Genomic DNA, 115343 nt, shown 5'->3' with positions numbered 1-115343 from the left:
CCCATGGCAGTGCCACGTTCGGAGGCGTGCGAGTGGACGAACTCTCCGACCCGATGCACACCGTCGGCGCGCTATTGGATGCGCGCGCCGTGCACCCTCAGCGCTCCGCACACGACCACCTGTTGGCCGTCGCCCATGCCGGTCGCGTTCCCCGCAGCAGAGTCAACGACGTGCTGGAGCAGGTGGGCCTCGGCGCCGTCGCAAGCCGACCGGTAGGGGGATTCTCTCTCGGCATGCAGCAGCGCCTGGGGATCGCGACTGCCCTGCTGGGGGATCCGGCCGTGACGATCTTCGACGAACCGTTGAACGGCCTCGACCCGGACGGCATCCTTTGGGCACGCACACTCATGCGTGACCTTGCGGCGCAAGGGCGGACGGTGCTGTTCTCCAGTCACCTCATGAGTGAGATGGAACTCACCGCAGATCACCTGCTGGTCATCAACAAGGGTCGCCTGCTGGCCGATGCCCCTCTGGGCGAGGTGATGGACGCGTATTCGACGCGTCGTGTCCTGGTGCGGTCCGAGAAGCGGGACGCGCTGCGAGCGGCCCTGGCGGACGCCGGTTGCGTGTTCGTGGAGCGTGACGGCGGAGGCTTCGAGGTGGTGGGCTCGTCGCCCGAGGCAGTCGGTCGCATCGCCGCTCACGAGCGCATCGAGCTCTCGCACCTGTCTGTCGAACGCGACACGCTGGAGCAGATCTTCCTGGCGATGACCCGTGACGTCCAGGGAGAGCAAGCGCGTGAGATGTCTGCCGAGAGGGTGGCCGTGCCATGAGGCTCATCCGCTCCGAATGGACCAAGCTCCGCAGTGTGAGAGGCACCTGGTTGCTGGCCGGGTCGACGGTGCCCGTGACGGCGGCCATCGGCTTGGTGGGCATTCTCGGCACGGCCGGAGAGTGGCAGACGGCGCTTAACGATCAGTGGGATCCGACCGCCATCAGCCTGAAGGGCATCTTGGTGGGCCAGTTGCTCGTCGCGATGGTGGGCGCATCGGCCATCACCTCCGAGTACTCGACCGGGATGATCGTCGCCAGCCTGAGCGTCGTGCCTCAGCGCGGCCGACTGCTGGCTGCCAAGGTGGGGGCGGCCGCACTGCTCGTCGTTCCCACTGCGATCATCTCCGTCGCGGTGGCGTTTGGCCTCGGTCAGCTGGCCATTGCGCAGGCGGGAGTGCCAGCAGCGTCGGTGACGGATCCTGGAGTGCTGGCCGCTTTGCTGGGAGCGGCGGGGTATCTCGCGCTGGTGGGAGTCCTGGGGCTCGCGCTCGGGACGATCACGCGGTCGTCGACAGGGACTCTCGGAGTCATCGTGGTGGTGGCGCTGCTCGCCCCTGCGTTCATTCCTGCCCTGCCAGGCGCGGTGGGTGAGTGGCTCGCCACGTACTGGCCTACGAGTGCGGGCCAGATGGCGTACACGGTGATTCAGACCGGGTCGCTTGCGCCACCGGAAGGAGCGGCGGTGCTCGGGGTCTTCGCCGTGTGCGCGACGGCCGTCTCGTACGTGCTGCTGCGGCTCAGGGATGCGTGAGCGGCGTGGGTGAGGATCTGCCCAGGTGTCGAACGACACTGAGCGCGCTCCAGGATTCGCCAGCGCCCGGAAACCGACACTGAGCGCGCCCTACGACGCTAAGGCGGAGGAGGGGCGCGGGCGGGCGACGGGATGGTCTCAGGCCGCGCCCGCGTTAGGTTGAGCAGTAGATCCCCACGTCGAAAGGACTCAGCCATGCCCACCATCGCGATTGTCGGAGCAGGACCCAACCTCGGAGGCGCCGTCGCACGGCGGTTCGGACGCGAGGGATTCAAGGTGGCGCTGATCTCGCGCGACCAGGCCAAGCTCGACAGCCTCGCCGAGGCGCTCGCGGAGCACGGCATCACCGCCAAGGGCTACTCGGCGGACGTCAAGGACGGCGCCCAGCTCGAAGCGGCGCTCGCCAGCGCAGCGGCCGATCTCGGCCCCATCACGGCCCTGCAGTACAGCCCGCTGCCGTCGCGCGACTACCTCAAGCCGGTGCTCGACCTCACGCCGGAGCTCGCGCTCGAGGCGCTGCAGTTCTCCGCGCTCGGTCTCATCCACGCCGCGCGCGCCGTCCTGCCCGCCATGCGCGAGGCCGGCGAGGGCAGCATCATCCTCATCAACGGCGGCACGTCGGTGAAGGCCCGTCACGGCTTCGCGGGTACTTCCGTCGCGTTCCCCGCCGAGAGCGCCTACGGCGAGATGCTGCACGATGCGCTCGCCGACGAGGGCATCCGCGTCACCCAGCTGGTGATCCCCGGTTCGATCCCCAAGCTGCAGCTCGACAACGGCATCGACGACGTCGCGGAGAAGATCTGGGAGCTCCACACGTCCGGCGAGGACTTCCGCACCATGCTGATCCCGCTCGAGGACGGTCGCGAGTGACCCCACCGTCCGACGCACGCAGGCGGCTGGCAGGCGGCTCGGTAGAGTCGGACGTCAGCGCCGACTGACGAGGAGACCCCATCGTGAACGAGTGGCTCAACTTCGCGGTCTCCACCGCGATCTCCGTGGGCATCGCGGTGGTCGCCGGTCTGATCATCAAGGTGATCATGCAGCTGACCGCGCGGCGACAGGCATGGGCGAAGGCGCTGGTGACGCACTCCCGCCGTCCGTTCTGGGCGCTCGTGCTCATCTGCGGCGTGTGGGCGGGCGTGTACGCGTCATTCCCGGTCGACGCGTGGTTCGGCGGGCTCAACCGGGCGTTCACGATCCTGGTGATCGGCGCATCGGCCTGGATGCTGGCGGCATTGGTCGAGTTCGTCACCGACCTCGCGCTCGCCAACAACCGCATCGACGTGCCGGACAACCGGCTGGCGCGCAAGCTGCGGTCGCAGACGCTGATCGTGAGGCGGCTGGCGATCGCGATCATCGTGATCATCGGGATCGGCGCGGTGATGCTGACCTTCGACTCGGTGCGCGCGTTGGGAGCGAGCGTGCTCGCATCGGCCGGTCTGGTGTCCATCGTCGCCGGCCTCGCCGCGCAGTCGCTGCTCGCGAACATGTTCGCCGGCATCCAGCTGGTGTTCAGCGACGCGTTGCGCGTGGACGACGTAATCGTGGCCGAGGGCGAGTGGGGCCGCGTGGGCGAGATCACGCTCAGCTACGTGGTGCTCGAACTGTGGGACGACCGCCGGCTGGTGCTGCCGTGTACGTACTTCACGACCACGCCGTACGAGAACTGGACGCGGCGCGGGTCCGAGCTGCTGGGGTCGGTGGAGTTCGATCTGGACTGGCGGGTGTCGCCGCAGCGCATGCGCGAGCAGCTCGAGGTGGTACTCGAGCAGACCTCGCTGTGGGACGGGCGCGCGCAGGTGCTGCAGGTCACGGAGGCCGTGGGCGGGTACGTGCGCGTGCGCATCCTCGTCACCGCCGCCGACGCCCCGACCTTGTTCGACCTGCGCTGCTACGTCCGCGAGGCGATGGTCATGTGGCTGCAGACCGAGATGCCCGATGCGGCGCCGGCGCAGCGCGTGCTCGTCGGGGAATCCACGCCGCCACAGAAGCCGCGGCGCCCACGCAAGAGCGACCCCACGGAGACGGCGGAGATCGCGGGCCTCTTCACCGGCAGTGTCGAGGCCGAGGAGCGCGCAACACAGTTCACGCACGGCATGGCGCGCGAGGTGCGCGAGCGGGAGGCGGAGGAGCATGCGGCCGATGCGGGCTCAGGGGACGAGACGGAGCGCTCCTGAGCGCTCGGGAGGGGTGCGGGCGCATCGGCCGGGCAGATAGGCTCGAGTCTCCGCCTGCGTCACCCGCCTTGGAGGTTCTCGATGCCCGCCTATGACCTCTCCGGTCGGCTCGTGGTGGGTGTCGCGTCCAGCGCGCTGTTCGACCTGACGGAATCCGACGCGTACTTCCAGGCGCACGGCGAGGCCGCCTACGCCGAGTACCAGGACCGCAACGTGGACGTGCCGCTCGAGCCCGGGCCAGCATTCCCGTTCATCCAGCGTCTGCTGCAGCTGAACGACCTGCGGCCGGGGGACTCCCTGGTCGAGGTGATCGTGCTGTCGCGCAACGCGGCGTCGACGGGGCTGCGCGTGATGCGGTCCGTCGAGCACCACGGTCTGCAGGTGACGCGCGCGTTCTTCACGCAGGGCCGCTCGCCGCTGTCATACATCCCGGCGCTCGGCATGAGCCTGTTCCTCACGCAGAACAGGGACGACGTCTGGACCGCCGTCCGCGCCGGCCACCCCGCGGGGCACGTGCTGCCGAACACGGCCGCCTACGAGGACTCGGACACGTCGCTGCGCATCGCCTTCGACTTCGACGCGGTGCTTGCGACCGACGAGTCCGAGCGCATCTTCCAGACCGAGGGCATGGCCGGGTTCGTGAAGAACGAGGTCGCCAAGCGCGACGTCGCGCACTCGCCGGGACTGCTCAAGCCGCTGCTGGAGGACCTCAACCGCATCCAGCAGCTCGAGCAGGAACTGCAGGCGGCCGATGCGACCTACGAGCCGCGTGTGCGCGTCGCCTTGGTGACGGCACGAGCGGCGCCGGCGCACGAGCGCGCGGTGCAGTCGCTGCGGTCATGGGGCGTCACCGTGAACGATGCGTTCTTCCTGGGCGGCATCGAGAAGGCCAAGGTGCTCGAGGTCATGCGCCCGCACCTGTTCTTCGACGACCAGGACGGGCATCTGTCAGGAGCGTTGAAGCACGTGGCCGGAGTGCACGTGCCGTATGGCGTGGCGAACGAGGCGGTCGAGGATGCCGCTCCCGTGGAGAGCGCGTGACCGACCTCGTGGGCTACCAGGCCCGGGAGTCCTGGATGGGCGACGAGTACGTCACCCTCGGCGACGTCTGGCCTGCGGTGGCGCGCGTGGCCATCGTCGGCCTCAACCCCTCGCCGGTGAGCGTGAAGGCTGGCCACTACTACCAGGGCAGGGTGGGTCAGCGGCAGCTGCGGCGCATCGGGGATGCGGCCGGCTGGAACCTGCCCGCGGGTGTCACTCAGTTCGAAGAGGCCGCGCTTGATGCCGGGTTCGGACTGACCGACATCGTGAAGCGGCCCACGGTGGGTGAGCGCGACGTGACGCCGGGCGAACTCGACCATGGACGCGACGTGCTGCGCGCCAAGCTCGAGGAGCGCGGCGTGGGCCTCGTCATCTGCGTCTTCCGCCATCCGGTCGAGGCACTGCTGGGCGAAGCCGGGAGGCCGGGGCTCCAGGTCGCCCGCACCGCATCGGGGGCACGGGTGTTCCGGATGCCGGGCCCCTTCGACGCCGCTGACAAGGCGGTCGCCGTGATGCAGGAGCTGCGGGAGCTTCTGGACCAGTCAGCGGGCGTGTAGGCCTCGGTCCGGGCTCAGTCGCACGTGCCGCACATGCCCGTCGCGGGGAGCTCGGTGTAGCAGGTGGGGCACGGCTCGCGCTGCTCGTCGGCACGGTTGCGACGGGTGCCGCCCCCGCTGCCCCCTCCGATGCTGTTCGTCGGGAGCGGGACATGGGAGTAGGTGCCGGGCGCCGTGCGGAGCTCGACATAGCCCGAGTGCAGCCACGCGAGTGCGGGCGGGCCCTCCCGCCCTTCGAAGGCCACGTACTGACGGCTCTTCACGGGCATGTAGATGCGCCCGTGCTCGAACGTCGCGAGGGTCTCGCGGGCGAGCCTGTGGTTCTCGACGGGGATCCGGAACTCCTTGAGCGCCTGCTCGACGTTCTCGAAGTACTGACGAGGGCTGTCATCGTCGATCGGTGCCGGAGGCGCTTCAGTCATGTCACTGACACTACGGCGCGGGACGGGCGCCGCTTCGCGGGGTGGAGTTCCGTCGGCCAGCGCTCGAGCGCGGAGGGGTCGCGATCGGGGCATTCCAGGAAATCCTAGAATGGCGCGCATGGGACACCCTTCGGCTGGCCTGGCACGCGCATCGGTCGTGGTGGGAGCCGGCGTCGCGCTGATGCTCACGGCGTGTGCCGGGGAAGCGGACTCGGAGCAGGTGGAGCTGCCGCCCACCGAGGGCGTGTTGGACTATCAGCTGGGCGGCGCGTACGACGCTGTCTCGTCGGGCGCAGGCGAGGTCGCCATTGACGTGGTGGTCCGCGACGCGACCGCTGAGCCCCTGGAGGGCGCCTACAGCGTCTGCTACGTCAACGGCTTTCAGACTCAGCCCGGCGAGGCGGAGCAGTGGCTCGCGACTCCGGAGCTGCTGCTGCGCGACCAGGCCGGCGAGCCGGTGGTGGACCCGGACTGGCCCGACGAGTTCATCCTGGATCCATCGACGGCGGCCCAGCGTGAGGGCATTCTCGACCTGCTCTCCCCGGTGATCGCCGGGTGTGCCGAGGCGGGCTTCGACGCCGTGGAGATCGACAACCTCGACACGTGGACGCGGTTCGGCGAGGTGTCCGAGGACGGCGCCCACGCCTTGGCCCGCGCCTACGTGGAGGTGGCCCACGAGCACGGCCTCGCGATCGCGCAGAAGAACGCCGCCGAGGTCACGCAGGTCGCCCAAGAACACTTGGGCTTCGACTTCGCGGTGGCGGAGGAGTGCGGCGTGTGGGGCGAGTGCGCGGCGTACTCGGACGTCTACGGCGAGTACGTGCTCCAGGTCGAGTACCCCGATGCGCTCGATGAGGCGGGCCTGACGTTCGCCGAGGTCTGCGCGATGCCAGGGACCGCGCCGCTCACGGTACTGCGCGACCGTGACCTGGTCGCTGCTGGCGAGCCCGGGTACGTCTACGAGTCGTGTTGAGCGCAGTCGTGCCTGGAGTGGGGGCGCGCTAGATTCGCGACATGAGCACGCTCGGGGTCACGCGTCGCGCGTGGTCCGCCACGGTGGTGATGGCCGCCGTCGCCCTGGCCGGGTGCGGCGACACGGGCGACGCTGTCGCCACCTCCTCGGCCACTCCTGAGGCGACGCACGCACAGAGCACGGTTTTCCAGTTCGACTCCGAGGAGCTGGCCGGCAACCTGCTGGGCGCCTCGACCGAGATCACCGTCGGCGTCCTCCTGCCCGATGCGTACTTCACCTCGGACGACCCGCTGCCCGTCCTGTACTTCCTGCCCGGCTACTCCGCGTCCAGCACGGCCGCGGACATGCCCGACGTCCTCGGCGAGGCGCTCAATGAGACGGAGCCCATGATCGTCGTGACCGTCACGGGCGCCAACGAGCTGGGCGGCAGTTGGTACACGGACTCGGAGGCCATCGGCAACTGGGAGCAGGCCGTGGTCACCGAAATCGTCCCGTACGTGGATACGCACTACCGCACCCGCGCATCGGCCGAATCCCGGGGCCTTGCCGGGCACTCGATGGGCGGGTATGGCGCGCTCACCATCGGAATGAGGCATGCGGATGTGTTCGGCTCGGTGCTCGTGATGGCGCCGGCGGTGGCGGGGGAGGACGGGCTAGGAGACCTCGCGCTGCTCGGGTCCGCGTCCGATGCGCCACCGGTGCTGTTGGCGATGGAGGCTCTCGAGGGACTGGAGGGGGAGGCGTTGCTGAGCGCATTGTCGGCCTCAGCGGCGAGGTTCGCGCTCTCGTACGGCACGGCTTTCGCCCCCTCGCCGGAGCCGCCGTACTTCCAGTACCCGTACTCGCTGGTCGACGGTGAGGTGGTGCGTGATGACACCGTGTGGGAGCAGTGGGAGGCGGGCATCGGCGACATCGACGTCGACATCGCCCAGCACCGCGAGGCGCTCTTGTCGCTCGAGACGCTCGGCCTCGACTGCGGCTCGAACGACGAGTTCACGTGGATCGTGGAGGGCTGCGACTTCATCGATGCGGAGCTCACCGCGCAGGGCGTGCCGCACACGTATACGGTGCACGACGGCACTCACACCAGCCTGTTCCGCGAGCGGATGACGGACGCGGTGCTGCCGTTCTTCGCGGAGGCGTTTGCGGGGCGGTCCTAGGCCCTAACTGTGGCGCAGGGAGGGCCGTCCGGAAGGGTGCCGCGGCTCCAGAGCACCACGTCGATCACTCGGAGCGGGCTCACCAGAGAGTCGACACCGGCGGCGCGTCGCCATTGCTTTGCCGTGACCCACAGGTCCCGTCGACCATCGGTGAACAGACGCTGCATGGCGGCCCAGTGCTCGCCAGGATTGCCGACGTCCATCTGTTCGGCGACCACGGAGCCGTACGCGGGGACGAGCTTGCCGCGCTTGCGGGCGAGCAGCTTGCTGACCGAGACCGGTCCGAACCCGGGGGCCTGGCTCCAGTGGTCCCACAGCTTGGCTGCAGGCCCGCCGTCCTTGAGCAGCTTGGTGCCGCTCTTGGTTCCGATCTTCGCCTTGACCGGGATCTTGCGGAGCAGCTTCTCGGTCTTCTTCAGGTTGTGCTTGTCGAGCATCCACACGGCGGCCGGGCCCGGGACGGGTGACGTGAGGGTGGCCAGCGCCACCAGGTCGCCGGGGCTGACGGTGGTGACCTTGGACTTCTTGTCCCAGGGGTGCCCGATGGTCTCGAACTCGGCGCCGCTGTCAGGGCTCGCGCATTCACACGTCCCGAAGTAGTGGCGCAGGCGCGAGACGGCCTCGTCACGGTCGCCGACGGTCAGGGTCGTGGGCTCCTGCGATGTCGTGTGCATCTTTCGACCGTACGCGCATCGGGTAAATAGCGCCGATGCGCGCTTGGCGGAACGACTGATGTCGCCCAGGCAGTCTGCGCCGATCCCCTCCACGGTGTCTCAGAACGGCACACTGGGTCGTCCACTGAAGGTCGGGAGGTATCTCGGTGCTCGTGGGCGTCGTGCATCAGCGGCGAACCGGCCTCGTAGGAGGCGCACGGGAGCGCACGGCCTGGTTGGCGGTTCAGTGCCACGATGGTCGTGACGCGCGCTTCCGCAGGCGACGAGAACCGTTGTCGGTGCGAGCGAAGTCTGCGAGCCGTTCGAAGTAGTGCTGACGCCGCCTCGCCCATATCGAGACGACTGTCGGAATCACTAGGGTGATGACCACGAGGATCAGAAGCACTGCCGTTCTTACGGCGAGGCCCCATCCGCCCGACATCCACGGCGTCCCTGCTGAAGGATTGTCTGAGAAGTAGAGTTCAGTTAGCGGCACCAGTATCGCGCCCACTACGGCGCCGTACGTGAGCGCCGCTACCGGAGTGAGTACTCCGATGAGTCTGCGGCTGCCCCTGGCGTCTTGTAGGTAGGCGCGCAGCACTGACCGTTGGCGGATGCTGCGGAGCTGTTTCAGCGTGGGGTAGCCCAGTGGAGGCCTCATGTCGCCAGCGTCTAGTCGGGGCCGCAACGGTATTGAACTGAGGAGTGTATATCTCGGTTCGGATAGCCGCTTGGGCGCGGTCGTACCGTAATTCTCCGCGACGCTTCGTACAGAGCGCTTGAACCGCAAGATGCGGACAATCGAAAAGGCCGACACCATTGCACTCGCAAATGCAAAGGTGAACAGTGTGAGGTGCACGGCGCTCATCGGTGACCTCTGGGTGCGAGTGGTGGCTCACCTATCTCGCCGATGAGGACTTTGATAAACGCGTGCGCGATTCCGACGACGATCCAAGCCATGAACGCGGTCGTCTCCAGGGCTCCGAAAGCTGCTGGTTCGCCGTCTGTCGTGAAGAAGGCGCCTCGTGCCATCACAATCCCGAACGCGAGCGAGAAGAGTAGGCAGGCCACGAGTGACCAGAAGTACACGCGAGTGAGTGCGAGATAGCCAGTCGTCGTAAACGCTGTCAACCTATGTGAACGCAAGGGCTTAGGGACCTCAACCGCGTCTAGTGACAAAGCCGTGGCGTGTCTGATGCGTCGATTCAACAGTTTGACCTCTCTTCGGTAGTGTCATAGTAGCCGATTCGACATCTCGATGAGACGTCTATTTCTCAACTGTTGTCGCTATTATTTCTCAGCTTAGCGTTGGAGGTCGCAGGCCACGCCGGTTCAAGGACACAGCGCTCCTCAGCGAGGGCCAGTGAAATATTGCGTGCCGAACCGTCCATCTCGACGCTGGGTGCCACTTCAATGGTCGCGTGGCCCACCCCCTGTCACACTCGTGCGTGCCCGCGTGTTCACACGCCACTCTGATGATCGGAACCGCGCGATTTTCGATAGGGCCTTACGTCCCACGGGGCGCGGGAACGCGATGAAAGCCTGACGGCAACCAGTATTCGCCTGAAGGTCCCCCCATGCCATATCTCCTCGATAAGTTCCAGCTCAAGGACCTCACGCTTCCCAACCGCCTCGTGATGGGCCCCATGACCCGCGCCAAGGCCACGCCGGAGGGCGTCCCGACGCCCATCATGGCGACCCAGTACGCACAGCGCGCCAGCGCCGGCCTGATCATCTCCGAGGGCACGTGGCCCGAGCGCTGCGGCCAGGGCTACTGCGACATCCCCGGCATCGCGACGCAGGAGCAGGAGGACGCGTGGCGCACCGTCACCGACGCCGTGCATGACAAGGGCGGTCGCATCTTCCTGCAGATGGAGCACACCGGCCGCGTGGGCCACGAGGTCAACAACGGAGGCCTGCAGATGGTCTCGTCCTCGTCCCAGCCGGCGGACTTCCAGATCTACACCCACGAGCAGGGCATGATTCAGATGACCACCGACGTCCACGCGCTCACCACCGACGAGGTCCACGAGGTCATCGACAGCTACTACAAGGCTGCGATCCGCACCAAGGCGGCCGGCTTCGACGGCATCGAGCTTCATGGTGCATCGGGCTACCTCCCGCACCAGTTCCTCTCCGACGTGGCCAACACCCGGGACGACGAGTTCGGCGGCACGCTCTACAAGCGCACCGAGTTCTTGGTCCAGGTCCTTTCGAAGCTGATCGAGGCCTGGGGCACCAGCCACCGAATCGGCATCAAGATCTCTCCCAACATCCGCTTCAACGGCATCTCGGAGGAGGACCCGGACTCGACCTATGCGATCCTGCTCGAGAGGCTGAACGAGTTGGACCTCGCCTACGTCGCCTTCAAGACACCCGAGAGCCTGCGGTCACTGTCGGGCCCCGGGAACGAGGACCTGGCCGACGGCGAGATCTGGCATCGGTACCCCAATGAGTTCATTCGCGAGCGCTACCAGGGGACCGTGATCGCCTCGGGCGACCTCAACCAGGAGTACGCGCAAAAGGCGCTTGAGAACGACAAGACAGACCTGTTCGTCTTTGGCCGCGACTACATGTCGAACCCGGACCTCGTCGAGCGCATGCGCTACGGATGGCCCGTCACGCCGGTCGACATGCGCCGCGCGTATGGCGGCGGGGGTGCCGAGGTGGGCAACAACGACTACCCGACGTACCCGGAGGAGCGGGCGCAGGCCAAGGCGGCCGAGCCCGAGCACAAGGTCTCGTAGTCGCGACCGTCGTCAGCGATCCCGCGCGTCCCTCGTGCGACTCAGGTGGCGTGGGGGACGGGCGGGATCTCTGCCGTGCGGGAGATTTCATGCGGCCGATGCGCGGGCGGGGCCGGGCGGATGCGCTCAGAGGTGGCTGGCTCTCGCCGCTACTGGTCCGGTGCGGCGGTCAGGTCCTGCGGCGGTGCGACGAGTCGTAGGCCGGTGACACCGGTGAGCTCTTCCGGGGCCTCGGTGCCCGCAACAGTCACGCCACAACGCTCGGCCGCTGCTGCTTGTGCGGCTCGTGCTCCCTCACCGGTGAAGGCTGCCTGCTCGAGGCTCGTCTGCAGGGCGTACAGCTCCGTCCACTCGTCGAAGAGGTCGTTGGACAAGCGCTCTATCGCAGTCGTGAACTCCGCAGGAGGCCAATCGCCCGCTGCATCGTGGTTCAGGATATGGAACAGCCTGGCGCCTTGCGCCTCGCGGAAGTCCTGGCTCGCGGCTGCGAGGACCGCTCCGTCGACGGCTTCACGCGCCATGAAGCCGGTGTTGAGGCTTGATCCGAGCGCGCTCGGCGTCACCTCCGCGAGGTCGCAGACCACGGCGAGCCCCGAGGCGACCAGGTCGTCAATATCGGGGTTCGGCGCATCGCTGTCGCCCATGTCCATCAGTTCGTCGAGCCAGGGGTTGTACGCCACATCGGTGTCCGATTGTCCGACCTTGATCGCAAAACGGGTCACCGCAACATTCCAGTCGATCTCACCGGGCTCGGGCTCGAGGGTGGGAGACGAGGAGCATCCCGCCATCACCGCCACGACGGCGACACCGATGCCCGGGTGTCCCCATTGGCCTGCCCGCATGATTCCCCCGAGTCGCTCTGCGATGGCTGTCATCGTAGGGCACGGTCCGGCGCAGTCGCGTGGGACAGTGGGGTCATGGCAGAACCCACGAACGACGCCCGGCTGGCCGTATTGATCGACGCCGACAACGCCAGCGCCCAGCATCTCGAGCGACTCCTCGTCGAGATCGCCAAGTACGGCACGGCGACCGTGCGCCGCGCCTACGGCGACTGGACGTCGACACAGCTGTCCAAGTGGAAGCCGCAGCTGCTCGAGCACTCGGTGCAGCCCATTCAGCAGTACGCGTACACGACGGGCAAGAATTCCACCGACAGCGCGCTGATCATCGACGCGATGGACCTGCTCCACGGGGGCATGGTGGACGGCTTCTGCCTGGTGTCGAGCGACAGCGACTTCACGCGACTCGCGGCTCGGATCCGGGAGCAGGGCCTGGCGGCGTACGGCTTCGGTCAGCGCAAGACGCCCAAGCCCTTCGTGGCTGCGTGCACGCAGTTCGTCTACGTGGAGAACCTGGGCGACACGGAGGCTGCGCCGGAGCCGGCCGCAAGCCCGGCCTTCACGAAGGACGCAGGGCTCGACAAGCTGCTGTCCGAGGCAGTCGAGTCCGCAGCGGGCGACGACGGCTGGGCGCAGTTGGGCACCGTCGGCTCCAACTTGTCTCGGCTCGCGTCCGACTTCGACACCCGCACGTGGGGCTACGCCAAACTCAAGGATCTGATGGAGGCCCACCCCTCCTACGAGATGACGTCACGCAAGGCTGGCGAAGGGCGGCAGTCGAACGCGTACGTGCGGAAGGCGCCGCGCCGCAAGTCTCGCTGAGGCTCTGGACGCGGGTCCCCGCGGGGGGCGCCGCTCGGCCGGTCTACAGTGACAGGTGGAACAAGGGAGTTCACTCATGGGTACGTCACTGTCGCAGTTCGATCTCGCCGGCCGCACGGCGGTGGTCACCGGAGCGACCAGGGGACTCGGTCGCACGTTCGCGCTGGCGCTTGCCGAGGCCGGAGCCGCCATCGTGATCGTCGGCCGGGATGCCGATGCCGCGGCGTCCGTCGCGGCGGAGGTCGCCGACCGCGGTCGCGAGAGCGTGGTGGTGCTCGGGGATGTGACGGTCCGTACCGACGTGGAGCGCATGCTTGCTGAGGCGGTCACTGCATTCGGAAGCGTTGACATCCTCGTCAACAACGCGGGCACGTGCATCCACAAGCCCGCGCTCGACGTGACCGACGACGAGTGGCATCAGGTCATGAGCGTCAACGTCGACGGCGTGTGGCTGGGCTGTCAGGTCTTTGGCCGGCACATGGTCGAGCGGGGCAGCGGCTCCATCATCAACATCGGCTCGATGTCGGCGCAGATCGTCAACAGGCCGCAGTGGCAGCCCGCGTACAACGCGTCGAAGGCGGCGGTGCATCACCTCACGCGCTCGCTCGCAGCCGAGTGGGCACCCCTCGGCGTGCGCGTCAACGCGCTCGCCCCCGGCTACATGCGGACCGACATGTCGCCCGTCGACGAGCCGCAGTTCCAGCGCTACTGGAAGGCCGATGCGCCGCTCGGGCGGGTCGGCGAGCCCGACGAGCTCGCAGGTGCGATCGTGTACCTGGCGTCGGACGCATCGTCGTTCGCCACGGGTACGGTGCTGACCGTCGACGGCGGGTACACCGTCTTCTAAAGCACGGGCGGGACACTCGTTCCTGGCCGCACGATGCTGGCCGCACGCTTCTGCTTTAGCGCATGCGACGATGGTGGCGTCCTCCGCTGCGGTAGCGGGGCGGAGGGAGTGCACCACGTGGGTACTGCAGGCGACGAAGGCCACGACATCCTGGCCGAGACCGACAGCGATGGTGACGGGCCCGCCTACGGGTCGCTGCGCAGCCGTCCGAACTCCCGTGCCGAGCGCTACGCGCTGGGCAAGTCGCTGCGCAAGAAGGTTCCTCGCAGAGCGTTGGGCGAGTGGCGCATCGGCCGCGAGGACCGGGACCCCGTGGCGCTCATCGAGGAGAACCACAAGGGCCGCGTTCCGGACCTGGTGGCGGTGCGGGTCGCACGGATGGCGGCCTCGCCCTACGGGTTCCTCCGGGGATCCGCAGTGGTCATGGCCGATGATGTCGCGCGCCTGCCCTCGACCGGCGTCACGCCCGTCGTGTGCGGGGACGCGCACCTGGGCAACGTGGGCTTCTACGCGTCGCCCGAGCGCGACCTGGTGATGGACCTCAACGACTTCGACGAGTCACACCCCGGCGCGTGGGAGTGGGATCTGCGGCGGCTGGTCGCGAGCACCTGGGTCGCGGGCCGCGAGAACGGCGCGTCCGAGAAGAAGTGCAAGGAGGCGGTGCTCACCTGCGCGAGGTCGTATCGCGAGGAGATGCGCTACCTCGCGAACCAGCCACTGTTCGCTCGCTCGTTCGAACGGCTCGACATGACCCGCCTGGCCCACCACTCCACGGGCAGCTCGCTCAACTCGGAGCTCGAGCGGGCGGCCAAGCGGGCACGCAAGCGCACCTCGGACCGCGCGCTGCCGCGTTTCACCACCGAGAAGGAGGGTGCGCGTCAGATCGTCGAGGAGCCGCCGCTCATCACGCGGCTCCCCGAGGCCGAGGCCACCATGCTCGCCGAGGGCCTCGACGACTATCTCGAGACCCTCGACCCGCACTGGCGACGGATCCTCGGCGGCTACACGCTCGTGGACGTGGCGCACAAGGTGGTGGGCGTGGGGTCCGTCGGGCTGCGGGCCTATGTGGCGCTGCTGGAGGGCTCAAGCAAGGACGACGTGATCTTCCTGCAGCTCAAGCAGGCGCGGCGGTCCGTGCTCGCGGAGCACGTCCACGGCAAGAACGCGCGTCACGGACACCAGGGTGAGCGCGTGGTCGAGTACCAGCAGGCGCTGCAGACCGTGAGCGACCCGCTGCTGGGCTGGACCACCGTGGACGGTCGGGACTTCTACGTGCGCCAGTTCCGCAACATGAAAGGTGCGGTGTCCCTCAAGAGCATCTCCGCACGTGCGCTGGCCAACTACGCGGGCCTTGCCGGTCGCCTGCTCGCCAAGGGCCACGCGCGCACCAGCGGCGCGTCGATGATCGCCGGCTACCTCGGTGCCGGCAGCAACGTCGACAAGGCGATGGCCGCCTTCGCGCGAGCGTACGCCGACCAGACCGAGGCCGATCACGAGGCGCTGCTGGCCGCGGTCAAGAGTGGTCGGATGCCGATTGCTGAGGGGGTGTAGTGAGCCGCGAAGACTCGCGAGCGGCGACGGGTTCGTCGGCACTTACCAGGAGGCGCGGGCCCGGTGGCGCAGGGGACGACCGCAGGTCAGTCCACTTACGAGCGCCCCAAGCAGGCGTGACCGGCTTTTCAACACCGGTCGGCGCATCCTATTGACGGAATGCACCCATCGGCCTGACTATGAGTCGCCGAATGGCGGCATCCACTCCAGAGCGCACGACTGCGCTCCGGAGGACAGGGGGGCAATATGCGCGCGAGTGCGGCTTCGCGGCGCATGAATGCCAGGGTCTGGGCTCGGTTCTCTGTTGCGGCGCTTGCTGTGTTGGCAGCGGCGTTCGCCTGGTTCGTGGGGCCGGCACCCTCCTGCCCCCAGGTGCCGCTGACACTCCGGGGGATACAGTGACCGATTCATCCGATCCGCGTGAGCGACTGATCGACGACAGGGCGCAGCAGTTGCGCAACCTCGGCCTATCCGAGGGGGAGATCGCGGAGTACGACTTCGAGGCCGAACTCGAGCAGGAGCCGGTCGAGGACACTGAGCCACCCGAAACGCCACCGAGCGTGCTGCTTGGAGAGCGCGGGGACTGGGATCAGGGGTAGGGGCGCAGGCTCGGTGGGGGTCCGCTGTGGCAGCGACTGACCACCTTCGTGCCGGTTCGACGCCTGCTACCGCGGCATCGGGAGTCAGCGCCAGGTCGTCGAACGCCTCGCGACACTGAAGATCGCCTCGACCTGCTCGGGAGATAGGACGGCGGGACGCTTCTTGAACCAGCGCGGCACGTCCCACTTGTCGAGCACGCGCACATCGTCAGGCATCTGCTTGTACGTCACTTCGGGCACGAGCGAGCCGGTGAGCACCACCACGCAGCCCACGACAGGAACGTCGAAGTCGAGCTGAGCCTCCAGCAACTTCTTTGCCCGCCCTGCTTCGTGCCGAGAGTTCCGGAGGTAGGGGACAGGCTGGCCGTTCACGCGCATCTGGTACTTGGCGACCCAGATCTTCTTCCCCGCGTGCATCTTGCTGTTCACCGTGAAGACGCCCCCAGGCCCGATCACGATGTGGTCGATGTCCGAGTCGCCCTTGCCTACCGGCACGCTATGCAGCACGCGCCACCCGCGGTCGCGGAGCCTATTGAGCTTCATCCCCACGAACTCTTCACCCTCGGCCCCCTTGCGCCAGGCGCGCTCCTGGGTGTGGTTGTCGAACACGTAGCGGTTGGCGATTGAGAAGACCTTGGATCGCTCCTTGGCAGCTGCCCACTCCTCGTTGGCGAGCTGGCGTACGCCTTCACCCGGCCGATGTTCGGCCAAGTCCACCCACTGCTGTACAGGTGGTTCCGGGGTGGGTTCGGCACCGGCCGACGCAGTCTCAAGCGCCTCAGTGGGTAGCGCCTCGGCGGCAGCCGGCTCTGCTACGTCAGGTGTGGCCGGAGTGGAGACGCCCTCCGCTGCAGACCACACTGCGACTGCTCTCCTTACCGCGTCTGCATTGGCCGCTTGTTCGATTATGACTTCGCTCGTGCTGAGGTCGACGTAGCCGAGCTTGGTCCCAGACGCGTCCGAGACGTAGGCCCGGTCGTGGCCGTAGCGCTTCCAGCGCGTGACAGTGAAGTCGTTCACGTGAGTACTAGTTCTCGCTGCGCGTCGGCAATCGACGGCGCTTCGAGAGCATCGAAGAAGCCTTTGTCGACGATAGCGATTGCGACACAGCCGCTCTTGCAAGAATCCAGCCTCAGCACTGTCATGCAACGAGCCTGGCAGACGGTGGTCAGGCGGGGCAAGCGAGTGTCTGCCGCAACGTTGAGTCCAGTTGGCGTCTACCTATCTTGGAGTGCGCTTCGCTCAGAAGTTGGCTTGCCGTGGTCACCGTTGAGGCGCCATCTCGGTTTGGTCTTGTGGGATGTGATGTGCCAGGCACGACAAGCCGCGCACGGATGCACACCGCGGGGCAGCTTCGTCACGCCACACACTTGGAGCTTACGGGCGACAATGGCGCCTGCGTACAAAGCCGCACCGGCTGATGGAAAGGGAACCTTGGTACGCGAGGGCATGGGAGCGCTCCAGGCGAATGGCAGGAATGAGTCCTTGCCACCCCTGCCGCCCATTTCGACCGGGTGAACCTGACGCTCCTCTTTGGGGGTACGCCGCATCCCTGTTGGGGGAGCCCTTTGAAGGGAGGGTATACCCGGGGAGGTTGCCCGACCTAGCCCTCGCCGCCCGACCCAGCCGCAGTCGGCACTGGCGGGTCGAGAATCCAAGGCCCTATGCGCCCCGAGACTTCAGCAATGGCAGCATCGTCGCCAAGGTCCTCATCGCAACGAGGTTCGCCGTCAAGCGAACCAGGCTCTCTTCACCCGCTCGTTCGAGCGACTCGACATGGACCGGACGGCCCTCCACGAGACGGGCAGTTCGCTGGACTCCGAACTCAAGCGAGCGGCGAAGCGGGCGCGCAAGCGCACCTCGGACCGCGCCCTGCCGCGCTTCACGACCGAGAACGGCGGCGCCCGCCAGATCGTCGAGGAGCCGCCGCTCATCACCCGCTTGTCCGACGCCGAGGCCGAGATGGTGGCCGAGGGACTCGACGAGTACTTGATGACTCTCGACCCGCACTGGCGACGGATCCTCGGTGGCTACACGCTCGTGGACGTCGCTCACAAGGTCGTGGGCGTGGGGTCCGTGGGCCTGCGCGCCTATGTGGCGCTCCTGGAGGGATCGAGCAAGGAGGACGTGATCTTCCTGCTACTCAAGCAGGCTCGCAGGTCGGTGCTCGCGCAGCACGTGCACGGCGACAAGGCGCGACACGAGCACCAGGGTCAGCGAGTGGTGGAGTATCAGAAGGCACTGCAGACCGTGAGCGATCCGCTGCTCGGCTGGACCACCGTCGACGACCGGCAGTTCTACGTGCGGCAGTTCCGCAACATGAAGGGCGCCGTCTCGCTCAAGAACATCTCCGGGAAGGCGCTGGCGAACTACGCGGGCATCGCTGGTCGCCTGCTCGCCAAGGGCCACGCCCGCACGAGCGGCGCGTCGATGATCGCCGGCTACGTGGGGAAGGGCACCAACGTGGACAAGGCGATGGCGAAGTTTGCGAAGGCCTATGCCGACCAGACGGAGGCCGATCACGAGGCGCTGCTGGCCGCGGTCAAGAGTGGCCGGATGTCGATTGCCGAGGGGGCGTAGCGCTCGCACGCATCGGCCGATGCGCGGAGGGAGCAGTACAGATTCGTCGCGCGCTGTGGGGAGCACGGCGGTACGTTCGCAGCATGGATTACTCCGCACCTGCACTTGCTGCGCTTCTCAACGTCGACGCCAAGAAATTGCGAGACTATCTCCGCCAGGAATACCCCGGTGATGCTCCGGGTCAGGGCGGAGACTGGGTGATCTCACTCGACATGGCCGTCTCCGCTACGCGCCACTTTGGTTAGGCGGTAGACGCTCGGGCACTTCCCCAGCGACGGCCGAGGCGGGAGAGACGCGCACCCTTGAGCTAAGAAGCTCGAGGGTGCGCGTCTCGTTATTGTCAGTCGCCCTTCACGTTGACGATCTGCCGCAGCGTGTGCTGGATCTCGACCAGGTCGGCCGCATCGGCCATGACCTGATCGATGTCCTTGTACGCCGCCGGGATCTCGTCGATGAACGCGTCGGTGTCCCGGTACTCGATGCCCACCATCGACGCCCGGAGGTCGTCCTGGGTGAAGGACTTCCGAGCCCTTGACCGCGAGTAGACCCGCCCCGCGCCGTGCGGGGACGAGTTGAGCGAGAGCGCATTGCCCAACCCGGTCACCACGTGCGATGCGGTTCCCATCGATCCGGGAATGAGGCCCCACTCGCCGTCGGCCGCCGAGATGGCGCCCTTCCGGGACACCCAGACCTCCTTGCCCCAGTGCCTCTCCTTGGCGGAGAAGTTGTGGTGGCAGTTGATCCGATGCTGCTCGTCGATGGTGACCTCCGTGCCGGCGGCGGCGGACATCCACCGCTCGAACTGGTCGATCACCCGGTCCATCATCTCCTCCCTGTTGGCGAGCGCGTATGCCTGCGCCCACAGCAGGTCGGCGATGTAGTCATCGAACTCAGGCGTGCCCTCCACGAGGTACGCGAGGTCCTTGTCCGGCAGCGTGATCCAGTACTTGGACATCTCGGTGTGTGCCACCGCGATGTGGTGCTGCGCGATCCGGTTCCCGATGCCCCGGGAGCCGGAGTGCAGGAACAGCCACACCCGGTTCGACTCGTCGACGCTCACCTCGATGAAGTGGTTGCCGGAGCCGAGCGAGCCCAACTGCAGCCTCCACGCCTTGGCGAGCGAATCGAACCGTGCTATCTGCTCGGGCGTCGCCGCAGCCTCGAGTGCCTCGATCCGGGCAGCCGCGGTGTCCCGCAGCTTCTGGTTCTTGCCGCCCGCGCTCAGCGGGATGGCCCGCTCGATCTGCGACCGCAGCTCGGCCAGGTCCTTGCCCTCGACGTCGCCGAGAGTGAACTGGGTCCGCACCGCGATCATCCCGCAGCCGATGTCCACGCCCACGGCCGCCGGCATGATGGCCCCCAGCGTGGGGATCACCGAACCGACTGTCGCCCCGAGGCCCAAGTGGGCATCGGGCATGAGTGCCAGGTGCGGGTAGATGAACGGCATGGTCGAGGTGGTGATCGCCTGCTCCTTGGTCTGGGGGTCCAGGATGGACGCCCAGTTCAGAAGCCGAGAGTTCAGCTTCTCCATGGTCTTTCCTTTCTGTGATGAGTGAGTGGTGAGTGGTGTCGGCTGGGCCGACGTCGTGGCGAGCAGGCGTGCGCGCGCACGAGCATGACGTGTGGTGTGAGAGTCCTCGGGGCGGGGGAGCCTGGCGGGTGGGCCGCAAGGCGGACCGCCCCCTATGGGATCTCGGCCAGCACCGCCATGTGGGCCCACGTTCGGGTGGGCACAGTGATGGTCAGCGTGCGGGCTGATTACCCTCTCGACGCTCTACCGGTCGCTCAAGTGAGCGATCTTGGAGGCGGAGAGGTTCATGGGTACGCAAAAAGAAGCCGGCGGTGGCCGAGCTCGTGGCGTCGATGCTCATCGCGGTTCCCTTCTGTGCGTCCCTGGTGCGCATTCCGGCCGATGCCGGCGCACGAGCATGGGACCTTACTTCGCTACAAGGGGTTTCGGCAAGGTTTTGCCCAGGGAAGGCTCTAGACGGTCGTCACGACCTGCCAGACAGCACGCACGCCGTGGTGCAGCGACTGGCCCCACGGCGTGCCGTGCGCGCGTTCGTATCCGATGGCCGCCACCGGTACCGCGATGATCGCGACGACGGCGAGCCACGCGACTGGGTCGGGCAGGGACAGGAGCCCTGCGGCAAGGGGGCCAGGACCAGCGACCAGAGCGAGAGCGCGTGATGCGATGGCATTGACGCCCCTCAGCGCCGCGCGGCGCTCGGTGGCATTTGCCTCGCCGGTCGAGCGACCGTCTGTCCTGGGGGTTATCCGCTCTCGTTAGTGCTGGACCTTCTTGCGTCGATGACTTCGAACGCCCGCGACGATGGCCAGGACGGCGATTGAGGATGCCATCGCACCCAGCAATCCGCCAGCAATGCGCCAGAACACCCCGAGTTCGTCCCCAAGTCCCCAGAAGAGATAGCCCGTCGCAGCCGTCCCGAAGACAGTCCAGACACCGCGCATGGCTTCACCGGTATGCGCGTTCTCCACATGGTCGGCTGAAGTCTTCTCGACGAGTTCCACGAGATCCTTCCGCGCTTCGCTGTCCTCGGGGAGGCGTTCGGCGAGGTCGAGGCGTTGGCGGTTCAAGCGAAGAACGCGCGGGGTCGAACTCCACCAGGCGATAGTCGAACTGATCGCCACGCCGGCGAACGCGAAGGCCGCCACCACAAAGTTCTCCACCCAAGCATTGTGCCGGACGTCGGGGCGGCAGTGGCCGAGGCATCCCGTGGTGTCAAAACCCGCGTCCGGAGCTTCACTCATCTGCCGCGAACGTGACTGTCAGACGCTTGCTCTGCCCACCGAGACACTGTCTTGGGTCGCGCAGAGCGCGCTATGTTCGTGGAATGCAGACCGCGCCCAACACGCCGCTAGAGATCTTCAACATGCCGCAGTACCTGGAGATCCCGCTCTTCCAGCGGCCTTATGTATGGAATCTTGATGAACAGTGGGAACCGCTTTGGCAGGACATCCGACGTATGGCCGAGTTGCGGCTGAACGCACCGGGCACGCAGGTGCGGCACTTTCTAGGGGCGGTGGTCTTCCAAGCTCTTCCGCAGCCCGTTGGTGGGATCGCCACAAGTCAGGTCATTGACGGCCAGCAGCGCCTCACGACGTTGCAGATCGTCTTTGATGCAGCGAGTCTTGCCTTCGAGCAGGCTGGAGACCTGACGCACTCTCAGCAACTGCGAAACCTCACGCACAACGGCGCAAGTTATGTGCCCACCGGCGACCAATTGCTCAAGCTCAAGCACACCAATCGAGACGCTGAAGCGTTCCACGAGGTGATGGAGGCTCAGCCTCCTCTCGACTATGAGACTCTCAAGCACGGAGGAAGCAAGATCGCGGCGGCACATGCGTACTTCGCAGACCGAGTTGAACGTTGGCTTGGCGACCCGATCTCGACGGACTTCGCACAAAGGGCGGAGTCGTTGACCCGTGTGCTGGACTCGGGTCTCCAGGTTGTCACGATCACGCTCAATGCGGACGAGAACTCTCAGGAGATCTTCGAAACGCTGAACGCACGCGGCACACCATTGACGGCGGCCGATCTGATCAAGAACTTCGTGTTTCAACGTCTCGCACAGGAGGGTGCCGACACCGCCCACGCCTACGAGAAGATCTGGCCCTTCGACACCAAGTTCTGGGAGAGAGAGGTGAGTGTCGGCCGGTCGAAGGTCTCGCGGTCCTCGCTATACCTCAACCAATGGTTGACGTCGCGCCTGGGTGAGGAGGTGAGCCCTCACGCGACCTTCACCCGTTTCAAGACATTCATGGGGCATGACACGGATGCCTCGATGAAAGACGTGCTGACGGAGATTCGCGACCAAGCCGCGTTATACCAGCACTGGTGGGGGGAGGCGGAGAGCAGCGACCACACCCTCGATGCTACGGCGATGTGCTTCTACCGATCGCTCGCGCTCGACAGCCAGTTGCTGCGACCGCTTCTGATCTGGCTCCACGCGCCTGGTCGAGGGCTAGGCGCGTCGGAAGTCTCGCGCGCCATCCAAATTGCGGAGTCTTGGATGATGCGCAGGTCGCTCCTGCGGCTGCCGTCGAGTGACCTGGGGCGCGTGCTCGCAGATGTGATTCGTGGTCTGAGTGGAGTCGAGCCCGATGGCGTCGCGGCCCATGTCGAGAACCACCTAGCCATGCTCAACGTCGCGAGCACCTACTGGCCGGGTGACGACGAGGTGCGAAGGTCTTTGTTGTCAGAGCCCGTATACAGGAAGTACCCGCGGCAGCGTCTGCGGGCAGTGCTTGAGGCGCTAGAGAATTCGATGCGGGCTGAGAAGGGTTCACCTCAGGTCACTCGGTGGAAGTTCCCAATCGAGCACGTGCTGCCGCAGTCGTGGCAAGAGCACTGGCCCGTTGCCGAGCTGGAGGAGCAGCTCGACCGCGACGCCCATGTTCACCGGTTGGGCAACTTGACGCTCCTGACCGAGAGTTTGAACGCAGGAGTGTCGAACCGGGAATGGAATCACAAGCGCGGCGAACTCGCGAAGCACAACACCCTCCTTCTCAACGCACGGATGACAGCCGATGTAGGCAATGGGGGTTGGTCGGAGGACGCCATCGACACGCGATCTGAGGCCCTCACCCAGCGTCTGTTGAAGATCTGGCCGGTTCCAGAGGGGCACGTCGGTGATGTCGTGGATGCACGCTCTCGAGCAAGTTTCACCGTCACAGTGCGTGACCTCGTCGTGTCAGGCCATTTGGCGCCCGGAGCGACCTTAACGTTCAGGCGGGGCGAGTGGACGGGGCACACGGCTCACGTACGAGACGACGGACTAATCGATCTCGACGGGTCGCTCCATGAGAGTCCGTCGGGCGCGGGTCGTGCCCTGTGCGGTCGTGCGACCAACGGCTGGACGAACTGGTCCTTGGATGATGGTCGTCGGCTAGCGGACGTGCGCGCGGCATACATGGGCAAGAGCAGGGCGTCCGAGCGGATGGGGTTCGACTGGATGCGGGTGCATGCTCTCCTCGCGGCGCTACCGGCAGGTTCGTGGACGACCTACGGTGCGCTCGCGGACGCCGTCGGTACGACGGCGCAACCAATCGCCAATCATGTGAGTTCCTGCCTACGGTGTGAGAACGCGCAGCGTGTGCTGCGCTTTGACGGGCGCGTCGCCGATGGCTTCGCGTGGAGCGACCCGAATGATACTCGCGACCCGCGAGTACTTCTTGAGAGTGAGGGCTTGCGGTTCGATGGCGATGTCGCAGACCCCGAGCAGCGGCTTGATGCAGACGACCTGAGTGTGCTGGCGTCTGAACGGGCGGGAGCGCACGAGGGCCGAAGCGTGTACCGGGTATCGCTCGGGCGTGGAGCCGCCTACCTCGACGACGCTCTGGTCCACGGCTATATCGGCACTGGCTGGCTGCTGGACGTCGACCTCGGTCCGCATGCGGGTAATGGTCACGAGGACTTCCATGCGAAGTTCAACGACCTCGTCAAGGCCAAAGACGGCATTGAGAGCCAGATCGGAGCAGGCCTCGCGGTCGGTCAGATCTGGGTCGTCGTCTCGCAAATGGCTGACGGCGACCTTGTCCTCGTTCCTACTGGCGACAGTTCCTACAGAGTAGCGACGATCGTGGGGCCCTACGAGTTCGCGGGTGGATCCCCAGTTCCTCATCGCAGGCCCGTCGACTGGCACGGTGTCGAGCTCTCGCGAGGCGACATGTCGGAGGAGCTCAGGCGTTCGCTCCAGTTCAATGGCACGGTGCAGAACCTTCGTGACCATCGCGAGGAACTGGACGTGCTCATGAGGGGTCGCGTTGGCGACGCCTGAACGGGTGGAACGGTGAGAATCTGGAACTAACCTCGTGCCCCCAGATTGTTCGAGGTGTGAGAGCGAACCAGGATCGGCAAGGGGTAGTGCGGTTGACCGATCAGCCCGGTTTGAACAATCGGTGGAGAGGAGGGCCCGACGGGCTCTGGGGCCTCCTGTGGAGTGTCTTTCAGATAGCGTCCTCCACGGTTTGGCGTGCTACTACCGTGTCGTAGAGGCCCACGTGGCTGAGGTCGTCATGGGAGTCGATCCCCGTATAGGACAGTGACGCGTCCTCGTATCTGCGGAATGCAAAGACTGCTTGGTTCATGTGGCCCGAGTTGAACACATTCAGTGAGACGAGCAAGTGGAAGTCATCGACCGTGAGGCCAGTCACCGTGCGGAACAGGTCGGGCTCGAGCTTCGTGATGACGTCCTGAAGAGTGTTCTCGCGGAAATCGGTGAGGTACATGAAGGCGGGGATCCGCGTAGCGAACTTGATCAACTTCTCTTGGATCTGTTTCCGCTTCGACTTGTACTCCTTCTCCTCCTCGGAGAGTTCCTTCTTCTCCTTTGGGCTGAGTTCCTCGCCCTTCTCCTTCTTGGTCTCCTTGACCTTCTCGCTCTTGTTGATGACGGTCTCGATGACGTCGGCGCCAAGCGCGCGGAAGCCTTCGATGTTCATCACAGCCTTCAACGCGTCTTCGTTGTTCAGGATTCGTCGGAGGGTGTCGTTGTCCACGTTGACCAAGAGCGCGGACTCCCACTTGCGTGCGAGAAGCGTGGCGCTCGTGCCCGCCATGGCGATGTCCAAGATTCCGCCCGCATCAACCTGAGTCATGTGCGAGCCGTCGTAGGCGAGCACAGGGAGGAAGGAGACCAGTTCCTCGACAGCCTTTTCGGGATTGGACTCAGCAGGATTGAGGCCGATGCCATAGTCCGATAGTTGCCGGAGCGCCCGGGTGGGCGCAAAGTCGAAGACGAAACAGACGGGCTTGTAGACCTCTTCTTCGTGCGGGTTGTCGCCGTTGGGATTCTTCTGGCTCCAGGGCGACTGCACACGGAACGCCGCTTGGAAGTAGGTCTCTGGAGACTTGAGGTTGCGAAGCATGAGGATCGACGACCACTGTGGCACCGTGACACCCGTGGTGAGCTTGCCGCAGGACAACGTGATGGTGCCCTGCTCGTGCCCGCTCCCGATCGCCTTGCGTACAGGGGGAAGTGCGTCCAGGCCGATACCCGCCTTGCTGCCCGCAACGGTAAGCACCCTGTACTTATGGAAGTAGGAGTTCTGGGGCTCGGCAAGCAGGTTCGCCATCGCGTAGCAGGCGGCCACATTCGGCAGGAACCAGAACGAGTGTTGCAGGTGAGGGAGCAAGCGCACATCCGAGTACGGAAAGGGCGGACGCTCCTTCAGGTTGTCGACTTGTGACGGGGCGTACGCGCCACGGATGATGTCGAGCCACTTCTGCACATCACTCTTGTGCTTGAATTCCGCCGAGCCGCCCGTGCCCGTCGAAGCGAAGAAAGTGTTGAGATCAAACTCATCGAACTCACCGCTACTTGCGACGGCCAGCAGTTCGTCGGGCATTTGGTAGGTGAGCAGACGCATCTGCGGCAGTGCGCCGTACGGGTTCAGTTTGTCAGCGTGAGCCTCGGCGAAGTCCGCCTTGGCTCGTTGCTCATCGGTGTATGTCCAGTTGAAGATTTGCTCTTCAATGAACTCGCCGGTGGCAAGTGCCTTGAACGGCGTGCCCGATAGGTAGAGGTATGCGCGGGTGGTGATCGGCAGGAACTCGGGCTCGTCCTCAGCGAGTTCTTCGAACTCTTCCTCGAAGTCGTTGAGACCAACGGTATTGCGCCCACTCGCGCCGTACTCCGCTGAGATCTCTGCGGACGCGTCTTCCTCACCCTCGAAGAGTTCTTTGGCACTGTCGCGCCATGCCCCGAAGTGGTACTCATCGAAGATGACCAGGTCCCAGTTGATCTCGTGGAGCCACTGGTTCTTCGCCTTGATGTTGCCGACTTTGTCCTTGCCGAGCAAATCCTGGAAAGAGCCGAAGTAGACGAGTGGCCTGTTCTTCTCTACCGAGCGCGGGTCCGCACCTGACTGGTTGCTCATATACTGCCAACCGTCAAAGTCGGCGTGGTTCTCAAGATCCGTCTGCCAGGCATCCTCCACCGCGGGCTTGAAGGTCACCACCAGCACACGGGTAGCGCCAAGCTTCTTTGCGAGTTGGTAGGTGGCGAATGTCTTCCCGAAGCGCATCTTGGCGTTCCACAGGAAGCGCGGCACCGCGTGCATATCCTCTTGCCACACAGAGTTGAAGTAGGCCTGAGTCTTCTTCACTGCCGCCTTCTGCTCATTGCGCATGCCGAAGGTCTCGTGGTGTGTGCCGGTGAGTTTCTGCCCTGTACGGAGCTCTGTGAAGGCGGTCTGCACGTCGGGCAGCGCGCAACGCACCCACTCACCCGCGCCCTTTGCGGGCTCCACGCTCTCAAAGCCCTTGTTGTTCAAGCGCGCACGCAGTTCGTAGTCTGTAAACGTAGTGCCGTCGTCCCGCTCGGCCGGCTCGTCGAACAGGATAGTGGGCTTTATCCCCACAGTCTTGGTCTGCTCCTCGATGCGTTTCTTGACCTCGCGCGTGGTCTGCCCTACCTTAATGAGTCCCGCGTGTGCTGGGCCTTCCACGCTATACGCGTATACCCGCAGCCGAGTCTCAGGCTTCGGCGCGAAGATCTCTTCTTCGGACTTTGCCATCACACTGTCGTCTTCCAAGTGGCTTCATCGTCGTGAGGAGCGACAAGCGACTCGATGAACTTCACTTCCTCCTCGGTCAACCCGTAACGCTCGTACAGTTGTGCGTCCGTCCACTCGCGATCAAGTGGGATGACTGGCACGAAGCTGTAGACACCTTTCAATGCGTCCTGTGTTGGCTTCCGCAGAGATACGAGGAAGCGTACAAAGCGAGTGCGGAGATAAGTAGCGAGGCGAATAGCTGCATCCTCGGTGGCAAAGTGACCTGCGACGAGGTAAGTCTCGGTGCAGGCCGTTCCAGGGGGCGTCACAAGGGGCTTACTCAGAAACTTGGTCTCGACGGATGCGCTCGTGCCCTGGATTCTCGTCATGAGCACCTTCCACTCGTCCACCCATTCGACGTTGGTCGGGATGTCAGTCCGCTCTACGAACACGGTGCTTTGGTTCGCGTAGAGTTTCACCGGCGAACGAAGGCCCACTTCTGAAGTCTTGCCCTTGAAGTTGGTCGCCAAGCCGAACGGCTTCTGACTGGAGACGCGGCCGTCGATGGTGGGTTCCGCCTTTGCTCGCACCTTCTCCAGAATCGGAATGGCTTCGTTCCGTCGAACCAAGATGTCGTATGCGTCGAGGTAACGAACTGACGGCGGACCGAGGGGCTCGTCGTCCCACATCGTCTGGATCGTGCACGGTCCTGAATGGCTGCTATCTCTAACGAAGTAGGCAACTCCACCGCGGATCTTAACGCCAGGAAACGCGTCGTAGAGCTTCGGAAAGTCGACGATAGTGCGAATATTGCGGTCGGCCAGCATAGCTTTCCTGAAGGCACCCAAGCCCATGCCACCGGAGAACCAGCGAGCGGGTGTGATCATCACAAGAAGTTTTGGTTCCAACTTCTTGGCCTGCTCCACAAACAATTGATAGATCGGTCGTGCCTGATTGCCGTGGCCATCCGTGTCGAGCTGATACGGCGGATTGCCTATTATGACGTCGAACTTCATGTCTTCTCCGAACAGCTCTGCTAGCAGAGCTTTGGGGTCTTCGGTGTGGATGAGAGCGTAGGCGTGGCTTTCAAACTCTTCGCCTCGATTCAACGCCTTCTGGCTTGCACCGCAGTACTTGCACTTGCCGTTGGTGAATTTTCCGACGCGGTCGCCCTCGGCATCGGCAGTGGTGACCCACTCGGTGCCGCCGATCCATGTGTGCTCGGTACGGTCGAACCAGATGTTGCCATGCTCGTCGTCAATTGACTTGGCGATTGAGTGGGGACCGTTGGCCCACTTCGAGCAGTAGAGGCTTCGCCGAGCGAGCATCGCCGTAAGTTCGGTGATAGCCATGCCAAAGACCTGCTTGGTGAGGATGTGATCCACTCGCTCTTCGAGGTCGGGAATATGCTCCTCAAGTCCCTTAGTCAGGCGACTCGTGATCTCTCTCAGGAAAACCCCTGATTTCGTGAACGGGTCGAGGAATGTTATGTCAGGGTTGGACCAAATGTCCTCGTCGTCATTGGAATCGGCCCAGGCCGCAGCCATTTTGTCGAGCATGCGGTTAGCGAGCTCGGGTGACGTAAACACCTCATCGTTGGACAAATTTGCGATACAGGTCAGGACGTCGGGGTTGCGCCCACGAATGGAAAAAGTCGCTTGCTGCGTGGTCACGCTGCTAACTCCGCCACGCTCATGGGCGTGTAGTTCTTCGTCGGCTTGAACACCTCATGCTTGCCGCTATCGGCAAACAACGTGTCTTCGGCTCTGAAGGCACTCATGTGCGAGAGAGTGTCGAAACGGAAATCCCGCCGCTGGAAACGACCCTTGCCCAAGTAGCCCCACTCCGCGAACGTGATGGGCGTGCCGTCATGATTCAGCATCGTAAGGGCGTCCCCGTGGACGACGTTCTGACTGAGCACGTACTCGGCTGCCTTGTGTAGATCGTTGTTCGCTGTCAGACCCAAGAACACGTCGAACACCTCAAGCATGTTCTGACGACACTCCTCCACGTTGTCAGGGAGCAACTCGATGCCGTAGATGCACATGACGCCGAGCAGCGAGTAGTTGCGGCGTTCAAACTCGCTTCCGGCGTAGCGTCGCTCCGCTGCGTCGAGTTTGCGGGCGAGTACCCTCACGAGGAAATTGCCGGAACCGCACGCCGGCTCAAGGAAGCGGGAATCGATGCGCTCCGACTCGCCCTTGACTTGATCGAGCATGGATTCCACAAGCCAGTCCGGGGTGAACACCTCTCCGTGTTCAGCGACGCGTTGTTTCGACCTCACCAAAGACACGTGACCGTCCTTCCCGTAGGCGCCGGCACGCGCCTCAGTATCTAGCCTGGTGGCAACCCCAACGCTACTCGCGTTAGCGCGTTCACATGCCGAACGCCGCGCGCTAGTCAGTGTCCGAGGCGCGGCTGGCGCCGTGGGTGGCTTGCCCCATTCCGACGGCGTGAGGTCGAGTGTCCCACTCGCCGGACACCCGATCGGTCCTACGCCGGTACCGCTAGGGCGAGCGCCGAAGTGACACGTCGCTGCGCCATCGAGAAGCTCGCTCTTCGCTGACTACGACCAGGTGTGCGCCAGTTCGCGGCGGCTCAAAGAGCGACAGCCGGCCCGGGTGGTCGTAGTGGTTGTTGCTGCCCGCTGCGGCGACAACGACATTTGGCCTGAGGTCGCCAGTTCTCAGAAGCTCTTCGGGGTAGTCAGGGTCGGCGCCGTGATGTGGAAGATTGAGTACGCCTACGCGTCCTAAGCGTTTAGGGCCCAGAACTCGCCGCGTGTCCGCCACCGCGCTCGGATGATTGAGGCTGATATCGCCGGTGCCTAGCCACGCGACCTTTCTAGGCCATGGGTCTATCTGACACCTTTCAAGGAGGGATGCAGGTCTTGGACTACGCCTGTGTGCTCGCCATGTCGAGAGCCATGGAGATTTGAGAACCGGCCCGCTGTAGAGCAGCATCGATGTGCGGTTCGTCCGCGAGCTGAGCCCGGGTGCCAGTGAGCCAGCGGCCTCGTAGGCGCGCTTCAATCGCTGCCTGGCGGCCGCGTCGCGAACCACCCCGAGAACCCACGTGCTATCGGAGAGTAGCCGAAGAGCTTCGTCGGTGCCCGTGAGGCCATATTCGCTGACAACCGACGCAAGGAGCGCTTCGCGGCTCGGCCATTTCGCGAGCGGTGTCCAGGCCACGAGCTCCCACAGCGGCTCCCAACGTCCATCCACTCGAAGGGCGAGCAGCAAAGCCAAGCCGGGCCCCTCCTCAACTGAAATGCCGAACTCTAGCGGTTGCTCGTAGTCTTCCTGCGGGATCGTGTCTATCGGCTCGACTGTGTCGATCGGCGTTGGAGCGAACGTCTGAAAGTCAGTCCGTGGTGTGACAGAAATTACCTGGGTCGTCTGGCCGAAGATGTCTGCAAGTGCTTGACCGGGGTCCACCACGAAACGGACGTAGTCCTCTAGGTCTTGCGGCGATTCGGGCGTTTGCGAACTCAGGAGATGAACAAGCCGCTGTTCGAGAGATACGAGTGGCAGGATCACACGTGCAACTCGGTGCACGGTACCCGCTAGGTCGGACAGCGCATTGAAGTGATCGGCGTCGAAGTGGGAGATAAACACGGCGTCGATCTGCTTGCTTGCGTTGCTCGTCAGTTCGTGGCTACGCGCGTAGTCGCGAATCTCTCGGGCGGGATGCGACTTCGCGGTACTCGAACCACAGTCGTAGACCCAATCGAGGACGCTCCTCCCATCCACAGTGACTCGGCCGGAGTAAAAGCCTCCTTGCCCCACTGCCCATTGGTTTCCTGCCACCGCCATTTTCATCCGTGACCTCCTCGGTCCAGGACGAGCATAGTAGGAGCGCTTTGTGCGCCCGGATAGCGTTCGCAAGCGTTCGGCTGCAACTCGCGTGCCGGTCCGGCCGGTTGTGCTCCGGCAGCCGAGCAGCACATCATTCCCAGTCCGTGCACCCCTTCGTGACCGAGAATTGCCTTGACGAGGTCCATCAGCGCGACCTGAGGGCAAGTGTCTTTTCGCGTATGCCGTGACGGCGACAGCAAGGAGATTAACCGCCAGGAGTGGAAGCCCTGTGGCCCGTGGGGCTGAGAATATCGAGTGGCTGGATGCCCGCTCCGCGAGTGCTGAAGTTGACGCACAGGCCGCTTCCCCTCGTGCCTTGCGACATATCGCGTGGTGGCGCTCGGGCCAGTTCTCAACAACGAAGCCGCACCGCTCGCTACCGAGCATTTCGAACGCCGCGTTGGGACGATCATGCGGATGACTTGCGGGGGCGGTGACACCGGGCGCATTGGCCGATACAAAGACACTGTCGATGGCACACGGTCAAGTAGGGCGCAGCCGATCCCAACCGTACCGATTCGCCATAGGTACATTGTTTCTGTGACAACGCCACATTGGCTCCCCACCGACTTCACCCACCTCCCTCCGGGTCGCCATCACCGCCAGCGTCCACATCCGCCCCATAATCCCCGACGGCCTTGACATCGACACGCCCACCGTCATGGGCAATCAGGCGATGCTGTGGGCCAAGTACGGCGATGCCCGGGGCTGGCCGCCCGCCGCTTTGACGGCCGAGGAGGACCGCGAGGACCCGGTGCTCCACGCCCAGGACATGGCCAAGAACCTCTTGTTCAACTCCGCTATCCTGCCCAGCGACGAGAGCCGGCTGTTCGGCTGCCTCTACTTCGACCCCGCCGAGCTTGAGCACGGCTCAACCGTGGAGCAGCCAGCCGCCGACGTCTCGTGAGGGTTGTGACGCACGCGCCCGCAGGCGTCGTGGCTCGTACGGAGGTGTTGCTACCAAGTTGTCGTCGGCGTTGGCGTCCTCGGCGGCGGACTCTCAGCCGAAGACGCGTTCGAGTGGGCGCGGTGCCAGTCTCTCTAGATTCGTGTATCCCTGTGACACATCAAAGATTGCCTCTTCGACGTCCACCGCACTCGCGTCGAACGGTCGCCCCCACTGCTTCAGCGCGTTCGTATACTCCACGTAGTCCGCTGTGCGTCCCATGCGAGGTCCGCCCCGCCTATCCCACATGGGCGCGACTGCACTGCGCATGACCGCATCGAGAATCGGAAGCGCCTCGCTGCTCGAAGGGTCGCCCTTAGCGGAGACCGCGTACATCCACTTGGTGAAGAACGCAGGCCCGAGGGAGCGCACCTTGCCTCCAACGCCACCCTCTCGTGTGTTGAGGTTGTTCATGAACCAGAACGCGCTTTCCGGGCCGCGGCGGATTGGTTCAACCGAGGCGTGCAGCCTGTCGAGTACATCGCCACTAAGCGGCGCGGTGCCCTGGGTGAGAACCTCGTGCGTCCGGTACGCCCCGTAACCGCTCTTACCGTGACCCCAGAGCATTGCGATGACGAATGCGTCCGCCACGCCCTCGCGGCCTCGCTTGAGGCTCGTGTCGACCAATGCGACCATTTCGCCGCGTGTGACTGCACCTTTGAACGCTCTGAAATCGACGCTCACCCTCTCGATGTCCCTTAGCCACTTTTCCCAAGTGGGAGCTGAAAAATTGACTGGTCGGTACCCGTCCCTTGAGCGAGCCTTGGTCAGGTGCTGTTCGATGTCGGCGGCTAGTGCTTTGGCTTTGACGACCATGGCAACCTCCTGCGGTGTGCGGCGCGTCCCCTGAGCGTAGGGAGCAGGGGTTTCGATGGCTAGTGCCCGCGTTGTCGCACCATCCCCATACCCTTCACAGCATGGGCACCTGGGTAGAAGATGCACAGCGCTCGGCCGCGCACTGGGAGCACCTTGCCGACCAGAGTCCGTCTCGCTACACCGCGAGGTGGGCGTGGGCGATCGCTAGCGTCGGGTCCACCTTCGCCGAGCTAGGGGACCATGCCGAAAGGCTCATCCATTTCGACTTGGCGGCCAGCATCGTGCGGGCAAGGGTGGACGCCGGAGTCGCGAGCGACGAGGAGCAGCACGACCTCCCCGCGCACCTGTCAAACCTCGCGGCGGTCGCGCTGCAGGTGGGTGAACTCGACCTTGCGCGTCGGGCACTCCGAGAGGCTGAGGTTCGGTGGGCGAGCCTTCCCGAGCACCTTCGCTACTCACGCTCCGAAGCACGCTTCGAGGACCACCTCGCGCACGTGCGGGCCCGCGTAAGGAGCTAGCCGAGAAGCCGCACTAGCGACTCTCGAAAACTCACCTGCTGGCCCGAACTGGGGAAAGGTAGGGGGCGCTCTTGAGGAACTCTCACCCCTGCGGCTCGAAGCCCCTCGGCGAGCGCATCGAATACGGTGCCCTTGATGAGTACCACCGACGCCTCCGGGGCGCCACGCTCGCCGAGCAGCCTCACGATCTCTGCAACCTTCGTCGCAGCGTGCTCACGCAGGATGGCGGCACAGCGCGCATCGCTTAGGCCTTGGGGGAGGCGCTCGTCCACTGCGTCGACCAGGTACACGCCTTCATCGCAGAGCCTCGCCAGGACCTCAGTCTTCATCGCACGGACGTCCTTCGCGCCTCGCGCCTTCCAAACCTCTGGCAACAACACCTTCGAGGTCTCAAGGAACAGTGAATCGTGAGTAGCGACGACCGGGTTGTAGAAGAAGCGATCGGTCGACTCTCGTGGTGCCTCGGCCACCAAGAGCAGGCGGATGCGGTCTGGCATGTACGCCTGGCGCATTTCGCGAATGTTCATCAAGCCACCCCCAAGGAATTGCTGGCATTGTTGCATCGTGCTCCCCGCTGAACTTATCGCCACATACCCCCGCATCTTCCATATGGCTGAAGCCTCGGCCTGGGATGGTATCCAGCGTCACGGACTCCTATCCACCGGCGCCCTTGTGGACCTTTTCGAGACCCCCAATCCACGCCGACGGAGGCTCCTGTCCGAGCCCCGGCCGGACATGACCTCCGTCCGCCACGGCGTTCACGGCTCGGCATTGATCCGCGACAACGGCCCGCTCAATGAGAAGAAGCTCGCGGCGTGCCTCACTGACATGACAGTGCCCGAGTTCCTGCGCCTCATCAACAGCAAAGTGTTCTTCTGGCCTACACAGAAGCGGCTCGACACGCTCTTCGCTGCGAGCACTTACCGGGATCGCCCACACCTCATCCTGGTGGTGGATACGGCGTCGCTGGTCAGTGCCCACGCCGAGCACATCACCCTGTCGCCCATCAATAGCGGGGCGACGGTGCGCGACGCTCCCAAGCGGGGGTCCGATACCTTCAAGCCCATCGCGGACTACGACTTCGAGTACTGGCGGACCAAGCGATCGCGGCCGTTGGCCGTGGCGGAAATTTGTGTCGACCACTCGGTGCCAGACATCACCAGCCACCTCTTCGAGGCCTACATCCGAAACCCAGACGGGTCGCGCACACTCGCGAGGTAGTCGGAGGCGACACAGCGTCAACCCTCGGTGTCGTCTTCGAGCTCATTCTCCGCGCTTGTCCACCGCCGTAGGCGAGCGCGCTCAGTGATTTCGCCTGAGAGCTTCCCCGACACAGACTTGGTGCGGTTAAGGCTCTGCCCGCTCAGGCGCCTTACCGTACCGATGCCCTCGGTGCCGGTCTCGATCGCGGCGCCCGAAGCCGACTTGGTGCGCTCGAGCGTCTCGCTGCCAAAGCGCTTCGCAGCACTGAGTCCGTCGGACCCTGTCTCGATGGCCCTATCCCTCGCGTCCGATGCCGCTTCTCGCCAGCGCCGTGCGTCAACCACCGCTCGCTCGTTGCCGATGCCGAGTACTGCATGAAGCTCGACCACTGCGGCACTGACTTGGTTGCTGGATGCCACCGCCTGGCGCGCGGCCCTTGGATGCAACAGGACCTTGGAGTTTGCCCCAGCAGCAGCGGCATCGATGCGCGCCAGAAGTTGAAGCGTGCTCCGGGTAATCACCGCGACCCTGTTGTCCCGGGCCGCGTTCAGGCCCAGCCGATGCTGGTCCAGTTCTTCAGGAGCGGCATCCAGCACCCGGTCAAGCTCCAGAATTGCGATTGCATCCTGCAGTTGGAAGCAGAAGGCGAGCACTGCGAGCCACTCCTTAACCTTTGCTTCTGCCTCGCCGGTTGCCTTCACAAGGTCGCCGAGACTGGCGTGGCTCTCCATGTTCTCTGCCAGTCCATCCAACTGCCGCAAGGCATACGCCTGGGTCCGGGCTATGGTCAGCGACGTTGACTGCACCTTTGACCACGAAACCTCAGAGATCCTGCCCACGTGGGCTCGGATTGTCGTGGCCTCTTCGATCACGAGACCCACGGCAATCACGTCTGCGAGCACCCCGTCCTTCTGTGCGCGGAGCACATCGTCGATCTTCTTGTCGATCACTTCGAGATAGTCGGCGATTGCGTCCATCTGCTGCTGCATCGCCAACTGCGCCATCACCCCTGCGGCACCGGCAAGCATCGCCGGGTTGGTCAGGAGCGCGCCGGGTCCCTTTGCGAACTCGACCACGCCTTTGATCTTTCCATTGGAGGTCACCACGCCGCGGCTCAAGCCAGGCGCTGAACCCTTCATCAACCCGTACTTGTCGATCTTGCTTGCCGAATCCGCGGTCAACTTGAGCCAGCGACCCGAAGAAGCCGCCACGATCGACGTGGCCTCTGTGGCCCCTGCGGATGAAGCGAGGACATTTGCAAGTTTCGGCAACGCGAGTTCCCGCGACTGCAATCCCTCGGCAACGAGGAAGCGCTCGACAGCGCCCGGCTCGCCGATGACGGCTAGGCCATCGCCGTCACTGATCAACTGGAGCTCATCGTTCATCGTTGACTCCTCAGGTCCGGACTGCCTAGCGCGCAAGATGGGCGCTCCACCGTGTACGTGAGTGTAGGGGCCAAGGCTGCGCAAGGCAGCGCTCGGATCAGCGTTGGTCGCGCAAGTCCTGCCAAGGGCCGTTTGACTATGGGCGCTGGCGCAACCAGGATCGATATGGATCGAGCATCGGCCGCAGACCTTGCGTCGCTTCGAAAGGCGGGCACCTCAACATGACATCACTTTGGCTTCCTCTGGACTTCCAACACCCCCTTCGCGTCGACATCACCGACGACGTCCACATCCGCCCCATCAGCCCCGACGATCTCGACATCGACATGCCCGCCGTCATGGGCAACCAAGCGATGCTGTGGGACAAGTACGGCGACACCTGGGGCTGGCCGCCCGCCACCATGACGGCCGAGGAGGACCGCGAGGATCTCCAACTCCACGCCGAGGACATGGCCGAGAACCACTCGTTCAACTACGCGATCCTGCCCAGCGACGAGAGCCGGCTGTTCGGCTGCATCTACATCGACCCCGCTGAGCTCGAACCTGGCTCCAGCGTCGAACAGCCCGCCGCCGACGTCTCGTGGTGGGTCGTCCCGGACGCACCCGAAGGCCTCGCCGCCGCAGTGCGCGCCTTCGTCCCGGCCTGGCTCGAGAACTCCTGGCCCTTCGCTACCGTGCGGTACCCGTTCGGCGAACTGAACTGAACTGAACCGAACTGGACTGAACCCGCGCATCGGCCGCGTGACAGCCCAAGCCCACCCCATGCCAGCACCACGGGCAAAGCCCGGACCCTGGCGCATCGGGCAGGCGCGCCAGTAGAGTCGCGACATGCTCCCTGTGCCGAGTGAGCATGGTGATCCGGTGAGGGGGATCAGATGCTTCCGGGACTCTGCCTCGTGGGAGGAAGCACCGAAGATCCGGCCCTGATTGCCTCCGGCCGCACCGTCACGTACGGCGAGCTGCGCGGCCTCGTGGACGAGCGCCGCACCCACCTGGGGGCCGAGCGTCGACTGGTGGTGATCACCGCCGGGAACGCGATCGAGCCGGTCGTGACGTATCTCGCCGCCCTGGAGGCGGGCCACCCTGTGCTCTTCGTCCCCGATGACGGATCCGCCGGCGCCGCCCACCGCGAGGCGCTCATCGAGCGGTTCGATCCGGACGTGGTCGCCGCCGGTGCGAGCGAGGGATGGCGGCTGCAGGAGCGCCGTGCTGGCTCGCGCCACGACCTCCACCCCGACCTGGCCATGCTCGCGAGCACCTCTGGCTCCACGGGGTCGCCCAAGCTCGTGCGCCTGTCGTTCGAGAACCTGCGCAGCAACGCGGCGGCCATCGGCGAGTACCTGCGGATCACTCCGCGCGACCGGGCCGCCACCACGCTGCCCCTGCAGTACTGCTACGGGCTCTCGGTGCTGAACAGCTACCTGCTGGCGGGAGCGAGCGTGGTACTCACCGAGCACAGCGTCTCGGACGAACGGTTCTGGGACGAGTTCACGCTGACGGGCGCAACGTCGTTCGCTGGCGTTCCCTACACGTTCGAGCTGCTCGACGCGTCAGGATTTGCTGAGCGCGACCTCCCGAGCCTGCGCTACATCACCCAGGCCGGCGGGCGTCTCGCCCCGGACATGGTCCGGCGCTACGCCCGCTTGGGCCGCGAGCGCGGCTTCGAGCTCGTCGTGATGTACGGGCAGACCGAGGCGACGGCGCGCATGGCCTACCTCCCGCCCGACCTGGCCGAAGCCGCCGCCGGCAGCATCGGCCGCGCGATCCCCGGCGGGTCGCTGCGCGTGGACGTCGCGGCCGGCGAAGACTCGGGCGAGCTCGTGTACTCCGGTCCCAATGTGATGATGGGCTACGCGGAGCACCCCGCCGACTTCGCCACCGGCCGCGTGATCACCGAGTTGCGCACCGGCGACCTGGCCCGCCAGCGCGAGGACGGACTCTTCGAGATCGTGGGGCGCGCCAACCGGTTCGTGAAGGTCTACGGACTGCGGATCGATCTCGACGCCGTCGAACAGTTGCTCGCGGAGGCCGGCATCGACGCGCGGACGGCATCGGCGGACGAGCGGCTGCTGCTGTTCGTGCGGTCACCGGGGCTGGTCGCGGTGGCCCGGGGGAGGGCGGCGGCAGCGATCGGCGTGCCCATCCACGCGATCGACTCCTTCGCTATCGACGAGTTCCCGCGCACCGAGAGCGGCAAGTCGGACACGGCGGCGCTGGTGCGTCACGCGCAGGCGCATCGGCAATCTCCCGATGCTCCGGCCAGCGCCGCTTCACTGGGCGACTCGATCCGCGACCTCTACGCCGAGCTGCTGGGCCGGCCGGGCGCCACCCTGGACGATTCCTTCGCGGCCCTCGGCGGCGACTCGCTCAGCTACGTCGAGGTCTCGATCCGGCTCGAGACCATGGTGGGGCGATTGCCCACCGACTGGCATGCGTTGAGCCCTCGCGAGCTCTACGCGCGGCACGACAGTGAGGGCGCCCCATCCGAGACCGGTTCGCGGGGCGCCGAGCCCGCCGCCTCGCCATCACTCACCGGGCGCCTTCGCGCGTGGGCGGGGTCCATCTCCCGGGTGGAGACGTCCATCGCGCTGCGCGCGGCCGCGATTGTCCAGATCGTGTTCTTGCACGTGGAGGTGCTGAGGTTCGCGGGCGGGTCCGCCGTCCTCCTCGCTGTGCTGGGCTACAACCTTGCGCGTTTCCAGATCGTCAATCTGCCAGGGGTGAAGCGGAGCAGGAGGCTCCTCGGCGTCGCCGTTCAGATCGCGATTCCCGCCGTGCTGTGGTCGGGCTTCGTCGCGGTGGTGAGCGGCCACTACCAGCCGACGACGGTGCTGCTGGTGAACTCCTTCCTTCCTCGCGATGCCATGTGGACCTATCAGTGGGAGCTGTGGTTCATCGAGGTCGCGGTGTGGACGATGCTGGCGCTGGCGGCACTCTTCGCCGTGCCCGCGATCGATCGGCGGGAGAGACGCACGCCCTTCGGCTTCGCGCTGGTCCTGCTCGCCCTCGCGGGGGTCACGCGCTACCTGCTGACCGACGTGGCGGTCAACGAGCTCGATCGGTACACCCTGGCGACCGCGGCCTGGTTCGTGATGCTGGGCTGGGCCGGCGCTCGTGCTCCCACGTGGCGCGGACGGCTGCTGGTCTCGGCCATCGCAGTGGCGGCGACCCCGGTGTTCGCCGCTCTCGATATGTGGGACCTCGTCGGTTGTCTTGGGCTGCTGGTGCTGCTGTGGGTGCCGTGGGTCCCGGTGCCGCGGCCGCTCGTGGGGGCGGTATGGGCGCTCGCGGGCGCCTCGCTGTTCATCTACCTGGTCCACTGGCAGGTGATCTTCCGGGTCGAACCCCCGGTTGCCGGCGCCCTGGCGGGCATCGCGGTGGGGATCGCAGCGTGGCTCGCCTACCGCTTCGTGATGGCTCGGCTGGGCGTGTGGCGTCGGCGCTACTCGACGCGCGGGCAGGATGGCACCCGAGCCCGTGGCGACTGGCTGGTCGAGGACGCCGCCGAGCGGTGACGCGCATCGGCGCTGGGTGTCCGAACCGCCAGCTACCGTGTCCCCTATGACCCAGGACTCCTCCACGACGCCCACCACCCTCGCCCTTCCCGACGATTTCCAGGATCGCGTGTTCAAGGCGATCGCGGTCCAGCGCCCCGCGGCGACGGCGTACATCAAGGAGATCCGGCGTCGGAAGCCCGATGCGACCCCTGCCGAGGTCATGAAGACCATCGAGTCCCAGTACGTCGCGACCACCACCTCGGCGAGCGCGGCAGCGGGCGCCACCGCAGGCATCCCGGTGGTGGGCGTGCCGGTCGCGATCGGCCTCGGCGTCGCGGATCTGCTGTTCTTCTACGAGACCACTGCGTTGTTCGCCCTGTGCATGGCCGAGCTGCGCGGCATCCCCATCGACGACCCCGAGCGCGCCAAGGCCGTGGTGCTCGGCGCGCTCCTGGGGGAGAAGCGCAAGAGCCGCATCACCGAAGTCGTCCTCAGCGCGCTGCCCGCCGGCGCGACGGTGGGCACCGCGCGCCGCACCGCCGGCGCCACGGTGTCCAAGGTCAACCCCAAGTGGGGCGACCTGCTGGCGACCCAGCTGCCCGATTCCGCGTTGGTGCCGGTCACGATCGCCCTCGCGAAGCAGATGGGCACGCAGGCCGCGGTGTTCGGCAGCGTGAAGATCGGCACCAAGGCCATCCCGGTCATCGGCGCGGTCGCCGGGGGAGTGACCAGCTACTACTTCGGCTCGAGCGTGGTGAAGGCGTGCCGCGAGGGCTTCTCCGAGCCGGCAGAGACGTGGCCCGCGTGGCTCGAGCCCAGCGACGGCGATACGGCCGATGCGCTCGCCGGCTCGCGCGCGGTCGTCGCCATGCGCGCGGCGTCGGGTTCCGCGAAGGACTTCGGCGAGAGCGTGTGGACGCGCGTGGTCGACGGGACGGCCGCGTTCCGCGGCACCGAGGTCGATGGGGTGCACCGCGAGCCGCAGGCACTGACGGCGGTGAAGTCGGCGGGTGCTTCGGTGGGCGCGACCGTGGGTGGAGCGGCGGTGAGCGCGGCCAAGGCTGCGAAGGGCGCCGGAGTCAAGGCCGCTGGTGCGGTCGCGGACAGGTTCAAGCGCGACTAGCAGGCGGCGCCGAGCAGCCATACAGCCCCCAACGCTCAGACGCGGAGGTATGGCAGCGGGCGCACGCCAGACCGTCGGTCAGCGTGCGGTGGACGCTCGATCCTGCCATTCATCTGTGGGGGACACGGGCATGTACGCGTGTGCTGTAGCCCCAGCTCGGTGCATGCGTTCCGCCTCAAGTCCGAGCGGTCGGCACTCCCCTCGTCGGCGACGGCGCGTTGAGCGGTGATGTCCCGCTCGCCTGACCACTCGACGGCACGATTGAGCACCGCCGTGGCAGTTGCGCAATTCCGGCGGCATGGGCTTCAGCGGAGGCAACGCGAGAGTGATCGCCGAAGCCGGTGTGGGCGTAGGTATGAACCAGAAGCGGGTCACTGTTCCTGCGGCGGGGCTTTCCGGATTCCTCAACCCGCTTCTTCCCGCCCGGTCGACGGCCGACGAAGCGCCGGTCTGAGCCGTCGAGGCAATTCCCAAACGGGCGGACAGCGGAATGGGCCCCTCGCCGAGGCGCGGGCGATGCACGATGCCACGAGGACTGGTCTTCGCGTCGGTCGTGTTCGGCGAGTGGTGTGGCCGCGAGCGTCGGTCGTGCATCGGCTGCCCGGCCTGATGCCCGTCGGCCCATCGCTTCTCCGTGGGCCACGAAACCTGGAATCGGACGGCAGCTTCGCCGATCGGCAAGCCTCCATCAATGGCGAGGTGGGCGACCATCGGGCGGTGGCGAGGCATGAGAGCAGCGTGTGGATGTGTCAGGAGCCCCCCTCCGTGAGGGAAGGGGCCAGCGGAGTTCGGCTGGCCCCTTCAGGTGGGGAGCGCAGTTCAGCTGGACCGCGATGCCGCGGACCGAAGCACCTTTGCGAGGTCGCGGGGGCGACTCCACATGGGCCAGTGCCCTGTGGGGAGGTCCACGATGTCGACGACTTCGAGACTCGCGACCTCGGCAAACATGGGGTGACCCGCCTGGGCCAGTTCCACCACCTGTGCGCCCGAGATTGAGCAGCACACCAAGGTCGTCGGGACGCCGTGGCGGGCCTCGTCCGCGAGCTGGACGGGCTGACGAAGCACTGAGGCAGGCTCCGGGACGGCCCTCGCCCGGAAGCGCTCAAGCGCTTCGGCGCTCAGGCCTTCGAGGCTCGCCTGCTGCCCGAGGGCATCGAACGACGGCAATGCCAGTTCTTCGAGCCCATCCGGAAGGTCAGGGGCGAACACGCTGCCGTCCGCCACGGGGCCGGAGTCGACCCACACCACCCGGGAGATGAGCTCGGGGTGTCGGTCGAGGACGAGACTGATGGGGGCGTTGGCCCCGCTGTGCCCAACGAGGATCGCAGGCTGATCGCCGTGATGAGCGATGACGTCCCGGATCGCTGCTGCCTGGTCATCGAGAGTCCTCGTCGCGCGGTCGGTGTCATCTCCGTCTAGACCAGGCAGAGTCATCGCGACTGCGCGAATGTGGTCGGTTTCGAGATGTTCAAGTACTTCGTCCCATGCCCATGCTCCCAGCCAATGGCCGGCGATGAGAACGATTGTCTGGCTGCTTCTAGGAGTTGTCATGTGACGACCCTCCCAGTCAGACTTGACAAGAGTGTGTCACTATTTATGTCATGAATCGGCCAAGGCCTCAGCGGTGAGACGAGCCGAACGTCTGCATGCCCTGTCCGAGATGTTGCGGCGCAGTGGCGCGAGGGGCGTCTCCGCTGAGCGGCTGGCGCGAGAGTTCGAGGTGTCGGTGCGCACGGTGAAGCGAGACCTCGATGCGTTGGAGACCAGCGGCGCGCCGATCTGGTCTCGCCCGGGCCCGGGCGGTGGATACGGAATGGCCAAAGGTGCTTCTCTGCCTCCCGTGACCCTGTCCCCGGTGCAGGCCGTGGCGCTCATGGCGGCGGTGTCCGCCGCACCCGATGCTCCGTACGCGGATCTGGCTGCCGCGGGCATCCGGAACATCATGGACGTCCTCGATCCCAGGACGCGAGCGCGTGCCGACGAGCTGGCCCACCGCGTCTGGGTCGATGCGCCTCCTGCCTCCTCGCGCGCCGTCAGATCAGCACTCGAGGATGCGATGGCCGAGCAGCGGGTGATTCGCATCCGCTACACATCACGAGACGGCACCACGACCACCCGTGACGTCGAGCCGGTGCTGTTCGCTTCCACGAGCGGCCGGTGGTACCTGGTTGGGTGGTGCCGTCTGCGCGACGCGATGCGATGGTTCGCTCTGTCACGCATCGAGCGGGCCAGCGTTACCAAGGCGGCCTGTAGCGGCCACGCCCTCCACGAGGTCGGAGAGCCTCCGGTGAACGCCCGGCCGGTGCATGGCCGGGACGAGTGACGGCCTCGATCAACCTCTCCTGCGAGCACAGCGAGGGGAGCGGCGGGGCTGGACAGCCCGCGCATCGGCCGGTTGCGACGGTGGCGAGAGTGCGCTTCGGAGTGCTTGGCTCTCGCCGATGTCAGACCTCGATGATGTGATGGATGCATGACCGAGGCACCCGCTCTGCTCGCCCCCGATGAGGGCGCGGCGAGCAAGGGTGCGCGGGGTTCGGACGGTGCGCGGGGTTCAGAAGATACGCGCGGTTCCACGGGCGCTGGGACGTGGGACCAGCGCGTGCGCGCCGCCCTCGCGGACCGGCGCCCGTTGACGCACTCCGGGGTCAGCGCAATGTCGGAGGACGACCTGGTGGGCCTCGGTGCCGCGTTGGGGGCGGTGCGCAGGGACGCGGACCGGATGATGGCGGTCGTGGCCGCCGAGCAGGCCGCGCGCTCCCGCGCCAAGGCGAGCGACGTGGGGCTGGCGCGACGCCGAGGCAAGGGCGACGAGCGCGGGATGGTGTCCGCGCAGACCGGGGGCTCTCATGCGGAGGCGGGTCGCCTGATCGAACTGGGCGAGGCGCTGCGTGACGCGGAGAATGCCGACGCGGAACGTGTGGGTGCTGAGCCGTCGTCGGACACTGAGAAGGCTGAGCCCACCGCGGTGTTCCCAGAGGTCGCCAAGGCGGTCAACGCAGGGGAGTTGGGCGTCGAGGCGTCCGCGATGATCCTGCGCATGCTGCGCCGCATCGCGAAGAGGTGTCCCGAGCGGTCGCTGGCGGCCGCCGAGAAGGACCTCGTGTCCTCCGCGCGGCACATGCGGATCGACCGCCTCGCGGGGCTCATCACCCGCACCGAGGAGCGTTTGGACCGCGAGCACCTCGAGGAGCTCGCGCGTGACCGGCGCGAGCGACGCTTCCTGCGCATCGGTGAGACGCCGGACGGCATGGTGACGGTGAGCGGTCGGCTCGACCCCGAGAACGGCGCGCCCCTGATCGCGGTGCTGCAGGCGATGGTCACTCAGCACTTCCGCCTGCGCAAGAGGATGCAGGACGCCGCCCGGGCCGGCGAGTCGGTGGTCATCGACGAGCGTACGCCCGAGCAGGTGAGGGCCGATGCGATCGGAGACTTTGCGCGCCACCTCGCCGGGTGCGAGGTCGAGGTGCTTCCCCGCGCTGGCGTGACCCTCGTCGTGAGGACCACGCTGAACGAGCTGCGAGAGGGGGTGGGCGGCGCGTCGGTCGACGGTCTCTCGACCTCCCTCGACGCGGGAGCGCTGCGCAGGGCGGCCGCCGCGGCCGGAGTGATCCCCCAGGTGATGGGCGGCGAGTCCGTCGCCCTGAACCACGGTCGCCGCAAGAGGAATTTCACGCACGAACAGAAGCTCGCGCTCGTGGAACGCGACGGCGGGTGCGCGATGTGCGGTGCGCCACCGTCGTGGTGCGACGCCCACCACATCCGCCATTGGGCTCGCGGTGGCACCACTGACATGGACAACGGCGTGCTGCTCTGCGTGCGGTGCCACCACGACATCCACCGCGACGATTGGCAGATCCACGCCACCGCAGACGAGGTATCGTTCACGCCCCCGGCGACGGTCGATCCGGCCCGGCGAAAGCGTCCCGGTGGGCGGCGGCTCTTCGATGCCTGTCCGCTGGAACCGGAACCGACGGCTGGCCCCAGTGGCTCAGATCGCCGATGCGCGCTGGCGGCACCGGTGCCATGCGCGGTGTCGCGGGTGGCCCATGACGAAGACGAGCACAGGCAGCAGCAGCCGGCCGCGCGGTCGACCGTCACTCCCACCTCCAGTCCGAGCGCGGCTGCGCCTCGCCGCCCTCACGTCGTCAGCGCGATGAGGGGACAGCGGCGGGCGCGCGGCCGGGCGGACCCCGGTCGCCATACGCTACGGCCGACGTCGAGATGTGCCTGACGGCGTCGAGACGCACGTGACGACGCCGAGATAATGGTCCCGTGGCATCTCAACGGATCTTTCGCAGACTTGTCAGCGACGACGAGTCGGAACTGAAGAGCATCAGCGAAGAGGCCCGCCCCCACATCGCGGCCAACGGCGTGCGGCAGATGGCCGCCCAGGCGCTTCAGTCCGTGGGCGATCAGGTGGTCAATGTCAAGACCGTCCTGCCCTGGCTGATGACGGCGCTCGGCGCACCCGGCGGCTTCGTCGGCCTCCTGGTGCCCATCCGAGAGGCCGGATCGATGCTGCCGCAGGCCGCCTGGGCGCCCAGGGTTCGTCGCCGTCGCGTGCGCAAGTGGGTCTGGGTCGCAGGCGCGGCAGGGCAGGCCGCCGCGACCGCCGCGATGGCGCTCGTGGCGGCCACCGCATCGGGTGTCGTCGCAGGCATGGGCGTGCTGGCAGCCCTCGCCGTGTTTGCGCTCGCCCGGTCGCTCAGCTCGATCGCGAGCAAGGACGTGCTGGGCCGCACGGTGCCCAAGGGGCAGCGGGGCCAGATCAAGGGCACGACCACCGTCGCGTCGGCCGCTGTGGCCCTCACGCTGGGCCTCTCGCTGCGAGCCTGGGGCGGCGACAGCGCGGGGAACGGCGTGCTCGCCGCGCTGCTCGGTGCAGCGGCGCTGGCGTGGGTGGGGGCGGCCGCGATCTTCGCCACCATCCGTGAGCCCGCAGGGGGCGTCGACGCCCCCGATGCGGACGGTCCCGGGTGGGTGGCGCAGTCAGCGGAGCTGTGGCGCGGGGAACCGGTGTTCCGACGCTTCGTCATCGCCCGCGCGCTGCTGCTCGTCTCTGCGCTGAGCCCCCCGTTCGTGGTGACCCTGGGGGTCCAGCAGGGCGCATCGGGCCTGTCCTCGCTGGGGCTGTTCGTGATCGCTCAGGGAGTCGCCGGTCTCGTGGGAGGACGAGTGTTCGGACGGCTCGCGGATCGCTCGTCGCGGAGGCTGATGATCGGTGCCTCGCTGGCGGCGTCGGCAGTCATTCTTGTGTTCTTGGGTGCGCTGCGCGTGCCCACTCTCGAGGAGTCCGCGTGGCTGGCGGCCGCGGCCTATCTGCTGCTCGCCCTGGTCCACGTGGGTGCGCGCCTGGCCCGCAAGACCTACGTGGTGGACATCGCTGAGGGCGACCGACGTACGCAGTATGTGGCGGTGGCGAACACGCTCATGGGGGTGCTGCTGCTGGCCGTGGGTGCGGGCACTGCGGCACTGGCGATGGTGGGCGCCGAGTTCGCTCTGCTGCTGCTCGCCATGCTGGGCGTGGCCGGAGCCGTCGTGGGCCGCGGGCTGCCCGAGGCCGAGGTCGCGGCTGAGAGGGCGTAGAGGTCAGCCGGTCGGGGTGCCCGCTGGCGACCGTGTGCGCTGGACACCGTGTGCGCTGGACACCGTGTGCGCTAGCCGCCGTGTGCGCTCGCGAACGTGTGCCTCCGTGGCCGACCGCGCCGTCGAGACGACCGCGCTGTCGAGACGACCGCGCTGTTGAGGCGACCACGACGCACGACGGTGAGGCGACATGCCTCGTTCCACGCCGATGCGCGCGAAGTGACAGACTCGGAGTGAACCCGCCAACGACGAGGGAGGTGCCCGTGAGCATTCAGAACGACCTGCGGACCGTGGAGCGGCTGATGCTCTCCGAGCACTCCATCCCCATGCGGCTGCGTATGCACCAGGGTATGGACGAGGACGCGTACAGCGATCTCGCGGCGGCGCTCGAACGCCTCATCGACTACTACGCGAACCATTCCGACGTGCCCAAGCGCCTGGCGCTCGCGTTCGTGGACGTGGGTGCGGCCTTCGCCTACCCACAGGGCGCCTATCCCGACGACGAGCTCGCGCGCATCGAGGATGTGGGCCAGGAACTGTCGCAGATGGGTCAGCTGCTCTTCGGCGACGCGGACTGACTTCTCCGCTGCCCTCACGCCGCAGCACATCGGTGCGCGCACGCGCCCGTGCGCCGTCGCGCCACGGCCGCCGCATCAGCGCCCTCCCCGGTCGTGGGACCAACGTCCCTTCCGCACGCGCGCCCGCGGGCTAGCGTCGCAAGTGGAGGCGTGTCATGGACGACATCCGACTGCTCCCGGCGACGGGACTCGAGGGCCTCATCGCGCAGCTGCGAAGCCGCGGCTACCGGGTGATGGGCCCCACGCTCCGGGACGATGCGATCGTCACCGGCGAGATCCGCTCGGCCTCCGACCTGCCGCAGGGAGTGGGCGACGAGCAGGACCCGGCCCGCTACCGTCTGCGCAAGCGCGATGATGGCGCCTACTTCGGCTTCGCCGCCCCCGCCCAGTCGTCGAAGCCCGTGTTCTTCCCGGCGGAAGAGGTGATCTGGCGCGGTCGCCGCGACACCGCGGTCACCCCCGACAGCGCTGCCAGCGCGTCCACCCCCGACAACGCCGGCAACCCGACCACCGCCCCGGCCTCCAGCCCGCACGACCCCGGCTTCACCGTCGAACGCGACCAGCTGGACGCCCCCCCGATCGCGCTGCTGGGCGTCCGCTCGTGCGACCTGCGCGCCGTCCAGATCCACGACAAGGTGCTCGCCGGCCGCACGTACATCGACGCCCACTACGTGACCCGCCGCGAGGCCACCTTCGTGGTCGCGGTCGCCTGCTCGGATCCCGCGGCCACCTGCTTCTGTGCCTCGATGGGGACCGGCCCACGCCCCGCCGCCACCGACCCGGCCACCGGCGAGCCTTCGTACGACCTGCTGCTCACCGAGATCGCCCCCAGCGACCCCGACCGGCACCACTTCGTCCTCGAGATCGGCACCGAGGCCGGCCGGGACGTCGCCCACGCGATCGACACGGCGCCCGCGGAGTTCGACGACCAGCACGAGGCACTGGCGGTCACGGCCCACGCCGCCTCGCAGCAGACGCGCCGCATCACCGCCGCGACCGTGCGCGACGACCTGCGCGCATCGGCCGAATCCTCGCGCTGGGAGGACGTCGCCTCACGCTGCCTGTCCTGCACCAACTGCACGCTGGTGTGCCCCACGTGCTTCTGCACCACCGTCGAGGACGTCTCCGACCTCACTGGCGCGACCGCCGAGCGCCACCGCGTGTGGGACTCGTGCTTCTCGGAGGACTTCACCTACATCCATGGCGGCCCCACCCGCGAGTCCGTGAAGGCCCGCTACCGCCAGTGGATCACCCACAAGCTGTCCTCGTGGGAGGACCAGTTCGGGATGCTCGGGTGCGTGGGCTGCGGCCGTTGCATCGCCTGGTGCCCGGCGGGCATCGACATCACCGAGGAGGCTGCGGCGCTGGGACGCATGCGCGCCGGCGGCGTCCTTCCCACCGGGGACCACGTGCCGACCGGGGACCACGTGACAGTGACGAGTTAGCGCAACGCGCCCGCGGAGCGCAGGAGAGGAGCCATGATGGCAGGCGTGGGCACCATCGCCGATGCGGTGGCACGCACGGGTCGCGCCGACCCGATGATCCCGCGCCGCTTCGCGATCACCCGCGTGCGCCAGGACACCCGTGACACCTTCACGCTGCTGCTCGATCCCGTGGACGGCGGCGAGGAGATGACCTTCCGGGCCGGGCAGTTCACCATGCTGCACGCGTTCGGTGTGGGGGAGGTGCCCATCTCGATCGCCGGCGACCCCCGGCACCCCGCGCCGCTCGAGCACACCATCCGCAACGTGGGCGCCGTCACGCGCGCCCTGGTGAACGCCGCTCCCGGCACCGAGATCGGCGTGCGCGGCCCCTTCGGCACCTCGTGGGATGCGGCCGATGCGCGCGGCCACGACGTCGTCTTCGTCACCGGCGGCATCGGGCTGGCGCCGCTGCGACCCGCGATCCTCGACGTGCTCGCCGAGCGGGACAGCTACGGCAAGGTGCTGCTGCTGTACGGCTCGCGCACGCCCGACGACATCCTCTACGGCGCGCAGATGCGCCGGTGGGCGGACCTCGACGGCGTCAACGTGCAGATGACCGTCGACAACGCCCCGCACGGATACAAGGGCCGCGTGGGGTTCGTGACCGAGCTGATCGGCCGCGCCGGCTTCGACCCCCGCCGCGCCTTCGCGTTCGTGTGCGGGCCCGAGGGGATGATGCGGGCCGCAGCATCGGCCCTCGTGAGCCGCGGCGTCAGCCCCGCCCGCGTGCGGCTGTCGATGGAGCGGTCCATGAAGTGCGGCATCGGCCTGTGCGGGCATTGCCAGCTGCGCGAACTGTTCGTGTGCGTCGACGGTCCCGTGCTGGACTACGCGCGGCTCGAGCCGCTCATGGACGTGCGGGAACTGTGAGAGGAGAGCGGCGACATGACAGACCACGCGCACCACCACGGACCCGCAGCTCAGACAGCCTCTGGGATGGAGCAGGCCGCTGCAATTGAGCCGGCCTCTGGGCTTGAACCAGCCGCCGTGCCTGGGCCCGCACTCGCGGAGGCTGCCGCGCCCGAGCCCGCCCCCGCATCGGCCGCACGCCCCAAGCTCGCCGTCTGGAAGTTCGCCAGCTGCGACGGCTGCCAGCTGAGCCTGCTCAACTGCGAGGACGAGCTGCTGTCGATCGCGGGCGCCGTCCACATCGCGTACTTCCCCGAGGCGACCCGTGCCGTGGTCGAAGGGCCGTACGACCTCTCGCTCGTGGAGGGGTCGATCACCACTCCCGAGGACATGCGCCGCATCCACGAGATCCGCGCGCAGTCCGGGACGCTGGTGACGATCGGCGCGTGCGCCACCGCCGGCGGCATCCAGGCGCTGCGCAACTGGGCGGACGTGGACGAGTTCCGTTCGATCGTCTACGCGCACCCCGAGTACCTCTCCACGCTCGACACCTCGACGCCCATCGCGAGCCACGTCGACGTCGACTACGAACTGCGTGGCTGCCCCGTGGACAAGCGCCAGCTCATCGAGGTGCTCGCGGCGTACCTGAACGGCCGCAAGCCTCGCATTCCCAGCTACTCGGTGTGCGTGGAGTGCAAGCGCAAGGGCAACATCTGCGTCCCCATCGCCAACGGCACGCCGTGTCTGGGCCCGGTCACGCAGGCCGGATGCGGGGCGCTGTGCCCCACGTACGGGCGCGGCTGCTACGGCTGCTTCGGCCCGCAGGACACGACGAATACGGCCTCGCTCACCACGCAGCTCGTCGAGCTGGGGATGGCCGATGCGGACATCGTGCGCGTGTACCGCACCTTCAACGCGGGCGCACCGGAGTTCGAGGCGGCCGGCAACGCGGTCGAGGCGGGAGGCGCACGATGACGCACACGCTCAAGGACGGCGGCCAGGTTCTCAACGTCGGCATGCTCGCCCGAGTCGAGGGCGAGGGCGGCATGCACATCGAGATCAAGGACCGCACGGTCGTCGACGTGCAGCTCAACATCTTCGAGCCGCCGCGGTTCTACGAGGGCTTCCTGCGCGGCCGCCATTACACGGAGCCGCCGGACATCACGGCGCGCATCTGCGGCATCTGCCCGGTCGCGTACCAGAGCGCGTCCACCGAGGCGATGGAGGTGATCTGCGGCGTCCAGACCACGGACGCGATTCAGACCATGCGCCGGCTGCTCTATTGCGGCGAGTGGATCGAGTCCCACGCCCTGCACATCTTCATGCTCCACGCGCCCGACTTCCTGGGGTACGAGTCCGTGCTGGAGATGGCCGAGATCCACGGTGACGTGGTGCAGATGGCTCTGCGACTCAAGAAGTGCGGCAACGACCTCATGGAGACTGTCGGCGGGCGCGCGATCCACCCGGTGAACGTGAGGGTGGGCGGCTTCTACCGGATGCCCGCCCTCGCCGACCTGATGGCCCTGCGGCCCGCGTTGGAGCGCGGCCTCGAGGACGCGCTCGCGGCCGTCCAACTAGTGTCGACGTTCGACTTCCCGGACATGGAGCAGGACTACACCTACGTGTCGCTGCGCCACCCCGACCACTACCCGCTCGAGCGCGGCGCCGAGGTGGTCGCGTCGACGGGGGTGCGGTTCCCGGTGGCCGAGATTCCCCTGCACGTCGAGGAGTTCCACGTCGCGCACTCGAACGCGCTGCACGCGCGGTTCGACGGCGAGCCCTTCTTCGTGGGACCGCTCGCGCGCTACACGCTGAACTTCGACCAGCTCAGCCCGCGCTGCCAAGAGGCCGCGTTGTCTGCCGGCCTCACGGAGACGTGCCGCAACCCCTTCAAGTCGATCATCGTGCGCTGTGTCGAGCTGGCCTACGCCTTCGAGGAGGCGCTGCGGATCATCGACGGGTGGACCGATGGACACGCGCCCTCGGTGCCCACGTGGCCGCGCGCGGGCGAAGGGGTGGGCGCGTCCGAGGCGCCGCGCGGCACCATCTGGCACCGGTACCGCGTCAACGACAAGGGAGTGATCGAGGACGCGCAGATCGTGCCGCCCACGTCCCAGAACCAGTCGAGCATCGAGATGGACCTGCGCACCGCAGCCCAGCAGTGGGTGGACCTCGACGACCACGCCCTCACGCACCGGTGCGAGGCGGCCATCCGCAACTACGACCCCTGCATCTCGTGCGCCACGCACTTCCTGGACCTTCGGGTGCAGCGATCATGAGCGCGCCGGACGTGATCGTCGTCGGGGTGGGTTCGCCCGACCGCGGGGACGATGCTGTCGGTGCCGCAGTCGCCTCCCGGGTGGACGACCGATACGGAGGGCGGGTGCGGGTGGTGACGCGCGAAGATCCCACCGCCCTGGTGCAGCTGTGGGAGGGGGCCCGGGTGGTGATCGTGGTCGACGCGGTGGCGTCGGGACGCACCCCCGGCACCGTGCGGGTGATCGAGGCCGGGGCCGACGCTCCACCCCTCCCACTCCGGGCCTTCGCGGCGACCGGTCGCGGCGGCACCCACACCTTTGGGCTCGCGGGCGCTGTGGCGCTCGCGCGGGCGCTCGGGACGCTGCCCGCCAGAGTCGTCGTCGTCGGCGTCGAGGCGGCCACGTTCGCCTACGGGCCGATGTCCCCGCAGGTCAGCGCGAGCATCGGCGCTGCGGCAGCCGCCGTGGAGGCCGAGCTCGCCAGGGAAGGAATCGAGGCCACGACATGTGCCTAGGAACCATCGCGAAGGTCGTCGAGGTGCACCGTGACGGTCGCGCCGTCGTCGATGTGGACGGCATCCGCCAAGAGGTGCTCGAGATGACGTTGTCCGACGACGACATCGGGCCCGGCGACTGGGTGGTGATCAACTCGGGCTTCGCGCTCGAGCTGCTCACCGAGGCTCAAGCGCAGGAGGCGCTGCGCATCCGAGGCTCTGGCGACTCCGAGCCGCAGGACGCCCAGCCGGCACAGGAGACAGCGGAGGCCGAGGAGGACTCAGCCGAGCAGGACGCCCCGCCCATCAAGGAGGCGCAGTCATGACCTCCACCCGCACCCGTGGCCTCGCGCTCGCCGCCGTCACCGCGACGATCTCGGGCGTCGCCATCTACGTCAATGCGAACGGCGTGGCCGCGTATGGCGACGCCACGGCGTACACGACCGCCAAGAACGCCGCCTCGGCGCTGGTGATCGCGCTGGCCTTCGTGCTCGCGCGCCGTGCCAAGGGAGCCGGCGCGGTCGCCCTCACCCGCCCGTCGCAACCCGGGCACTGGTGGGGTCTGATCGTGGTCGCGGTGCTCGGAGGGGCAGTGCCATTCGTGCTGTTCTTCGAGGGACTCGCGAGCACCGCGTCCACCCAGGCGGCGTTCCTGCACAAGACCCAGCTGGTGTGGGTGGCCGTGCTCGCGGTGCTGCTGCTCAAGGAGAAGCTCACGTGGTGGCACGGCGCCGCGATCGTGCTGCTGATCGTCGCGCAGTTCGGGCTCGCGGGTGACGTGCGCATCATCGCCGACGTGGGCACCGCGCTCATCGCGGCCGCGACGCTGATGTGGGCCGTCGAGGTCGCCATCACCAAGCGGCTGCTGCGGGACATGTCGGCGTGGACGCTGTCGCTCACCCGCATGGCGGGCGGGTCCGTCGCTCTGCTCGCGTGGTCGGCCATGACCGGGTCGCTGGGCACCGTGGTGCCCTCGACCGCCACTCAGTGGGGCTGGGTCGCGGTGACGGGCGTGCTGCTCGCGGGCTACGTGCTGTCGTGGCACGAGGCACTGGCGCGGGCACAAGCCGTCGACGTGACCGCAGTCCTGTCGCTCGGTGCCCTCGTGACGGCGGCGCTCGCCGGGGCTTTCGATGCCGTGCCGCTCGCCGCCCAGGCACCGTGGCTCGCGATGATCGCCGCGGGTGGGCTGCTGGTATGGCTCGCGCCCCAGCTCAGCGCGCGCGGGAGGCGAGCCGTGACGTGACCCTCGCCGCGCATCGGCCGGACGCCGTGCCCCACAGGGCCGACGGCGCGATCCTGTTCGGCCGTTACGCGTTCCCGCCGAACGAGAAGGGGTACTGCGGGCCCGATCGCGCCGGGGAGCTGCTCGAGCGGGTGAGCGAGGGCGCCTCGGGACCCGCGCTTGCGGAAGTGGCGCGCGCCTTCGCGGGGGCATGGCCCTACCTCGAGCGCATCGGCGAGTGCCTGGGCCGGGCGCCTCTCGACCTGGCGGTGGTGTCGACGTACTGGTTGGGCGGGCCTGCCTTGGCCCGATGCGGCGGAGCCGCCTTCGCGCGCTCGCTCGAGGAGAGGTTCCGGCCGCGGCTCAGCCGCCAGGAGTTCGAGCGGCTCGAGGACGGGGTGCGCAACGGCGGGACACCGCACCACAGCTTCCATGTGTTCGGCGTGTACCCGTGGGTCGGCCTGATGCGGGGAGGAATGGGCGACGCTCCGCTCGAGGTGCTCGACCGGTGCCGCATCCGGTGGGGGCGCGTGGTGTCTCTCGACGGCGAGGTGGCGGTGGTCCGCAGCCGCCACCTCGAGTGGGACGGGCGGCGCCTGCGCCTGGGCCCGCGCACTCTCGAGACCGCGCAGCTGCGCCGCGACGGTCACCGGCTCAGCCGGCCGGTCGAGCCCGGCGACTGGGTGTCGTTGCACTGGGACTGGGTGTGCGACCGGCTGGACCCGCGCGAGATGTCGTGGCTGGTCCAGTCCACATCGACGGAGCTCGACGCGGTGAGCTCCTGCCGATACTCCGCGCCGGCGACTGTGTTGTCTTGACTCCTGGCGCTGCTCTCAGAAGGCGGCGCTGTTCTGAATAGTGGTGCTCTCCGGAAAGGAACCTGATCATGCATATCCCCGATGGAACGATGGACCCGGCAGTGCTGGCGGTGGCCGGCGCGGCCTCGGTGGGGGCCGTCGCGGCCTCGGCGCGTGCGCTGCGCACGGGACGGCCGCGCATCGGCCTCGCGCTCGCGGGCGCCGGAGGAGTGCTCCTCGCCCACCTGGCCGACGTGCCGCTGCACGGGGCCTATACCGGGCACCTGATCGGCGGGACTCTGCTGGCCATCGCGCTCGGGCCGGCGCTGGCGGTGATCACCATGACCGCGGTGCTGGCGTTCGAGGCGTTGGCGCTCGCGGACGGCGGCACCTCCGCGCTCGGCGCGAACGTGCTCGTGATGGGAGTCGTCGGCGTGCTCGTGGGCTACTGGGTCTACCGGGCAGCGGTCGCCGGGCTTGGCCGGTGGCGACGGAGCCCCGCGGTGACGCCCACGTGGTCGCGTGCGCTCGCCGCCGGCGTGGGCGCGTGGGTGAGCGTCGTGGCGTCGGCGGTCACGCTCGCCGCGATGGAGATCGCAGGGGGAGTGGCTCCGGGAGCCGCGGGCGCGGCGGTGGAGGAGCTGGTGCCGCACCACGTCGCGTGGGGCCTCCTGGAGGCGGTGGCGACCGGAGCCATCGTGGCGCTCGCCGTGGCATGGCGGCGGCGCGATGGCTTCTCACCGCACGGGACCCGGACAGCATGCGATGCCGTCGCACCGCGAGATGTCCACGTACGACGAGAGGCCCGTCCACGTGCTGCGCTGGACTCACCCCCGGAGGCGGCGTCGGATCGCCGCTAGCGGTGCGGATTCTCAGCGCCGCGTGCGCGAGCATTCCGGCGTGCCCTACTCGGGGGAGCGACGGCTCCGGGCGCGGGGCAACAGGTACCAGAGGACGGCCGTGAGTGTCGCGACGGCGGCACCGGCGGCCGCTCCCGCCCATGCGACGTCGTCGAAGATGAACCGCGTCACCACGAAGACCGCACCGGACATCGATGCCGCCAGGAGCACCATGCCGGTGATCGCGAACCTGATCGCGTATCGCAGTCGCGTGCGCCGGTAGGGGCGGCTGCTGATCCGGTGGAAGGCCGCAGGCGCCATGAAGAACACGGTGGCGGCCGCGACCCCCAGGAGGACGAGCACGAACACATTGCGGCCAAAGTCGTCGAGCTCCTCGAACCGAGCGCTGAACGGCGCCGTCAGCAGGAAGGCGAAGAGCACCTGCGAGCCCGGAATGATGGTCCGCAGCTCCTCGAGCAGCTCGCGGTAGCGCTCCCGCAGACGCTCGACCTTGGCGTCGTGTGCCGAGTCGGTCGCCATGGCACTCCCGTCCCCTGCCGCCCGGAGGTGAACTGTGCGTCGAGGAGATCCTATTCCTGCGCGGCCGACCGCGCCGGGGTTGGCGACATCGCAGTGCGCGCCACCACCCGGCTCGACCCATCGGCCAGCCTCTCGACCTCGAGCTTCGCGGGGATCTGCTCCTTCATCGCCTCGACGTGGGAGATCAGGCCGATCGTGCGACCGCCCGACCGCAGCTCGTCCAGGGTCGACATCGCGACTTCGAGGGTGTCGCCGTCGAGCGACCCGAAGCCCTCGTCGATGAACAGCGTCGACAGCCGGATCCCGCCCGCCTCGGCGGTGACCGTCTCCGCGAGCCCCAGCGCCAGCGACAGCGAGGCGAGGAACGTCTCGCCTCCGGAGAGCGAGTGGGTGGACCGCGACTGACCGGTGTGGGAGTCCGCGATGCGCAGCCCCAGCCCCGCCTGCGTATTGCGGTACTGCTTGTCGTCGTCGTGCTCCAGCCGGTACTGGCCGCTCGACATCACCTGCAGCCGCACATTCGCCGCCGCCACGATCCTCTCCAGCTTGGACGCCAGCACGAACGACTCGAGGCGGATCCTGCGGTCGTTCGGCGGGCTGCCCTCGAGGCTGTCCGCCAGCGTGAGCGCGACGTCGCGCGCGGCCCGCGCCTGCTGCGATGACTCCGCCTGCTGCGCGTACTCGTCGCGCAGTGCCTGGAACCGCTCGCTGCGCGACGCCGCAGCCGTCTCCGCAGCCACGGCGGCGTCCCTCGCCTGGGCTGCCTCGGCGGCCGATGCGCTCAGCGCCTCGAGGTCCGTCGTCGCCTCATCCTCCACCGCGGGCAGACCCTCGGCGCTGAGGTTCGTCACGACGGCGCGTGCGCCCGCGAGCGTCGACTCGTGCGCGGCGACGGCCTCGCGCAACGCCGCGAGATCGGCCTCCGGCAGCAAGGCGTCGCGTGCCGCCTCCGCGGTCTCGAAGCCCGACTCTTCCAGCGCCTCGGCCAGCGAAGCCCGCGCCTGCGCCTGAGCAGTGTGCGCATCGGCGAGCGCTCCGGCGGCCTGGGCGACGGCGGCGACCAGTTCCTTGGCGCGCTCGAGGTCGCGCGCTCGGGCCCCCACCGACTCGTACTCGGCACGGCTCTTCGTGACCGACGTCTCCGCCGCCGTGACCGCCGCAACGGCCTGTGCCCGGAACGACTGCGCCGCTTCGACCGCCGCGGACGTCGTGGTGAGCGACTCCTTGAGCGCGGCCTCTCGCTCGTCGAGCCCCGCCAGCTCGTCATCGAGACGCCGGCACTCCGTGACGGCCGACCGTGCCGCCTCGAGCTGCGCGAGCGCTGCCTCCACCGCAGCGGTCGCGGACTCGGCATCGCCGTCGCCAGCCGCCGCGCGAGCGACCGCCAGGGTGGATTCCACCCCCGCCACCGCGTCCTTGGCCCCCTTGAGGAGGTCGGCCGCCTCCGTCTCCGACGCACGAGCGGCGTCGACCTCGTCGTCGGTGACGTGGGTGTCGGAAGGCTCGGCTGGGGAGGGGTGCTCGGTGGCCCCGCACACGGGGCACGGCTCGCCGTCGGTCAGCTCGGCGGCCAGGTGCGCCGCCTGTGAGCGCAGGCGCCGCTGCACCAGGTCGTTGTACTCCTCGGTCGCGGCGGCGTGGGCGGCGAGCGCGGCGTCCCGCTCCTTGGTCGCGGCCTCGAGTGCGCTCGTCAGTTCGAGCACGTTCTCGTGTGCTGCTGCCGACGCCTCGGCCCGCACGTGCGCCTGCTCGAGGTCGTCGACGCGCGCGGCCGTCGCCTCCGCCTTGACGCGAGCCGCGCGCAGCGCCTTCGCCAGCTCCGGCAGTGCGCCAATGTCCGTCTGCACCGCATCTCGAGTCTCGGCCGCGGCCGTCACGGACACCTCGGCAGACTCCGCCTCCTCGCGGAGGCGAGGCAGCGCCAGCTCCACCTCGAGCGCCGTCGACAGCGTGCCGATCTCGCCCGCCAACGCGCTGATGCGCGCGGCCAGGTCCTCCTCGGAGGCGTCCGCCAGCACACCCAGTGACGCGGGCCACGCGACCTCCGCCACGGCCGCCGCCTGCGCCCCCGTCAGCGCGGCATCCCGCGCGACCGTGGCCTTCTCCAGCTCCGCGTCTGAGCGTGCGACGGCGCGCATCGGTGCCGCCACCGGCTTGGCGCGAGTGGCCGCATCGAGCCTGGCGCGATCGGCCTCGTGCTTGTCGGCACGCGCCTCGAGCGCCGCCACCGTCTCGCGCGCCTCGGCCAGCTTCGCGTGCTTGTCCGCGACCGCCTTCGCCTCCGCGAGTGCCGCTGCCGCGGCGTCGGCCGCCGTGCCTGCCTCCAGCCGCGCAGCGGAAGCGGCCTGCGCCAGCTCGGCGAGCGCATCGGCCGTCGTCTCGAGCCAGCTGTCGCGCTCGGCCAAACCGGGCGCCTCGGCCCCGGCCTCCGACGAGGCCCGCGCGATCAGCTCGCCCAAGCCCGCATCGGCCTCCTCGACCGAGCGTGAGCGTTCCTTCGCGACGTCGCGCACGTGGCGTTCCAGCGCAGCGAACCGGCTGGTCCCGAACAGCGACCGCAGCACGTCGCGACGCTCGTCCGTCTTGGCCTCGAGGAACTGCTGGAACCGCCCCTGGGCGAGCAGGATCACCTGCAGGAACTGGTCCGCGCTCAGCCCCAGGATGTCCCTGATGAGGTGCCCGGCCTCGACGGGCCGGACGGCCAACGCGTCCCACTCGCCGCTGCGCTCCACCCACAGGGCGGCCTCGGCCTTCTGGGTGGTGAGGCCCTCGCCTCGCAGCTTGGGGCGCTGGAACTCGGGCGACCGCCGCACGCGATACCTGGTGCCGCCGGACTCGAACTCGAGCGTCACCACGGTGGGATCGTCCGGGGTGCAGAAGTCGCTGCGCACCGACGTCGCCGCGCCCGCGTAGCGCGGCACAGAGTCGTACAGGGCGAACACGATCGCATCCAGGATCGTGCTCTTGCCCGCGCCCGTCCTGCCGGTGATGACAAAGATGTCGTCGTCGAACTCGGCGAAGTCGATGGTCTGGCGCCGGAGGTAGGGGCCGAACCCCTCCATGTCGAGAGTGAGCACCTTCATCGGGTGGCCTCCCGCGCGTCGATCGCGTCGAGGGCGTCGTTCAGCAGGGCCTGTTCGGCTTCGGTGGGACCCGCGCCGTTGCGCACATACGTCAGGAACTCCTCGATCACCTCCGCGTCGCTCTTGCCCTCGACGCGCTCGGCGTACTGTCGCGGGCCCGCGTCGTGACGCGTGGCGGGCCGGTGGGCGAGCGTCACGGCGTGCGGGTAGCGGGACTGCAGGGTGCGCATCGCGTCGCGCGGCAGCTGGTCGTCAGTGAGGATCGCCTCGACCCAGGCGTCCTCGGCGTCGGGGTGCGCGCCCGGGGCGACGAGATCCGCGAGAGTGCCCTCGAGGCGCACGGCCGCGCGTGGGGTGGGCAGTTCGAGCCAGGTCGCGCTCTCGAGACCGTCCACGCCGATGTCCACGAGCCACATGCCCTTGGCGCTGCTTCTCTCCCCGAACGAGAACCGCAGGGGAGCGCCGCTGTAGCGCACGGTGTCGGAGAGCGTCTGGCGCGAATGGATGTGTCCGAGCGCGGTGTACGCCGGCCCCTCGAAGGTGGCGAGACCTACGAGGTTGAGCCCGCCGCGCGTGATGTCGCGCTCCTCGGCGCGGCCGGTGTCCTCGGTCGTCTCCGGCGGCGCCGTGCCTGCGGCCGATGCGGCGAAGCAGTGGGCGGCGACCACGTACCGGGGTGGGGTGCCGCCCTGAGCATCCGAACCGCCGGCGCGGTCGCGCGCATCGGCCCTGATCTGGTCCATCGCGAACGTGAGGGCGTCCTGGTGGGTCGACCCCGTGAAGTCCGAGTACGCGCTGCGCATGAACTCGGGGTGGAGGTAGGGGAGGCCGTAGACGAGCACCTCGCCGTGCCCGTCCGTGAGCGTGACAGGGGAGGCGAGGTCGGTGTGGTCGGCCTTGATGTGAACTCCGCCGGCCCGGGCGAAGGCCGCGTTGTGCGCGAGCCGCGCGGGGCCGTCGTGGTTGCCCGACGTCAGGACCACCTGGGCGCCGTGGTCGCGAATGGCGAGGAGCGCATCGGCCAGCAGCGTGAAGGCGCCGGACTTGGGGGTCGAGCTGTCGAAGATGTCGCCCGCGACGATGACGGCGTCGACGCTGTGCTCGGCCACCGCATCGGCGATCGCGCTGAGAACCTGGGCGAGGTGCTCGTCGGTGCTGTGCCCGTGGAACGTGCGGCCGATGTGCCAGTCGCTGGTGTGGAGAAGGCGCATGGCCCGAGGCTAGCGGGCGGGACCGACGCGCACGCGCGTGTCCACGTCGGGACGGATGCCCGCGGTGGTCCGCCTACCCCTCGTCGTCTTCGGCGATGGTGACGTTGCGGTCGAGGAAGATCGCGATGTCCTCCGCGAGCTGCTGGCCGTCGGCGTTCGCGCGCAGCAGCGTCTCGTCTCCCAGCGCGTCGATGGCCGCAGCCTGCTCTGCGGTGAGGGTCTGAAAGGGCTGCTGCACGAGCGCGATGCCATCCTGCTCCGACAGCGCCTCGAGCACCGTGCGGGCGCGGTCCTGGGCTTCTCGGGCCGACGTGTCGACGGTGACCGCGAGCTGGATGAACTCGGCGTACTCGGAACGCAGGTATCGGTTGTCGCGCGCGGGATCGAGCGCGTGAGGCATATCGGCCAGCATCTCGGTCTCGATGGGGTCGAGTTCGCGGTGCGGGTTCTCGACCAAGGTGTCCGACGATGCGGGCGGGAGAGTGGTGAGCAGGAGCTCGACATCGCGAGCGAAGGCCTGCAGGATCTCGTCGGTGGTGACGTCGGGCGCGACGTCAGGGCTCTCGTTGGCGGAAGTCATCCCTCCACACTATTGGCGTCGCCACGAGATGCGAATCGGCCGATGCGCGTGGCGGGGTCGCCACCGGCGGTGGCCCCGGGGATCAGTCGAGGGCGTCGGCGATCGCTTGGGCGACGTCGTCTCCAGTGTCGCCGATGATCGAGATGGCGCCCTCGGTGATGACCGACTGCACCGCAGGCGAGGCGAGAACGGTGCCGTCGACGACCACCGCGATGCGGTTGCCCGGCTCGTCCTGTGCCACCGCCGCTTCGGTCAGGGCCGTGAGCCCTTGCGTGCCTGCCTCGCTGAACGTCAGGTTCACCGCGTCGCCAGCGTCGTCGTCGCGCGTGACCTCGACGCTCTCGACGTCCGTGCCGTCGACCGCCGCCTCGCCGAGCAGGAAGATCTCGCTGCCATCTGCGGAGCACGCGGCCACGAAGTCGTCGCCGGTGGGCGCGGGAGCTGCGCAGTCGCCGGCCGCGAACCAGTCGGCCGCCCGGTGACCCTCGACCGCCGGGGGCACAGCGCCATCGGACGAGCCTGCCTGGATGGCGGCCTCGACGGGGCGGAATGTCACGGAGGCGGCGTCCTCGCCAGGGCCGTCGTCACCGGGCCCGCACGCCGACAACGCCGCGACGCCCGCCAGGACGCCGGCCACGGTCACGAGTCTGGTGAGAGAGGAGTGCATGCCCTTGAGACTCTCACAACGCGCGTGGCCGAGCCAGCCGGCCGGGTCAGTCGAGCGGGGTGTCGCGGGGCCCGGTCACGCCGGCATTCGCCTGCAGGGCACCGGGCCCGTCGGCTGGCTTGCGCGAGCGACGGACGATCAGCACGACGCCCAGGATCACCGCCGTGGGGATCCCCAGCACCGCGAGGGTCCAGATGATGTCGTATGCGGCGGGTACCAGCGGGTTGGCCATGGCCTCAGGCTAGCGCCGTGCCTACGCTGAGTCCATGGACTGGAGGCCGGACGTCGCGTTCGCGGAGTTTCGCGATGAGGCGGGCGCCGTCATCCCGTACGGAAAGCGCTGGGACATGAGCCCGCCGGATGACACCTACTCGCGCTCCGTCCATCCCGAGCGCTTCGAGGTCGCGTGGACGCTCGCCCGCGCGCTGGTGGACCACCTCGTCGCCGAGTATGACGTCGACGTGATCACTGACGTCGACCCACACGAGGGGCGTGCACCACGGGGTCACGCCCCGACACCACGCGCGCCCATCGACGGGGTGCCGCCCGCGGTGCGCCGCCTCGTCCCCCGGGGGGAAGGGGCCCCGCTGACCGTCGTCGAGACCGACTCCCCGGGGGTCGTGATGCTGGCCGGCGCAACACTCGAGGCACGCGCCCCAGTGTGCGGCTGCGACGCCTGCGACGAGAACGTCGAGGAGATGGCTGACTCTCTCGAGGAGCTCGCGTTCGGGATCGCGGGGGGCACCGCGTGGGAGGCCATCGAACGCCGCGGCGTCGCCGGTGGCATCGGCGCGCGGGACACCGGAAGCCGATCATGGTCACGCCTGGGCTGGAGCGATCGCCGTGCCGCCCGAGCCGCCATCAAGAAGGCCCCGGCGATGGCGCCCTGGCCCACCCGCACATCGGCCGGCTGACCAGGGCCGCCCGAGCGAGCGACTCCGCTGCGCTAGCCGAGCGAGCGACTCCGCTGCTCGACTCCGGCGGCGCCGTACGGCCAGTTGGCCGGCTGGGGGTCGCTGGCCTCGGCGAGCAGCGCGAGGTCCTCAGCGGACAGTTCCACGTCGCTCGCATCGAGGTTGGACGCAAGCTGCTCGGTGGTGCGGCAGCCCAGGATGATCGAGCTGACGGCCCGTCGCGAGTCGAGCCAGGCGAGGGAGACCTGGGCCTCCGTGCGGCCGATGCGCGTGGCGACGTCCGCGACGGCGTCCAGCACTCGCCACGTGCGCTCGTCCTGGGACCGCTTGCCGTAGGCCTCGACCCCGCGCTCGGGGTCCTCGCCCAGGCGGGTTGCGCCGCTGGGCGCCGCGTCCTTGGTGTATTTGCCCGCGAGCCAGCCGCCGCCGAGCGGGGACCAGGGCAGGATGCCCAATCCGTTCGCCTCGGACGCCGGCACGATCTCCCACTCGACCTCACGCGCCAGCAGGTTGTACTGGGGCTGCATGGACACGAGCGGGAACCGGCCGCGGGCGAGCGTCGCGGCCTGCGCAATCTGCCAGCCGAGGAAGTTGGACAGCCCCACGTAGGAGGCCTTGCCCGACCGCACGGCGTCCTCGAGGAAGCTCAGCGTCTCCTCGAGCGGAGTCAGCGGATCCCAGGAGTGCACCTGGTAGAGGTCGAGGTGGTCGACGCCCAGGCGCGCGAGCGTCGCGTCGAGAGCGCGGCGCAGGTGGCGGCGAGAGAGTCCAGCCTCGAACGCAGGCACGCCCACCGGGAAGCGGCCCTTGCCCGCGAGGAACATCGCGTCCGTGGTCGCGTTGTCGCGGCTGGCGAGCCAGCGGCCCACGATCTGCTCGGAGACGCCGCCGCTGTAGACGTCGGCCGTCTCGATCACGGTGCCGCCACGCTCGGCGTACAGGTCGAGCTGCGCGTGGCTGTCCTCCTCGGACGTCTCCGCGCCGAACGTCATGGTGCCGAGCGAGTAGTGGGAGATGGCGGCGCCGGAGGCGCCGAGCTGGCGGTACTTCACGTGAGGTTCTCCTCGTGGTGGGGTGTGGTCTGCGACGCGGTGGCCGCGGGGGGACGGAAGGTGTCCGCGAGACGATCCATGAGGCCGTCCCAGCGAGGGTCGATGCGCTGGTGTTCCGGGTGAGCGTCGTGCCACGCGATCATGTCGCGCGCTCCGTCGCGGAACGGCACGGTGGCGCGGAAGCCCGGCACGATGGTGCGGATCTTGGCGTTGTCGAACACCATGGAGTGCGCCTTGTCGCCCAGCAGGGCGGCGCCCCACTCCGCGTCGACGGCGGCGATGTATGTCGACGGCACGTGCACCAGCCGGGGCGTGGCGCCCGCGGCGGCGGCGATCGCCTCGTAGATCTCGTTCCAGGTGGGCGCCTGGTCCGACGTGATGTGGAACGCCTCGCCCACGGTGTCGACCCGGCCGAGCAGTCCCACGAACCCGCGTGCAAAGTCCGAGTGGTGAGTGATGGTCCACAGCGACGTGCCGTCGCCGGGCACCACGACCTCCTTGCCTGCCCTCATGCGGTCCACGACCGTCCATCCGCCGTCGAACGGCAGCATCGTCTCGTCGTAGGTGTGCGATGGGCGCACGATGGTGACGGGGAACCCGGTGTCGCGGTACGCCCGGAGCAGGGTCTGCTCGCACGCGATCTTGTCGCGGGAGTACTGCCAGTGCGGGTTCCGCAGCGGCGTGGACTCGGTGACCGGCAGCCGCGTGACCGGCGTCTGGTACGCGGACGCGGAGCTGATGAACACGTACTGGCCCACGTGTCCGGCCATGGCCTCGACGTCCGCCTCCACATGCTCGGGCACGAATCCCACGAACTGCACCACCGAATCGAACTCCCCCTCGCGGACGATGCGGGCGACCTCCTGCTGGTCGCGCGCATCGGCCGTATGCAGGGTCACGTCCGGGTGGAGGGGGCGGAGCGTCGACGCTCCGCGATTGAGGCAGTGGACCTCATGGCCCTGGGCGATGGCCTCCCGCACGCAGCTCGCGCTGATGATGCCGGTGCCGCCGATGAACAGGATGCGCTGACGTGTCACTTGAGTCCTCCTGCGGTCAGGCCGCTGATGATGCGGCGTTGGAAGATGAGGACGAGGATGATGAGCGGGATCGTGACGATCACGCCCGCCGCCATCTGCGTCCCGTAGGGCTTGTCGTACTGCGACACCCCCGTGAACTGGGCGATCGCGACGGTCACGGGTTGAGCGTCCGGGGTCTGGGACATGGAGTTCGCGATCATGAACTCGTTCCATGCGGAGATGAACACCAGGATCGCCGTGGTGAACACCCCGGGCACCGCGAGCGGCAGGATGATCTTGCGGAACGCCTGACCGCGACTGCACCCATCGACGCGCGCCGCCGCCTCGAGCTCCCACGGCATCGCGCGGAAGAAGCTGGTGAGGATCCACACCCCGAGCGGCAGTGAGAAGCTGATGTCAGGGATGATCATCGCCTGGTATGTGTCGATCCATCCCAGTTTGGCAAACAGCTGGAACAGGGGAGTGAGGATCGCCGCGCCGGGGAACATCGACGTCGCCAGGAACAGCGCGAGCACTGTGGTCTTGAACCGGAACTGCAGACGGGCGATCGCGTAGGCGGCGAGCACACCGAACAGCAGCGCGATGATCGTCACCGACCCCGCGATGACGAAGCTGTTGCGCAGGGCGTAGACGAACGTGTTCTCCGCGCCGAACACCGCCTCATAGTTGAGCAGCGTCGGCTCGGCTGGGACCAGCGAGTTGTCGAAGATCTCGTCGGGGGACTTGAGGCTCGAGACGACCATCCAGTAGAACGGCGCCAGGCAGAACACGATGATGGCGGCGAGCGCCGCGTTCTGGCCGATCATGGACAGCCGCGAGCCGTGGTGCACCGACTTCTTGGCTCGCCAGCGTGCGCCCTTGATGGTGGGCTCTGGGGTGCGGGTGGTCATTCCGAGTCCTTCTTTCGGGGGGTCCGCACGCCGGCCTGCTCCACCGCGTTGACGTTGAGCATTCGCACGAACAGGAAGGCGGTGATGAAGATGAGCAGGAAGGTCAGGGTCGCCAGCGCACCGCCGTAGCCGGGTTTCAGTTGGCTGAGGCTCGATTGGACCACCAGCACCGACAGCGTGGTGGTGCCGTTCGCTCCTCCCGTCATGATGGCCGGAAGGTCGTACATGCGGAGCGCATCGAGCAGGCGGAACAGGATCGCGACCAGGAGCGCCGGGCGCACCAGCGGGAGCGTGATGCGCAGGAACTGCTGGCGAGCGTTGGCGCCATCGAGGCGAGCAGCCTCGTAGACGTCCTCCGGGATGATCTGGAGACCGGCGAGCACCAGCAGCGCCACGAACGGCGCCGTCTTCCACACGTCCGCGACGATGATCGCGACGGTGGACGGCCCCTCGGCCCCGGTCCAGATGAGGTCCCACCCGGTCACCGCGTTGACGATGCCGTTGGGATCGAAGGCCCACTTCCACAGCACCGCGGCCACGGCCGTGGGGATCGCCCACGGCACGAGCACGCTTGCCCGCAGCAGCCCCCGTCCCCGGAAGGCCCGGTTGGCGACGAGCGCCATGGCCACGCCGATCAGGACCTCGAGGACGACGGACACTGCAGTGAAGAAGTAGGTGAAGCGGGCCGCGTCCCAGAACTCCGCGGAGCCGTTGCCCCACAGGGCATTGGCGTAGTTGTCCCCTCCGACGAACGGCGTGGCGCCGATGCCATCGCCATACAGAGATCTCACGAAGGACCACACCACGGGGAACGCGATGACGATCGTGAGGACGATGAGGGAGGGAACGACGAGCCAGAAGGCGAGCCTGCCGTCCTTCTCGCGGATGTCGCGAGCGGGATCGGAGCTCGTCGTCGCGGGCTGGCGCTTGGTCAACGACGTGATGAGTGACATGACTCGCCTTCTGGCTGTCGACTACTCGGCGATGGCGAGCTCGAGATCGGCCGCCATGGTGGTGATGGCCTCGTCGACGCTCACGTCACCCTGGAGGGCGGCGTAGGCGTTCTGCTGAATCGCGAGGCTCACCGCGTTGTAGTTGGGGGTGCGGGGTCGCGGCACGGCGTTCATGAGCGACTCCTGGAGGTTGGGCAGGTAGGGGGAGACCTCGACCATCTCGGGGTCCGTGTACAGGTCCGTGCGGACAGAGGCCTGGTTCATCACGCTCACGAGCACGCGCTGCGCCTCGTCCGACTGCATCCACTCGACCCAGTCCTTGGCCGTCTGCTTGTTCTCCGAGAATGCGGAGACGCCCAGATTGATGCCGCCCAGCGACGAGCTTCCCGGGCCGTCGATGCCAGGAAGCACGGTCATGTCGAACTTGCCGGCGATCTCCGAGCCCTCTTCGCTGGCAGCGGTGTAGACGTAGGGCCAGTTGCGCAGGAACAGCGTGCTGCCGTCGAGGAACGCGTTCGCGCTCTCCTGCTCCTGGAACGTGATCGCGGCCGGGTCGATCTGGCCTTCGTCGAACATGTCCACGAGGTTCTGGAGACCCTCACGCGCCTCGGGCGAGTCCACCGCCACACTGGCGCCATCCTCGCTGAGGAAGGCGCCGCCGGCGGAGGTGATCGCCTCGGCAGCGTTGACCGTGAGGCCCTCGTACTGCGCGAACTGTCCCGCGTAGCACTGCATATCGTTCTCTTCTGCGATCGCGCAGTCCTCCCTGAGCTCGGCCCAGGTGGTCGGAGGCGTGTCGATCAGGTCGGAGCGGTAGAACAGCAGCGCGGCGTTCGTCATGAACGGTGCGGCCCAGACCTGGCCGTCGTAGGTGGCCGATTCGACCGCCGCCGGCAGGATGTCGTCGCCGGCGACGGCCTCGGCGTCAAGCGGCTCGAGCCACCCGCGTGCCGCGAACTCCGAGGTCCACACCACGTCGCCCCAGACCACGTCGTAATTGCCGCTCTGGGCCTGGAAGTCCTGGACGAAAGAGGTGCGCTGGTCGTCTGGCGACGCCGAGAGCTCGAGGAAGGTGACCTCCTGCTCCGGGTGCATCTCGTTCCACATCTCGATGAGTTGGGGCATGGCGCCGGTCAGGTCCTTGCCTGACGCGAAGGTGATCGGACCGACGCCTTCGGCGTCCTCCGCTGCGGGGGAGCCATCCGACGGGTCGGCGTCTCCTGAGGCGTCTGAGCTGCACGAGGCCAGCGCGAGGACGGCGGCAGTGCCTGCCGCGACCATCGCGATTCGCTGAGTGGTGCGCACGGTTTCTCTCCTTTGAGTGAACTGCTGACGGTGCTGACTGGCGAGGGCCAGCCGCCGCATCGGTGGTGCGGCGCGATCAGGATGCACACGCCGAGACGGCCCTGTCAAGTAACCGGTTACTTTCCGTAATCCAATCGTGACCACGGCTCAGGTGTGCGGAAGATACTGCCATTGCAGCGTTCGCTCGTTGGTCGTGGGTAAACGGTTACTCGCCCTCGATTGCCCCGTGCTATCTTGTGGGAACGAATTCGTGAGAGGAGTTCCGTGGGCGTCACAGTGAAAGATGTCGCCCGGGTCGCAGGTGTCTCGACCGCGACCGTGTCGCGGGCGCTCCGAGGGTTCGAATCCGTCGATCCTGCCGTGCGCGCGCACGTCCTCGACGTCGCGCAAAGGCTCGACTACGTCGGTTCACCTGCCGCCGCCGCCCTCACCACCGGCAAGGCCGGGAGCGTGGGCCTCATCACGCCGTTCGTGGACCGGCTCGGGTTCCAGCGCATGCTCGCCGGCATCGAGAGCGAGATGCGCGGCTCGAGCATGGACCTGCTGCTGCACTGCACCGGAGACCCGAGCGAGCCTCACCCTGTCCCGCCCCACAAGCGACTCGCGCGTCGCGTCGACGGCTTCATCGTGCTGTCGATCTCCGCGGACAGCCGCGACCTCGAGCAGATCCTGCGACTCGGGATGCCCGTGTCGATGTTCGGCTCCAGGGGTGCGGACACGTCGAGCGTGCGGGTGGACGACCGCGCCGGCGCCTCGCGCGCCATTGACCACCTGGTCGACCTGGGGCATCGGCGCCTGGGCATCATCTACGGGCGCGAGGCGGTGGACGCGGGCGTGCTCGAGCACGAGATGCACGTGGGAGTGCGTGACGCTGCGGAACGCGCGCGTCTCACGCTGGACCAGGACCTGATCGTCGCGGGTGACTACACGACCAGTGGCGGAGCCCTCGCGATGGAGCAGCTGCTCGCCGGCGACGACCCGCCCACCGCTGTCTTCGCGTTCTCCGACGAGATGGCGTACGGCGCCATGCGCACCATGCGCGAGCATGGCCTGGTCCCTGGTCGCGACGTCGACCTCATCGGGTACGACGGACACCCGATGTCGGACGTGCTCGACCTGTCGACCATCGAGCTGCCGTTCGAGGAGATCGGATCGACGCTCGCCCGGAACCTGCTCGACGAGCTGCAGGCGCCCACAGGCGCCCACCGGGTGGTCACCCTTCCCACCCGGCTCGCAGTGCGCGGCTCGACGACCGGTGCCTCCGCCCGCTGAACGGGGCATCGGAGCCGACCCCCCAACGGTGAAGTCGACCCACTCAGTAACGGACGCGGAGGGGGTCCTTCAGGGGCGCTCGCAGGGAGTTCGTCACAGTTGCGTATCGGCACGCGCGCAGGGTAGGCGGAATAGCCCCAAAGGTGGGAGAGTTGGCACTGATGGCACAAACACACACCGACTCTTGAGGAAACCGTGACAGTGACACACCCCTCTGTCATGACCTTGGAGCCGGTGACAGAAGGCCGCCATCCGGTCCGCGTCACCGCTCCCACGGTCACGACACCCCGCCCGGGGATCGCCAGCCCGACCCGGGAACCGCGTACGGCGGCCGAGCACCGACTGCAGGTCGAGCGCCGCACACGCATCGGGCTCCGCTTGGGAGACGTGGCACTCCGGACCTTGGCGGTGGCCGGGATCCTCCTGGTGGGCTACTTAGCCGTGACGCAGGGGTGGATCGGCTCCGCGACCGACACGTTCCTTGGGTGGTACACCGCCACAGTGGCCCCGTACCTCGAGATAGACCCGATGGCGCCTCAGCTTCCAGTGGGAGACGGGTCGCTGTTCGGCACCGTCACCACGCCGTCGGTCGTCATTCCCGACTGACCTGCCTGGGGGCGGCCCCGTGAATCAGCGTCGCTGACGCATGCCGCGACGGGCGAGCGCGCGCGTCGCGTCCGGTGCCACCGCCGCCACGAGCGCCACCGCCGCGGCAGACATCATGGCCGAGGCGAGCGGCAGCCACTGCGCACCCCACCACGCCAGCATGGCGGCGCCCAGCACCGACCCCACGGCGTTGCCGGCATTGAACGTGCTCGCCTGCGCGCCCACGCCGATGTCGCTCGACCATGGCGTGTGGCGCAGCGCCCAGTTGAGCATGGCTGCGACCAACAGCGACCACGCGAGCCCCTGCAGCAGCACCATGACGATCGCGAAGGGCTTGTGCTGGCCCAGCGATGCGAGCCCCAGCCACATGACCAGCAGCCCGACCTCCCCGAGCGCGACGGCCCTCACGGGCCAGCGGTCCAGGAATCGGCCGGTGAGCCACATCGAGACCACGCCCGTGGCACCGGCGAGCGCGAGCAGCACCGGCACCGTCGACTCGGCGAAGCCGGAGACCTCGACGAGGAACGGCGTGATGTAGGTCCAGGTCGTGGCCATCGAGGAGGTGGTGAGCAGCACCACGACGAGCACCCGGATGAACCGCCGCAGCGACGGCAGGTCCCCGCGCGCGACCGAGCCCTGTGCGGTGCGGAAGCTCGGCATCAGCACCGCGATGGTGGCCGCCAGCACCAGTCCGCCGATGCCGATGATCCAGAACGGCACCCGCCAGTCGGTCTGCTGGGCGAGCCAGGTCGACAACGGCAGGCCGACGACGCCGGCCCCGGACGCGCCCAGCATCAGCCGCGTCACGGAGCGCCCCCGCATCTCAGGGGCGAACATGCCCGCCGCGGCCGGCGTCACCACCGCCCAGAACAGGGCGTGACCCATCGCGGTGATGACGCGCCCGCCCAGAACCTGGCTGAAGGAGTCGGCGGTGGCCATGACGAGCGCGCCTGCGGACCAGAACGTCATGGTCGCGACGATGAGCGGTCGGCGTGGCAGGCGGGTGGTGAGCAGGGCGAGCGGCACCGTCGTCACCATCGCCACCACGGCGAACACCGTGGTCACCAGGCCGATCTCCGACTCGGTGCGGCCCAGGTCCGCCGCCATCAGGCGGATGAGGCCCAGCGGTGCGATCTCGTTGGTGACGATCATGAAGGCCGATGCGGCGAGGGCGATCAGCGTGGCCATCGACCTGCGCGAGGACGCGGGTGGCGTCCACGGTCGGGCCGTGGGGGAGGTGTCCGGCGCCGTGCTCTCTGGCAGGAGGGCCGATGCGCTGGCGCCTGGCGTCGGCACGGCATAGCCGTGCGGCGGTTCGGGCGCGCGGGCGCGCGCCTCGGCACTCGCATCGTCGCGCATCGGCCGTTCTCCATCGTCGAAGGTGAAGGTTGTTGCCCTCAACATATTGTGCCGCCTCCGGACGGGGCCCGCGACCACCCCGCCGTTCCTGTCCCTCGTCCACGCATCCGCTAGCGTGGCAAGCGACAGGCGGCCGGTGCATCGGCCGCCCGCAATCCCCAAGGAGTTCGCATGTTCCCAGGTGTCACCGAAGAGTCCTGCGCGATGGCGTGGTCCGTCCTCGAGCCCGCGATCGCGAAGGCGCGGGAGGCAGGCCTGATCAACGGCCTGCGTGGCACCATCATGGTGCTCGACCCTGCGAATCCCGATTCGGCCGCGCCGCTGTTCGTCGGTCACGTGGGCGAGCCGAACCCCGAGTACCTGCGCAACGTCGAGGGCAAGGTCGCTGTCACCATGCGCACCGGTCTCGACAGCTCTCGCGTGCGACAGGACTTCCCGCACCTGTACCGCGAGGGTGACATCAAGTACCCCGGCGCGATCATCCGCGAAGGGCTGATCGTGGCCTTCAGCGGCGTGCAGGGCGACTTCGACGAGATGATCTGTGAGTGGATGGTCGCCGCGCTCCGGGCCATCGCGCGTGATCGCTTCTCGCGCCCCGGCGGCGCGGACGAGGCGGATGGTGCGTACCTGTGACCGCCGCCCCCGAGACGCCGGCGACGAGGGCGCTCGCCGCATCGGGAATCGAGTTCGAGGTCACCGTGCACGGCCCCGTGCGGTCGCTCGAGGAGGCCGCTCAGGCCCGCGGGCTGGAGGCGCGCCAGATTCTCAAGACGCTCGTGGTGCGTCGCGGCGAGGACGACTTCCTGTTCGTGCTCGTTCCCGGCGACCGTCAGATCTCGTGGCCCAAGCTGCGTGAGCACCTGGGCGTCTCGCGGCTGTCGATGCCGGACAAGGACGCCGCGCGCGACGTCACTGGATACGAGCGCGGCACCATCACGCCGTTCGGATCGTCGCCGTCGCCCGCCGGTGCGCCGTGGCCCGTGATCGCCGATGCGCTGATCGTGTCGCGTGAGGGGCCCGTATCCATCGGCGGCGGCGCCCACGGGGTCGCGGCGACGGTGCACCCGGCGCAGCTGGTCGAGGTGCTGGACGCGAGCGTCGCAGACGTGACCGACCCGGCCTGAGGCGGGCGCGGCGACACGCTTTCCTTGAAGCGACGCTGAGAGTGCCGCAGGGCGCGCGTGAACGCCAGATCCGTCACCCACTGCCCTCTGGGACGCTAAGGCGCAGAGGGCCGGGGTCAGGCGGTGGCGGTGGCGGCGTCGAGGCGAGAGAGCCAGTCGTTCAGCCGCTCCTCGAACCTGTCGGCGGCATCCGCGTCGTAGTCGCGCGTCGAGGGATCCACGAACATGTGGCGCTGGTGCGGGTAGCGGTAGACCTCGGCGGCCGGGACCTCCCGTTCCAGCGCGCCCACCTCGTCCGCGGAGCACCAGTCATCGGGGTCGGCGACGTGAATCTGCAGCGCCACTCTCGGTCGCCAGAAGGAACCGTGCATCTCGGCGCTGCTGGCGCCGCCCATCAGCATGCATCCGCGCATGCGCCGCCGGACCTGTGCGAGATGCTGTGCGTGCGTCGCGCCCATCGAGAAGCCCATCACCACGTCGGCCTCGGGATGGAGTCGCGCGGATCGCATCGCCGATTCCAGCAGGGCGTCGTGTCCGATCCGGGCGGCGTATGCGAGGCCGTCGTCGATGCTCGCGAATGTCTGGCCGCCGAACGCGTCGGGGGTGTGCACCGTGTGGCCGCCCGCGCGCAACCGGTCCGCCAGCGAGCACAGGCCCTCGGTGAGGCCGTGCACATGATGGAGCATCAGAATCTCGGCCATACCCCCAGTGTGCCTCTGCTACGGCGCTCGCGCTGAGCGGAGCCCGGCGCATGGCCAGACGCGGGTGTACCTTCGCTCGCATGGAGCCGGTCGAGGAGCTCGTGCGGGTGCGTGTGCCGGACCGCACCATCGAGGTTCGGGTGCACGGGGTGTCGGGGACGCCGCCGCAGGCCTTGCTGGGCGCGTTCCCGGTGCGCGTCGCGGGGGATGCCGATGCGGGCTTCTACCGCGCGCACGATGCGGGGACGTCCGGCGGGATCGCGGAGGCCTTCAGCTGGGGCGGGCTCACGTCCCGCAGCCGCATCACCGCGCTGTGGCTGTTCCTCGCGCCACTGTCGCTCATCAACGTCGCCGGCTGGATGACTCCTGCCCACTCGCTGCCCGAGCGCGGCGCGCCTGGCGCCGACCGCGCACCGCGGTCCCGCGCGTCGACAGTGCGCGATGCCGCGATGAGGGTCGTCACGCTGGTGGCCACGGCGCTGATCGGTGCGGTCGCCGTCCAGGCGGCCGCGTCGGTGCTGGGGCTCATGACCGCCGATGCGCCGCTCGCCCCCGGCCGCGCGGCGGCGATGGTCCTGCTCGCGGCGCTCGTCCCTGCCGGTCTGCACGCGTTGGCGAAGGTGGGCGGAGCGCCCGATGACCGTGACCGTCACGACGACCCATGGGGGCGCGCCCTCGCGCTGCGCTCGCTCGCCCTGGCTCACTTGGGAGTGGCACTTGCCGTCATCGCACTCGTGGGCTGGGCGGTGACGCTGGACGGCGCGGCTGCCGCGTCACCAGGGGCCGTGGTGGCGGCGATTCTGGTCGCCGTGCTCGCCGGCGCAGCCCTGGCCTTCGGGGTCGCCGCCGTGCTCGGCACGCGCGTCGCGGGGCCCGACGCCGCTCATCCGGCCGGCGGACCGGCCGCCGTGGTCGGAGCGGCGGCGGTGGTTGCCGCCGCCGTGGCGGCGGCGCTGCGCGAGGGGGCGTCGGCGGCCGCGACGGGATTGACCGTCATCCACTTCGTGCTGGCCGCGTCGGCCGTGATCGCCCTGGGCGTCGCCTCTGGGGCGGAGCGTCGCATGCCCGTCCGGGAGTCGGCGGGCTTCTCCGTGGTGTTCGCGGCGCTGGGGTTCTTCATGTCGTATTCGGCGTTCGGGGCGTTGTCGTATGCGCTGCTCGCGTCCGGGTCGGACCGGTCGGTCAGGGCCTTCGTCGAGGCGCCTGCGCCCGCCGCGATGTTCCGGCTGGTCGACTTCGCGGCCGTGGTGCTGACCTGCGGGGTGCTGTTCATCGCCGCGCGCGTGGTGGGCGAGGCACGGCCTCTCGCTCACCCCGGTGACCTGGGCGTCGACGGAGCGACACGGGTGCGCCGGGCCGTCGAGCTGGCGCCAGTCGAGGTACGGCGTGCGGGGCTCGGGATGCTGATCGCGGCGGGTGTGCTCGTCGTGGGCGAACTCCTCCGCGTCAGCCTTCCTGGCGGGCAATGGGCGCAGACGGTCGGCCGCCTCGTGACGGAGCCGCGCCTGGTGATCGGTGCCGCAGGCTGGCTGTTCGTCGCGTACCTGGTGGTGCGCGCGTGCCGCGGCAGGCGCGCAGCGCTGATGGTGGCGGCCGTCACCGTGGCGGGGGTCGGGTCCCTCGGATGGCTGCTGCAGCGCGCGGGGTTCGACGTGCTGTCGTGGGCGCGGGTGGACAGGGCGGGGCAGGGGGCCCCGGTGGACGGCCTGGATTCCGAGAGCAACGCATCGCAGACCGTGCTCGGCGGCTCGTCGCCGCTGGACTCGGAGGTGATCGCCGCGACCGGACTCGGCGACCCCTGGGTGGCGGCGTCCGGCTTCACTCTCGTGGCGGTGACGGTCGCGCTGTTCATCCCCGCGGTCTCGGTGCTGTGGTTCGTGCTCTCCGCCTCGGGCAACCGGGAGTCGCGCCGGGGCGTCGGCGTGCTGTGGGACCTCACCAACTTCTGGCCCCGGCTGCATCATCCCTGGGCGCCGCCGCCGTACTCGGAGACCGCCATCCCGGCGCTCGAACGGCGCCTGACCGACCTGCGCACCGATCATCCGAGCCACTGCATCGTCCTCAGCTGCCACAGCCAGGGCGCGGTGCTGGGCTTCCCCGCGATGCGGCGCCTGCTCGCCGACGACCCCGCGCACGCGAGCGCGCTGCGATTCCTCAGCTACGGCACGCTGCTCTCCGCCCACTACCAGCGGCTGTTCCCGCACCTGTTCGACGACGCCAGGCTGCGCGCGCTCGACGACGCCGCGCCGGGACGGTGGATCCACCTCTTCCGGGAGACGGACCCGCTGGGGCACTCGATTCTCGCTCTCGGCTCTGCGAGTCGGCAGGCGTCGCACACACCCCCACGCGGAGTGGAGCACGTGCTCACCCACTCGAGCTATGGCTACAGTCCCGAGTATCAGCGGGCCCTGGACGACCTCGCCGCCTGGAAGGGGTGAGCTCGGCCTAGAGCTCGACGGTATGCATCGGCTCCGTGGTGGGGTGGGTCGAGCCGCCCGCCGGCTCCTCGGTGATGCACACCGCCGCCACGTCGCCCAGGTCCATGTGGACCACGGCCATGTATTCGCCGTCGTCCTGTGGCATGAACGTGGGGCCGGGCATCGCCGTGCCGTCGTCCATCACGAGCCACACCTGGTACTCCATGCCGTCGCTGGGCATCGGCGCCGCGGCGCCCATCAGCGCCATGCCGTCCATGCGCTCGCTCGCCACGACGTGCCCGTTGCCCAGGTCGAGGTCCATGGACTGCGCGTCTGGCGCCGAGGTCACCATCATCACGTCCTTCTCGAGCGCGATCTGCGAGGCGTCGTCTCCGCCGCCGAGGTCGAGCGCGCCGACGGCCACGATGGCGACCGCGACGGCCGATGCGGCGGCGCCCAGCAGTGCGGGCATCCATCGTCGCGCGCGGCCGCGCGGGGCGCTCTCCGCCCTGGCGTCTGCCACAGGCGTGTGGTCGGCAGCGAGCATCCCTGAGCGGGCCTCGGCGCGCGAGTCCGCCTGCGCATCGGCCGGCGTGAGCTGGGCGGTGCCGCCCACGGCCGCCATCACGCGCGACCGCAGGGAGGTCGGCGGAGCGGTCGCATGCGCATCCGCGATCGCGGTCGCCACTGCCGCGAACGACGCGAGCTCCTCGCGGCACTCCGCGCACTCGTCGAGGTGGCTCTCGATGAGCGCACGCTCGGGTGCGTCGAGCGCATCGACGGCGTAGGCGCCCACCAGGGAGTGCGGATCGACGTTCATCGCTCGCCCCCCAACGCGTCGCGCAGCTTGATGAGTCCGTCACGAATGCGTGCTTTCGCGGTGCCGAGCGGCACCCCCAGGGCGTCCGCCGCCTCTCGCTGCGTGAAGCCCTTGAAGTAAGTGAGTTCGAGAGCCTCGCGCTGGCGCTCCGTGAGCGAGTCCATTCCCGCCCGCACGCGAGCGGACTCCCACTCGCGGTACATGACGTTCACCACGGCATCCTGCTCGGCCGAGTCGATTTCTTCCCGCACGCCGTGGGCCCGCATGCGCGTCGAGTGCGCCTGCTCGGAGCGCACGCGGTCCACGGCGCGGCGGTGGGTGATGGTGAGGATCCACGAGCGTGCGGACCCCATCGAGCGGTCGAACCGTGAGGCCCGGTGCCACACCTCGACCAGCGCCTCCTGCGCGATGTCCTCGGCCATGTCGCGGTCGCGAACGACGCGCACCGCGAGGCCGAACACCGAGCCCGCGACCGCGTCGTAGAGGCGTTCGTACGCCTCAGCATCGCCAAGAGCGGTGCGTTCGAGCAAGGAGGTGACGTCCGGAGCAGGAGCAGATGCCCCATCGGAGGGCGCGTCGGGAACCGCGCGCAGATGGCGTTCGGCGCTCATGCGGTCCTCCTCGTCGTTCGGGGTCATCGGTGGCGGAGCTGTCGAGGGCTCACGTGGGGGTGGATCGGGTGTGGATCAGCCCTCGTCCTCCATCGAGTCGTCCTCCATGCTGTCCTCTTCCATGGAGTCGTCCTCCATCGAGTCGTCGGCGGGAGCCATCGTCTCCTCCATCATCTCGTCAGAGGGGTCGGTGGCGGGCTCGGCGTCGTCGCCGCAGCCGGCGAGAAGGGTGGCCGAGAACAGAATCGCGGCCGGAATGGCCAGGGTGCGAAGCGTGGGCATGGTGGTCCTCCCTGAGTCTGCCTGGCCCGAGTGGCCCGGCACCAGTGGTTCGGCGCCGAGCGGTCGACGGATGGGACCGCGCGGCGAACATCGGGCATGAAGAAGGGCGGTCGACCCGCTCAGTCGACCGCCCTGGGAGTGAAGGGGTGCCCGTCAGGGCGTGGGCGCCATGGTGTCTTCCATGACGGGGTCGGTGGTGCTGTCCATCTCGTCGTCGCCGGCGGTGTCGCCGCAGCCGGCGAGAAGCGCCCCGCTGAACAGGATCGCGACGGGGACTGCTGCCTTGCGAAGATCCATTGCGGATGCCTCCTTGGGCTCATGACGGAACGGGCCGCTCTGACCCGCCCCTTCCATTAGCGCCCGAATTGTCCGGTTCTGCACCTCGAACCAGGCAAAACTTTCGTCAAGGCCCTTTACCCAAAGGTGAAGGCGTAGGCCTCGATGCCCGGCGAGAACTCCAGGATCATCACGTCGTCGAGGGGCGCGCCTTCGTACAGGTCGTAGAGATCGGACACGCCGTCCACCTGGACCACGCGCTGGTAGTCCTCGTCGTCGAGCAGGGTCACGCGCACCTCGCCCTCGCCCGCCATCACCAGGTGCACGTCCGCCGCGTAGAAGTTCAGCATCATGCGTGCTCCGGCGCCCGAGAGCGCATGCTCCTCGGTCACCGTCCACTCGCCGAGGTATGCGAAGTGATCGGGCTGGGGGAACGCGTCGTGGCCGAACACGGCGGCCTCGTCCTCGCGCACCTGGCCCGCATTGTCCGCGTACGAGAGGCGCCCGTACCCCAGGTACGTCTCCGGAGTGCGGCCCACCGTGTGACGGCCGGGGTTCGCGTCCACCGCCGGGATCGGTGCGGTGTCGAGCAGTCGTTGAATCAGTTCTTCTGTCTCGGCGTAGCGGCCCTCGCCGTAGTGGACCTGACGCACCACTCCGTCGGAGTCGATCAGGTAGTGAGCCGGCCAGAATCGCTGGTCCCACTCTCGCCACGTCTCGAACCCGTTGTCGATCGCGATGGGGTAGTCGATGCCGTAGCGCTCCGCCGCATCGGCCACGTTGTCGACCTCCCGCTCGAAGGCGAACTCGGGCGAGTGCACGCCGATGATGGTGAGTCCGTCATCGCGGTAGCGCTCGTCCCACGCCGTGAGGAACGGGAAGGTGCGCTGGCAGTTGATGCACGAGTAGGTCCAGAAGTCGATCAGCACCACTCCGCCGTCGCTGGTGAGCGCGTCGATATCGAGGGACTGGCCCTCCTCGGTGTTCAGCCACTCCTGAATGCCCACCAGGCCTCGGGCGGGGCCGCAGTTCTGCAGTTCATCGGGCGGGCCCTCTTCGCATTCATCGAAGGTGAGCGCATCGCCGACGGCCGGAGACGCTTCTTCGCGACCGGCGAGGCCGTCGAGCTCTCCCCGCACCGCGTCGTTGTCCTCGATGGCCTCTTGAGCGCTTGCGAGCACGCCGGGCACCCAGCGCTGCAGCGGCTCGGCGACGTTGGTCGCCACCACGAGTGCGGTGAGGAGCAGCACCACGCCAGAGCCGATGCGGATCGCCTTTAGGTGCTCGCGCACGGCCCGGATGCGCCCGCCCATCGCCTGCCCGGCGAGTCCGAAGGCGAGCAGCGGCACGGCGATGCCCACGGAGAAGCTGAGCGTCAGTGCGACGAGCCCCCAGCTGTAGCCGTTGGTGGCGGCGAGCACGGTGATCGACGCGAGAATGGGCCCGGCGCACGGGACGAACACCAGCCCCAGCGCGAGGCCCATGACGAAACCGTTGCCGTCGCGCTTGAGCTGGGGAGGGCCGATGCGCTCGAAGGGTCGCTGCAGCACCTCGCCGAGCGGCGGGATCGCGAGCCCCAGTCCCACGAGAGCGAGCACCACGATGCCTGCCCATCGGAGCACATCCTGCGGCAGTCCGAGCGAGGACAGCAGCAGTCCGCCCAGCAGCGTGAACACCGCGAAGCTCGTGACGAGGCCGGCGACCACCACGAGGGGCCGCCGCCGCGAGGCGGCGCCGTCCTGGATCGAGCTGGTGAGGATCGCGGGCAGAACCGGCAGCACGCACGGGCTGACGGCGGTGATGATGCCGGACACGAGGCCGACGACGGTGAGGAGGAGCATGACAGGTGTTCGGAGGCGATGCGATGACAGTTGGGTCGCGTGCCACGGCACACCACCCTCCGTGCCGAACGCGAGCTTCCCGACGGAGGGCACCGGGCGTCACCCGGCACGGCGGCCGATGCGGGCGCTAGCCTGAGGCGCATGACCGTGGGCTACGTGCTGGGCGGCGGGGGCGTGCGCGGCGCCGTCGAGGTCGGCATGCTGCGTGCCCTGTTCGACGCGGGAGTGACGCCCGACCTCGTCGTCGGCACCAGCATCGGCGCCATCAACGGAGCGGCCGTGGCCGCGGACCCCACCCCCGCCGTCGTGGAGGTGCTCGAGCACGCGTGGGCCTCGCCCACCGCATCGGCCGTCTATGGGGAGTCGTGGCCGCGCCAGTTGCGCCGGCTCGCGCAATCGAAGACCCATCTCAACGATCCCGAGCCGCTGCGCCTGCTGCTCGAGTCGATTCTGGGCACGGACGCGCTGTTCGAGGACCTGCCGGTGCCGCTCGCGGTGTGCGCCGCCAGCATCGAGCGGGCCTCTGAGCAGTGGTTCGACTCCGGACCGGTGATTCAGGCGGTGCTCGCCAGCGCCTCGGTGCCGGCCGCGCTGCCGCCGACTCGCATCGGCGACGAGCACTACATCGACGGCGGCGTCGTCAACTCGATTCCGCTGGGCGAGGCGATCGCTCGTGGCGCCGACGAGGTCTACGTGCTCCAGGTGGGCCGCATCGAGGAGCCGCTCGGAGTGCCCACACGTCCGTCGGAGGTGGGTCGCGTCGCATTCGAGATCTCGCGCCGTCACCGCTTCGCACGGGACCTGGATCAGGTCCCGGAGCACGTCACGGTGCACGTGCTCCCGTACGGCGGCCGGCAGCCCGGCGATGAGAGGCTGAACGCCTACCGCCGCCTGGACCGCACGCACGCCCGCATGCAGGCGGCCTACGACGCGTCGCGCCTGTACCTCGACTACCACCGGCGCGGACGGTGACGACGGCCGATGCGCGGGCACCCAAGCCCGCGAGGGCGCCCCGGCGCAGCGTCTTCTGGCGGCTGCCGCCGGTGTGGGTGAGACGCGTGGTCATCGCCCCGCTGATCGTGCTCGCGGCGTTCGTATGGCTGCCGCTGCTGGTCTGGATCGGCGTGGTGGTGGCCGGGGCGGTGGCGTGGGCGCTGCCGGGCCGGGTGCGCGTGCTGCGGGTGATCTTCATGGCGGGCCTGTACCTGCTGTGGGACGCGACCGCCCTGGTGTGGATGTTCGGACTGTGGGTGATCTCGGGGTTCGGCTGGAAGCTGCGCACCCCGTGGTTCGAGCGTGAGCACTATCGCATCGCCGGTCTCATGCTCGGCTCCCTGTTCTGGGCGGCGCGCCGGGTGCTGCGCCTCGAGATCGAGTTCAGCGACGCGAACTTCGACGCGCTGGCGACGGGGCGGCCACTCATCGTGGTGTCCCGCCATGCGGGGCCAGGGGACTCGTTCATCATCGTCGAGGCGCTCATCAACCAGTTCTCACGCGAGCCCGCCATCGTGCTCAAGGACACGCTGCAGTGGGACCCCGCAGTGGATGTGCTGCTCAACCGGCTGCCCACCCGGTTCGTCACGCCGGAGCGCCACCGCAGGCCCGGTGCGCCGGGAGGGTCGGCGTCCATCGGCGAACTCGCGGCCGGGCTCGAGGGCGAGGACGCGCTGCTGATCTTCCCCGAAGGGGCGAACGCGACTCCCCAGCGCCGAGAGCGCAGGATCGCGGAACTGCGCGCCGCGGGTCACGGGGAGCTGGCGGACCGCGCGGAGGCGATGCCGCACGTGATGCCGCCCCACGCCGGGGGAGTGCTCGCGGCTCTCGAGGCGCGGCCCGAGGCGGCCGTGGTCGTCGTCGCGCACACCGGCCTCGAGGCGCTGTCGACCGCCAGAGATGTGTGGCGCGAGCTGCCCGTCGACAAGCGCATCGTCCTCCAGGGCTGGACTGCCGCGCCGGAGGAGATCCCCGAGGGTCACGAGGCGCGTGCCGACTGGCTGTACGACTGGTGGGAGCGCGTGGACGCGTGGATCGACGAGCATCGGCCCGTTCCCTAGCGCGTCTCCGCCCGCGGTGCTCACGCCTGCCGGTGACGTAGCGTGGGCGCATGAGTGCACTCAAGGACGGACGCTGGGGCCTGGTCGCGGTGCAGGGACTGCTCTTCGCCGCGGTCGCGGTGACGGCGCTGCTCCCTGGCCCGCTGCTGTGGCGGTCCCTGGGGGCCGGGCTCGCGCTGGTGATCCTCGGTTCCGTGGGCGTCATCTGGTCCGCGAAGGACCTGGGCCGGGCGCTCACGCCGTCGCCGGTGCCCAATCACCAGGGACTCGTCGCGCGAGGTCTCTACCGGTATGCGCGGCACCCCATGTACACGGCGCTGGTGGTGATCTGCCTGGGAGTCGCCGTCGGCTCGGGCACGTGGTGGTGCTACGTCGCGGTGGTGCTGCTCGCCATGTTCCTGGAGTACAAGACCCGCGTCGAGGAGCGCTTCCTGCTGGCCGAGTACGAGGGCTATGCGGAGTATTCGTCGCGCACCGGAAAGTTCTTTCCCGGCGTGGGTCGGCTCGTCGTCTCCCTCTAGTCGCGCCTCTGGTCGAGTCGCCGGCCGCGCCGCCGCTCGTCCGTGCGGCGACCCGGGTGGGGGTCTGTACGAATCGTTCCGATAGCGCTAGCATTCGGGCCAGGCTCATGGGGGGATGGGCTCGCGTGGTCACCGTGCACGCGCTGTGCCTTCGGGGGGAGCGCTCGCGCGAGACGCATGGACGGCCACGCCGTGCCGGGTTGATGGCGCCTGGACGTCGTCAGGGCCGGGGTGGGCCTTCCTTGGAGGAGGCTCGCCCCGGCCGCTGCGGTTCCTCTGGACCCCGGCCGTCTACCCCCACCCCGCGCGCATGACCTAGCCTCGTGCCCATGGAACACTTGCACGCCGTCGTCACCGGCGCATCGTCCGGCATTGGATACGAGACCGTCCGTTCGCTCACGCGCGACCACGCCATGCGCGTCACCGCCGTGGCGCGCCGCCGCGACCGCCTCGACGAACTCGCCGCACAGACCGGCTGCGCCGTCATCCAGGCCGACATCACCTCGCAGGACGATGTGGACCGGCTCGCGCGCGAGGTGGACGGTCCCGTGCACGTGCTGGTGAACAACGCCGGTGGTGCGATCGGCTGGGACACCGTGGCCGAGTCGAGCCTCGAGGCGTGGAGCGCGCAGTACGAGCTCAACGTGGTGGGCACCGTCCGCGTCACGCAGGCCCTGCTGCCGGCGCTCACCGCTTCGGGCCGTGGCGACGTCGTGGTCGTGACCTCGACCGCGGGCCACGAGCCGTACGAGCAAGGTGCGGGCTACGTCGCGGCCAAGCACGCGGCGGTCGCGATGACCCGGACGCTCCGGCTCGAGCTCACCGGCACCGGGGTGCGCGTCATCGAGATCGCGCCCGGCATGGTGCGTACCGAGGAGTTCTCTCTCAACCGCTTCGCCGGCGACGACCGCGCCGCGGACGCCGTGTACGAGGGCATCGAGCCACTGACTGCTCACGACATCGCCGATGCGATCACGTGGGCCGTGACGCGCCCCCACCACGTCAACATCGACCAGCTGGTGATCCGCCCGCGGGAGCAGGCAGGAGCCGCTAAAACGGTACGGCGGCCCTCGAACACGCCTTAGTGCCTTGTCAGCGGGCGACAACGACGTCCTGCTCACTACGATGTGAGAATGGCGACTGAGCGGGCACGACTCCTGCTGCATCCCGTGCGGATGCGGATCGTCATCGCGCTGTCCGCACAGCAGCTCACCACGCGCCACATCCACGAGTTGATGCCGGAGGTGCCTCAGGCCTCGCTGTATCGCGCCATCGCGCAGCTGGCCTCGGCCGGGATCGTGGAGGTGGTGAGCGAGGAACGTCGTGGCGGCGCCATGGAGCGTACCTACCGACTCGCCGCTGAGAACGTGCCGTTGACCGCAGAGGACGTCGAGTCGTCGAGCCCGGAAGAGGCGCTCGCGGCGGTCCAGACGCTCGCCGACCTGATGGTCTCGAGCTCCAGCCGCTATCTCGCACAGGCGGGCGACGACTGGTCGCAGGCGAGCCTCACCGTCCGCCACGCGGCGCTGTGGCTCACCGATGAGGAGCGCGCGGACCTGGGCGAAGAGCTGCTCGCGCTGATCGACCGATATCACGCCAAGCCCCGTGGCCCTCAGTCGCACCTGCACAGCATTCAGGCGGCCGTGATGCCCGAGGTCGGTCCGCCCGACGTCTGCCCGAACGGGGAGGACTAGCCCGCCGCGCGCGCCCGTGCGCGCGGAGAGTGGCTCAATCGGCCGGTTCGAGCGCCAGCCGGACGATGCGGTCGTCGCCGTCGCGGGGCTCTCCCCGACCGTCAGTGTTGTTCGTCAGCGCGTAGAGCGCGCCGTCGGGGCCGATCATCACGGCCCGCACGCGCCCCAGGTCGTCCACCAGCACCTGGGGCTCGCCCACGCCCTCGGCGGTGAACGGGATGCGATAGATGGCCTCGCCCCGCAGCGCCGCGACGTAGACGCCCTCAGCGGTGACCGCGATGCCACTGGGGGAGGCCGCCGCGGTGGGGCGCCATTCGGCAACGGGATATGTCAGGCCGTCGACCGTCTCGCCGAGAGCGGTGCCGTCCGGGGAGCCGATCAGGCCCTCGACCACGGGCCAGCCGTAGTTGGCTCCGGCCACGATGATGTTCAGCTCGTCCGCGTCGGCTTGGCCGAATTCTGAGGCGAACATCGTGCCGTCCGGGGCCCACCCCAGGCCCTGCACGTTGCGGTGTCCGTAGCTCCACACGAGGTCATCGAAGGGATTGCCGGGAGCGGGCGCACCGTCCTGTTCGCCCCCAGGGCCGTCGGCGACGACCCGCAGGATCGTGCCATGCAGCGTGCCGCGGTCCTGGGCGAGGTCCGGTCGCGCTGCGTCTCCGGTGGCGATGTACAGGTGGCGGTCGGGACCGAACGCGATGCGCCCGCCGTCGTGATTCGACGCCTTGGGGATGCTGGCGACGACGTCGGCCGGAGCGCTCAGCTCATCTCCGTCGAGCGTCATGCTCACCACCGCATTGCCGTCCGCGCGCGTCAGGTAGGCATACAGCACGGACGGGTCGGACGGCAGCAGCGCGATCCCCAGCAGGCCGGCCTCTCCGGTGGCGTCCGTCTCGGCGAGCGCCTGCGCACCCGGTCCGGTGAGCGGGGTCCGCGTGCCGTCGGGGCCCACGCGCAGCACGCGACCCGAGTCTCGCTCGGTGACCAGGATCGATCCGCCTGGCTCGAGCGCCATGGCCCACGGTGCGGTGAGCCCCGTGGCGACCTCTTCCCGTGACACGAGCACCATCTCCGCGACCTCGCGCGACACCGACGGCGGCTGGGGGGACGGTGCCGGTGAGGCGCTGCCGGCGGTCACGCCCGGCACATCATCGAGGGAGGGCGCCGCAGTGCTTGGCGTGGAGTCCGCCGAGCACGCGGTCAGCGCGAGCACCGCGGCGGCGGTGACGGCGCCCGCGCGCGCCACCGCGTGGCCTGGGCGTGCCGAGGGTCGTGACGTCTGGGGGCTGCGAGGCTGCCGGGACATATCGCCAGCCTAAGCGGCCGGATCGGCGCCCGCAGGGCGTGTCAGGCCTCGGGCCCGCGATCCTGGTGCGGCGGGTCCGACGGTCGCGACCGGCCGGGCTCCGCACGCGGCGCGCGCTTCTGTCGTGGCTGCTGGGGATCGCGCCGTCGGGGCGTCTCAGCCGGGCCGTCCGTGTCCTTGCGGGGTGCGCCCTTGCCGCCGGCTCCCTTCACGACAGCGCCCTTGACCGCGGCACCCGTGGCCGCCGTGCCCTTGACCACCTTCTTCACGGCCGCGCCACTCGCGGCGGCGGGATTCTTGCGCGGGGCGTCCGACTTGCGCGTGCGGGGCTTGGTGCCGGGCCTGCCGCCCGTCTTGATGCGGGACGACCGCGGGCGCCGTGCGGCGAAGTCGGAGTAGGCGCGTGGCTGGTGGTGGTTGAGCTGCTGGCGCCACCACCATTCGCGGCGGCGTTCGTTGAGCGCTGCCTGCGCGGCGAGGGCGGCGCGCACCTGACGCGGCACGCTCAGGCGGCGGATGGTGCGGCTGTCGACGGTCGCGATGATGCCGGCGGCGACGAGCGTCAGCCCCAGGGACACGAGCGGGAGCCATCGCGCGCCCCAGGTCGCCACGACCACGCCGCCGAGGACCGGTCCGAGTGCTGCTCCCATGTTGAACACCACGGTGTATGCGCCGGCGCCCATCTCGGTGCGCCACGGCGTGTGTCGCATGGCCCAGTTGAGCAGCGCGGCGACCACCACGGCCCACGACGCGGCCTGGACCACCTGGAAGGCCACGGCGGACCAGGTCTGGCCGAGCGCCAGCAGGCACCACGCGATCGCGAGAGAGCCGATGGCGAGCGCGACCGTGTGGACGGGTCGCCGCGACAGGTGCCCCGAGATGCCGAGCGTGGCGGCCACCGCGACGGCGCCGCCCAGGCCGAAGAGCAGCGGCAGCGAAGAGGCGGGCATGCCGACCTCCTCGGTGAGCAGCGGCACCACATAGGTCCAGGTCAGCGACATCGCGGTGGTGGCGACGAGCGTGACCGCGAGCACGCGCGCGAAAGCGGTCCATGACGGCAGGTCGCCGACGGTGCTGGGCTGCGCGGTGGCCGAGCGGGACGAGGGAAGCACCACTGCGAGGGCGGCGGCCAGCCCGAGGCCCAGCACGGCGAGACCCCAGTAGGGCGCCTGCCATGCGACGGACGTGCCGAGCGCGGTGACGAGGGGCGTACCGAGCACGCCGGCGGCCGCCGAGCCCAGCATGATGGTCGTCACCGTCCGGGCACGCAGATGCGGAGCGAACAGGCTCGCCGCGGCCGGCGCGACCACCGCCCAGAACAGTGCATGGGCGGTGGCGGAGATCACGCGTCCGGTCGCGAACATGGCCAGGCCGTCGGCGGTCGCGACCACCACCACTCCGGCGGTCCACACTCCGAACGTGCCACTCAGCGCAACCCTCCGGCTCACGCGCTTGGTGACCATCGTCAGCGGCAGGGTCGCGACCACGACGGTGAGCGCGAACGCCGTCGCGAGCAGACCGATCGATGAGACGGGCACGCCCAGCCCGGACGCGATCGTGGTGCTCATGGCGACCACCGAGGCCTCGTTGGCGCCGACGGCAAATGCGCCCACGGCGAGCGTCATGAGACCGAGCCGTGCTTGCCGTGGCGAGAGGGAGAGGGCGTCTTGCGAGCGGTAGCCGGGGTCGGGCTCGTCGAGCACCATTGTGGCGGTGGTGCCACCCGCGATGGGGATGGCGAGCGTGGCCGGCTCCGACTCGTAGTGCGAGGGGTCGAAGCCAGGCAGCGACCCGACAGGAAGCTCTTGTGTGTCCGCAAGAGGCTCGGCCGCGTCGCCGTCGCCCAGGTCGAGCTCAATGGTGCTGGTGGAGTGGGACAACGCGGGCGGCCTTTGTGAATCGTGGGTGAGAGAAAGGGGCTGGTACGAGGCGGGGTATGCGATGCGACTGACGCATGCGGCACAGGTCCACGGCCCCTCGTTCAGCCAACGGGCGCGGACCCTCCAATGTTCCCACAGGAGTGGGTGTGAGACGGCCGATCTCGCGGCGTTCGCGCGGCCCCACCGGAATGGTTCGGAGGACGCCTCGGCGCGCGCGGACGCGCCCAGGTCAACTCTCTTGTCGAGTTCGCGACGCCCCCTCGACTCCCTCCCGCGTCCCAGCAGTCACTGCGTGCCGACGCTCACCGATTCCCGGCGCTGAGTGACGGTCAGGGCGCCGAGTTCACGCATCGGCGGCGCCGCCTATACTGGTCGCACCAGCGACGACCCGGCCATCACCGGCGAGCTTGCGGAAGAACGGGCGTCACGTCCCAGTAGAACCGCACGGGCAGCCCGTCACAGCGAGTCTCCTCGGGGACATGAGCGGTCACGCGCCGCCCGCGACAGCGGGGGAGCGGGGCAAACGAGGTGGTACCGCGCGAGCGGGATCGCGGCCGATGCGGTCGGGACCTGGGAGCGTCCTCGTGGCAGCAGTCGCCAGTCCAGGACCACCGAAGGAACCGCATGTACCCCCAGCACAGGCCCTCCTCCGAGGTGCCCGCCTCGCCGAACTTCCCCTCCATCGAGGAGGACGTGCTCGCGTACTGGAAGTCCGACGGCACGTTCCAGGCGTCGATCGACCACCGGTCCGACGCCGAGGAGTTCGTGTTCTACGACGGCCCGCCGTTCGCCAACGGACTGCCGCACTACGGGCACCTGCTGACCGGCTACGCCAAGGATGTGGTGCCTCGCTTCGAGACCATGCGGGGCAAGAAGGTCGAGCGCCGTTTCGGCTGGGACACGCACGGGCTGCCCGCCGAACTCGAGGCCGAGCGCGTGCTCGGCATCACGGACAAGGCCCAGATCGACGAGATGGGCATCGCCGCCTTCAACAAGGTGTGCCGCGAGTCGGTGCTGAAGTACACCGACGAGTGGCAGGAGTACGTCACCCGCCAGGCCCGGTGGGTCGACTTCGAACACGATTACAAGACTCTCGACGTCACCTACATGGAGTCCGTGCTGTGGGCGTTCACGTCGCTGCATGAGAAGGGCCTCGCGTATGAGGGCTACCGCGTGCTGCCGTACTGCTGGCGCGACGAGACGCCGCTGAGCAACCACGAGCTGCGGATGGATGACGACGTCTACCAGATGCGTCAGGACCCCGCGCTGACGGTGCTGCTGCCGCTCGACCCCGCTGCCGTCGCCGCCACCGCGCTCGGTGACGATCTCAAGGCCGCGCTCGCGGGCGCATCGGCCGTCGTGTGGACCACGACCCCGTGGACGCTCCCGTCCAACCTCGCCGTCGCCGTCGGCCCCGAGGTCGAGTACTCCGTGGTCTCGCCCGTCGAAGGCGACTTCGCGGGACGCAAGGTCGTGCTCGCATCGGCCCGCCTGGGCGCGTACGTGCGCGAGCTGGGCGAGGACGCGACCGTCGTCGCGACGGTGACCGGCGCCGAGCTGGCCGGACTGACGTATCAGCCGCCGTTCGACTACTTCACGGGCCGAGAGAACGCGCACCAGATCCTGGTCGCGGACTTCGTGACCACCGAGGACGGCACCGGTCTGGTGCACCTCGCCCCGGCCTTCGGAGAGGACGACGCCGCGGTCTGCGGCGAGGCCGGCATCGAGACCGTGATCCCAGTGGACGCGAAGGGCCGCTTCACCAGTGAGGTGCCTGACTATGTGGGACAGCAGGTGTTCGAGGCCAACGCTCCGATCATCCGCGACCTCAAGGACGCAGGGATCGTGCTGCGTCACGAGACGTACGACCACTCGTACCCGCACTGCTGGCGCTGCCGCAACCCGCTGATCTACCGCGCGATCTCCTCGTGGTTCGTGCGCGTGAGCGAGTTCCGCGACCGCATGGTCGAACTCAACGAGGACATCCGCTGGGTGCCGGACCACATCAAGGAGGGCCAGTTCGGGAAGTGGCTCGAGGGCGCCCGCGACTGGTCGATCTCGCGCAACCGGTACTTCGGCACGCCCATCCCGGTATGGGTGAGCGACGACCCTGCGTACCCGCGCACCGACGTGTACGGGTCGCTCAAGGACATCGAGCGCGACTTTGGGCGCCTGCCGCTGAACGAGGACGGCGAGCCCGACCTGCACCGCCCGTACATCGACGACCTCACGCGGCCCAACCCGGACGACCCGACCGGCCAGTCGACCATGCGCCGCATCCCGGACGTGTTCGACGTGTGGTTCGACTCCGGCTCCATGCCGTTCGCGCAGGTCCACTACCCCTTCGACAACCGCGAGTGGTTCGACGGCCATCACCCGGCGGACTTCATCGTCGAGTACATCGGTCAGACGCGCGGCTGGTTCTACGTGATGCACGTTCTGGCCACCGCACTGTTCGACCGACCTGCGTTCACCACGTGCATCTCGCATGGCATCGTGCTGGGCTCCGACGGCCGCAAGATGAGCAAGAGCCTGCGCAACTACCCGGACGTCAATGAGGTGTTCCACCGTGACGGCTCCGACGCGATGCGCTGGTTCCTCATGGCCTCGCCGATTCTGCGCGGCGGCAACCTGGTGGTGACCGAGGAGGGCATTCGCGAGGGCGTGCGCGAGGTGATGCTGCCGCTGTGGAGCTCGTACTACTTCTTCCAGCTCTACGCGGGCGCCGCGAACGGGGGAGCGGGCTATCAGGCTTCGCTCGTGGCCGACGCGGACGTCGCCTCGCTGCCCGTGATGGACCGGTACGTGCTGGCCAAGACCGCCGAGCTCGTCGACGCGATGACCGCTCAGCTGGACGCGTACGACGTGCCGGGCGCATCGGCCTCGCTGACCGCCTCGATGGACCTGCTCACCAACTGGTACGTGCGCACGCAGCGCGACCGGTTCTGGGCCGAGGACCCCCAGGCCTTCGACACGCTGTACACGGTGCTCGTGACGATCACAGGGGTGGCGGCGCCCCTGCTGCCGCTGCTGACCGAGGAGATCTGGCGCGGGCTCACGAGTGGGCGATCCGTGCACCTCACCGACTACCCGGTGGCGCCCGACGCGTGGCGCGACTCGTCTCTCGGCGAGGTGATGGATCAGGTGCGAGAGGTGGTGTCGACGGCCCACGCGCTGCGCAAGAAGGAGCAGATCCGGGTGCGCCAGCCGCTCGCGGCGCTGCACGTCGCGGTCTCCGATGTCGCGGCGTTCGAGCCGTACTCCGGTCTGGTCGCGGCCGAGCTCAACGTCAAGGCCGTGCACGTCCAGGGCATCGACGCGTTCACCGCAGTGCACCCGGTCGAGCAGACGCTGACGGTGAATGCCCGCGCGGCCGGCCCGCGCATCGGCAAGGAAGTGCAGGCGGCGATCAAGGGCTCGAAGACGGGCGACTGGACGCTGTCGTCGTCGGGCGACGTCGTGTCCGGCGGTGTCGCGCTGGTCGAGGGCGAGTACGAGCTCGCGACGGTGATCGGTGGCGGTGACGCAGGTGCTGGCTCGGATGAGGCGGCCGCGGTGCTGCCCGCCGGCGGGTTCGTGCTGCTCGAGACGGCGCTCACGCCCGATCTCGAGGCCGAGGGCTACGCGCGCGACGTGATCCGCACTGTCCAGGATCGACGCAAGGCGGAGGGGCTGAACGTCTCTGATCGCATCCGCCTGACGCTGCGGGTGCCCGTCGACCAGTGGGGCGCCGTGGAGGCATGGAGCGGGCTCATCGCTCGCGAGACCTTGGCCCAGGACCCGGCGACCGGCGAGGACCGGATCGAGGTCATCGCGGGCACGGAGCTCGACGTGGCGGTGGAGAAGGCCTAGCCTCACCCGGCTGCTGCCCCACCACCACGCGTACGCGGCAGATAGTCGCCCGGCCCACACGAGGGCTCGCGGGGCACCCTGGATCGTCCTCATGCCCCGCGGGACCGCAGCACCTCGAGCGCCAGGCGCCGGCATCCCTCCGGGTCCCGCATGATCTGTCGCCACGAGAAGCGCAGGGTGATGATCCCGCGGGTGGCCAGCATCGCGTCCCTCGCGATGTCACGCTGGCGCTGCTCGGGGTCGGCGTGGGTGCCGCCGTCCAATTCGATCGCCGTCAGCGTGGCAGCGTGGAACATGTCGAGTCGGAAGTTCTGGCCCGCGACGCTGACCCAGTGCTGCCGGATGAGGTCGGAGAACTCCCGGGTGTGGAAGACCGTGCGCAGCCCCACGGTCTCGAGGGCGCTCTCGGATCCCGCGGCAATCGCGGCGGTGAGCGACTGGAGTCGTCGCCGACCCCGCACGCGAGGCAAGGCGCCCGCCGCGGCACCAAGGGTGTGCGCGTCGACGAGCCCGCGTCGTGCCGCCGCGTACACCAGATCCGCGCCCGCCTGCGGGTCGAGTTCACCGAACGCCGTGACGACCGCGTACGCCGGAGTCGCGACGCGGCACCCGGCACCGAGTCCGACGGCCGGAATCTCGACCGAGAGTCTCGCCACCTGCACCCAAGGGCACGTGGGCTGAGGCCGGCCGGGAGCAGCCGTGACCTTCAGCGTGGCCGGCGGTGCGACCAGACCGTAGAAGTGCACGGCGGCGCTGCCGATGATCACTCCTCGACCTTTTGTCCAGGCGTGGATTGCGGATGCCCGGGTCTGCACCGCGTGAGCGTGGAGGCTGGCGGCGTACACCCCTGGGAGCATCCGCTCGACCCGGCCGGATCTCACGGCCCCGCGCAGCGCCGTCCGGGACCAGCGCCTCTCGACTTCGGCGCGGGGCAACGCAGCCGCACTGCGTTCGAACCACGCGGTCAGGGAGCCAGACGGGGAGCGCATGGGTCATGGATAGCCGCCGGTGCGGTCGTGCGCGACGTGACGGCGACGGATCTGTGGACAGCGGCGTGGTCAGGGTTGCTCTCCACCGCGCATGCGACGCGCGGAAGTGGTCACGGCGACAACGTGGGGGCGGACGCCGTGCGGTGTCAGGCAGGAACGGCCGCGACCGCGCGTACCGGCGACGTGGCGAGCCCCACGAAGGGCAACGGCAGCGCGGTGAAGCTGAAGCCATCCTGGGGAAGAGCGTCCAAGCGCGTGAGGTGCTCCACGATCGGGATGCCCGCTTCAAGGAGCGCAGTGTGGACCGGCCGCGCTCCCGTCGCGGTGCCGTCGACGTTGGGCGAGTCGATGCCCACCACGGCGCAGCCAGATGCGGCGAGCAGTGCTCCTGCGTCTGCGGTCAGGTGCGGGTGCCCGCCCGCGTAGTCCGCCTGGCCGAACCGGGCGGACCACCCGGTGCGCACGAGCACCGCGCGGCCAGCCAGGTCGAGGCCCTCGAAGGCGTCAGGTCCGATGGCGCCGGAGCCGTCCACGACGATGCCCGGAACGTTGGTGACGCGGGCCAGATCGATCGAGAGCACATCGCCCTCGCCGGGGAACCGGTGCAAGGGTGCATCCATGTAGGTGCCGGTGCCGCCGATGATGTCGAGGTGAGAGAAGGCGAATGAGGTCCCGTCCTCGTACAGCGATCTCGTCGCCGCGTGATCCCTCCACCAGCCGATGCGGGCGGCGGGGTGGCCCGGCGTCGTCACGGCCCCATCGGCGATCGGGTGGGAGAGGTCGACGAGGCGCGTGGGCATGGCGCGAGTCTAGGGCTGGAGCGGCGGCGTGGCGCTAGCGGATGTCCTTCACCACGCGTCCCGCCTGCATCACCATCGCGATGGCATCGGGCTCGGCCAGCGCCTCGATCGCCGCGAGTGGATCCGTGGCAGTGAGCACCAGGTCCGCCTGCTTGCCGACCTCGATGGAGCCGATGCTGTCGTCGAGCCCGAGCAGCGCGGCACCATTCACGGTGCCCGCCCGGATGGCCTCCAGCGGCGTCATCCCGGCGCCCACGAGGTGCGCCAGCTCCTCGAGGTTGCGCCCGTGAGGGTGGATGCCCGCATCGGTGCCGAGCGCCATCGTGACGCCGGCCGCGACCGCGCGGCTCGCCGCTTCTGCGCCCCGGCGCTGCCACGCGCGCTTCTTCTCGACCACGGATGACGGTGCCGTCGCAGGGTCCGGTGACCGCATCAGCGTCGAGAGGGTGGGGACCAGCACGGTGCCGCGGGCGAGCATCTCGGCGAGAGTCGCGTCGGTGATGCCGTACCCGTGCTCGATGCTGCGAGCGCCGCCCTCGACGGCAGCGGCGATGCCCTCGGCACCTTGCGCGTGTGCGGTCACGGGCTGCCCCTGTCGACGGGCCGTCTCCCGCACGATCAGCGCCACCTGCTCGCGGGTGATTCCTAAGTCATCGGGCGAGTCCAGCGGTGTCGAGATGCCGCCGGTGGTGCACACCTTGATGACATCCGCGCCGGTGCGCAGCACGCGTCGCACGGCCTCGATCACTTGAGCGTCGGTGTCGGTGACCGCCCACCCTGGCACCTCGGCATGGTCGACCCAATGCGCGTGGCTGCCGTTGGCGTGCACCGGGTCCGCGTGGCCCCCGGTGGGGGACAGCATCGCGATCGCGAGGTGAAGCCTCGGTCCCACGATCTGGCCGCGCGCCACCGCAGTGCGGTACCCGGGTGTGAGTCCCGAGAGGTCGCGAGCGGTGGTGACTCCCGCCTCGAGAGTGAGCCGCATGGACTCCGCGGTGTCGAAGGCGCGCTCTTCTGCGAACTTGAGGCGTTCGGCCTCCGCACGGCTGCCGTTGGCCATGGTGAGGTGCACGTGCGCGTCGACGAAGCCAGGCATGACCGTGAGCCCGGCACCGTCGATGGTGACATCCGCGCGAGACGCGGCTTGGCTCTCGGGCGCCACCTCGACGATCACGCCGTCCTTCACCGTCACCTGCGCGCGGGCGAGCGGCTCCGCGCCGGTGCCATCGATCACCGTGGCGCCGGCGATGCGGACGGTGCCCTCCGAGGTGGGGACGGCGGGCAGGCGGGCGGGGGTCATGAGGCTCCTGATGTCGGGGTGCTAGCCGATCGAGAATGTCGGCGAGCCGGGGTCGGCGGCGAGCAGTCGGCGCGTGTACCAGTGTTGCGGGTCCGAATAGATCTGTGCGACGGGTCCCGCCTCCACCACCTGGCCCTGATACAGCACCATCACGTCGTCGCTCACGCGCTGCACCACCGCGAGGTTGTGAGAGATGAACGCCATGGTGAGCCCCAGGGACTGGCGGATCTCGTCGAGCAGGTCCAGGATCTGGGACTGCACGGAGACGTCGAGCGCGGACGTGATCTCGTCCGCGATCACCAGCTCGGGCTCCACGATGAGGCCGCGCGCGAGCGCGATGCGCTGACGCTGGCCGCCGGAGAATTCGTGGGGGTAGCGGTGGATCATGTCCGCGTCGAGGCCCACTCGTTCCAGCCAGTGCGCGATGAGGTCCGTGTGGTGAGCGACTCGCGCCCGCCGTGGATCGACCGCCTCTGCGAGAGTCTGGCCGACGGTCTGCCGCGGAGACAGCGACGAGAAGGGATCCTGCGGGATCATCTGCACGGAGCGCCGGTAGCGGGCGAGCTCGCGGCGAGTGGCAGAGCGCACGTCGAGGCCCGCGACCCACAGTTCCCCCGACGAGGGCTTGACGGTTCCGACCATCGCCTTGGCGAGGGTGGACTTGCCCGAGCCGGACTCGCCCACGATGCCCACGGTGCGGCCGCGCTCGAGCCGGAGATCGACGTCCCGCAGGATGTGCGCGTCGCCGAACGAGACATTCAGGTCCGCGATGTTGATCAAGGTGTCGCTCATGACCGTCCCTCCGGGGCGTCGAGGGCGTCGACAGTGACGACGGGTGTCGCTGCCAGCAGCTGCTTCGTGTACGGGTGGTCGACGGTGTCGACGGTGAGCTGGTCTGTGGAGTCGATGCGTTCGACGATCTGCCCTTCGCGCATCACCAGCACTCTGTCGCACAGGCTGCGGACCACGCCCAGGTCGTGAGAGATGAACAGCACCGAGGTGCCGTGCTCCACGTTCATCCGCTTGATGATCGACAGCACCTCACGCTGCACGGTGACGTCGAGGGCGGTCGTGGGCTCGTCGGCGATGATCAGCTCCGGCGCCGTGCTCATGGCTGAGGCGATCATGGCCCGCTGCTTCATCCCGCCTGACAGCTCGTGCGGGTGCTGGCCCAACCGCGACTCGGGATCCGGCAGCAGCACGGAACGGAAGCCCGCGACGATGCGCGCACGAGCCTCCTTGCGCGAGTGCCCCAGCCGTGACGTGAGCACGTCTGAGAACTGAGAGCCGAGCGTCAACGCGGGGTTCAGCGACGTTCCCGGATCCTGGTAGACCAAGCCGATGCGCTGAGCCAGCTCCGTGGGGGAGACGCGTCCCAGCATGTCGGTTCCGGCGACGTCGAGCGATGCGGCTCGGGCCTCCAGTCCCTCGGGCACCAGGCGGGCAACGGTCGAGGCGGTGAGGGACTTGCCCGACCCGGACTCTCCGACGATGCCGAGGATCTCGCCGCGACGGATGGTGAAGGACACGTCCTTGACCAGCTCGCGACCGCTCGCGGCGTGGCTGATGGTGAGGCGCCGTGCATCGACGACGAGGCCCTCGGGAGCCTCCGGTGCCTCGACGCTGGACCCGGCCGCCGCATCGGCCGCACTGGGGGTGAGCCGCAGCAGCTTGGACCGGGTGCCTGCCGAGCGAGGGTTCGCGGCGGCGGCGAGGCCGTCGCCGATGAGCAGTGCGGCAAGGGACGTGAACACCAGTGCGGCAGCGGGTCCGACGACGAGGATGGGGTTGGTGCCGAGCTTGCCGAGTGCGTCGTCCAGCAGCGTGCCGAAGTCGAAGGAGGGGTTCTGCGAACCGAGTCCCACGAAGGACAGCCCGGAGATCTCGACGAGCGCGCCCGCGAAGGCCTGGGCGACGAGAATCAGCATGGGCTCTGACATGTTGGGCAGGATGTGGCGCATCGCGAGGCGGTGCGGAGGCACTCCCATGAGCCGCGCGGTGGTGACGAAGTCGCGGCTGGACAGGCCCGCGGCGAGGTTCGAGGTGAGGCGCGCGAAGCCAGCGGTGTTCGCCACGGCGATCGCGAACACGGCGGTGATGGCGCCCTTGCCCAGGATCGCGGCGACCATGATCGCCACCAGCAACGTGGGGTAGGACACGGCGAACTCGATGCCACGCAGACCGAGCTCGCGAATGCGCCGCGGTGCGAGCCACACGCCGACGCCGATCGCGATGCCGGCGACGGCCGCGAGTGCGGTCGCGGCGAGTGCCATCCCCACGGTCAGCTGGGTCGCGACGAGCGTGCGGGCGAGCATGTCGCGGCCGAGGGAGTCGGTGCCGAGGGCGTGTTCCGCGCCGCGGCCGGCGTTGGGCTGGTCGCTGAGCGCGGTGGCCTGCTCCCCGAGGAACATCGGCGCGGCGACAGCCACCACGATCACGACGGCAAACATCGCGAGACCGGTGATGAGGGTGCCGTTCCACACGAATCCGCGCTTGCGGGCGATCGACGGCGCGGGTGCCTCGGCGGGGTCGGACGGCAGGCGGACGGCGTCAGTCATGCTGACCTCCCAAGGTGCGCGGGTCGATGATGCCCAGGATCACGTCGATGACGAAGGTGATGAAGATCGAGATCGCTCCGATGAAGAACACCGCGGCCTGGATCACGGGGTAGTCCTTGTCGATCGCGATGGCCTGGATCACGGTGGTCCCCAGACCGGGCCAGGCGAAGACGGTCTCGACGATGATGGCCGAGCCGAGCATGGACGTGAGGATGATGCCGGACAGCGTCAGCGTGGTCGTCAGGAGGTTGGGCACCAGGTGCTTGGCGAACCTGCGCAGCGCGGGCAGTCGCCACCCGCGCGCCGTGCGCATGTAGTCCATCTCCTGCGTGACGGCTGTCTCTCGCCGGACGATGCGAGACACGGAGGCGATGCCTCCGAAGGAGAGTGCGGCGATGGGCAGGAGAGCCGACTCCACGGTGCCGTAGGCCAGGGAGTAGGCGGGCGGCAGCACGGCCAGCCACACCGCGAAGATCAGCACCAGCATGGTCGCCTGCAGGTAGGGGGGAATCGATTGCATGACGCTCATCACTGCGGTGAACGAGCGGTCGAGCCAGGCATTGCGGTCGCCGCGCGTGGCGATGCCGACGGCCATGCCGAGGGTCACGCCGACGACGAGCACGAGCGACACTGCGACGCCGGCGATGGCAAGGGTGTACGGCGCTGCGGTGAGGACCAGCTCCAACGCCGGGAGCCCGTAGCGGAACGAGTCGCCGAAGTCGCCTTGGGCGACACCGCCGATGTACGAGGTGAGCTGGTCCCACATCGGGCGATCCAGTCCCAGCTCGGTGCGAACCTGCTCGACCTGCTCGAGCGTGGCGTTCTCGCCGGCGATGGCGGTGGCGGGGTCTCCCGGGATGAGCTGGACGATGAAGAACGTCGCGAGCACCAGCAGCAGGATGTTGACGATCAGACCGAGGCCGCGCCGGGTGAGGAAGCTGCGCCATGCGGCGGCGTTCGAGCCCGCGCGGTGGCCGCCGTTGTCGGGGGTGGCGGGCGCGTGGGCGGCGCCCACTGCACCGCCCGCGTCGCTCGGAGGCTCGTCGTGAGGGGAGGGGAGGCTCATGGACGATAACTCCTTTGGAGAGCGGACGTGGGCGGTGCAGGTCTGGTGGGTTAGGACGCGAGGCGCAGGGCGCTGATGTCCCAGTAGCCGGAGAGCGTGTAGCTGTTGATGCCATCACGGGCGACGATGTAGTGCGTGCTCGTCGCGAGCGGGTGGACATCGACGCGCTCCAGGATGCTCTCCTGGGCCGCGAGAAGGTTGGCGCACTGCTCGTCGGGGTCGTTGCTGGCCATCGCAGCGTCGAGGAGCGCGACGCCCTCGGGGTTGTCCGAGCTGGTGTAGTTCACGCCGCCGTCAGCGAACGAGGGCCCGAGCGCTCCGAGGATCGACTGGTGGACCAGTCCGGACGTGTTGGCCGATGCACGGATGGTCAGGTCCCACGTGGTGGGCTCCGAGCGCAGCTGCGCCGACCACTCCGAGGGGTCGAGCAGCGTGAGCTGGACGTCGGCCCCGGCGGCGGAGAGGGCCTCGACCACGTAGTCCACCGCGGTGTCCCAGTTGGTCATGGCCAGCATGCGGATGGTCTGCCCCTCGAGCACCTCTGCTGCGGCCTCCGGTTCGTACGCCTGCAGCAATGACTCGTCGGTGGACACACACTGGTAGGAGGAGGTCGTGACGGAGGTCATCAGCCCGCCGAGCCCATCGTGAGCGGCGTTGTTGAAGGCCTCGGCGGAGACGGCCTGGGCGGCCGCGGTGCGCAGGCCCTGGTTGTCGGCAAACACCGAGGACGGGTCCTCGTTGAACAGCAGCACGTTGCCCGTGGCGTCATCCGTCACGTAGGAGAAGTCCTCCGATTCGGTGAAGCGAGTCGCGTTGCTGTCGTAGAAGCGGGCCACATCGAGCCCGCCAGACGTCAGCAGGTTCGCCGAGGTGTTGGCGTCCGTCTCGACCGTGATGTTGATGGTCTGTGCGGGCTCGCCTTCGACGGAGGTCCACTCGGGCCACGCGTCGTAGTCCTCACGCAGGGCGTAGGAGACGGAGACGCCGGCGCTGTAGTCGGAGATCGTATAGGGACCCGAGAAGGCACCGTCCACGGTGCCGGCGGCGAGGCCGTCAAGGTCGGCGAGCCCCGCGGGGCAGATGATGCCGGTGCCGTCGAGAGCGAGCCCGCCGATGAGCTGCGAGTACGGCTCGGACAACGAGATGGCGAGCGTGCCGGCCTCGTCGTCCGCCGTGAACGTGGGCTCGCCCTGGCCGAACGCGAGGCTCGACCAGTTCTGCGCGCCCGAGTCCTCGGCGCTCGCGAGGTATTCGAAGGAGTCCGCCACCACCTGCGGCGTGATCTCGGTGCCGTCCGCACACATCGCGCCGTCGCGGATCGTGAAGGTGTAGGTGCTCGCATCAGCGGCTTCCCACGACGATGCCAGCCCGGGGACGAACCCGTCCTCGCCCTTCGCGACGAGGGTGTCGAAGCCCAGTGCCGCGGCCGTGTAGTCCGGCGATGACGCCGACGTCGCGGGGTTGAAGTTCGAGGGTGCGTACCAGAGGACCGTGTTGATGGTCCCGGAGGCGCCCGGTGCGCCGGCGGTGGGGGAGTCTGCGGTGTCGGAGTCTCCTGCAGTCGAGCAGGCGGCGAGCGTGAGGCTCGCAGCCACTGCGACCGCAGCGGTGGCGATGAGTGTCCTAGGCATGAATGCTCCAGTGTGATGGTGGGGGGACGTCGGTGGCGGCGATGCCGTGAGCGGTCCGCCACGTCGCCGACCGGGGGGATGGTCGACGACGGGCGTCCCGCCGTGTACCGGGCTCCCGAGGAGGAGAGCCCGCCACGTCACGAGAATTGATACAACTCTCGTCGACGTGTATCCAATCTATCGATCTATGTATCCGAGTCGGAACACTGATGTTACGACCATGTAAATTCCTCGCCCCCACCCCCGGGGCGACCGGAGCGCGCGGCGCGCGGCCTCGCGCCCGCCCGCGCGCGCCCGAGAAGACTGGACGGGCGCCCGGAGTGGCCGGAGGGGCGGTCGGCCTCGGAGGTGGTGTGCCCGTGCGAGCCAGCGGGCGAGCCGCCAGCGCCCGGGTGCGGTCGGCGCGGCTCCGGCCCTCGCCAGCAGGCACGTCGGTGCCGTGGCAGTGGCCCCCCTGAGGTGTCGCAGGCGCCGCTGCCCGCGACAAATTTACGCGAGCGAAACCCCAATGTCTCAACGCGGATACATCGTGCGCTAGATTGGATACAAAACCGCTCGAGTTGCACTCGCGCTCAGCGGCGGCCTCCACTCCAGCCGACGAAGGGTCCCAGCTGTGGCACAGACACGATCGCTCTCGACAGTCCTCATCGCGAACCGCGGAGAGATCGCTCGCCGGCTGATCCGTGGCACCCGCGCGGCGGGATTGCGGTCGGTCGGCATCTACACCGCCGTCGACTCAGCGGCCGCGCACGTCCGCGAGGCGGATCAGGCGATCGCGCTGTCGGAGAGTGGTCAGGGGTATCTGGCGGCCGACGAGATCGTCGCGATCGCACTCGCCACGGGCGCCGATGCGGTCCACCCCGGGTACGGCTTCCTGTCCGAGAACGCGGACTTCGCAGTGGCGGTCGAGGCGGCGGGGCTTGCCTTCATCGGCCCCACCCCCGAGCAGATCCGCCTCTTCGGCTCCAAGGCGCAGGCCCGGGAGGTCGCCGACAGGGCGGGAGTGCCGTGCGTGCCCGGCAGCGGCATCGTGGGATCCGCCGCGGAGGCGGTCGCGCAGGCGCAGCGCATCGGCCTTCCCGTGATGCTCAAGGCCGTCGGCGGCGGGGGAGGCGTGGGCGTCGAGCGCTGTGATGATGTCGCCTCTCTCGAGGCAGCCTTCGAGGCCGTGGGCGCTCTCGCTCGTCGCCATTTCGCCAGCGGGGACGTGTTCGTCGAGAAGCTCATCGACGATCCGCGCCACGTCGAGGTGCAGATCGTGGGCGATGGCGCCGGCACGGTATCGGTGCTCGGAGACCGTGACTGCAGTCTGCAGCGCCGCCACCAGAAGGTCGTCGAGGAGGCGCCCGCGCCAGGACTCAGCCGCGACCTGCGCACGCGACTCCACGACCACGCGCGCGCCGTCGCGGCCGCGGTCGACTATCGATCCGTCGGCACCGTGGAGTTCCTGGTCGCGGGCGACGACGTGTATTTCCTGGAGGCGAACACCCGCCTCCAGGTCGAGCACGCCGTCACCGAGGAGGTGACAGGCGTCGACCTCGTCGGCACGATGCTCGGACTCGCCGCTGGTGCACCGCTGCTCGACGACCACAGCGTCACGGGTCATTCGATCGAGGTCCGGCTGTGCGCCGAGGATCCCTTCGTCGACCATCGCCCCAGCGCAGGAGTGCTCACGGAGGTGGTCCTCCCGGACGGGCCCGGCATCCGCGTCGAGTCGGGGGTGGAGCGCGGCGACGTCGTCACCGCCCATTACGACAGCCTGCTCGCCAAGATCATCGTCACGGCGCCCACTCGCGACGGCGCGCTCGACCTCATGCGGGAGGCGCTCGCGGGCACGGTCATCCGTGGGATCGAGACCAACATCCCGCTGCTCAAAGCCGCCATCGAGGAACCCCGCGTGTGGTCCGGAGACGTCTCGACCGGGCTCCTCGGCACCGTCGACCTGATTCCGCAGCGCATCCGCGTCGCCAGAGCGGGCATGTCGACCACCCTTCAGGACTGGCCCGGTCGCATCGGCCACTGGCAGGTGGGCGTGCCCCCGTCGGGCCCGTTCGACGACGTGTCGTTCCGCTGGGCCAATCGCATCGTGGGCAATCCCGAAGGCACCACGGCGCTCGAGGCCACCATGCTCGGCCCCGTCCTGGAGTTCTCCTACGACACCGTGGTCGCCGTCACCGGCGCGGCCGCCGAGGTCAGGGTCGGTGGTCGCTCCGTCCCCATGTGGGAGCCGGTGTCGATCGAGGCGGGCCAGTCGCTGGAGATCGCGACCCCCGCATCGGGCGCCCGCACGTATGTGGCGACGCGCGGCGGTTTCGACGCCGCGGAGTACCTGGGGAGCACCTCGACGTTCGTTCCCGGCGGCTTCGGCGGTCACGGTGGCCGGGAACTGCGCGCGGGGGATGTGCTGCACCCCGGGGCCGCCCGTGAGGCGGCCTCCCTCGTCCCGACCCCGCATGATCGTCCCGCGATCGACTCGGAATGGGTGCTTCACGTCGCGGAGGGCCCTCAGCCTGCGCCGGAGTACTTCACTCCTGAGTCGATCGCGGCCCTGTACGAGGCGACCTGGACCGTGCACGTGCACGCGGCGCGCACCGGAGTGAGGCTCACCGGCCCTCAGCCCGCCTGGGCCCGGCCGGACGGTGGCGAGGCGGGACTGCATCCCTCGAATCTCCACGACAACCCGTACTCGGTGGGCGCCATCAACTTCACGGGCGACACTCCCTCGATCCTCGGTCCCGACGGGCCGTCTCTGGGCGGTTTCGCGTGTCCGTTCACCGTGGTCTCGGCCGATCGCTGGAAGCTCGGCCAGCTGCGCCCAGGCGACACCGTGCGACTCGCCCCCGTCGACGAACCCACCCTCCCGCAGGTGCGCGAGGCCCGGAGGGCCGCCGCACCCTTCGAGCCATCGGTGACGCGTCGCGACGACGACCACGGCGTCCTCGCCCGCACCCCCGCATCGGCCGATGCGCCCGAGGTGGTCTACCGGCGCGGGGGAGATGACAACCTGCTGCTCGAGTACGGGCCGATGGAGCTGGACCTCGCGCTGCGCATGCGTGTCCACGCCCTCATGGAGGCGGTCGAGCGGCACCGACCCCCGGGGCTCCTCGACATGACCCCTGGCATCCGCTCGCTGCACTTCCACGTGGACGCCGATCAGCTGTCGGTGCGCAGCCTCCACGGCCTGCTCGCGGAGCTCGAAGGCGAGCTGCCGGACGGTGCAGACCTGACCGCGCCCAGCCGCGAGGTGGTGCTGCCGATGTCCTGGGATGACCCGGTCGTGGCCGAGGCCATCGACCGCTATCAGGACCTGGTGCGCGACGACGCGCCGTGGAATCCGTCCAACCTCGAGTTCATGCGTCGCATCAACGGTCTCGACACCGTTGAGGACGTGCGTCGCATCGTCTTCGACGCCGAGTACCTGGTGCTGGGGCTCGGCGACGTCTACCTTGGCGCGCCCGCCGCGACCCCGGTGGACCCCCGGCACCGGCTGGTCACCACCAAGTACAACCCCGCCCGCACCTGGACCGCCGAGGGCACCGTCGGGATCGGCGGCTCATACATGTGCATCTATGGGATGGACAGCCCGGGCGGATATCAGCTCGTCGGGCGCACTCTGCCCATCTGGGCGGGACTGCGCGAGGGCCGTCCGAGCTTCGAGGCGGGCAAGCCGTGGCTGCTGCGGTTCTTCGACCGGGTGCGGTTCGTCGACGTGCCCGCGGACGAGCTCGAGCACCTGCGCCGCGAGTTCGTCGCGGGCCGCATGGACGTGGACATCACCGAGGGCCGCTTCTCGCTGGCGGAGCACCAGGCGTTCCTCGCCCAGGAGGCCGGCTCGATCGCGGAGTTCCGTGCCCGCCAGGCCCAGGCGTTCGCGACCGAGCGCGCGCAGTGGGAGGCCGCCGGCGAGTTCGACGTCCAGGAGGCGGCGGCCGATGCGCCGGTCGCCGTGACGGCGGACGTCCAGGTCCCGCCCGGATGCGAGATCGTCGAGGCCCCCATGGCCGGCAGCGTGTGGCGCGTGTCGGCTCAGGCGGGCGACGAGGTCGACTCCTCCGGGCGCATCGTCGTTCTCGAGGCCATGAAGATGGAGCTTCCCGTCGCCCCTCGGGCCCACTCACACGTCATCGACATCCTTGTCCGTCCCGGACAGGTCGTCTCAGCGGGCCAGGCCATCGCCGTGGTCCGCCCGTCCGCACCATCGAAGGAGAACGCATGATCATCGACGCCTACAACACGACCCAGGACGTGCGGGGCCGGAGCGACTACTTGACGGGAGCGCGTCCCGGACAGGCGCCGCCGCCGTACACGCCGTTCGACTCGAACCGCATCATCACCCGCATGGACGCCGCCGGCGTCGACAAGGCGATGGTGTGCTCGCTCGCGCAGCGCATCGAGAACGAGTTCCTTGTCGAGCTGGTCGCCAAGCACCCGGATCGCCTGTTCGGTTTCGGCCAGGTCATGCCCCAGCACGACGATGCGGTGGATCAGATCCGCCGGTTCGTGGACGATGGCCTGGTGGGACTCAAACTTCACCCCAGCATGCACGGCTATCACGTGGCCGACCATGGGCTCCTGGACCCGGTCTTCGAGGCGTGTGCCGAGCTGGGCATCCCGGTGCTGATCAACGCTCTCGACGATGCGTTCTGCGCGCCGCTCGCGATCGAGGAGATCGCCAAGGACCACCCGACCGTGCCGACGATCATCGCTCACATGGGTGCGGTGTGGAATGTCCCCGAGGCCATCATCGTGGCCGAGCGCCGGGACAACATCTACCTCGAGACCTCCGCCACCCTCATGGCCGACGTCAAGCGTGCGTACGCGCGCGTGGGGCCCGAGAAGATCCTGTTCGGCTCCGAGTGGCCGGGAAGCGACTTCGACCTCGAGCGCATGAAGATCGCGAAGGCTGTGCCGGACGACGCCGATCGCGCCCTCATCGAGGGCGGCAACATGGCCCGCATCATGGGGTGGGCGTGACGCCCGCCCCACGGCCCACGGCCGATGCGACGCTCGCCGCGATGGCCGATGCGGGCGACCGCGAACTGCTCGGGGCCGCGCGGAGCGTGCTGGAGCGCGCCTACGTGGCCGGCCGCCACGACGTCGCGGCCGCCGTCCGAGTGGAGTCCGGCGCGATCGTCACCGGGCTGCACCTCGAGGCGTCGCAGGGCCGAGCCTCGGTGTGCGCCGAGTCCGGAGCCCTGTCGGCGGCGGGCGCCGCGTTCCCCGGAGAGCCTGTCACCGCGATCGTCGCCGTCCTGCGGCGCGCCGACGGCACGGACTACCTGATCGAGCCGTGCGGCGTGTGCGCCGAGCTGCTGGTCGACCACTGCCCCGATGCGCGGGTGTGGGTCGGACACGGCGACACTCCCGAAGCCGTGACCCCCGCGCGGCTGCTTCCTTTCCACCACCCACGACCGGGCCGCCTCGCAGCACCATCCTCCGCGACGCCTGCCCAGGAGAACCCCCATGACTGATGCTTCACCCGACTCTCTCGACATCCGCGACCTCGCCGCCGAACTCGGTGGACCGGGCGTGCCCGTGCGCTGGGAAGAAATGTCCTGGCCACAGATCCCTGCGCTCGTGGAGCACCACCGCGCGGTGATCATCCCCATCGGCGCGATCGAGCAGCACGGGCCTCACCTGCCCATGAACGTCGACACCGAGATCGACATGGCGGTCGCGGAGGCGGTGTCCGCAGTCACCGGCATCCCCACGATCCCGCCGGTGTCGGTGGGCGTGTCCGCCTCTCACGGCGACTTCGCGGGCACGCTGACGCTCCGGCCCGAGACCCTCATCGCCATCATGGAGGACCTCACGGACTCGCTGTACCGCTCGGGAGTGCGTCAGTTCATCTTCATGTCCGGACACATGTGGAACATCGGCGCGCTCGATGTGTCACTCGAGAAGCTCCGCACGCGCTACGACGACGTTCGTGCACGCTCCATCGGCTACGTGTCGATGTACCCGGGCCCCGAGGTCGACGGTCACGTGCAGTACGGCCGCGGCCTGATGCACGCGAACTTCTTCGAGACGTCGGTGATGCTTCACCTGCGCCCGGAGCTCGTGGACATGTCGCGGGCCACGTCGCACCTCGATGTGGATTCGTTCTGGGACTACCGCATGGACCAGGTCAGCGATTCGGGCGTGTGGGGCCGGGACGTCGAGCAGGCGTCCGCTGAGCACGGCCGCGACGAGTTCGAGCGCTGCGTGGTCCGGACCGCGCGGGCCCTTGCGGCCGCCATTCGCGAGCCTCAGCCGGAGCCCACCCGCTAGGCCTGACAACCGACGGAGCGTCGGCCCCTCAGGCCCGTGTGGCCTGGGGGGCCGTTTCGCGTGCTGGCGCGGAGAACCTCACCACGGGGATCACCGCGAGCTGCACCACCGCGGCGCCCACGAAGGCCACGGTCGAGCTGGTCGCCGTGATCGACAGGCCGCCGAGAGCGGGGCCCACCGCCATCCCGAGCGCCGTCGCCGCGGAGAAGAAGCCGATGGCCGTGGACTGGCGTGCGGGCGGCAGCGGAGCCGTCGCCATCAGGGTGAGGGTGGGGTACAGGGGCGCGTACCCCACCCCGAGCACAGCTGCGCCCGCGGCGGCCCACCAGAAGGTCGGCGCGAAGGCGATCACGGACAGGCCCGCGGCGACCACCGCGAGCGAGGCGCGCGCCGTGGACGTGACCGCGATGCGGTCCGTTGCTGCTCCGAGCGCGATGCGCGCGACGACGACGCTCGCGGCGAAGACCACGAAGATGGTGGCGGCGCCGCCCACTCCGGAGGCGGGCATGCCCTGGGCCTGGAGGTGGAGCACCAGGAACGCGGTCAGCAGTCCCTGCGCCCCCCACGCAGCGAGGCTGATCACTGCAGGAACCCAGACCGCGCGAGCGAGGGAGCGCCTGAGCGCTGCCGCCGTGAGGCTCTCCGGCGAGGCCGGCCCGGACTCCTTGCGCGCATCGGCCGGGTGGACGGTGGGCGTGGACGCCACCAGTGCCGCGATGCCGAGCGCCATCACCTGCAGGATCGCCATCCCGGCCCACGCGGCGCTGTTGCCCGCCCACGCGTAGAGGTTCTCTGCCAGGAGCGGGCCCGCGGCAAGGCCCACCCACACGCTGATGCCGTAGTACCCGAGCGCGCGTCCCCGTTGGTGGTGAGGGGTCGAGAGGGCGACCCACGAGGTGGTGGCGATGGTGACGCCCGCGTTTCCCGCGCCGTACGCGAGCCGGCTCACGGCGATCGAGGGCACCGTGAAGCTGACGATCAGCAGCCCGACGCCCGCGATGGCGAGCACGGATGCCGCCACGGCGACGGTCTTCGGTCCCACTCGATCGGCGGCGACTCCCGCGGCGGCCATGGCGACGATCGCAGTGATGCCCGTGATGGCGACCAGGCCACCGGCGGCGGCGGCGTCCTGGCCGAGCACCTCGAGGGTTCCTCGCGTGAGCAGGGGCGCGGCGGCAGCGTTGACGGAGTAGTTGGCCGATGCGGCCACCACGATGAGCCAGAAGCCCACCGAGCGGATGCCGCGGGCCGAGGGGCCGTGTCTGGCGGCGCTCGTCATGGGCGGAGCACTCGAGCGGTGGATACGTTCATCTATTTATTGTATACAAAGAGGTAGGCGCGCACGACAGGACTGTGCGTGGGTCGAGCCCCGCCGTCGGTCCGGTCAGCCGCGTACGGTCGTGTCGGAATGACGCTCGTACCAGCGAGCGACCTGGTCGCCCGTCTTCAGCACGTGCGCGCGCATGAGCGTGGCCGCTCGGTCGCCGTCGCCCTCCGCCAAGGCGTCGATGATGTCGACGTGATCGTGGTGGTTCTCCTCGCGGTGGCGCACGTTCTCAACCAGCAGCACGGCGGGCACGTTCCTGGGGTAGGAGAGGTTGATGTCGTGGAGCATCCGCGTGAGGCGCGCGTTCTCCGCGGCCTCGTGGATCGCCGGGTGCAGCGCGTACTCATTCGCGACCCCGCCCGAGGGCGCGGCACCCGCAGAATCGGGCGCGTCGGCCATCGACATCGTGAGCGCGTAGAGCGCATCGTTGGCCTCCCGCATGCGAGAGATCGTCTCGCTCGACAGCCGGGTGGCGGCGCGGCGGGCGGCGAGGGCCTCGAGCTCGGCGCGAACCTCGTACGTCTCGCGCACCTCCCACGGCACCGGCACGCGCACGATGGCGCCCCGGTGGGGGTGGAGCTCGATGAGGCCGGTCGAGTGCAGCTGGCGCAGCGCCTCGCGCACGGGAGTGCGGCTGATCCCGAACTGCTCCGCGAGGTCCGCCTGGCGCAGTGGGCGTCCCACCGGCACCTCTCCGGACAGGATCATCTCGCGGATGCGGTCCGCGAGCTCATCGACGAGCGCGGTCGAGGAGGGAGTGGGCGACATGGCGCGAATCCTTGTCTGAGGCAGATTGCGGCGACCGTGACGCCCGTGAGTGGGGTCATGACCGCCCCTAGCAGGGTGGATACAATCTCCTCATTATAGGGTCCGAGGCTCGCGAGCCTCAAGGCTCTCCCTGGGCGCGTCGCCACTCGCACGATGCGCCCGCCAGTCGCCGACGGCGCTGATGTCCGGCCCCTCCATCCGGGAGCACAGGAATCCCGTGACGGTCGAGCCGTCCTCGAGCACCACCGGGCCCACCGCCATCGGCTCGGTGAGCACGCTCACCAGGCTGGCCAGAGCAGCGGGGGACAGCGACCATCGCTCGCCACTGATCGCGTGGCCAGGGCCATCAGTGGCGGGTGCCACTCCGGGGCGGTCGATCGGGCCGGGCAGGTCGACCATCCGATAGCGCGGTGCGGTCGTGACGCGGCCGACGAACCTCGCGCCACGCTCGGTGAGCTGCGTATTGAGGGGCAGTCCGCTCATATGCGCCCCGAACACCACCACATCGTGCTCGTGGCCGTGTCGCAGGGTGGGGCGGGGGTCGCCGACGACGTCGGCGGCGATGTCGAGCGCGACCTGGTCGTGAAAGGCCGGAGCGACCACGGTGACGCCGAAGCCGCCCGTCGATGTGTCCGCCACCGGCACCGCGACGCCGCACAGGTCCAGCAGGTTCAGGAAGTTCGTGTACGTGCCCACCTGGGCGTTCACGCCGATCGGGTCGCCGGCCACGTCGTCCAGCGTGGGGTGCCGGGGGGCGGTGGGCACCAGCAGCGCATCCAAGTCGGCGAGGAGGGTCCGCGCGGCGGCGCGGTAGCGGTCGAGCTGTTCGACGTCGCGGACCAGCGAGACCGCGTCGAAGCGCCCGGCGGCCTGTGCGATGCGTGCGACCGTCGGGTCCGCACCCTCGGGGTGCGCCGGCAGGAAGTCGCCATAGGCTGCCGCACGCTCGGCGACCAGGGCGCCTTCGTAGAGCAGACGTGCGGCGTCCAGGAGGTCGGCGATCGAGACTTCGGTGACGTCGGCGCCCCGAGCGCGAAGGGCCTCGGCGCATGCGGCGAAGCGCGAGCGTCGCTCCTCGTCGAGGGTCGCCAGCTGTGCAGGGACCGGGATGCCCACTCGCGGGCGTGCGGGTGCGGCCAGTGGCATGTCTGCGGGCCACGACCTGCTCAGGGGGTCCGCGTCGTGAGGGCCGATGATGACGGAGAGGGCAGTGGTCGCGAGGCCGAGGTCGCGCGCGAAGACCGTCACGCAGTCGTACGAGCGGGAGGCGGGGACCACGCCCGCGGCGGGCACCAGCCCGCGGCTCGCCTTCACTCCGACGATGCCGTTGAAGGAGGCCGGGACACGGCCGGAGCCGGCCGTGTCCGTTCCGAGGGCGATGTCAGCGATGCCCGACGCCACGGCGACCGCAGATCCGGACGAGGACCCGCCCGCGACCCGCCCCGGATGCGTGACGCTCTCCAGCGCTCCGTAAGGGCTGCGAGTGCCCACGAGCCCGGTGGCGAACTGGTCCATGTTCGCCGAGCCGAGGATGATCGCACCGGCATCTCTCAGGCGAGCCACGGCGGGGGCGTCCGCGGCCGCTGCGTCACCGTACTCGGGGTGGGCGGCGCTCGTGCGAAGGCCGGCGACGTCGATGTTCGCCTTGACTGCCACCGTGGCTCCCGCGAGGGGCAGGTCCTCTCCCGACTCGAGCCGCTCCTCCACGCGTCGCGCGTCCTCGAGGATGTGCTCGTCGCTCCTGCGCTCGATCCACACGGGGATTGCGGCGTGCCTCTCCATGGCGCGGAGCGCCTCCTGGGCGCGGGACACGGGTGACGGGGTGCGGGGCGTGAGGGGCATGGTCCGTCTCTCTGCAGGAAGCAAGGCCGTCATTATTGTATCCGATACCCATACTTGTGGATACATGGCGACGGGCATGGGGCGGGGGTGGGCCGCACCGCTCTCCAGGGCGCAGCAGCCGCCCGCAGGCGGTCATGGCGACAATGTGGCGTGCTCGGCACCCCCAGGGGCATCCCTGACACGCACCGTCCGCGGGACGGACGGACATCGAGCGGTCGTCATGGGAGACTTGCCGCATGTCTGACCCCACCGACCTCACGCTCGGCGGCCTCACTCCTGACGAGGCCGAGCGCGAGATCTACAGCCACATTCTCACTCGCAACCCGGAGCACGCCTTCGAGCCCACTCTCGACCGCGTGCGGGAGGCGTGCGACCTGCTCGGCTCCCCTCAGTCGGTCTTCAAGGTGGTGCACATCACCGGCACCAACGGCAAGACCAGCACCGCGCGCATGGTCGAATCCTTGGTGCGTGAGCACGGACTCCGCACCGGACTGTTCACCTCTCCGCACCTCAGCACCGTGCGCGAGCGCATTCAGATCGACGGCGAGCCCATCACGCAGGACGAGTTCATCCGGCTGTGGCAGGACGTCGCCCCCATCGTTCACATGGTCGACGCGCGCTCCCTCGAGCGCGGCGGCCCGCGACTGAGCTTCTTCGAGGTGCTGGTGGTGCTGGCGTACGCCGCATTCGCCGATGCCCCGGTGGAGGTCGCCGTCGTCGAGGTCGGCATGGGCGGCGTCTGGGACGCGACCAACGTCGCCGACGGTCAGGTCGCCGTGGTGGCGCCGGTGAGCATGGACCACGCGCAGTGGCTCGGCGAGGACCTCGCGGGCATCGCGGGGGAGAAGGCCGGGATCATCAAGGATGGCGCCACGGCCGTGATCGCCGAGCAGACCGATGCGGTCATCCCTGTCCTGCTCCAGGCCATCGACGAGCGCGGAGCCACGGGTCTCTGGGAGGGCGACGCGATCGAGGTCGTCGAACGCCAGCCCGGCGTGGGCGGCCAGCTCGTGACGCTGCGGACGCCCGCCGCGACCTATGCCGACCTGTTCGTCCCGCTGTACGGCGAGCACCAGGCGCACAACGCGCTGCTCGCGCTCGCGGCCACGGAGGCGCTGTTGGCAGACGGCGGCCCGCTGCAGTCCTTGGACGGCCAGACCGTCGAGGCGGGGTTCGGCGCCGTGACGTCGCCGGGCCGTCTCGAGGTGGTCCGCACCTCACCGATGGTCCTCGTCGACGTCGCGCACAACCCGGCGGGCATCGATGCGCTGGTGGGCGCCGTCGAGGAGTCGTTCGCCTTCGAGTCGATCGTGGGCGTGGTGGGAATCCTCGAGGACAAGGCCCCGGAGGGAATCCTGGGCGGTCTCGACCAACTGCTGGACCACGTGGTGATCACCGCCTCGTCCTCGCCCCGCGCGATCCCGGCGGAGGAGCTCGCCGAGGTGGCGCGCGGCGTGTTCGGCGACGACCGCGTGCAGGTCGCGAGGGATCTGCCCGATGCGATCGACCGCGCCGTTCAGACCGCCGAACGCGTGCACGACATGGGGGCCGGGGTCCTCGTGACGGGTTCCGTCACGGTGGTCTCCGAGGCGCGCATGCTCATGGGCGCCGACAAGCGCAAAGGCGTGGGTCAGGCGCGATGACCTCTGAGCCGATGTCTTCGCAGGGCCCGACGAGCCAGTCGCGGGACGAGTCGACCGACGCCGCGCCTCGGCCGCGACCACAGCGGCCCGCCACCCTTGTCTTCACGCAGGCGGTGCTCGCGCTGCAGGCCTTCGTCGCGCTGTTCGCGACTCTCGTGGCGTGGAGCTTCGCGCACCACGGGCTTCTCGACGCTCCGGCGGGTGTGGTCGCCGCCGGCGGAATCGCGCTCATGGTCCTCCTCGGCTATGCGGCGGGACAGCAGAAGAAGCGCTGGGGGCGGATGCTCGGCTGGATCCTGCAGGTTCCCATGCTGCTGGGCGGGCTGCTCGTGCCCGCGATCGCCGTCATCGGCGCGGTGTTCCTCGGGCTCTGGATTCTGGGGCTGCGGCTCGGCTCTCGCATCGACCGCGAGCGCAAGGAGCGTGACGAGGCGGCCGCCCGAGCAGATCGAGACGCCGCGGCCGTCCCGGGGGAGGGCCCCGCGTGAGGTCCCCGTCGCTCGTGCGCCGTGTGACGATCGCGATCGTCCTCGGTGTGATCGGTCTCACCATGCTGATCTACGCACTCGAGCGCACCTCGCTGGTGAACTTCGCCGCCACGCATGACGGCACCGAGGCAGTCATCCCGGTCCGTGTCTACCTCACGATGTTCGTGGGCCTCGCGATGGTGAACCTGTGTGCCTTCTGGGCTCTCGACCACTGGGGGGCGTACCTGCGTGCGCACCCCGACGTCACGCAGCTCCCGGTGTGGTTCCTGGTGCTGCTGATCATCCTGCCGGGCGGGGCGCTCGTCACCTCCGTCGCCACTCACGCCGGCTACATCCGCAGCCTCGACGCCGTCCCCGTCGACCCCAACGCCGGGTTCATCGCGTTCCAGGTGATCATGGCCGCGCTGGTGATCATCGCACTCGTGCTGCTCGGCGCGCGGTGGGCGCCGGGGTACAAGCCGCCGCGCGAGGCCCCCGCCCAGGACTGAGCCTCCGCACTCCCGACGGTGGGGAGACGGACCCCGGCCGCACGACCGGGGCTCATCGACGAGGTCCGGGCGGTCATCGCCCCCGTGGTGGTGGGCCGGGGCCAGCGAGTGTTCCCCGGGGCGAGCCCAGGGCCTCACGCTCCGTGACGAGCGTCGTCCCGACGACGGCATGATGTGGTGGCAGAACACGCGGACACGGTCGCTGGCACAGTGTGTCGCTGGCACAGTGTCCTGAGGCGGAAGCGTCGCCTACGCCGGCACCTCGACCACGGACGTCACCTCGAAGTCCGCGAGCACCTTGCGGCCCGGGAGACCGCCGAGCTCCAGCAGGAACGCGTAGCGCACGCTCACTGCACCCGCGCGGGCGAGCATCTCGCCGACGGCGCTCGCGGTGCCGCCGGTCGCCAGCACGTCGTCGACCACGAGCACGCGCTTGCCGTCGAGCCCCGCGGGGCTGAGCACCAGCTCCGACGCCCCGTACTCGATCGTCGCATCGGACTCGAGCAGGTCGCCTGGCATCTTGCCCTTCTTGCGCACCATCGACATGCCCACGCCGAGCGTCTGGGCGACCACGGGGGCGAAGATGAAGCCGCGGGCGTCGACCCCCACGACGATGTCCACCGATCCGGTCTCGGGGGTGAGGGCGTCGCACGCCTCCCGGAACAGGGCGGGGTCCGCGAGGATGGGGCTGATGTCGTAGAAGAGGATTCCCTGCACGGGGAAGTCGGGGTGCGTATCGAAGTTCGCGAGTGTGATCACGCGGACATCATCCCAGAGCCCGCATGAGCGATCAGGCAAGTGCGGTTAGGCTCGTCGCCATGACCGAGACAACGCTCATCCTTGTGAAGCCCGACGGCGTCAAGCGCGGACTGTCGGGAGAGATCCTGCGGCGCGTCGAGGCCAAGGGGTACGTGCCCGTGGCGGTCGAGCTGCGCACCGCGACCCCCGAGCTGCTCGCCGAGCACTACGCCGAGCACGTGGGCAAGCCCTTCTACGAGCCGCTGGTCGAGTTCATGCTCTCCGGCCCGACCCTGGCGATCGTCGCCGAGGGCGACCGCGTGATCGAGGGCTTCCGCTCCCTGGCCGGCGCGACGGACCCCACGAGTGCCACCCCGGGCACGATCCGCGGCGACCTCGGACGACAGTGGCCCACGAAGGTGCTGCAGAACCTCGTGCACGGCTCGGACTCCGAGGAGTCCGCCTCGCGGGAGATCGCCATCTGGTTCCCCGCCTTCCAGCGCTAGGGGCGATGCGGGCGCGGCCCGCCCGCCTGTGCGCGCTGAACCTCTAGACTCACCCACGTGCATCTCAAGACGCTGACGCTCCGCGGCTTCAAGTCGTTCGCGTCGGCGACCACTCTGGAGTTCGAGCCCGGAGTCACCTGCGTCGTGGGCCCGAACGGCTCGGGAAAGTCCAATGTGGTGGACGCCCTCGCCTGGGTCATGGGCGAGCAGGGTGCGAAGACGCTGCGCGGCGGCAAGATGGACGACGTCATCTTCGCGGGCACCTCCGGACGGGCACCGCTGGGCCGCGCCGAGGTGTCGCTGACCATCGACAACACGGACGGCGCGCTGCCGATCGAGTACACCGAGGTCACGATCACGCGCACACTGTTCCGCACCGGCGGCTCGGAGTATCAGATCAACGGCTCGCCGTGCCGGCTGCTCGACATTCAGGACCTCCTCAGCGACTCGGGCCTCGGGCGCGAGATGCACGTCATCGTGGGCCAGGGCCAGCTCGATGCCGTGCTGCGTGCGACCCCGGAGGAGCGTCGTCACTTCATCGAGGAGGCCGCAGGCATCCTCAAGCACCGCAAGCGCAAGGACAAGGCGCTGCGCAAGCTCGATGCGATGCAGGCGAACCTCACCCGCGTCACGGACCTGACCGCCGAGCTGCGCCGGCAGCTGGGTCCGTTGGGTCGCCAGGCGGACGTCGCGCGCCAGGCGCAGCGCATCCAGGTGGACGTGCGCGATGCCCGCGCACGGCTGCTGGCCGACGACATCGCACAGCTCGAGGCGCGCTTCTCGCAGGAGCGGGCCGACGAGTCCGCGCTGCTGGAGAGGCGCGCGGAGGTCGACAAGGCGCTCGGCGACGCCCGGTCGAGGCTCGCCGACCTCGAGCGCGCATCGGCCGAGGCCACGCCCGCGCTGACCAAGGCGAACGACACGTACTACCGGCTGAGCGCCATCCGTGAGAGGCTGCGCAACCTCTCGTCGCTCGCGGAGGAGCGGCTGCGGATGCTCGGAAACGCGACGCAGGAGGCGCCACCGCGCGACCTCGTCGACCTCGACGAGCAGCTGGATCGCGCCCGCGCCGCCGCCGCCGAACTCGATGCGGAGGTGACCGCTGCCGCCACCGCGCTCGAGCAGGCCGAGGCGGGCCGGCGCGACGCGGAGCAGGTGGCGGAGGAGTCCGAGCGGCATCTCGCCAACCTGCTGCGATCCGTGGCCGACCGTCGGGAGGGCGTCGCGCGCCTCGCCGGCGACGTCTCGGCGCGCCGTTCACGCGTCGAGGCGGCAGAGGCCGAGATCGGACGCCTGCGCGAGTCGCTCGCGGACGCCCAGAAGCGTGCACACGAGGCGACCACGGAGTTCCAGCACCTCGAGACGCAGGTGGCGTCCGTCGAGCAGGGCGAAGAGGACCTCGACGACGCTCACGAGGCCGCGACCGAGGAGTGGGACGAGGCCAAGGCCGCGCTTGCCGACCTCAAGGATCGACTCAACACGTCGATGCGTGAGCGCGACACGTGGGCCGCGAAGGTCGAGGCTCTCGAGCTGTCACTGGCGCGCAAGGATGGCGCAGGCGCGCTGCTCGCGTCGGGGTCCCGGTCGGTGCGTGGGACCGTGGCTGCGCACCTCGAGGTCAGCGCGGACGCGGAGGACGCGATCGCAGCGGCGCTCGGCCCCCTGGCCGACGCGCTCGCCGTGGACTCGGTCGAGGATGCCGTCGATGCGATCCGCTGGCTGCGTGACGAGGATGCGGGTCGCGCGCGGTTCCTGGTGGCGGACCCGAGCGCCAGCGTCGACAACCCGGACGTGGCGCTGCTCGGCGGCGCCGCGTGGGCGTCCGCACTGGTGTCTGGACCCGCCGGCATCGTCGACACCGTGCGCGCGCACCTGTCCGGAGTCGCCGTGGTGGACGACCTCGCCGCAGCGCGCGCGCTCGTCTCCGAGCATCGCGACGTCGTCGCCGTCACGCGCCGCGGGGATCTGCTGGGCGTCAAGAACGCCTCCGGTGGTGCGGGCGACGCCCCGAGTGTGCTGCACATGCAGGCCGCTCTCGACGAGGCCAAGCACAAGCGTGACGCGGCGTCGGTGGTGGTGGAGAGCACCACCTTCGAGATCCGCGGCGCGGAGGAGCGCGAGTCGCAGGCGCGCACCCGCCACGAAGTCACGCTCGAACGGCTCAACGACTCCGACGCGCGCATGGCTGCCGTCGCTGAGCAGCTGGGGCACCTGAACGCGTCCGCGCGGGCGGCCCGCGCTGACGGCGAACGGCTCGACACTCAGATCGCCGCCGCCCAGGAGCGCATGGCCGAGCAGTCCGCGGAGCTTGCGAGCCTCGCCGAACGGCTGGCCGCCGCGCAGGCAGAGCCCGAGCAGACCGAGGTCGACACGGCCGAGGCCCAGACGCGCCGCGACGAGGACGCGCAGGCGGCGGTGGCCGCCCGCGCCAGGGAGACGGAGGCGCGGCTGTCGCTGCGCACGTCGGAGGAGCGGGCACGTGCGCTCGCCGCACGTGCCGAGAGCCTCGAGCGCGCGGCCGTCGCTGAGCGCGACGCCCGCGCCCGCGCCGAGGAGGCCGCCCAGCGCCGCGAGCGCCAGGCCCTTGCCGCGCGTGAGGTGATCGCCGGGACCGTCGACGCGCTCGCCGCGATCGACATCGCCGTCGCTCAGGCCGATGACGCCAGGGCGGCCGCGGAGGCCGCTCGCTCCGAGCGCACCTCCGACCTGTCCGAGGTGCGCCGGGAGGTCGAGGGGCTGGCCGACGAGCTGCGCCGCCTGACCGACGAGTCCCACCGCGACGAGCTCGCTCGCGCGCAGGTGAAGGTGCGGCTCGAGCAGCTCGAGCAGCGCGCCGTCGACGAGCTCGGCATGGACCCCGCCAAACTCGTGGAGGAGTACGGCCCGCATCTGCCGGTGCCTGTGCATTCCGAGGATGGGGATGGCGACGACGACGAGCCGCGCGCTCAGCCCTACGTGCGCGACGCTCAAGAGAAGCGCCTGCGCACCGCCGAGCGCGCGATGAAGCAGCTGGGACAGGTCAACCCGCTGGCCCTCGAGGAGTTCGCGGCTCTCGAGGAGCGTCACAAGTTCCTGCAGGACCAGTTGAGCGACATCAAGAAGTCGCGTGAGGATCTCATGGAGATCGTGCGCGAGATCGACGAGCGGGTCGAGCGGATCTTCGTCGACGCATTCGAGGACACTCAAGCCCAGTTCGACATCATCTTCCCGCGGCTGTTCCCCGGCGGCGAGGGCAAGCTCGTGCTCACCGACCCGTCGAACATGCTGGAGACCGGCATCGAGGTCGAGGCTCGACCGGCGGGCAAGAAGGTCAAGCGCCTGTCGCTGCTGTCCGGCGGCGAGCGCTCGCTCACGGCCGTGGCGCTGCTCGTCGCGATCTTCAAGGCTCGCCCCAGCCCGTTCTACGTGATGGACGAGGTCGAGGCGGCTCTTGACGACGCGAACCTGGGCCGGCTCCTGGAGATCTTCACCGAGCTCAAGGACGACTCGCAGCTGATCGTGATCACGCACCAGAAGCGCACCATGGAGATCGCCGATGCGCTCTACGGCGTCACCATGCGCGGCGACGGCGTCACGACGGTCATCAGCCAGCGGCTCACCGACGAGGACGTCG

At 68.8% G+C, this 115343-nt stretch carries 100 protein-coding genes (2 of these 100 only partly in view); 55 read left to right on the top strand and 45 right to left on the bottom strand.

Annotation, left to right across the window (positions count from 1 at the left end):
* From AOP72_RS08865 to AOP72_RS08840, 6 genes are all read left to right on the top strand, one after another.
* Positions 1–773, top strand: partial view of an ATP-binding cassette domain-containing protein gene (locus AOP72_RS08865; protein WP_062135205.1) — the 3' portion only. The gene continues 178 nt to the left of window position 1, outside the view; only the last 773 of its 951 coding nucleotides appear in the window; its start codon lies off the left edge, out of view; its stop codon occupies positions 771–773.
* Positions 770–1525: an ABC transporter permease gene (locus AOP72_RS08860; RefSeq protein ID WP_062135203.1), complete on the top strand. Its 756-nt coding sequence runs from the start codon at positions 770–772 to the stop codon at positions 1523–1525. The genes AOP72_RS08865 and AOP72_RS08860 overlap by 4 nt, the downstream gene beginning before the upstream one ends.
* A 195-nt stretch (positions 1526–1720) precedes the next feature.
* The gene (locus AOP72_RS08855; RefSeq protein ID WP_062135200.1) at positions 1721–2395 is read left to right on the top strand and encodes an SDR family NAD(P)-dependent oxidoreductase; all 675 of its coding nucleotides are present in this window, start codon (positions 1721–1723) and stop codon (positions 2393–2395) included.
* 83 nt (positions 2396–2478) lie between these two features.
* Positions 2479–3702, top strand: coding sequence for a mechanosensitive ion channel family protein (locus AOP72_RS08850; RefSeq protein ID WP_238581648.1), 1224 nt, complete (start codon positions 2479–2481; stop codon positions 3700–3702).
* An 81-nt stretch (positions 3703–3783) separates the two neighbouring features.
* The gene (locus tag AOP72_RS08845) at positions 3784–4743 is read left to right on the top strand and encodes a 5'-nucleotidase (protein ID WP_062135195.1); all 960 of its coding nucleotides are present in this window, start codon (positions 3784–3786) and stop codon (positions 4741–4743) included.
* A complete protein-coding gene (locus AOP72_RS08840) occupies positions 4740–5300 on the top strand; it encodes a uracil-DNA glycosylase family protein (protein WP_238581647.1) in 561 nt (186 codons plus the stop codon). The genes AOP72_RS08845 and AOP72_RS08840 overlap by 4 nt, the downstream gene beginning before the upstream one ends.
* Positions 5301–5314: 14 nt before the next feature.
* Here AOP72_RS08840 and AOP72_RS08835 read toward each other — a convergent pair whose 3' ends face one another.
* A complete protein-coding gene (locus tag AOP72_RS08835; protein ID WP_062135192.1) occupies positions 5315–5722 on the bottom strand; it encodes a hypothetical protein in 408 nt (135 codons plus the stop codon).
* A 118-nt stretch (positions 5723–5840) separates the two neighbouring features.
* Here AOP72_RS08835 and AOP72_RS08830 point away from each other — a divergent pair, with 118 nt between their 5' ends.
* Both AOP72_RS08830 and AOP72_RS08825 read left to right on the top strand, forming a co-directional pair.
* Positions 5841–6695 (top strand): endo alpha-1,4 polygalactosaminidase, encoded by an 855-nt coding sequence (locus AOP72_RS08830; RefSeq protein ID WP_084631904.1) that lies wholly within the window; start codon positions 5841–5843, stop codon positions 6693–6695.
* Positions 6696–6736: 41 nt separating this feature from the next.
* Positions 6737–7855 (top strand): alpha/beta hydrolase, encoded by a 1119-nt coding sequence (locus AOP72_RS08825; protein WP_062135188.1) that lies wholly within the window; start codon positions 6737–6739, stop codon positions 7853–7855.
* On the opposite strand, the gene AOP72_RS08820 is transcribed toward AOP72_RS08825, so the two are convergent.
* Entirely contained in the window at positions 7852–8529 is a 678-nt protein-coding gene (locus tag AOP72_RS08820; RefSeq protein WP_062135185.1) for a DUF6308 family protein, read from the bottom strand. The genes AOP72_RS08825 and AOP72_RS08820 overlap by 4 nt on opposite strands.
* A gap of 1556 nt (positions 8530–10085) precedes the next feature.
* Between AOP72_RS08820 and AOP72_RS08815 the strand changes: the two genes are divergently transcribed.
* Positions 10086–11255 carry an alkene reductase gene (locus AOP72_RS08815; RefSeq protein ID WP_062135182.1) on the top strand — a complete coding sequence of 390 codons (1170 nt, stop codon included), beginning with the start codon at positions 10086–10088 and terminating at the stop codon, positions 11253–11255.
* Between the two features lie 149 nt (positions 11256–11404).
* Here AOP72_RS08815 and AOP72_RS08810 read toward each other — a convergent pair whose 3' ends face one another.
* Positions 11405–12130 carry a hypothetical protein gene (locus AOP72_RS08810; RefSeq protein ID WP_152650322.1) on the bottom strand — a complete coding sequence of 242 codons (726 nt, stop codon included), beginning with the start codon at positions 12128–12130 and terminating at the stop codon, positions 11405–11407.
* Positions 12131–12172: 42 nt separating this feature from the next.
* Between AOP72_RS08810 and AOP72_RS08805 the strand changes: the two genes are divergently transcribed.
* The 4 genes from AOP72_RS08805 to AOP72_RS08790 all read left to right on the top strand — a co-directional run bounded on the left by AOP72_RS08805 (position 12173) and on the right by AOP72_RS08790 (position 15913).
* Entirely contained in the window at positions 12173–12916 is a 744-nt protein-coding gene (locus AOP72_RS08805; RefSeq protein WP_062135176.1) for an NYN domain-containing protein, read from the top strand.
* A 76-nt stretch (positions 12917–12992) separates the two neighbouring features.
* Complete coding sequence (locus AOP72_RS08800) at positions 12993–13763, top strand: SDR family NAD(P)-dependent oxidoreductase (protein ID WP_062135173.1); 771 nt, start codon at positions 12993–12995, stop codon at positions 13761–13763.
* 117 nt (positions 13764–13880) lie between these two features.
* Positions 13881–15314 carry a DUF2252 domain-containing protein gene (locus AOP72_RS08795; RefSeq protein ID WP_062135169.1) on the top strand — a complete coding sequence of 478 codons (1434 nt, stop codon included), beginning with the start codon at positions 13881–13883 and terminating at the stop codon, positions 15312–15314.
* A 398-nt stretch (positions 15315–15712) separates the two neighbouring features.
* Entirely contained in the window at positions 15713–15913 is a 201-nt protein-coding gene (locus AOP72_RS08790; protein WP_062135166.1) for a hypothetical protein, read from the top strand.
* An 84-nt stretch (positions 15914–15997) separates the two neighbouring features.
* Here the strand turns inward: AOP72_RS08790 and AOP72_RS13710 are convergent, their stop codons facing one another.
* Positions 15998–16933, bottom strand: coding sequence for a nuclease-related domain-containing protein (locus AOP72_RS13710; protein ID WP_202965651.1), 936 nt, complete (start codon positions 16931–16933; stop codon positions 15998–16000).
* A gap of 561 nt (positions 16934–17494) precedes the next feature.
* Between AOP72_RS13710 and AOP72_RS08780 the strand changes: the two genes are divergently transcribed.
* A complete protein-coding gene (locus AOP72_RS08780; RefSeq protein WP_084631627.1) occupies positions 17495–18493 on the top strand; it encodes a DUF2252 family protein in 999 nt (332 codons plus the stop codon).
* A gap of 340 nt (positions 18494–18833) precedes the next feature.
* Here AOP72_RS08780 and AOP72_RS08775 read toward each other — a convergent pair whose 3' ends face one another.
* Together AOP72_RS08775 and AOP72_RS08770 are read right to left on the bottom strand one after the other, a co-directional pair.
* Positions 18834–20024: an RtcB family protein gene (locus AOP72_RS08775; RefSeq protein ID WP_062135160.1), complete on the bottom strand. Its 1191-nt coding sequence runs from the start codon at positions 20022–20024 to the stop codon at positions 18834–18836.
* Positions 20025–20779: 755 nt separating this feature from the next.
* On the bottom strand, positions 20780–21184 hold the full coding sequence (locus AOP72_RS08770) for a hypothetical protein (protein ID WP_152650321.1): 405 nt from the start codon (positions 21182–21184) through the stop codon (positions 20780–20782).
* A 164-nt stretch (positions 21185–21348) separates the two neighbouring features.
* Between AOP72_RS08770 and AOP72_RS08765 the strand changes: the two genes are divergently transcribed.
* Positions 21349–24294, top strand: a complete 2946-nt coding sequence (locus tag AOP72_RS08765; protein ID WP_084631625.1) for a DUF4357 domain-containing protein — start codon at positions 21349–21351, stop codon at positions 24292–24294.
* Positions 24295–24463: 169 nt separating this feature from the next.
* Here the strand turns inward: AOP72_RS08765 and AOP72_RS08760 are convergent, their stop codons facing one another.
* The 4 genes from AOP72_RS08760 to AOP72_RS13425 all read right to left on the bottom strand — a co-directional run bounded on the left by AOP72_RS08760 (position 24464) and on the right by AOP72_RS13425 (position 30834).
* Positions 24464–27034 carry a DEAD/DEAH box helicase family protein gene (locus AOP72_RS08760; RefSeq protein WP_062135155.1) on the bottom strand — a complete coding sequence of 857 codons (2571 nt, stop codon included), beginning with the start codon at positions 27032–27034 and terminating at the stop codon, positions 24464–24466.
* Complete coding sequence (locus tag AOP72_RS08755; RefSeq protein ID WP_062135152.1) at positions 27034–28686, bottom strand: Eco57I restriction-modification methylase domain-containing protein; 1653 nt, start codon at positions 28684–28686, stop codon at positions 27034–27036. The genes AOP72_RS08760 and AOP72_RS08755 overlap by 1 nt, the downstream gene beginning before the upstream one ends.
* Complete coding sequence (locus AOP72_RS08750) at positions 28683–29297, bottom strand: N-6 DNA methylase (RefSeq protein ID WP_274519737.1); 615 nt, start codon at positions 29295–29297, stop codon at positions 28683–28685. The genes AOP72_RS08755 and AOP72_RS08750 overlap by 4 nt, the downstream gene beginning before the upstream one ends.
* Positions 29298–29520: 223 nt before the next feature.
* Positions 29521–30834 (bottom strand): MBL fold metallo-hydrolase, encoded by a 1314-nt coding sequence (locus tag AOP72_RS13425; RefSeq protein ID WP_152650320.1) that lies wholly within the window; start codon positions 30832–30834, stop codon positions 29521–29523.
* A 697-nt stretch (positions 30835–31531) separates the two neighbouring features.
* On the opposite strand from AOP72_RS13425, the gene AOP72_RS08740 reads away from it, so the two are divergent.
* Complete coding sequence (locus AOP72_RS08740; protein WP_062135143.1) at positions 31532–31777, top strand: hypothetical protein; 246 nt, start codon at positions 31532–31534, stop codon at positions 31775–31777.
* 93 nt (positions 31778–31870) lie between these two features.
* Here the strand turns inward: AOP72_RS08740 and AOP72_RS08735 are convergent, their stop codons facing one another.
* A complete protein-coding gene (locus AOP72_RS08735) occupies positions 31871–32632 on the bottom strand; it encodes an 8-oxoguanine DNA glycosylase OGG fold protein (protein ID WP_152650319.1) in 762 nt (253 codons plus the stop codon).
* 101 nt (positions 32633–32733) lie between these two features.
* On the opposite strand from AOP72_RS08735, the gene AOP72_RS08730 reads away from it, so the two are divergent.
* Entirely contained in the window at positions 32734–33150 is a 417-nt protein-coding gene (locus tag AOP72_RS08730) for a hypothetical protein (protein WP_152650318.1), read from the top strand.
* Here AOP72_RS08730 and AOP72_RS08725 read toward each other — a convergent pair.
* Positions 33147–33647: a hypothetical protein gene (locus tag AOP72_RS08725; RefSeq protein WP_152650317.1), complete on the bottom strand. Its 501-nt coding sequence runs from the start codon at positions 33645–33647 to the stop codon at positions 33147–33149. The genes AOP72_RS08730 and AOP72_RS08725 overlap by 4 nt on opposite strands.
* On the opposite strand from AOP72_RS08725, the gene AOP72_RS08720 reads away from it, so the two are divergent.
* Positions 33634–34371: a DUF7002 family protein gene (locus tag AOP72_RS08720; protein WP_439645541.1), complete on the top strand. Its 738-nt coding sequence runs from the start codon at positions 33634–33636 to the stop codon at positions 34369–34371. The two genes, AOP72_RS08725 and AOP72_RS08720, sit on opposite strands and share 14 nt — an antisense overlap.
* Positions 34372–34388: 17 nt before the next feature.
* On the opposite strand, the gene AOP72_RS08715 is transcribed toward AOP72_RS08720, so the two are convergent.
* Entirely contained in the window at positions 34389–35738 is a 1350-nt protein-coding gene (locus tag AOP72_RS08715) for a hypothetical protein (RefSeq protein ID WP_084631622.1), read from the bottom strand.
* A gap of 221 nt (positions 35739–35959) precedes the next feature.
* Here AOP72_RS08715 and AOP72_RS08710 point away from each other — a divergent pair, with 221 nt between their 5' ends.
* The 3 genes from AOP72_RS08710 (at position 35960) to AOP72_RS08700 (ending at position 40358) form a co-directional block, all read left to right on the top strand.
* Entirely contained in the window at positions 35960–36442 is a 483-nt protein-coding gene (locus AOP72_RS08710) for a GNAT family N-acetyltransferase (RefSeq protein ID WP_062135129.1), read from the top strand.
* Between the two features lie 171 nt (positions 36443–36613).
* The gene (locus tag AOP72_RS08705; protein WP_062135126.1) at positions 36614–39253 is read left to right on the top strand and encodes an AMP-binding protein; all 2640 of its coding nucleotides are present in this window, start codon (positions 36614–36616) and stop codon (positions 39251–39253) included.
* Positions 39254–39299: 46 nt separating this feature from the next.
* The gene (locus AOP72_RS08700) at positions 39300–40358 is read left to right on the top strand and encodes a hypothetical protein (RefSeq protein WP_062135123.1); all 1059 of its coding nucleotides are present in this window, start codon (positions 39300–39302) and stop codon (positions 40356–40358) included.
* An 819-nt stretch (positions 40359–41177) separates the two neighbouring features.
* Here AOP72_RS08700 and AOP72_RS08695 read toward each other — a convergent pair.
* The gene (locus tag AOP72_RS08695; RefSeq protein WP_062135120.1) at positions 41178–41909 is read right to left on the bottom strand and encodes an alpha/beta fold hydrolase; all 732 of its coding nucleotides are present in this window, start codon (positions 41907–41909) and stop codon (positions 41178–41180) included.
* 73 nt (positions 41910–41982) lie between these two features.
* On the opposite strand from AOP72_RS08695, the gene AOP72_RS08690 reads away from it, so the two are divergent.
* The 13 genes from AOP72_RS08690 to AOP72_RS08630 all read left to right on the top strand — a co-directional run bounded on the left by AOP72_RS08690 (position 41983) and on the right by AOP72_RS08630 (position 54489).
* Positions 41983–42681: a helix-turn-helix transcriptional regulator gene (locus AOP72_RS08690; protein WP_084631619.1), complete on the top strand. Its 699-nt coding sequence runs from the start codon at positions 41983–41985 to the stop codon at positions 42679–42681.
* A gap of 147 nt (positions 42682–42828) precedes the next feature.
* On the top strand, positions 42829–44589 hold the full coding sequence (locus tag AOP72_RS08685) for an HNH endonuclease signature motif containing protein (protein ID WP_062135115.1): 1761 nt from the start codon (positions 42829–42831) through the stop codon (positions 44587–44589).
* 41 nt (positions 44590–44630) lie between these two features.
* The gene (locus tag AOP72_RS08680) at positions 44631–45944 is read left to right on the top strand and encodes an MFS transporter (protein WP_062135111.1); all 1314 of its coding nucleotides are present in this window, start codon (positions 44631–44633) and stop codon (positions 45942–45944) included.
* Positions 45945–46207: 263 nt separating this feature from the next.
* Complete coding sequence (locus AOP72_RS08675; RefSeq protein WP_152650315.1) at positions 46208–46522, top strand: hypothetical protein; 315 nt, start codon at positions 46208–46210, stop codon at positions 46520–46522.
* Between the two features lie 155 nt (positions 46523–46677).
* Positions 46678–47967, top strand: coding sequence for a 4Fe-4S dicluster domain-containing protein (locus AOP72_RS08670; RefSeq protein ID WP_062135105.1), 1290 nt, complete (start codon positions 46678–46680; stop codon positions 47965–47967).
* Between the two features lie 33 nt (positions 47968–48000).
* Positions 48001–48876 carry an FAD/NAD(P)-binding protein gene (locus AOP72_RS08665; protein ID WP_062135102.1) on the top strand — a complete coding sequence of 292 codons (876 nt, stop codon included), beginning with the start codon at positions 48001–48003 and terminating at the stop codon, positions 48874–48876.
* Positions 48877–48891: 15 nt separating this feature from the next.
* On the top strand, positions 48892–49830 hold the full coding sequence (locus AOP72_RS08660) for an NADH-quinone oxidoreductase subunit B family protein (RefSeq protein ID WP_202965650.1): 939 nt from the start codon (positions 48892–48894) through the stop codon (positions 49828–49830).
* Positions 49827–51134, top strand: a complete 1308-nt coding sequence (locus AOP72_RS08655) for a Ni/Fe hydrogenase subunit alpha (protein ID WP_062135095.1) — start codon at positions 49827–49829, stop codon at positions 51132–51134. Before AOP72_RS08660 ends, AOP72_RS08655 begins: the two co-directional genes overlap by 4 nt.
* Positions 51131–51628 carry a hydrogenase maturation protease gene (locus AOP72_RS08650; RefSeq protein WP_062135092.1) on the top strand — a complete coding sequence of 166 codons (498 nt, stop codon included), beginning with the start codon at positions 51131–51133 and terminating at the stop codon, positions 51626–51628. Before AOP72_RS08655 ends, AOP72_RS08650 begins: the two co-directional genes overlap by 4 nt.
* A complete protein-coding gene (locus AOP72_RS08645) occupies positions 51619–51933 on the top strand; it encodes a HypC/HybG/HupF family hydrogenase formation chaperone (RefSeq protein WP_062135087.1) in 315 nt (104 codons plus the stop codon). Before AOP72_RS08650 ends, AOP72_RS08645 begins: the two co-directional genes overlap by 10 nt.
* Entirely contained in the window at positions 51930–52853 is a 924-nt protein-coding gene (locus AOP72_RS08640; RefSeq protein WP_062135084.1) for a DMT family transporter, read from the top strand. The genes AOP72_RS08645 and AOP72_RS08640 overlap by 4 nt, the downstream gene beginning before the upstream one ends.
* Positions 52850–53650, top strand: a complete 801-nt coding sequence (locus AOP72_RS08635; RefSeq protein ID WP_193746393.1) for a DUF6390 family protein — start codon at positions 52850–52852, stop codon at positions 53648–53650. Before AOP72_RS08640 ends, AOP72_RS08635 begins: the two co-directional genes overlap by 4 nt.
* Positions 53651–53718: 68 nt before the next feature.
* Positions 53719–54489: an energy-coupling factor ABC transporter permease gene (locus AOP72_RS08630; RefSeq protein WP_084631616.1), complete on the top strand. Its 771-nt coding sequence runs from the start codon at positions 53719–53721 to the stop codon at positions 54487–54489.
* Positions 54490–54534: 45 nt separating this feature from the next.
* On the opposite strand, the gene AOP72_RS08625 is transcribed toward AOP72_RS08630, so the two are convergent.
* The 6 genes from AOP72_RS08625 to AOP72_RS08600 form a co-directional block, all read right to left on the bottom strand.
* Complete coding sequence (locus AOP72_RS08625) at positions 54535–55008, bottom strand: DUF6328 family protein (RefSeq protein ID WP_062135076.1); 474 nt, start codon at positions 55006–55008, stop codon at positions 54535–54537.
* A gap of 50 nt (positions 55009–55058) precedes the next feature.
* Positions 55059–58091: an AAA family ATPase gene (locus AOP72_RS08620; RefSeq protein ID WP_062135074.1), complete on the bottom strand. Its 3033-nt coding sequence runs from the start codon at positions 58089–58091 to the stop codon at positions 55059–55061.
* Positions 58088–59302, bottom strand: coding sequence for an exonuclease SbcCD subunit D (locus tag AOP72_RS08615; RefSeq protein ID WP_062135071.1), 1215 nt, complete (start codon positions 59300–59302; stop codon positions 58088–58090). The genes AOP72_RS08620 and AOP72_RS08615 overlap by 4 nt, the downstream gene beginning before the upstream one ends.
* Positions 59303–59375: 73 nt before the next feature.
* Entirely contained in the window at positions 59376–59882 is a 507-nt protein-coding gene (locus AOP72_RS08610; RefSeq protein WP_062135068.1) for a hypothetical protein, read from the bottom strand.
* Positions 59883–59964: 82 nt separating this feature from the next.
* Complete coding sequence (locus AOP72_RS08605; RefSeq protein ID WP_062135067.1) at positions 59965–60549, bottom strand: SecDF P1 head subdomain-containing protein; 585 nt, start codon at positions 60547–60549, stop codon at positions 59965–59967.
* Positions 60550–60595: 46 nt separating this feature from the next.
* A complete protein-coding gene (locus AOP72_RS08600; RefSeq protein ID WP_062135064.1) occupies positions 60596–60781 on the bottom strand; it encodes a hypothetical protein in 186 nt (61 codons plus the stop codon).
* A 34-nt stretch (positions 60782–60815) separates the two neighbouring features.
* On the opposite strand from AOP72_RS08600, the gene AOP72_RS08595 reads away from it, so the two are divergent.
* A complete protein-coding gene (locus AOP72_RS08595; RefSeq protein ID WP_062135062.1) occupies positions 60816–61463 on the top strand; it encodes a DUF6226 family protein in 648 nt (215 codons plus the stop codon).
* 32 nt (positions 61464–61495) lie between these two features.
* Here AOP72_RS08595 and AOP72_RS08590 read toward each other — a convergent pair whose 3' ends face one another.
* Genes AOP72_RS08590 through AOP72_RS08570 form a run of 5 tightly spaced genes read right to left on the bottom strand, consistent with a single transcriptional unit; the run spans position 61496 to position 66700 of the window.
* Entirely contained in the window at positions 61496–62515 is a 1020-nt protein-coding gene (locus tag AOP72_RS08590) for an aldo/keto reductase (protein WP_062135059.1), read from the bottom strand.
* A complete protein-coding gene (locus AOP72_RS08585) occupies positions 62512–63552 on the bottom strand; it encodes an NAD-dependent epimerase/dehydratase family protein (RefSeq protein ID WP_062135056.1) in 1041 nt (346 codons plus the stop codon). The genes AOP72_RS08590 and AOP72_RS08585 overlap by 4 nt, the downstream gene beginning before the upstream one ends.
* Positions 63549–64442: a carbohydrate ABC transporter permease gene (locus tag AOP72_RS08580; protein WP_062135052.1), complete on the bottom strand. Its 894-nt coding sequence runs from the start codon at positions 64440–64442 to the stop codon at positions 63549–63551. Before AOP72_RS08580 ends, AOP72_RS08585 begins: the two co-directional genes overlap by 4 nt.
* A complete protein-coding gene (locus AOP72_RS08575; protein WP_084631614.1) occupies positions 64439–65395 on the bottom strand; it encodes a carbohydrate ABC transporter permease in 957 nt (318 codons plus the stop codon). The genes AOP72_RS08580 and AOP72_RS08575 overlap by 4 nt, the downstream gene beginning before the upstream one ends.
* Positions 65396–65416: 21 nt before the next feature.
* Complete coding sequence (locus tag AOP72_RS08570; protein WP_202965649.1) at positions 65417–66700, bottom strand: ABC transporter substrate-binding protein; 1284 nt, start codon at positions 66698–66700, stop codon at positions 65417–65419.
* A 264-nt stretch (positions 66701–66964) separates the two neighbouring features.
* Here AOP72_RS08570 and AOP72_RS08565 point away from each other — a divergent pair, with 264 nt between their 5' ends.
* Positions 66965–67972, top strand: coding sequence for a LacI family DNA-binding transcriptional regulator (locus AOP72_RS08565; protein WP_062135048.1), 1008 nt, complete (start codon positions 66965–66967; stop codon positions 67970–67972).
* Positions 67973–68359: 387 nt separating this feature from the next.
* Positions 68360–68578 carry a hypothetical protein gene (locus AOP72_RS13420; protein ID WP_152650314.1) on the top strand — a complete coding sequence of 73 codons (219 nt, stop codon included), beginning with the start codon at positions 68360–68362 and terminating at the stop codon, positions 68576–68578.
* Positions 68579–68602: 24 nt separating this feature from the next.
* Here the strand turns inward: AOP72_RS13420 and AOP72_RS08555 are convergent, their stop codons facing one another.
* A complete protein-coding gene (locus AOP72_RS08555; RefSeq protein WP_193746392.1) occupies positions 68603–69982 on the bottom strand; it encodes an MFS transporter in 1380 nt (459 codons plus the stop codon).
* Positions 69983–70108: 126 nt separating this feature from the next.
* On the opposite strand from AOP72_RS08555, the gene AOP72_RS13620 reads away from it, so the two are divergent.
* Positions 70109–70570, top strand: coding sequence for a hypothetical protein (locus tag AOP72_RS13620; protein WP_062135039.1), 462 nt, complete (start codon positions 70109–70111; stop codon positions 70568–70570).
* Positions 70567–71061 (top strand): aminoacyl-tRNA deacylase, encoded by a 495-nt coding sequence (locus AOP72_RS08545; protein WP_062135036.1) that lies wholly within the window; start codon positions 70567–70569, stop codon positions 71059–71061. The genes AOP72_RS13620 and AOP72_RS08545 overlap by 4 nt, the downstream gene beginning before the upstream one ends.
* A gap of 116 nt (positions 71062–71177) precedes the next feature.
* Here AOP72_RS08545 and AOP72_RS08540 read toward each other — a convergent pair whose 3' ends face one another.
* Complete coding sequence (locus AOP72_RS08540; protein WP_062135033.1) at positions 71178–71762, bottom strand: dienelactone hydrolase family protein; 585 nt, start codon at positions 71760–71762, stop codon at positions 71178–71180.
* Positions 71763–71842: 80 nt separating this feature from the next.
* Between AOP72_RS08540 and AOP72_RS08535 the strand changes: the two genes are divergently transcribed.
* Entirely contained in the window at positions 71843–74200 is a 2358-nt protein-coding gene (locus AOP72_RS08535) for a hypothetical protein (protein ID WP_062135030.1), read from the top strand.
* 7 nt (positions 74201–74207) lie between these two features.
* Here AOP72_RS08535 and AOP72_RS08530 read toward each other — a convergent pair whose 3' ends face one another.
* The 5 genes from AOP72_RS08530 to AOP72_RS08515 all read right to left on the bottom strand — a co-directional run bounded on the left by AOP72_RS08530 (position 74208) and on the right by AOP72_RS08515 (position 78009).
* Positions 74208–74999 carry an anti-sigma factor gene (locus AOP72_RS08530; RefSeq protein WP_062135027.1) on the bottom strand — a complete coding sequence of 264 codons (792 nt, stop codon included), beginning with the start codon at positions 74997–74999 and terminating at the stop codon, positions 74208–74210.
* Complete coding sequence (locus AOP72_RS08525; RefSeq protein ID WP_062137067.1) at positions 74996–75610, bottom strand: sigma-70 family RNA polymerase sigma factor; 615 nt, start codon at positions 75608–75610, stop codon at positions 74996–74998. Before AOP72_RS08525 ends, AOP72_RS08530 begins: the two co-directional genes overlap by 4 nt.
* A 75-nt stretch (positions 75611–75685) precedes the next feature.
* Positions 75686–75892, bottom strand: a complete 207-nt coding sequence (locus tag AOP72_RS08520) for a hypothetical protein (protein ID WP_062135024.1) — start codon at positions 75890–75892, stop codon at positions 75686–75688.
* A 153-nt stretch (positions 75893–76045) separates the two neighbouring features.
* On the bottom strand, positions 76046–76189 hold the full coding sequence (locus AOP72_RS13615; RefSeq protein ID WP_193746391.1) for a hypothetical protein: 144 nt from the start codon (positions 76187–76189) through the stop codon (positions 76046–76048).
* 116 nt (positions 76190–76305) lie between these two features.
* A complete protein-coding gene (locus AOP72_RS08515; RefSeq protein WP_152650312.1) occupies positions 76306–78009 on the bottom strand; it encodes a cytochrome c biogenesis protein CcdA in 1704 nt (567 codons plus the stop codon).
* A 141-nt stretch (positions 78010–78150) separates the two neighbouring features.
* Between AOP72_RS08515 and AOP72_RS08510 the strand changes: the two genes are divergently transcribed.
* The 5 genes from AOP72_RS08510 to AOP72_RS08490 all read left to right on the top strand — a co-directional run bounded on the left by AOP72_RS08510 (position 78151) and on the right by AOP72_RS08490 (position 82278).
* Positions 78151–78981: a patatin-like phospholipase family protein gene (locus AOP72_RS08510; protein WP_202965648.1), complete on the top strand. Its 831-nt coding sequence runs from the start codon at positions 78151–78153 to the stop codon at positions 78979–78981.
* Between the two features lie 86 nt (positions 78982–79067).
* Positions 79068–80063 carry a 1-acyl-sn-glycerol-3-phosphate acyltransferase gene (locus AOP72_RS08505; protein WP_238581645.1) on the top strand — a complete coding sequence of 332 codons (996 nt, stop codon included), beginning with the start codon at positions 79068–79070 and terminating at the stop codon, positions 80061–80063.
* A gap of 50 nt (positions 80064–80113) precedes the next feature.
* Positions 80114–80584, top strand: a complete 471-nt coding sequence (locus AOP72_RS08500) for a methyltransferase family protein (protein ID WP_062135017.1) — start codon at positions 80114–80116, stop codon at positions 80582–80584.
* Positions 80585–80913: 329 nt separating this feature from the next.
* Positions 80914–81669 (top strand): SDR family oxidoreductase, encoded by a 756-nt coding sequence (locus tag AOP72_RS08495; protein ID WP_062135014.1) that lies wholly within the window; start codon positions 80914–80916, stop codon positions 81667–81669.
* Positions 81670–81717: 48 nt separating this feature from the next.
* On the top strand, positions 81718–82278 hold the full coding sequence (locus AOP72_RS08490; RefSeq protein WP_062135012.1) for a helix-turn-helix domain-containing protein: 561 nt from the start codon (positions 81718–81720) through the stop codon (positions 82276–82278).
* A 34-nt stretch (positions 82279–82312) separates the two neighbouring features.
* Here AOP72_RS08490 and AOP72_RS08485 read toward each other — a convergent pair whose 3' ends face one another.
* Together AOP72_RS08485 and AOP72_RS08480 are read right to left on the bottom strand one after the other, a co-directional pair.
* Positions 82313–83584, bottom strand: a complete 1272-nt coding sequence (locus AOP72_RS08485) for a PQQ-dependent sugar dehydrogenase (protein ID WP_084631597.1) — start codon at positions 83582–83584, stop codon at positions 82313–82315.
* 41 nt (positions 83585–83625) lie between these two features.
* Positions 83626–85464, bottom strand: a complete 1839-nt coding sequence (locus AOP72_RS08480) for an MFS transporter (RefSeq protein WP_062135006.1) — start codon at positions 85462–85464, stop codon at positions 83626–83628.
* Between the two features lie 624 nt (positions 85465–86088).
* Between AOP72_RS08480 and ileS the strand changes: the two genes are divergently transcribed.
* The gene (gene ileS / locus AOP72_RS08475; RefSeq protein ID WP_062135003.1) at positions 86089–89316 is read left to right on the top strand and encodes an isoleucine--tRNA ligase; all 3228 of its coding nucleotides are present in this window, start codon (positions 86089–86091) and stop codon (positions 89314–89316) included.
* 89 nt (positions 89317–89405) lie between these two features.
* Here ileS and AOP72_RS08470 read toward each other — a convergent pair whose 3' ends face one another.
* The 7 genes from AOP72_RS08470 to AOP72_RS08440 form a co-directional block, all read right to left on the bottom strand.
* On the bottom strand, positions 89406–90305 hold the full coding sequence (locus AOP72_RS08470; protein WP_084631594.1) for a DUF559 domain-containing protein: 900 nt from the start codon (positions 90303–90305) through the stop codon (positions 89406–89408).
* Between the two features lie 146 nt (positions 90306–90451).
* Positions 90452–91105, bottom strand: a complete 654-nt coding sequence (locus tag AOP72_RS08465) for a cyclase family protein (protein ID WP_062134996.1) — start codon at positions 91103–91105, stop codon at positions 90452–90454.
* Between the two features lie 34 nt (positions 91106–91139).
* Complete coding sequence (locus AOP72_RS08460) at positions 91140–92405, bottom strand: amidohydrolase family protein (protein WP_062134993.1); 1266 nt, start codon at positions 92403–92405, stop codon at positions 91140–91142.
* A gap of 21 nt (positions 92406–92426) precedes the next feature.
* A complete protein-coding gene (locus AOP72_RS08455) occupies positions 92427–93197 on the bottom strand; it encodes an ABC transporter ATP-binding protein (RefSeq protein WP_062134990.1) in 771 nt (256 codons plus the stop codon).
* Positions 93194–94963 (bottom strand): dipeptide/oligopeptide/nickel ABC transporter permease/ATP-binding protein, encoded by a 1770-nt coding sequence (locus AOP72_RS08450; protein ID WP_084631589.1) that lies wholly within the window; start codon positions 94961–94963, stop codon positions 93194–93196. Before AOP72_RS08450 ends, AOP72_RS08455 begins: the two co-directional genes overlap by 4 nt.
* Complete coding sequence (locus tag AOP72_RS08445) at positions 94956–96029, bottom strand: ABC transporter permease (RefSeq protein WP_084631586.1); 1074 nt, start codon at positions 96027–96029, stop codon at positions 94956–94958. The genes AOP72_RS08450 and AOP72_RS08445 overlap by 8 nt, the downstream gene beginning before the upstream one ends.
* 50 nt (positions 96030–96079) lie before the next feature.
* Positions 96080–97660, bottom strand: coding sequence for an ABC transporter substrate-binding protein (locus tag AOP72_RS08440; RefSeq protein ID WP_062134987.1), 1581 nt, complete (start codon positions 97658–97660; stop codon positions 96080–96082).
* 613 nt (positions 97661–98273) lie between these two features.
* Between AOP72_RS08440 and uca the strand changes: the two genes are divergently transcribed.
* From uca to AOP72_RS08420, 4 genes are read left to right on the top strand one after another with little or no spacing between them, the layout of a single operon-like run.
* Positions 98274–101876 (top strand): urea carboxylase, encoded by a 3603-nt coding sequence (gene uca / locus AOP72_RS08435; protein WP_062134984.1) that lies wholly within the window; start codon positions 98274–98276, stop codon positions 101874–101876.
* Entirely contained in the window at positions 101873–102634 is a 762-nt protein-coding gene (locus AOP72_RS08430) for an amidohydrolase family protein (protein WP_062134982.1), read from the top strand. The genes uca and AOP72_RS08430 overlap by 4 nt, the downstream gene beginning before the upstream one ends.
* A complete protein-coding gene (locus tag AOP72_RS08425; protein WP_152650311.1) occupies positions 102631–103131 on the top strand; it encodes a cytidine/deoxycytidylate deaminase family protein in 501 nt (166 codons plus the stop codon). Before AOP72_RS08430 ends, AOP72_RS08425 begins: the two co-directional genes overlap by 4 nt.
* Positions 103124–103930 (top strand): creatininase family protein, encoded by an 807-nt coding sequence (locus AOP72_RS08420; RefSeq protein WP_062134976.1) that lies wholly within the window; start codon positions 103124–103126, stop codon positions 103928–103930. Before AOP72_RS08425 ends, AOP72_RS08420 begins: the two co-directional genes overlap by 8 nt.
* 28 nt (positions 103931–103958) lie before the next feature.
* Here AOP72_RS08420 and AOP72_RS08415 read toward each other — a convergent pair whose 3' ends face one another.
* From AOP72_RS08415 to atzF, 3 genes are all read right to left on the bottom strand, one after another.
* Positions 103959–105209 carry an MFS transporter gene (locus tag AOP72_RS08415; protein ID WP_062134973.1) on the bottom strand — a complete coding sequence of 417 codons (1251 nt, stop codon included), beginning with the start codon at positions 105207–105209 and terminating at the stop codon, positions 103959–103961.
* Between the two features lie 105 nt (positions 105210–105314).
* Positions 105315–106025 carry a GntR family transcriptional regulator gene (locus AOP72_RS08410; protein ID WP_062134969.1) on the bottom strand — a complete coding sequence of 237 codons (711 nt, stop codon included), beginning with the start codon at positions 106023–106025 and terminating at the stop codon, positions 105315–105317.
* A gap of 93 nt (positions 106026–106118) precedes the next feature.
* A complete protein-coding gene (gene atzF / locus AOP72_RS08405) occupies positions 106119–107867 on the bottom strand; it encodes an allophanate hydrolase (RefSeq protein ID WP_062134966.1) in 1749 nt (582 codons plus the stop codon).
* A 236-nt stretch (positions 107868–108103) separates the two neighbouring features.
* On the opposite strand from atzF, the gene AOP72_RS08400 reads away from it, so the two are divergent.
* Genes AOP72_RS08400 through AOP72_RS08390 form a run of 3 tightly spaced genes read left to right on the top strand, consistent with a single transcriptional unit; the run spans position 108104 to position 110486 of the window.
* Positions 108104–109510, top strand: a complete 1407-nt coding sequence (locus AOP72_RS08400; RefSeq protein WP_062134963.1) for a bifunctional folylpolyglutamate synthase/dihydrofolate synthase — start codon at positions 108104–108106, stop codon at positions 109508–109510.
* Positions 109507–109998: a DUF4233 domain-containing protein gene (locus AOP72_RS08395; protein ID WP_062134960.1), complete on the top strand. Its 492-nt coding sequence runs from the start codon at positions 109507–109509 to the stop codon at positions 109996–109998. Before AOP72_RS08400 ends, AOP72_RS08395 begins: the two co-directional genes overlap by 4 nt.
* Positions 109995–110486, top strand: coding sequence for a hypothetical protein (locus AOP72_RS08390; RefSeq protein WP_062134957.1), 492 nt, complete (start codon positions 109995–109997; stop codon positions 110484–110486). Before AOP72_RS08395 ends, AOP72_RS08390 begins: the two co-directional genes overlap by 4 nt.
* Before the next feature lie 249 nt (positions 110487–110735).
* Here AOP72_RS08390 and AOP72_RS08385 read toward each other — a convergent pair whose 3' ends face one another.
* A complete protein-coding gene (locus tag AOP72_RS08385; protein ID WP_062134953.1) occupies positions 110736–111245 on the bottom strand; it encodes an adenine phosphoribosyltransferase in 510 nt (169 codons plus the stop codon).
* 59 nt (positions 111246–111304) lie between these two features.
* Between AOP72_RS08385 and ndk the strand changes: the two genes are divergently transcribed.
* Together ndk and smc are read left to right on the top strand one after the other, a co-directional pair.
* Positions 111305–111730, top strand: coding sequence for a nucleoside-diphosphate kinase (gene ndk, locus AOP72_RS08380; RefSeq protein WP_062134950.1), 426 nt, complete (start codon positions 111305–111307; stop codon positions 111728–111730).
* A gap of 57 nt (positions 111731–111787) precedes the next feature.
* A protein-coding gene (smc, locus tag AOP72_RS08375; RefSeq protein ID WP_062134947.1) for a chromosome segregation protein SMC crosses the window boundary here: on the top strand, positions 111788–115343 show its 5' portion. It continues 5 nt past the right edge of the window; the window shows 3556 of its 3561 coding nt (coding positions 1–3556); the start codon lies at positions 111788–111790; its stop codon lies off the right edge, out of view.

It is taken from the genome of Demequina aestuarii (assembly GCF_000975095.1).
Taxonomy (GTDB): domain Bacteria; phylum Actinomycetota; class Actinomycetes; order Actinomycetales; family Demequinaceae; genus Demequina; species Demequina aestuarii.
Note: the sequence above shows the minus strand (reverse complement) of the source record. Positions and strands in the feature narration are given on the sequence as shown.

Excerpts from the sequence above, each read along its gene's own strand:
- AOP72_RS08860 (WP_062135203.1), top strand. The coding sequence starts at position 770 with ATGAGGCTCATCCGCTCCGAATGGACCAAGCTCCGCAGTGTGAGAGGC.
- AOP72_RS08855 (WP_062135200.1), top strand. The coding sequence starts at position 1,721 with ATGCCCACCATCGCGATTGTCGGAGCAGGACCCAACCTCGGAGGCGCC.
- AOP72_RS08845 (WP_062135195.1), top strand. The coding sequence starts at position 3,784 with ATGCCCGCCTATGACCTCTCCGGTCGGCTCGTGGTGGGTGTCGCGTCC.
- AOP72_RS08835 (WP_062135192.1), bottom strand. The coding sequence starts at position 5,722 with ATGACTGAAGCGCCTCCGGCACCGATCGACGATGACAGCCCTCGTCAG.
- AOP72_RS08830 (WP_084631904.1), top strand. The coding sequence starts at position 5,841 with ATGGGACACCCTTCGGCTGGCCTGGCACGCGCATCGGTCGTGGTGGGA.
- AOP72_RS08825 (WP_062135188.1), top strand. The coding sequence starts at position 6,737 with ATGAGCACGCTCGGGGTCACGCGTCGCGCGTGGTCCGCCACGGTGGTG.
- AOP72_RS08820 (WP_062135185.1), bottom strand. The coding sequence starts at position 8,529 with ATGCACACGACATCGCAGGAGCCCACGACCCTGACCGTCGGCGACCGT.
- AOP72_RS08815 (WP_062135182.1), top strand. The coding sequence starts at position 10,086 with ATGCCATATCTCCTCGATAAGTTCCAGCTCAAGGACCTCACGCTTCCC.
- AOP72_RS08810 (WP_152650322.1), bottom strand. The coding sequence starts at position 12,130 with ATGACAGCCATCGCAGAGCGACTCGGGGGAATCATGCGGGCAGGCCAA.
- AOP72_RS08805 (WP_062135176.1), top strand. The coding sequence starts at position 12,173 with ATGGCAGAACCCACGAACGACGCCCGGCTGGCCGTATTGATCGACGCC.
- AOP72_RS08800 (WP_062135173.1), top strand. The coding sequence starts at position 12,993 with ATGGGTACGTCACTGTCGCAGTTCGATCTCGCCGGCCGCACGGCGGTG.
- AOP72_RS08775 (WP_062135160.1), bottom strand. The coding sequence starts at position 20,024 with ATGGAGAAGCTGAACTCTCGGCTTCTGAACTGGGCGTCCATCCTGGAC.
- AOP72_RS08765 (WP_084631625.1), top strand. The coding sequence starts at position 21,349 with ATGCAGACCGCGCCCAACACGCCGCTAGAGATCTTCAACATGCCGCAG.
- AOP72_RS08760 (WP_062135155.1), bottom strand. The coding sequence starts at position 27,034 with ATGGCAAAGTCCGAAGAAGAGATCTTCGCGCCGAAGCCTGAGACTCGG.
- AOP72_RS13425 (WP_152650320.1), bottom strand. The coding sequence starts at position 30,834 with ATGAAAATGGCGGTGGCAGGAAACCAATGGGCAGTGGGGCAAGGAGGC.
- AOP72_RS08740 (WP_062135143.1), top strand. The coding sequence starts at position 31,532 with ATGGGCAATCAGGCGATGCTGTGGGCCAAGTACGGCGATGCCCGGGGC.
- AOP72_RS08735 (WP_152650319.1), bottom strand. The coding sequence starts at position 32,632 with ATGGTCGTCAAAGCCAAAGCACTAGCCGCCGACATCGAACAGCACCTG.
- AOP72_RS08730 (WP_152650318.1), top strand. The coding sequence starts at position 32,734 with ATGGGCACCTGGGTAGAAGATGCACAGCGCTCGGCCGCGCACTGGGAG.
- AOP72_RS08720 (WP_439645541.1), top strand. The coding sequence starts at position 33,634 with ATGCGGTCTGGCATGTACGCCTGGCGCATTTCGCGAATGTTCATCAAG.
- AOP72_RS08725 (WP_152650317.1), bottom strand. The coding sequence starts at position 33,647 with ATGCCAGACCGCATCCGCCTGCTCTTGGTGGCCGAGGCACCACGAGAG.
- AOP72_RS08715 (WP_084631622.1), bottom strand. The coding sequence starts at position 35,738 with ATGAACGATGAGCTCCAGTTGATCAGTGACGGCGATGGCCTAGCCGTC.
- AOP72_RS08710 (WP_062135129.1), top strand. The coding sequence starts at position 35,960 with ATGACATCACTTTGGCTTCCTCTGGACTTCCAACACCCCCTTCGCGTC.
- AOP72_RS08705 (WP_062135126.1), top strand. The coding sequence starts at position 36,614 with ATGCTTCCGGGACTCTGCCTCGTGGGAGGAAGCACCGAAGATCCGGCC.
- AOP72_RS08700 (WP_062135123.1), top strand. The coding sequence starts at position 39,300 with ATGACCCAGGACTCCTCCACGACGCCCACCACCCTCGCCCTTCCCGAC.
- AOP72_RS08695 (WP_062135120.1), bottom strand. The coding sequence starts at position 41,909 with ATGACAACTCCTAGAAGCAGCCAGACAATCGTTCTCATCGCCGGCCAT.
- AOP72_RS08685 (WP_062135115.1), top strand. The coding sequence starts at position 42,829 with ATGACCGAGGCACCCGCTCTGCTCGCCCCCGATGAGGGCGCGGCGAGC.
- AOP72_RS08670 (WP_062135105.1), top strand. The coding sequence starts at position 46,678 with ATGGACGACATCCGACTGCTCCCGGCGACGGGACTCGAGGGCCTCATC.
- AOP72_RS08665 (WP_062135102.1), top strand. The coding sequence starts at position 48,001 with ATGATGGCAGGCGTGGGCACCATCGCCGATGCGGTGGCACGCACGGGT.
- AOP72_RS08660 (WP_202965650.1), top strand. The coding sequence starts at position 48,892 with ATGACAGACCACGCGCACCACCACGGACCCGCAGCTCAGACAGCCTCT.
- AOP72_RS08655 (WP_062135095.1), top strand. The coding sequence starts at position 49,827 with ATGACGCACACGCTCAAGGACGGCGGCCAGGTTCTCAACGTCGGCATG.
- AOP72_RS08650 (WP_062135092.1), top strand. The coding sequence starts at position 51,131 with ATGAGCGCGCCGGACGTGATCGTCGTCGGGGTGGGTTCGCCCGACCGC.
- AOP72_RS08645 (WP_062135087.1), top strand. The coding sequence starts at position 51,619 with ATGTGCCTAGGAACCATCGCGAAGGTCGTCGAGGTGCACCGTGACGGT.
- AOP72_RS08640 (WP_062135084.1), top strand. The coding sequence starts at position 51,930 with ATGACCTCCACCCGCACCCGTGGCCTCGCGCTCGCCGCCGTCACCGCG.
- AOP72_RS08630 (WP_084631616.1), top strand. The coding sequence starts at position 53,719 with ATGCATATCCCCGATGGAACGATGGACCCGGCAGTGCTGGCGGTGGCC.
- AOP72_RS08625 (WP_062135076.1), bottom strand. The coding sequence starts at position 55,008 with ATGGCGACCGACTCGGCACACGACGCCAAGGTCGAGCGTCTGCGGGAG.
- AOP72_RS08620 (WP_062135074.1), bottom strand. The coding sequence starts at position 58,091 with ATGAAGGTGCTCACTCTCGACATGGAGGGGTTCGGCCCCTACCTCCGG.
- AOP72_RS08615 (WP_062135071.1), bottom strand. The coding sequence starts at position 59,302 with ATGCGCCTTCTCCACACCAGCGACTGGCACATCGGCCGCACGTTCCAC.
- AOP72_RS08610 (WP_062135068.1), bottom strand. The coding sequence starts at position 59,882 with ATGACTTCCGCCAACGAGAGCCCTGACGTCGCGCCCGACGTCACCACC.
- AOP72_RS08605 (WP_062135067.1), bottom strand. The coding sequence starts at position 60,549 with ATGCACTCCTCTCTCACCAGACTCGTGACCGTGGCCGGCGTCCTGGCG.
- AOP72_RS08600 (WP_062135064.1), bottom strand. The coding sequence starts at position 60,781 with ATGGCCAACCCGCTGGTACCCGCCGCATACGACATCATCTGGACCCTC.
- AOP72_RS08595 (WP_062135062.1), top strand. The coding sequence starts at position 60,816 with ATGGACTGGAGGCCGGACGTCGCGTTCGCGGAGTTTCGCGATGAGGCG.
- AOP72_RS08580 (WP_062135052.1), bottom strand. The coding sequence starts at position 64,442 with ATGACCACCCGCACCCCAGAGCCCACCATCAAGGGCGCACGCTGGCGA.
- AOP72_RS08575 (WP_084631614.1), bottom strand. The coding sequence starts at position 65,395 with ATGTCACTCATCACGTCGTTGACCAAGCGCCAGCCCGCGACGACGAGC.
- AOP72_RS08555 (WP_193746392.1), bottom strand. The coding sequence starts at position 69,982 with ATGTTGAGGGCAACAACCTTCACCTTCGACGATGGAGAACGGCCGATG.
- AOP72_RS13620 (WP_062135039.1), top strand. The coding sequence starts at position 70,109 with ATGTTCCCAGGTGTCACCGAAGAGTCCTGCGCGATGGCGTGGTCCGTC.
- AOP72_RS08540 (WP_062135033.1), bottom strand. The coding sequence starts at position 71,762 with ATGGCCGAGATTCTGATGCTCCATCATGTGCACGGCCTCACCGAGGGC.
- AOP72_RS08535 (WP_062135030.1), top strand. The coding sequence starts at position 71,843 with ATGGAGCCGGTCGAGGAGCTCGTGCGGGTGCGTGTGCCGGACCGCACC.
- AOP72_RS08530 (WP_062135027.1), bottom strand. The coding sequence starts at position 74,999 with ATGAACGTCGATCCGCACTCCCTGGTGGGCGCCTACGCCGTCGATGCG.
- AOP72_RS08525 (WP_062137067.1), bottom strand. The coding sequence starts at position 75,610 with ATGAGCGCCGAACGCCATCTGCGCGCGGTTCCCGACGCGCCCTCCGAT.
- AOP72_RS08520 (WP_062135024.1), bottom strand. The coding sequence starts at position 75,892 with ATGCCCACGCTTCGCACCCTGGCCATTCCGGCCGCGATTCTGTTCTCG.
- AOP72_RS13615 (WP_193746391.1), bottom strand. The coding sequence starts at position 76,189 with ATGGATCTTCGCAAGGCAGCAGTCCCCGTCGCGATCCTGTTCAGCGGG.
- AOP72_RS08515 (WP_152650312.1), bottom strand. The coding sequence starts at position 78,009 with ATGCTCCTCCTCACCGTCGTCGGCCTCGTGTCCGGCATCATCACCGCC.
- AOP72_RS08510 (WP_202965648.1), top strand. The coding sequence starts at position 78,151 with ATGACCGTGGGCTACGTGCTGGGCGGCGGGGGCGTGCGCGGCGCCGTC.
- AOP72_RS08500 (WP_062135017.1), top strand. The coding sequence starts at position 80,114 with ATGAGTGCACTCAAGGACGGACGCTGGGGCCTGGTCGCGGTGCAGGGA.
- AOP72_RS08495 (WP_062135014.1), top strand. The coding sequence starts at position 80,914 with ATGGAACACTTGCACGCCGTCGTCACCGGCGCATCGTCCGGCATTGGA.
- AOP72_RS08490 (WP_062135012.1), top strand. The coding sequence starts at position 81,718 with ATGGCGACTGAGCGGGCACGACTCCTGCTGCATCCCGTGCGGATGCGG.
- AOP72_RS08485 (WP_084631597.1), bottom strand. The coding sequence starts at position 83,584 with ATGTCCCGGCAGCCTCGCAGCCCCCAGACGTCACGACCCTCGGCACGC.
- ileS (WP_062135003.1), top strand. The coding sequence starts at position 86,089 with ATGTACCCCCAGCACAGGCCCTCCTCCGAGGTGCCCGCCTCGCCGAAC.
- AOP72_RS08470 (WP_084631594.1), bottom strand. The coding sequence starts at position 90,305 with ATGCGCTCCCCGTCTGGCTCCCTGACCGCGTGGTTCGAACGCAGTGCG.
- AOP72_RS08465 (WP_062134996.1), bottom strand. The coding sequence starts at position 91,105 with ATGCCCACGCGCCTCGTCGACCTCTCCCACCCGATCGCCGATGGGGCC.
- AOP72_RS08460 (WP_062134993.1), bottom strand. The coding sequence starts at position 92,405 with ATGACCCCCGCCCGCCTGCCCGCCGTCCCCACCTCGGAGGGCACCGTC.
- AOP72_RS08455 (WP_062134990.1), bottom strand. The coding sequence starts at position 93,197 with ATGAGCGACACCTTGATCAACATCGCGGACCTGAATGTCTCGTTCGGC.
- AOP72_RS08450 (WP_084631589.1), bottom strand. The coding sequence starts at position 94,963 with ATGACTGACGCCGTCCGCCTGCCGTCCGACCCCGCCGAGGCACCCGCG.
- AOP72_RS08445 (WP_084631586.1), bottom strand. The coding sequence starts at position 96,029 with ATGAGCCTCCCCTCCCCTCACGACGAGCCTCCGAGCGACGCGGGCGGT.
- AOP72_RS08440 (WP_062134987.1), bottom strand. The coding sequence starts at position 97,660 with ATGCCTAGGACACTCATCGCCACCGCTGCGGTCGCAGTGGCTGCGAGC.
- AOP72_RS08430 (WP_062134982.1), top strand. The coding sequence starts at position 101,873 with ATGATCATCGACGCCTACAACACGACCCAGGACGTGCGGGGCCGGAGC.
- AOP72_RS08420 (WP_062134976.1), top strand. The coding sequence starts at position 103,124 with ATGACTGATGCTTCACCCGACTCTCTCGACATCCGCGACCTCGCCGCC.
- AOP72_RS08415 (WP_062134973.1), bottom strand. The coding sequence starts at position 105,209 with ATGACGAGCGCCGCCAGACACGGCCCCTCGGCCCGCGGCATCCGCTCG.
- AOP72_RS08410 (WP_062134969.1), bottom strand. The coding sequence starts at position 106,025 with ATGTCGCCCACTCCCTCCTCGACCGCGCTCGTCGATGAGCTCGCGGAC.
- atzF (WP_062134966.1), bottom strand. The coding sequence starts at position 107,867 with ATGCCCCTCACGCCCCGCACCCCGTCACCCGTGTCCCGCGCCCAGGAG.
- AOP72_RS08400 (WP_062134963.1), top strand. The coding sequence starts at position 108,104 with ATGTCTGACCCCACCGACCTCACGCTCGGCGGCCTCACTCCTGACGAG.
- AOP72_RS08395 (WP_062134960.1), top strand. The coding sequence starts at position 109,507 with ATGACCTCTGAGCCGATGTCTTCGCAGGGCCCGACGAGCCAGTCGCGG.
- ndk (WP_062134950.1), top strand. The coding sequence starts at position 111,305 with ATGACCGAGACAACGCTCATCCTTGTGAAGCCCGACGGCGTCAAGCGC.